We start from the raw sequence: 112,853 nt of genomic DNA on the forward strand, positions 1-112,853 counted from the left end.
CCAGCTTGGCCAGCACCGCCTCCCAGGTGGCGCGGGCCTCGGGGGTGAGCCAGCCGCTCAGCTTGGACATGCCGTCGCTGTCTTGGGTTCCCAAGGTCAGGCCGCGGCGCCGAGCGCGGTCGTGGTCGGTGAACTGTCCGTCGGGATTGAGGTAGCAGGTCAACCGTTCGGCGACCTTGCGCAGCCCTTCCGGGCGTTGCTCGCCGGCCCAGCGGGCGAGGTCGGCGTCGGCGGCCTCGCGGGTGGGGGCATCGACCCAGCATGGCAGTTCGTCGAAGAAGCGGTGGATGACGGCGATGTGGGAGGCGCCGATCTTTCCGGCGCGCTGGGCGGCCGCGGTGGCCGCATACTGCGGCGCCAGCGGCTCACCGGTCAGCGTGTGTCGCGTGCCCAACGCGCGGGCGTCGGTGATCCGGCGCGTGGCTTCCCCGCGGGTGATGCGCAGGCGGTCGGCCAGCACGTGCGGCAACGTGCCGCCGAGTTCGGCCGGAGTGGCTTGGCAATCGATCTGATTGAGCAGCTCGTGGCCGGCCACCGGCAGCCGCCTCATCTCGCGTTCGAGGGATTCGAGGTAGGTGAAGCGCTCCGGGGTGGTCAACGCGTCGTACGAGTGGGCGTTGATGCGCGAGACGACCTCGTGCAGCGCGGCGTAATCCGCCGCAATCTCGTCACGATCACTCGAACTCATGTTCGAATGATACTTCGCCCCACCGACAACACCAGCCGCCCCGAAACCACTGAAACCAAAGTGGCGTAAGTGATTTCGGGGCCCGGTGCGCCATTGCCTGAGGCCGCCCTTGCGCTGCTGCGAAACAATGGGTCCAAGTCGACGAATGCTCCCGGTAAGCCGGAGATGGAGGAGCGTCATGGCCTCGTTGCTCACGGCCTGCGGCGGATTCTTGTTCGCCGTCTTGTGGATGGATCTCATCTTCGATGTGCAGGTCCTCCGATTTCGTTCTGCGCCAACCGATCTGCCAGAGGCCGTACTTGCCTCCATCGCGGCTTACTACCACCGCGCGACCACCACCTCGCGCCCGATGAGCCGGCTGATCGCCGCCGTCATGGTGATCCTGCTGGGCGCGTTGACCTACCAGTCCGCGCGCGGGCATGACCCCTGGTGGCTTCTGGTGCTGTCGGCAGTCCTCGCGGGGAGTCCGACCATGCTGGCGTTGACGCAAACGGTTCCCGATGCGGTGCGGCTGGGGCGCCGAACAGACGGTCCGCCCGAGCAGACCCGGCTGGCGCGGTCCGTCTGCCGGGACCACCTTGTCTGCGCCGGCTGCATGTTCGCGTTCCTGGTGCTGTGGGTCGCGCGCAGCGTGGCACTTTGACCGGCCGACGGGTCGTAGTGACAAAACGCAGGTCAGGACCCGGTGGCCACGTCAGGGCCGTCCGTACTAAACTAGAACACGTTTCAATTCGGCCGCGTCCCAGGAGTAGGCATGCACACCCCTATTTGCGACGAACTCGGTATCGAGTTTCCGATCTTCGCGTTTACCCACTGTCGTGATGTCGTGGTCGCAGTCAGCAAGGCCGGCGGTTTCGGCGTGCTCGGCGCGGTCGGCTTCACCCCCGAGCAGCTCGAGATCGAGCTCAACTGGATCGACGAGAACATCGGCGACCACCCGTACGGCGTCGACATCGTCATCCCGAACAAGTACGAGGGTATGGACTCGCACCTGTCGGCCGAGGAACTGGCCGACACGCTGCGCAAGATGGTGCCCCAGGAACACCTCGACTTCGGCAAGAAGATCCTGGCCGACCACGGCGTGCCGATCGAGGACAGCGACGGCGACAGCCTGCAGTTGCTCGGGTGGACCGAGGCGACCGCCACGCCCCAGGTCGAGGTGGCGCTCAAGCACCCGAAGGTGAAGATGATCGCCAACGCCCTGGGCACTCCCCCGGCCGACATGATCAAGCACATCCACGAGGCGGGACTCAAGGTGGCCGCGCTGTGCGGGTCGCCGTCGCAGGCTCGCAAGCACGCGGACGCGGGCGTCGACATCATCATCGCCCAGGGCGGCGAGGCCGGTGGGCATTGCGGCGAGGTGGGCTCCATCGTGTTGTGGCCGCAGGTGGTAAAGGAGGTCGCCCCGGTGCCGGTGCTGGCGGCCGGTGGCATCGGCAGCGGCCAGCAGATCGCGGCGGCCCTGGCGCTGGGCGCCCAGGGGGCGTGGACGGGCTCGCAGTGGCTGATGGTCGAGGAATCCTCGAACACGCCGGTTCAGCAACAGGCGTACGTCAAGGCGGGCAGCCGGGACACCGTGCGCAGCCGGTCGTTCACCGGCAAGCCGGCCCGCATGTTGCGCAATGACTGGACCGAGGCGTGGGAGGCGCCGGACAACCCGAAGCCGCTGGGAATGCCGCTGCAGTACATGGTTTCCGGCATGGCGGTGCGGGCAACGAACCGGTACCCGAACGAGAGCGTGGACGTCGCGTTCAACCCGGTGGGTCAGGTTGTCGGCCAGTTCACCAAGGTGGAGAAGACGGCGACGGTCATCGAGCGCTGGGTGCAGGAGTACCTGGAAGCGACGAACAGGCTGGACGAGCTGAACGAGGCCGCCTCCGTCTGACGGCGGAGCTAGACCTCGTCGTCGAGCTCGTCGCGGCCGCTGAACATCTCCCTCGTCCGGTCCACCGCGTACGTGCCGATCTCGATCGAGTTCTGGACGATGCCGCTGACACCGCCGGAAATGTCGCCCCGGATGATGTCACTACCGTGTTCGACGATGTCGGAGGCCTTCTCGACCGCGTTGGTCGCGATGTCCCTGGCCGCGTCGACCGCATCTTTCGGGCTGAAGCCCATCTCGAGTCTCCTCTCGTGGCAGGACAGTTGGCTATGACTCTAGACCGGGCGTAGTGCTCAGTAGTTGACCAAGGTGCGCCAGTAGGATTCGGGGATTTCGGCCCCGGACCGCAATATTCGGGCCAGCCCCACGGCCATCGCGATGCCCAGCAGGCCAAGCCAGAGTCCGGCCAGCCCGATGATCGCCCACAGCGCGGCGGTGACGACGGGCCACGGCGAGAGCACCGCGAGGATCGGCGCGAAAAAGAAACCCGTCCCGATATACCACGCCGAGCCCGCGCGATCCGACGCGAGGACGAAACGCAGCCAACGCGGGACGAGGGTCTCGCCCGGCCCGCCGTCGTCCATGGCTCAGCCGCTCACTCGGCCGGAGGGAAGAATCCCGCTCCGGTGAACCATCCCTCTTGCCAACCCCGCTCGCCCAGGCACAACATGGGCAGCCCGCGGTCCGACTGCGCCGCGGCTTGCGGCCCAGGGCACTTCGCGCCCGCCTGCTGCACCCCGTACAGCGGATAGGAGATGACCCAGTAGCCGGTGGTGGCCGCCGGGAACTGGTTCGGCGGAGGGAAGTGGCACGCCTCGGCCTGACCGCTGGGGCCCCGGCCGAAGATGAAGTGCTCATAGTTGTCGCACGGCGCGCCCAACGACGCCTGATAGTTCATCCCCGGCACGTCGCCGTCGTATCCGGCTGCCGCGCACGGCGCCACGCCAATCGCAATGCCCGCTATAGAAGCGGCGCTGAGCACTTCCCGAATCATGTTCCACCCCGCCTGTCGTCGCTGGTGACCTGCACCAAAGCATATCCATCGGGCCGTAGCCCACAAGACCGTATTGGTGGTCTGGATGAGAAACGAGGAACACGTTCCAATTTGCACCCGGCGATCTTGCGTCAACGCTTCCCAACCGTGGTGCGGCAATGGTTTATTTGCACAAAGACGACTAGACCACTTCGTCATCGAGGAGCGGGCCATGCCAACCGTCGAGCCAACCGCCAAGCCGGTCCCCAATCTCCCCCCCGGATTCGACTTCACCGATCCGGACATCCACGCCGAGCGACTGCCGGTGGAGGAGCTGGCCGAACTGCGGCGGACCGCGCCGATCTGGTGGAACGAGCAGCCGCTGGGGGCGGGCGGATTCGACGACGGCGGCTTCTGGGTGGTGTCCAAGCACAAGGACGTCAAAGAGGTATCGCTGCGCAGCGATGTCTTCTCCAGCCTGCAGAAGACCGCGCTGCCACGCTACAAGGACGGCACGGTGGGCGAGCAGGTCGAACGCGGCAAGTTCGTGCTGCTGAACATGGATGCGCCGCAACACACCCGGCTGCGCAAGATCATCTCGCGGGCATTCACCCCCCGATCCATCGAGCGCCTGCGCGGTGACCTCGCCGAGCGGGCGCGGAACATCGTCGCGGAAGCGGCCGCCGAGGGGCGCGGTGACTTCGTCGAGCAGGTCTCCTGCGAGTTGCCGTTGCAGGCCATCGCCGGGTTGATGGGTGTGCCGCAGGAAGACCGCAAGAAGCTTTTCCACTGGTCCAATGAGATGGTCGGCGACCAGGATCCGGAGTTCGCCAGCAACGACGCCATCACCGCTTCCGTCGAGCTCATCATGTACGGCATGCAGATGGCCGCCGACCGGACGAAGAATCCGGGCGAAGACCTCGTCACCAAGTTGGTCCAGGCGGACATCGACGGCCACAAGCTCTCCGACGACGAGTTCGGCTTCTTCGTCATCCTGCTGGCCGTTGCCGGCAACGAAACAACCCGCAACTCCATCACGCAGGGCATGATGGCCTTCACCGACTTTCCCGATCAGTGGGAGCTGTTCAAGAGGGAGCGTCCCGCCACCGCGGCCGACGAGATCGTCCGCTGGGCAACCCCGGTGACGTCCTTCCAGCGCACCGCGCTGGAGGATTACGAATTGTCAGGTGTGCAAATCAAGAAGGGTCAGCGGGTGGTGATGGTCTACCGCTCGGCCAATTTCGACGAGGAAGTCTTTGACGACCCGTTCACGTTCAACATCCTGCGCGACCCCAACCCGCACGTCGGGTTTGGCGGCACCGGCGCGCATTACTGCATCGGGGCGAACCTGGCGCGGATGACGATCGACCTGATGTTCAATGCGATCGCCGACGGCATCCCGGACCTGGAATCGATCGGAAAGCCCGAACGGCTACGGTCGGGCTGGCTCAACGGGATCAAGCACTGGCAGGTCGACTACCACACCAACGGCGCGAAATCCCCTGCTGCGCAGTAGCATCAACCGCATGGCAACCCATCGAGCAGTTCACGTCAAGTCGGCCGGGGCACCATTAGAACTGGTCGATGTCGAAACCAAGCCACCGGGACGTGATGAGGCGCGGATAAACGTCACCGCGTGTGGGATCTGCGGCACGGACGCACACTTTGTCGCCGGCGGCTTCCCCGGCATGACGTGGCCGTTGACTCCCGGGCACGAAATCGCCGGAACGATCGCCGAACTCGGTGCGGGTGTCGAGGGTTTCGCCGTCGGCGATCGCGTCGCGGTCGGGTGGTTCGGCGGGTGCTGCTACCACTGCGATGAATGCCGAAAAGGCCACTTCATCCATTGCGAGAACGGGAAGGTCCCGAGTTACCAATATCCGGGCGGGTATGCGGAATCGGTGACTGTTCCGGGGAGCGCGCTCGCCCGCATACCGGAAGGGCTTTCCGACGCAGAAGCCGCGCCGATGGGTTGCGCCGGCGTTACCACGTACAATGCGTTGCGGCATACGAAGGCAGTGCCCGGCGACCGGGTCGCCATCCTCGGTGTCGGCGGGCTCGGACACCTCGGGGTGCAGTTCGCCCGGGCGATGGGTTTCGAGACCATCGCCATCGCTCGTGGCAGCGGCAAAGAGGGGGACGCCCGGAAGTTGGGCGCCCACCACTACATTGACTCCACCGCCGCCGATCCCGCAGAAGCGCTGAAGGCACTGGGCGGCGCGGCAGTCGTGCTGGCGACCGCGGGCAACTCGTCGGCGATGGCCGCAACCGTCGGCGGGATATCGCCGCAAGGCGAGCTCGTCACCATCGGCGTCACGCCCGAACCGTTGCCGATCAGCCCCATCCAACTGATCACACCCGGGGTCAGCATCGTCGGTCATCCTTCCGGCACGGCGAAAGACGTTGAAGAGACGATGCATTTCGCCGTGCTGTCCGGCGTGCGGGCCTGGATCGAGGAACTACCGCTGTCACAGGCGGCCGACGGATACGCGGCGCTGGAGCAAGGCCGTGCGCACTACCGCACAGTGCTGACGATGTGATTACAGTCGGCCTATGACCGACGAGTGGAGCTTGGACGCAGCCGACGGCGAGCTACTTCTTGCCACCGGCGTTCGCGGGCGAGCGGCGCGAATGGGTCACCGTCTCACCATCGCCATGACCCGCTGGCATGCCACCGTCGGCTGGGCCGGCTCGGAACCCGCCACCGTGGAGCTTGTGGTCGAAGCGGATTCCCTCGAGGTGCTGCGCGGCGAGGGCGGCGTGAAGGGGTTGTCAGGTCCCGAGAAGGTCTTGGTGCGTTCCAACGCCTTGAAGTCGTTGGACGGCGGACGGTTTCCCGAGATCCGCTTTTTCGCACGGGCCATTGACAAGACCGAAGACGGGTACCGGCTCACCGGCCAGCTCGAAGTTCGGGGAAAGTCCCGGGACCACGTAATCGACCTGCGCACAGAGGATCTCGGGGACGCGTGGCGGATGTCCACCGAATCATCGGTCCGCCAGACCGACTACGGCATCAAGCCGTACTCATTGCTGATGGGTTCGGTCCAGGTCGCCGATGAGGTTTCGGTGTCCTTCACCGCGATTCACGCGAAGAACGCCTGAGCGGCTGTCCCGGCGCCGACGTCAGGGCTGCGGCTGGGCGGGCGCCTGCGAGGCCGAGGCACCCGTCGCGTCACCGGTGTCGCCCGGAATGTGTTCGAGCATTCGCGTCAGGTAGGGCTGCCTGCTATTGGGTTCCGGCTGCTGCTCGTCGGGCGTGGCGGCCTCCGTGATCGGTTCGCCGACGGAGACTTTCGCCTGCGGGGTCAGCGGCGCCACGACCGGGGGCGGTGCCACGGCCTCGGCGAGCTGCGGAGTCGGTGCGGGCTCCGTGTGCCGCGGGACGGGCTTGCTGGTCGGCGCCAGCTGGATGCCCACCGCGAGCGATATCGAGGAGACAAAGGTGATAACGCCGGCGGCCAGAGTGGTCACGGCCCCGGCGTATGACAGCTTTCGCGGCGCCGGCGGTGCGGCGGCGGGTTCACCGGGGTGGACCACCAACTGGTCGTCGGTGAACTCGGTGCTTCGGGCGGCGGTCAGCGCAGCGCCCCGCGCAATGTTCACCTGAGCCATCGCTTGCACGAACACCGGCACCGGCAGGGTCTTTTCGAGCTGCCAGGAGAGGCCGTCGATGTCGCTGTGCGCGCCGATGACCACCACCCCGGCCGGCTGCCAGCCATTGCGGTCGAACATGCCGGTCAGCCAGCGAGTCAGGCCGTCGAAACCGCCGCGCACCTGCTTGGTCGCCGTCTGCGTTTCCCCGTCGCGGGTATCGACCATGACGACGGTCGTCGAGTCGCGTTCGAGGAGACAGACCGCGGTCTGCTCGTAGCCGATGACCGGCGCGATGGCCTGCGCCAGTGTCTCGACGGCATCGAGTTGCCGGACCGGCACGACGTTGTCGAAGCCACTGTCTGTCAGCGCTTCCAGCAGCAACGCGGCGTGGGCCGCCGCGTCGTCGTTCCACGTCACCCCGATGACCCGCAGCCGATGGTCGCTGGCGGCCGCCTGCGCTTCCACCCGCGCGATCTCGTCCGCTACTTGGTCCGCGGTACTCACGGCGCGTGCGCCGTGACCGGCGTCCAGCGCCAGCTCCTGATGATCCAGGATGGTGCCGTCCGCGCCGTGTCCTTCAGCGAGCACCCACCCAACGGTGGTCGGCGTCACTGACAGCCCAAGTACCGTATCCAAACTCATGCCCCAATCGGTCCCGGACGCCCGACGCCCTCAGCCACACCCACGCGCACCAGAAAAACCCTGGTCAGGTGGGTCGTGAGGGCCGGAACGGACCGAGATAACGTGGTCTCCATCGGCTTGCTCCGTGAGAGCCTACGCGGTCGACGCGGGTCCGGTTGCCCCGGTTCCGCCTCGCCGCAGAATCCGCCACTCGGGAACCAGTCGATGCGCCCACAGGTCGTGCTGGTGGGAGAAGGGCCGTCGGCGCGGGGAAACCATGCCTTCCGCCCGCCGCGATAAACGTCTTACGGATACCGAATCGACTTTTTCGGCGCTGGTTCGGCGGCGCGGCGCCGCTAGACGTCGTGGCGAGATCGAAAATGGCGGCTTTGCGCATTACGGCGCGGCCAGCCCTAGACCCCGCTGCCAGGCGTTATGCGTGGCCCGGTGGTCAAATCCGGGTGCGGGTCAACCGGTGCGAACGTTGCGGCGCTCTTATCCCCGCGAGCGCAATTGGCGGGGGAATTCCGATACCAAACTGAGACACCCCCGCGTCCCGATCGACATTCGGGCTATTCGCACGGTAAATTCCTGCCTGAGACGACGGTCACACACGACAAGGGGCAGGTATGACAGATGTGAGCGAGATGGTCCGGGCCTGGGGGCGCCGGCTTTTAGTCGGTGCGGCAGCCGCCGTTACCCTCCCGGGGCTGATCGGTCTTGCCGGCGGCGCACCGACCGCGGGAGCGTTCTCGCGCCCGGGCCTGCCGGTTGAATACCTGCAGGTGCCGTCGGCGGGGATGGGCCGCAACATCAAGGTCCAGTTCCAAAGCGGCGGTAACGGCTCCCCCGCGGTGTACTTGCTCGACGGCTTGCGCGCCCAGGACGACTACAACGGCTGGGACATCAACACGCCGGCGTTCGAGTGGTACTACCAGTCGGGCCTGTCGATCGTCATGCCCGTCGGTGGCCAGTCCAGCTTCTACAGCGACTGGTACAGCCCGGCCTGCGGCAAGGCCGGCTGCTCGACCTACAAGTGGGAAACCTTCCTGACCAGTGAGCTGCCGCAGTACCTGGCCTCCAACAAGAGCGTCAAGTCCACGGGCAGCGCCGCGGTCGGCATCTCCATGGCCGGTTCCTCGGCCCTGATCCTGGCCGCCTACCACCCGAACCAGTTCATCTATGCGGGCTCGCTGTCCGCGCTGATGGACCCCTCACAGGGCATGGGGCCATCCCTGATCGGCCTCGCGATGGGCGACGCCGGTGGCTACAAGGCGAGCGACATGTGGGGCCCGTCCAGCGACCCCGCGTGGCAGCGCAACGACCCCTCACTGCAGATCCCCAAGCTGGTGGGCAACAACACTCGGCTCTGGATCTACTGCGGTAACGGCACACCGTCGGAGTTGGGCGGGGCGAACATGCCCGCCGAGTTCCTGGAGAACTTCGTGCGCAGCAGCAACCTGAAGTTCCAGGACCAGTACAACGCGGCCGGTGGCCACAACGCCGTGTTCAACTTCAACGCCAACGGAACACACAGCTGGGAGTACTGGGGAGCCCAGCTCAACGCCATGAAGCCGGACCTGCAGGGCACCCTGGGTGCCACCGCAGGCGGCGGCGGATAGCCTCACCTGCCCCGAGGTCGCTGCTGCGCCCGACGACGACGCCGTCGGGCGCAGTAGTGCGTCATGGCCCTTTGGGTCTCCGCCGATCAACGCGTCGCGGCGAATTGGTCGGTGACATCCGTCCAAGCCGTCGCGTCCCTGTGGTGATCGTTCATGTTGCGGCACTGGCCGTAGACGCGTAGGACGCCGAGGTGCGGTTCGTCGTCGTGGCGGTAAACGATCACTGTGACGCCGTCCTTGGTGAGTGTCTTCGCGAACGCGTGATTGTTGGGTGGTAGGCCCTCGGCCCAGCCATCGCCGGCCAGCGTCGCGGCAAACCGGCCGAAATAGGTGTCGGCCGGTGCGGTGGCGGGCAGCGAGAACGTCAGGTAGATCGAGCCCTGATACGGCGGGTCGTCGCGGTTTTTGCAGGACATCAGCGAGTAGCCCGCCGAGGACGCTTGCAGACCCGTCGCGGTGACGATGTGCTGGGCCGATTGGACGACCTGGGCCTTCGATTGATCGTCGCTCACCGGACTGGCGGGATGTTCGAGGGCGTCGGCGGGCTTCGAGTGCAGCCGGTCCACCATGATGAGCGCCGCACCGAGCAACAGGGGAATCGCAAGCGCGACGGCGATCAGCGCACGAATCTGCCTCGAGCGCAACGATTTCCCGCGCTTCCCGCCAACGCGGCGCGGGCCGCGATTTTCCATGGTCGACGACATCAACACCTCAGGCTAACTCCCAAATGCGCTCGTATCCGGCGCTGCCGCAGAATCATGGTCATGCAGAGCCGGCGCATAACCCTGGTTACCCGCTGCGCCGGCATGGCCGTCGGACTGACGATCCTGGTCGCATCGCCCGCGAGAGCCGACGATGCGAGCCCTCTCACCGAGTTGGTCGACGCCGCCGCGCAGCGGTTACAAATCGCCGAGCCGGTGGCCGCCTTCAAGTGGGTCAGTCACGGGGCCGTCGAAGACCAAGGACGCGTCCGGCAAGAACTGGCGAAAATGGCCGCCCAGGCCTCGGCCAGGCGGATCGACCCCGACTACGTCACCCGGGTATTCGGCGACCAGATCCGCGCCACGGAGGGCATCGAATACAGCCGGTTCGCGGATTGGAAGCTCGATCCCGAAGCCGCCCCGGCCGAGTCGGCCGATCTGTCGGCGTCGCGGTCGGCGATCGACGACCTCAACCAAACGATGCTGAACCAGATCGTGGCCAACTGGGACTTGCTGCATTCGGCGGCCTGCCCCGCGCAACTCGGGCTCGCCGCGAGCGGCGCCATCCGCGCCCGCGGCCTCGACGCCCTCTATCAACGGGCGCTGGCGTTAGCCACTCAGGCATATTGCCAGCAATAATTTAGTTTTTCCTCAACGGTTTCTAACACTTTCTTTTTGCTCCGCGATATTGCCGTTTGCGCAGATAGAAGGCATATCTCGCGGCTTTTTCGAATGGGTAACGCTTTGGCCACAGCGTCCGAAATCCATGACATGAAAATTCTCTGCAAGCCTCTCGTCAAGTCCCTGGCGGTCGGCGGGTTCGTTGCAGCGTCGATAGCTTCGTCCACTGGTATAGCCACCTCCGCACCCACGCCCAACTGGGACGCGATCGCCCAGTGCGAGTCCGGTGGCAACTGGCACGCCAACACCGGAAACGGCGAATACGGTGGACTCCAATTCAAGCCGGGTACCTGGGAGCGGTACGGCGGCGTCGGCAACCCGGCGGCCGCGTCCCGAGAGCAGCAAATCGCCGTCGCCAACCGGGTTTTCGCCGACCAAGGGGTGGAGGCGTGGCCGAAGTGCGGCGCCAATTCGGGCCTGCCGATCGGTTGGTACTCGCACCCCGCGCAGGGCATCAAGGAGATCATCAACGGGCTGATCCAGGCGGCGGCGCCGCGCTGACGATCAATGTCCTCGCGGTCTATGACCGAACGGCAAGCTGTGTTTGGATCAGGCCATGGAAGGTTCGGCGACTGTTCATATGGCGGCGTCTGCGGAAGATCTGGGATCTCATCGCAAACGTTCGCAACATCGGCCGGTTCTCCCCCGAAGTGTTCGAGGCCGAGTGGCTGGGCGACGCTAATGGCCCGGCCCTCGGCGCGAAATTCCGTGGTCACGTTCGGCGCAACGAGATTGGGCCGGTGTATTGGACGACGTGCGAGGTGACCGCGTGCGAGCCTGGCCGCGAATTCGGGTTCGCGGTGCTGCTCGGCGATCGGGCGGTCAACAACTGGCACTACCGGTTGGCGCCCAGCGGTGGCGGCACGGATGTGACCGAGTCTTTCCGGCTCAACCCGGCCCCGTGGCTCGGCCTCTACTGGCTGTTCGGGGGTTTCCTGCGTAAGCGACGCAACGTGCGCGACATGACCAAAACCCTGAACCGCATCAAAGATGTGGTCGAGGCCGGCTGACGCGCCGTGAAATCGATCTTCATCACCGGCGCGGGCAGCGGCATGGGCCGGGAGGGGGCAAAGCTGTTCCACGCCAAGGGGTGGCGGGTCGGCGCCGTGGACCGCAACGGCGACGGCCTGGCGACGCTGCGGGAAGAACTCGGTGGCGACCGGTTTTGGACCCGCCAGGTCGATGTGACGGACAGGGCGGCCCTGGAGGGAGCCCTCGCCGACTTCTGCGCAGGCAACAGTGACGGCGGGCTCGACATGATGTGGAACAACGCCGGCATCGGCGAAAGCGGATGGTTCGAGGACGTGCCCTACGAGGCCGCCATGCGCGTCGTCGACATCAACTACAAAGCTGTGCTGACCGGCGCCTACGCGTCGTTACCGTATCTGAAGAAAACGCCTGGCAGCCTGATGTTTTCGACGTCGTCGTCGTCGGGCACCTACGGCATGCCGCGGCTCGCCGTCTATTCGTCGACCAAGCACGCGGTCAAAGGGTTGACCGAGGCGCTCAGCGTCGAGTGGCACCGGCACGGGGTCCGCGTCGCCGACGTGCTGCCCGGCCTGATCGACACGGCCATCCTGACCACGACGACGAATCACTCCAATGACGGCGGCGCGCCGAGGACGGCCGACGAGCTTCGGGCCACCGCGCCCAAGAAGGGGTTGTTCCGGCTGATGCCGGCGAGCAGTGTGGCGGAAGCCGCGTGGCAGGCTTACCACAACCCGAAGCGGTTGCATTGGTACGTGCCGAAGAGCATTCGCTTGATCGACTTCTTCAAGGGCCTGAGTCCGGAACTCGTGCGACGCAGCATCGTCAAATCCCTACCCGCGCTGATGCCGAAGCGGCAGTGAAGGAGTTGAACCAATGCGAAACCGGTTGATCGCAGTGGTTTTCGTGTTGATCGCCGGTGTCGGCGTCGCGGGGTGCGGACAGGCCCAGACCACGCCCCGCAAAGCGGCCCGCCTGACCATCGACGGCGCCACTCACACCACCCGCCCTCCGGCGTGCAGCCAAAACCAGCAGTACCGCACCATCGACATCAAGGACCGCGACGGCGGCGTCGAGGCAGTGGTGCTGACCAGTGGTTACCGGGTGATGCCCCAGTGGGTGAAGATCCGCAACGTCGACGGATTCACCGGGAGCTTCTGGAACGGCGGCGTGGGCGACGCGCGCGCCGACGTCACTAACGACGCCTACACGATCACCGGTAGCGCCTACGGCATCAACAGCAGCAACCCCGACAAAGTGGTGACGACGGAGTTCAAGATCATCGCGGAGTGCTGACGGTGTCCGGGGTCCGGGCATAGGCTCGGTGACATCAATCGATGGAGGGGCCGGTGAAGGCGCGATTGCACTGGTTGGCGATGCACGGGTTCATCCGGGGCGTCGCGACGCTCGGGGTCCGGCGCGGTGACCTGCACGCCAGGCTGATCGCCGACCCCGGGGTGGCGGCCGATCCGGTGCCGTTCTACGACGAACTCCGAGCGGCGGGGCCGCTGGTCGAGGGTCGCGTGAGTTATCTGACGGCCGAGCATGCGCTCGCCCACGAGCTGCTGCGCTCCGACGACTTCCGCGTGCTGGTGTTCGGGGCGAATCTGCCCGGGCCGCTGCGCTGGCTGGAGCGCCGCAGCCGCGACGATCTGCTGCATCCGCTTCGCGCGCCGTCGCTGCTCGCCGTCGAGCCGCCGGATCACACCCGCTACCGCAAGACGGTGTCCGCGGTCTTCACTCCCCGCGCGGTCGCCGCGTTGCGCGCTCGCGTGGAGCAGACCGCCGCCGACCTGTTGGATCAGCTGGCCGCCCAGTCCGGGGCCTCGCAGGTCGTTGACATTGTGGGCCGGTATTGCTCGCAACTCCCCGTCGCGATCATCAGCGACATCCTCGGCGTGCCGGAGCGTGACCGGCCGCGCGTCCTGGAGTTCGGTGAGCTCGCCGCACCGAGCCTGGACATCGGATTGACCTGGCGGCAATACCGCAGCGTGCAGCGAGGGCTCGCCGGCTTCAGCTCCTGGCTGGGCGAGCATCTCGGTCAGTTGCGGCGCGCCCCGAGCGACAACCTGATGAGCCAGCTGATCCAGGTAGCCGAAAGCGGCTCGGCCGAAACATATCTGGACGAGAACGAGCTGCAAGCGATCGCCGGGCTGGTTTTGGCGGCCGGGTTCGAGACCACGGTCAACTTGCTCGGCAATGGGATCCGTATGCTCCTGGACGCTCCCGACCGCCTGGATACCCTGCGCGAACGACCGGAGCTGTGGCCCAACGCCGTTGAGGAGATACTGCGGTTGGAGTCGCCGGTACAGCTGACCGCGCGGATGGCGCAGGGCGACGTTGAGCTTGCCGGGAAGCGGCTCCAGCGTGGCGACTTGGTGCTCGTCTATCTGGCAGCCGCCAACCGCGACCCGGCCGTCTTCGACGAGCCGCACCGCTTCGACATCGAACGGCCCAACGCGGGAAGGCATCTCGCGTTCTCCGGGGGCCGGCACTTCTGCCTTGGCGCCGCGCTGGCGCGCGCCGAGGGCGAAGTCGGGCTGCGTACGTTCTTCGACCGCTTCCCCGAGGTGCGTGCGGCGGGCGTGGGCAGCAGGCGCGACACGCGGGTGCTGCGGGGGTGGTCGTCGCTGCCGGTCGCGCTGGGGCCGGCACGGTCGATGGCTCGCGTCGACGGCTAGTGCGGCGTGCCGGGAGGGCGCCGGCTGTTGACACCCGTTCGGCAACCGAGTTTATTTGCGCTATGACAGACGTTTCTATGATCTCGGTCGAGGATGTCGTCCTCGGGCTTTGGCAGGCGCTCTCGCGGCGGGACTGGGAGGCGGTCAAGACGTTTTTGTCCGATGATTGCCTCTACGTCGATATGCCGGTTCCGGCGCTTTCGGCGCGCGGACCGGAAGACATCGTGAAGCGGCTCAAGATGGGTCTCGAGCCGCTGGCGGGCTATGAGAACCACGATGGCGTGCTGGTGTCCAGCGGTGCCGACGTGATGTACGAGCACTCCGAGACATGGACGTTCACCACGGGTGAGCGCGGCGTGCTGAGGTTCGTGACGGTCCACAAGGTCGAGGGCGGCAAGGTCACCGTTTGGAAAGACTATTGGGACATGAACAGCCTGGTCAGCTTCGCTCCCCCGAACCACTTCGAGGAGCTTGCAAAAGCCGACTCTAGCTGGGTGTTCGACGCGACAAGCTTGGTCTAGCAGACTCGGGGTTACCTCATTTCTCTGCTGGTGTGAGCGCACAGGCGCTCCCCCCGAACTGACCAAGCGGAATGTTCAGGGCTAGGTAGCCAGACTGAGAAACGCTTCAGCGCATCCAACCACGTTGTCGCCGTGGCAGATTGGGCAACCGCGTTCGAGTATGTCGGTCATGGCGGAGGAGGGCGAGATCTCCTGCGATCCGCTTGCTGGGTGATCGCCGGTCCGTCTGGCAATGAGGCCCTCCGACGCCGCGCGATGACGGTACTCGAGACGGTAACTGCGGCACCGAAAATCGGAGATTCGGGTGCGGTCGTCTGACGACTTTCAGGGCGGGCGCCTCAACCGACGCTGGTTGTACTCGATCACGCGATGCTTGCTAAATGGATAGGAAACCCTATCCCTAGCGGCAACCCAATCTGGCTTCCCGGTCATTCCGGAACAGTGCGTTGTCCATCACCATTTCCTTCATGAGTTCGTCATGAATTCGGCAACGACAATCACATGACCGAAACGAAGTCAACGAGGAGAATGCCATGACCGCCCGTAACATCCACCCGTCGACCGCCGTCGACCAGCAGAACCCTCTCCGGTCGGCGCTCTCCACGAGCTTCCGCGTCGCCTTCATCGTGGCTGTGGCTCTGGGCACCTTGGCTGGGACCGGGCTGGTCCTGTCGCTGTTGAAAGCGCTCGCCACGAGCAGGTACGGCGTCTACTTCGGGGTCTAGCCCGAAGTGAGCTCGGCATCTGAGGAGATCCCATGTTGAAGTCGGAACTCGCGGTTGTGCTCGCCCTGTGCGCCGCGCTGGCATCCGCGATCGGCGCGGTGAGCCGTCAACGGTCCGCGCATGAAGTCACCGACGAACCAGTCGGCCACTGGGAGTTGTTCCGCATGTCGTTGCACGACTCCCGGTGGTGGCTTGGCGGCGGGGGGGCCGTTGCCAACTACAGCCTGCAAGCCGCCGCGCTGGGGGTCGGGTCGGTGATGTTGGTGACGTCGCTGCAGGTGACGGCGCTGCTATTCGCCCTGCCGCTCAATGCGCGGCTGACCCATCAGCGGGTGACCCGCCGGCAGTGGATGTGGGCGACGGTGCTCGCCGTCGCTTTGGCGGTGGTCGTCACGATTGGCGACCCGAAGGCCGGGCAGTCGCAGGGGTCGCTGACAACCTGGACTGTGGTGGCCCTGGTGTTGGGTCCGCTACTGGTGTTCTGTGTCCTGGGTGCGCGCATTTGGCCCGGCCCGCGTGCGGCTGTACTGCTGGCGGTGGTGGCCGGTTCGTCGCTGGCCCTGTTCGCGGTGCTAACCAAAGCCGTCGTCGCGGCGGCCGGACATGGTTTCGGGGCGCTGCTGTGCGCGCCGGAGTTCTACGTCTGGATACTGGCGGCGTTGGCAGGGATGATCTTTCAGCAGTCATCGTTTCGCGCTGGTGCGCTGACCGCCTCAATGCCGTCGGTGACCGTGGCCAAACCAGCGGTGGCATCGGTTCTGGGCATCGTGGTGCTCGGCGAGACCCTCAACGCCGATGGCGTGGGGATGATCGTGCTGGCGTCGGCGGCGATTGTGGTGATTGTCGCGATAGTGGCTCTAGCCCGCGGCGAGGCCCAAACGGCGGCACTCAGTAGCGAGCAAAACGCGGAAACCTCTGATCAGGCTGCGGTGCCCGAGACACTAACCCGGCCGCGCGTGACGTTTGGGTCCGCGGTGCCATCGACACCTATTCTTGGCGAGCGCAGCTGTCGTGCCGCATGAGCGTTCCTACGCGCTCACGGTTCGGGAACAAGTCTGCGGCCCGAACCACAGTGGGCGACCCGAGCGGACTCAGGCGTCGGGAAACATTCTGGGCTGCAACGGATTCGGCGACATCGGCGCTTACGTCGCTTGGATGGTCACCCCTCGTATGTCGACCATCACAGCGCCTTGCGCAGCGCCGACGTCGCCAACCGCTATAAGTACTGTTGGGCGCCGCCGTGGCCGTGGCAGGCACCGCCGGCGATGACCGCGGCGACGGGAGTCGCTCGGAGCAACATGCTGCCAAACCCCTTTCGTGTTCGAAGTTTGGTGACGTTGCCCGATTCGTCGATCGGAGCGTAAGCCGCGCTGCGGTTGATCACACCGGAAATTGGAAAAATTGGCTACGACTCGGCCAACGTCCGGAGGCGTTTCAGGGTTCCGGCGAGCGTGCGTCCCACCTGGCGCACGGCGATTCGGTCCGCGATGTATCCGAGCAGCCCGCCCGGTGCCTGATACGACAGTCTGAACGTCACCTTCGTGCGGCCGTCGCGCGCGTCACGCAGTCGGATCCGCCCGCGCAGGGTGATGCCGGTGAGGCCCACGAAGGCCAGGTCGCGGTCGTCGTCGAACTCGACGACTTCGATGAGCCCCCCGACCGGGACGGAGCCGATCTTCCAGTGGACGGTGTAGCGCGCGCCTACGCCGGTCGGTTTGTCGTTGGAGGACTCCCAGCGCTCCAGGTTGGTCATGAACGACGGGTAGCAGTCCGGGTCGCTGACGATCTTCCAGACCGCGGAACGGTCGGCGTTGATGACGCAACAGCGTTCGACGCGCATCAGCCGATCACCGGGAATCGCCGCTCGGCGGCCAGCCGGTCGACGCCGCCCTGCAGGCTGGCCATCACCTTGTCGTGCACCGCCTGGTCGTCACCATCGACCTCGATCGGGTGTTGGACCTCGATCACGATCTTGGTGGGCAACGGGAGATGCCCCGCCAGGTCGCTGACGTTGAGACCCCAGGGCAGCGCCAGCGATATCGGGATGCTTTTGAGCCGGAGCAACTTGTCGGCCATCAGCAGCTTGGCCAACCACTGCCCGCGGTTGAGGAACAACGCGCTTTCCTGCCCACCGACGCTGGCGACGGGCACGATCGGCACTCCGGCCTCGCGGGCCAGCTTGACGTAACCCATGCGCCCGCCGAAGTCGACTTTGTGGCGCTCCCACGAGGGCCGAAACACCTCGTAGTCGCCCCCGGGGTAGACCAGCAGCGCGGCCCCGGAATCCAATGCGAGACGGGCGTTTTCGGGGTTGGCGGCAACGGTGCCGAATTTGCGCAGCCAGCCCAGCGGCGGTGCGGACACCACGAGGTTGTGGGCCAACTGGTAGAAGGGCCGCTCGACGCCGAAATAGGAGCAGAACGCCAGCGTGAAGACGAAGGTGTCGGGTGGCACGTTGCCACCGCTGTGATTGCCGACCAGCAGTACCGGCCCCTCGGCGGGAATGCGATCCATGCCCCGCACGTCCGCCCGGAAATAGAGCGACGCGAGCAGCCAGGTGCCCGGGAGCTGGTCGCGAATGTAGTCGGGGTCGCGCTGGTCGAGATCCGCCTTGGGCACCCACGACACGACCTTGTCGCGGGCCCACTCCAAGACGCCCTTCGCGGTCGACATAACGGGCCGTATACCCCGGCTTCACCGGGGGTCAAACGCGGTAGAGAACTGCGGCGTTGTCGTGAGCGATCAGGTCGACCACCCGGATGGCGTCGCTCTCGCTCCAGTCGTCATTGACCACGAATTCCCGCAATGCGCGATGAATGCCGCTGCGCCACAAAGCCGCGCCGAGGAAGTGGAGTTCCGCGGGGCCGAACCCGTCCGAGGAGTAGAGGATCTTGCGGAAGGGGGCCAGCTCCAGCAGCCGGGCGATGAACGCACCGGACCGCGCGCCCAGCTGATTCACACTCAACCCACCGTCGAGGTAGACGTTGTTGAAGGCCTGTGCCAGGTATCCCGCCTCGCGCTCGTAGGGGTAGCAGTGCAACAAGACGATTGGGGTGTCCCCGGACTGCCGCAGGAAGTCGAGCAACAGCATCGGGTTGGTCTTGTGCAGATCGCAGTCGCGGTCGCCGAGGCCGACATGGAATTGTAGGGGTTTGCCCAGCCTCAGCGCCTGATGCAACCCGAAACGCAGCAGCACCCGATCCTGTAATCGGGTGCCGCCGCGGTCGCGCCATCGGGCGGCCGCGTCGGCGACCTGCGACGGCGACGGCTCGCTCAGGTCGCCGCCGAACCCGCCCCGGTAGGCCAGGATCGACTTGGTGCCGACCGCCGTCGCCGCGCGCCGCCGCAAAATGTCCTCGAAGGCCGCCGCGTAGTCGCCCGGCGCCTGCGCGGCCTGCTCGGCGATCTGCTCGAGGCGAATCACCTCGTAAGCGCGGCCGCCGGACAGTTCGGCCATGCCGGCCGGACCGGCGGTGCCGGCGTCGATCCCGGTGTCCACCAGCCAGTCGCTCACTCCCGCGGCCGGCAGGAACATGCGGGCCAGCTCGGGCTCGCTGAACTGGCTGCGGCGCTCCCAATAAGATTGCGGGTCAACGTGTCTGGCCAGCCCGAGGATGGGACCGCAGTGCGCGCGCACGGCGAAGCCGAGTTGCGAGTCGAACCCCGGCCCCACGATGGGTTCGGTGTTGGCCTCGTTGAGCCCGTTCTCGAACCGTTGCCGATCCCCCGCCGTCAGCCAGCAACCGTGGACGTGTTGATCGATCAGCCGCACTTCACCGATGTGCAGCTCCAGGGCGTCGGACGTCATCGCGTGCCCCGTCACAGGCTCCAGGCCATCCGGAATTTGTCCGCTAGTTGCTCGGTGTCGAGGTCGCCGTATCGCTCGTGTTCCAGGCGGCGCACGGCGACCACCATGTCGACCGCCGGATCGCCGAGAATGCCGCGCAGCAGCTCCGAATTATCCAGCGCCGCAATCACTTCGGGCTGTCCTCTGGCGAGGCTGACGACATCGTCGCGCTCGCGGTCGGAATCGGACAGGGTCGCCGGGTCGATCGTGATCTCCGGCGGCAAGCTCGCCTGACGCTTGATTCCATCGAGCGCCAGCCCAAGGATCGCCGCGGAGGCCAGGTACGGGTTGGCGGAGGGATCGACGATCTTGACTTCGACGTTCCCGCCACGCGGATTCCCGGGCCCGCCCGTGATGAACCGCACCGCCGCCTCGCGGTTCTCGGTTCCCCAGCACGCGTACGCGCCGGCCCAGTTGCCCGGGCGCATCCGCAAGCCGGACACGATCGACCCGCACAACACGCCCTGCGCAGCCGGCAGTCCGCCGACCAGCCCTGCCACCGCGCTCTCCCCCGCCGCCGTCATGCCGTGGGCGCTGGCGCCGTCGGAGAACAGCGGGCCATCCGTTGTAGTCAGCGAGAAATGTTGGTGGGCACCGGATCCCACGCCGCCCGCGAAGGGCGCAGGCGACAGGCTGATGCGAACCCCGTGGCGGCGGGCCACCCGCCCGATGACGAGCCGCAACAGCACCAGGTGGTCGGCGGCGGCCACCGGGGATTGTGGCGCCAGGGAGAGTTCGAACTGGTTGGCGCCGTACTCGGGATGAAACTGCTCGATCGCGATGCCCGCCGCCGCCGCCGACCGGGTGACGTCCCGGACGAACGCTTCGTGCTCGAGGATGCCGGCGAGGCCATACTGCGCCCACAACGTCGACGGGAGGCGGCCGCCGTCCGGGGCGACCAAGAGGAATTCCACCTCGTGTCCGATCATCGCCTCGATCCCGGCTTCGGTGAGCGCGGCTTCGACCCGGCCGAGCGTGCCGCGGGCGCAGGCTGGAACGGGTGTGCCGTCTTGGGAGAAAAACGCGGCGGGCGCCCACGCGAGCCCGTCGCCGGCGATGCGCAGGGCCGACACGTCGATGCGCAGGCGCTGGTCCCCGATGACGCCGACGTCGGGGGTGAAGGCGATGCCGCTCTGGTCGATCGCGAAGGCGTGCCACGAGGGGCTCGCGCCGAGACCGGGATCCGCGAACGCGTTGGTCCGCCGGATCGGAACGGTCTTGGCAAGGGTGAGCCCGGCGGAATTCACGACGGTGCCGATGACGGTGTCGACGCCCTCGGCCTCCAGCTGGGCGATCCCCGCGGCCGCAAGCGGTGTGCCGGTCATGGCAGTCATTGTGCAGGCTCGAGCCGCCCTGGCTGACGAATTCAGTTCTGGCGGGCGATCAGCTCGGCGACGAACCGATCGAGGAAGCCCTCGATGGGAGCGCCGCCCGCCGGCCGGATGACGAATTTCGTCAGGCCCGCATCGATGTAGGCGTCGAGTTGGCGGTGCAGGTGATCCCATCCGGTGGCGATCAGCTCGGCGGGGTCAACGTCGGGGCGACGCTTGCGGGCTGCAGCCGCCAGCTCCGGGGGCAAGTCGCCTTCTGTCACGGCCAATGAGATCCCGAAATGGTCGGGGTCTATCTGCCGGCCCGCTTGCGCCGCGGCTCGTTCGATCGCCTCACGGCCGGCCCGCGCCTCCTCGGGGGTCAGGAAACTGCCCAGCCAGCCGTCGCCGAGCGCGCCGATCCGCCGAAAGGCCCCGGGCGCCGAACCGGCCAACCAGATGTCCAGCGGCGGGTTGGGCCGCGGCATCACGGAAGCCCCGTTGACCGTGAAATATCGGCCCGTGTAGCTGGCCGAATCGTCGGCCAGCGCCGAGCGCAGCACCCGCAGCGACTCATCGAACACCGCGGCCCGCTCTCCGTCGGGGACCACGAACACCTCGCGTTCGGCCGGAATCGCGGACCGCAGCCCGAAGACGGGAAGGACCCGCTTCGGCGCGACCGCCGCCAACGAAGCCAGTTGTTTGGCGACCAGTACCGGATGCCGCCCGGGAAGCACGGCCACCGAGGTGCCGACCTTCAACCGCGTCGTCCTGGCGAGGGCGTAGGCCATGCCGACCACCGGATCGACCGCCGGGGAGTAGACCAGCTCAGAGAACCACAGCGAATCCACTCCAGTGGCCTCCAGCCGATCCACGATGGTGGCCAACCGATCCGGAGCGGTGTCCGCGCCCAACCCGACGCCGAAGCGAATCTTCATCCATGGCGCAACACCGTGGTGCCGCCTTTTGTGCCCGCGAAACATAAACCGCTGAGACGTTTTCCGGCGTGTCGTCGCTGACGTTCATGTGTCGCGCGGAAATGCCCGCGGCGAGAAGGGCTATGCGCGGCTGGGAATGGTCAGCTTGCAGGCTTGGCCGATGTCGAGGGTCCGCAACACTCGACCCATGCCGACCCATAGCGCGCACGACAGGGCCAAGTCGGCCAGCAGCTCGTCGGAGAAGTGCTCGGAGCAACGGCTCCAGAAGTCCTCGTCGTCGCGCAGGGCGGTGTGATCGCTGGCGAATCGGTCCGCGAACTCGGCGGCCAGCCGCTCCTGCTCGCTGTAGCCGGGCCAGGTGCGCCACTCCTGGGCGTGGTCGTACAGCTCTTCGTCGACTCCGGCGGCGGGCCCGTCCTCGTCGCGGGTGTTGACGCAGACGACGCACTCGTTGCGGTGTGCGATCACGGCGCGGGCCAGTTCGCGCGTGCGCAGCGGCAACCGGTTCTTGGTGTAAACCGCGTTGCTGAAACCGCCAAGCGCGCCGCCGATGTCAGGTGACTTCACAAACCAGCCGGCCAGGTCGTCGTCGGCAAATGTTCCGATTCGGCTCATGGCGTGATGGTACGCCCGGAGCGCCCGTCTCAGGGTGCGGGCACCGGGATCTTCGTGGTGGGACGGTCGTCGTTCCAGTCCCGTTGCGCGAGAACGCGGCCCGCGACTCGATTCAGCGCCGCTTCGACGACGCGACGATCCGGTCGTCCGTCGAATCCCGGTGACCGGGCGAGCTTGTCGACCAGCCAGCCCACCAGCAGCGAGTGCACGTATTCCACCTGTTGGGCCCCCGCGGGGGTCAGCCACATCTGGTCGCCGTCGCCCCGGGCGTATCCGGTCGCGATCAGGCGCGAGAAGGTGGGCTCCAAGACCTCGAACGGTATCCGTAGGTAGTCGGCGATGTCGGTGAGCCTGGCCGTGCCATACATCTCCCCGTACCGGTTGATGCGCAGGACCCCCCACAATCCGGCCACGTCGAGTCGGCAGTCGGGTCGCATCGCGATGCTGCGCAATCGCATGCCAGGCACACCGCGCAGCATGCGTTCGACCGCGCCCTCCAGCATCTGGTCCGGTGTCTCGGTGTTTGGCATGCCGAACGCGTCGCCGAGATCGATTGTGCTGTCGTGCATTTCCCGCAGCGGGACCTCCCGCAGGAACAACGCCAGGACGAACCCCGCCAGCGCGACCGGAACCGCCCAGAGGAATACGTGGGTGAGCGACTCGGCGTAGGCGGCGACGATCGGAGCGGCCGCCTGGCGGGGCAACCGGTGCAACGCCTCCGGCGACGCGGCGGCCGCGGCCGGCGCGCGGCTGGCCACCAGCGCCGGGCCGATCCGGCTGTGCAGGAAATTGGTGAACAGTGACCCGAAGATGGCGGCGCCGAACGAGCTTCCGATCGTGCGGAAGAAGGTGACGCCGGAGGTCGCGACGCCGAGGTCGTCGAAGTCCACCGTGTTTTGCACGATCAGGACAAGGGTCTGCATGCACATCCCGATCCCGGCGCCGAGGATGACCAGGAACAGCGATTGAACCAAGACCGACGTCGACGGGTCCATCCGCGACATCAGAAAGAACGCCAGCGCCATGACGGCGGTGCCGGCGACCGGAAAGACTTTGTATCTGCCCGTGCGGCCGACGATGACACCACTGCCCATCGAGGTGGTCAGCATCCCGATCACCATCGGCAACGTGCGCAGGCCCGACGTGGTGGCCGAGACGCCGTCGACGAACTGCATGTACGTCGGCAGGAACGTCAGGGCGCCCAGCATCGCGAAACCGACCACGAAGGACAAGACGCAGCACACCGTGAACACCGGACTGCCGAACAGCCGGGTCGGCAGGATCGGCGCGGCGGCGCGGCTTTCCACCCAGGCGAAGGCGCACAACGCGATCGCCGAGCCGACAAACAGCCCGATGATCATGGGCGATCCCCACGGGTAGGTGGTCCCGCCCCAGCTGGTGGCCAGTGTCAGCCCCGAGGCGCCCAGGCCGACGAACAGGATGCCGGTGTAGTCGATGACCGGTTTGGTGCGGTTGGACAGCGCCGGGATGGCGGCGGCCGCCACGAAGAAGACCACGACCGAGATCGGCACGTTGATCCAGAACGCCCAGCGCCAGGTGAAGTGGTCGGTGAAGTAGCCCCCGAGCAAGGGACCGATCACGGTGGTGACGCCGAATACTGCGCCCATCGCACCCTGGTAGCGGCCGCGGTCCCGCAGCGGGATCACCTCGCCGATCAGCGCCATGGCGGTCACCATGAGCCCGCCGCCGCCGATGCCTTGCAGCGCGCGCGACGCGACCAGCATGCCCATCGAACTCGAGAGCCCACACAGCACCGATCCGGCGACGAAGAACACGACGGCCGCCTGGAACACCCGCTTGCGGCCGAACAGGTCACCGAACTTGCCGACGAGGGCGGTGATGATGGTCGAGGCGAGCAGGTAGCTGGTGACAACCCACGATTGATGGCCCGCGCCACCAAGATTGGCGACGATGGTTGGCAATGCGGTCGCCACGATCGTCTGGTCCAGCGCGGCCATCAGCATGCCGAGCAGGATCGCCACGAAGATGAAATTGCGTCGCTGCGGGTCGACCGACGCGCTGCCCGGCGCGGCGTCCGTCGATGAACCGCCTCGAATTGCTGCTGGGCTCGTCATGCCTGCCTTCCGTCGGCGACCGTTGCTCAGGGATGCCCACGGTTAACCAAAGGCAATCTAACCGCGCAGCAACGGGGCCCGCGGAGGCGAATCCCCTAGCCGCCGGCTAGCGACAATCAACCCGCGCGTCGGTCTCTTGCTGGAGGCTGAAGACCTGCACGGGGGCTGACTTACCTTTCAGGGCGTGGGACCCCCGGTCGATCAGCGCCGGCGGCCGAGAACTCAGGGCGTCGACGCACTGCCGAGTGAGAAGGATTGCGTCGCCGGTGGTCTTGGTTAGTTGCTCGACGCGGGCAGCGACGTTGACGGTGTCACCGATCAGGGTGAACTCCAACTTGCCGCCGCCGCCGATGGTGCCGGCGATCACCGTGCCGGTATTGATGCCGATGCCGATCCGAAGCGTGCCGCCGAATCGCGCGGCGACACGGCGGTGGATCAGCACCGCGGCGCCCACCGCGGCGTCGGCATGCTCCGCAAGGTCGTTGGGCGCGCCGAACACCGCTAGTGCACCGTCGCCGAGGAACTTATTGACGTGCCCACCGGCGTCGACGACGGCAGGCACCACGATCTCGAACAGGGCATTGAGGCGGGCCACCGTGTCTTCGGCGGTATGTGTCTCGGCGAACGGCGTGAAGTCGCGGATGTCGACGAACATCACCGACACCTCGCGGCGTTCTCCGGTGAACATATCGTCGCCCTGCTCCAGCAGGCGTGCAGCCAGGGCCGGATCGACGTATGTCCCGAACGCGGCGTGAAGTCGTTGCCGCTCGGCCAATCCCGCTTGCATGCGGTTGAAGGACGCCGCCAGTGCGCCGAGATCGTCGTCTTGAACCACCGGCAGGCGTTGGCTGTAGTTGCCGGCCGCAACACGTTCGGTTCCTGCGGCAAGGTCGCGAAGGGGTTGCAGGGACGGGGCGAACGAGGCGCCGACGGTGAGCGGCACTGCGAAGAAAAGCACCAAGCCACAACCGATGACGACGATGAGGACCGGGGCCTCCCGGACCCGATCGATCGCGACTGCGAACAGCGCGCCGACGACGGCGAAAATGAACGCGGCCGCGAGCACGGACACGTTCGACCACGCGGCGAAAGTCGGGCGAGAGCGAGGCAGGGCGTCACCCATTCCGGTGTCTCCGGCGAGAGCGACCCTGGCGGGCCGCAGGGCCCCTTCGGGGTAGCTGTGCACAGCGATGAGCACCACCGAAGTTCCTGTGGCGGCGCCCAGGATCGCGAACTGGGCTAATCGTGGCCCGGTCGCCCCGGCGATCGCACCCACGACGAGGAATAACACGGCGATGAAAACACCATTGGCCCCCACCCCGCGGGGTCCGGCCGTCCGGCTCCACGCGTACGTGGCTTCCAGCGCCCTCGCCCGATCGACCTCGCGCCCGGCCGCCCACCGCTCAACAAGACGGCTCCCGCCCAGTCCGGGGAGATTGGTCACGTACACCATCACCAGCACGGTGCCAACGGTCACCGCGACCGCCTCGACGTAGCGATCGGACCGTTCGAACGCGACGATCAGCAACGAGAGCGTGAGGTAGACCGACAGCAACTCGGAGACGCTGACCGCATAGATCACCCACGAGTACCGCGTCCGGAACCGATTCCACGCCCACTGCCAGATGCGATCCATGCCGGGAGACTAATCGGCTGGCCACCTTGCCATCCGAGTTTGAACGTGGCGGCTTCGTCAGCCGGTCACGCCCGAGACCGCAGACGATTGCGACGCGGGCGGGCCTGACCGAGGCTTAGCTCGGCGGCCTCGAGACGCACTGCGCCGAGTAGAGCTCCACCCCGAGCTTGTCCATCAGCTCGAGTTGCGTCTCGAGGTAGTCGATGTGCTTTTCCTCGTCCGCCACGATCTCTTCCAGCAGATTGGCGCTGGTGGAGTCCTGCTTCTCGCGGCACATGATGATGCCGGGCTTGAGCCGGTCCATCACCTCGTACTCGATGGCCAGGTCGGCCTCGAACTGCTCGCGCAGCGTCTGGCCGATGCGCAGCGAGAACAGACGCTGGTAGTTGGGCAGCCCGTCGAGCAGCAGAATGCGATCGGTGATCGCTTCGGCGTGCCGCATCTCGTCGAAGGACTCGGCCCGGGTGTGCTCGGCGAGCTCGGTGAATCCCCAGTTGTCCTGCATCTTGGAGTGCAGGAAATATTGGTTGATCGCGGTGAGCTCGCCGGTCAACTGCTCGTTGAGCAGGCGCAAAACATCCGGATCCCCTTGCATGATCACTCCCCTACGGTGACGTGAAACGGCGGTCATTTCGTGGCTCCGGGCCGGGTGCGCTGGGCTGAACGCACCGTGCCGGGCCGTACCCGCACTTTGCCACGACGAGTGGCGATCTTCCAGCAAGGTATGGCTGTGCTCAGTGTGTGTTGCTTGCGGAGCGAGTGGGGCACGTTGCTAGCGACTAAGGTTAGACTGCGCTAACGAACTTAGGTTAGACTCAACTAATAACGCTGTCGGTTCGGAGGACGAAAGTGCGGTCGCTTGGCCACGCCGTCGACGAAGGGAATGTCGCCAGCATGCAGGGGATGCGCTGATGTACGTGTGCCTGTGTGTCGGCGTCACGAACCACACGGTGTCCGAGGTGGTCGCGCGCGGTGCCTCCACCTCCAAAGAGGTCGCGGCGGCGTGCGGGGCCGGCGGTGACTGCGGGCGTTGCAAGAGGACCCTGCGGGCGATCATCGCCGCGTCGGCAAATCTCGAGACCGCTCCGTCGCTTTAGCCCCGCGCTTTGTTGAAGTCCGCCAGGGCCGCCGCATTGGCCTGTGCGCCCATCAGTTCGGCGAAGTGAGCGTTTTCCCGCGCGGTGGCCGCCGCGATCTCCGGACGCACCGGTTCCATCATCGTGTGCTTGACCGCCATCAAGCTCGAAATGGGCCGACTGGCAAGGATTTCCGCGTGCCGACGGGCTTCGGGCAACAGGTCCTCGGGCTCGCAGACCCGCCAGACCAGGCCCATTCGCAACGCCTCGTCCGCATCGACCCACTCCGAGGACATCAACAGCCAGGCGGCATTCTGCCGGCCCACTAGCTGCGGCAGCAGATACGACGAGGCCGCTTCCGGCGCCACCCCCAGGCTGGTGAACGGACACTTGAGGCGGGCCGTCGACGACATGAAGGCCAGATCGGCGTAGCCCAGGATCGTGGCGCCGATGCCCACGCCCACACCGTTGACCGCACAGATGAGCGGCTTGGGGAACGCGCTCAGGGCGTCGATCAGTCCGACGAAACCGTGCTTGCCTGGCGTAAAATCCGGATCGGTGATGCGGGCCTGCATCTCGGCGAGGTCGGTACCGGCGCTGAAGCCGCGGCCCGCGCCGGTCAGCAGCACCACGGCGACCTCGGGGTCGTCAGCAGCGGCCAACAGCGCTTCGGCGGTCAGGTCGTACAGGACTTCGTCGAATGCGTTCAGTGCCTCGGGCCGGTTCAGCGTGAGGGTGCGCACCCGCTTTTCGTCATTGATCTGCAGCGTCACGGCTGCAGCCTAACGACGTCAGCCGTTGCTGTAGACGCGGGTGGGCACGATCAGCACGGCGGCGCGCCGCTCCCGTGCCATGACGCGGTCGTATTCGTCCCAGTCGTCGTGGGTGCCGCCGGCGGCGGTGAAAACCTCGCGCAGCAACAGCCGCAGCTGGTCGTCCGTAGCCAGCCAAGGCCGCGCGTCGTCGGGGCCGGCGAGCTCGGCGCGGCCCTCGACGGTCGCCCACTGCCATCCCGTGCGGAAGGTGACCGCCAGCTGCGGCCGAGCCCGGAGGTTGGCCAATTTGACCTTGCCGTAGGTGGTGAAGCCCAGCACCTCCTGGCCGCTTTCCGGATGCGGCAACAAACCAACGTTGACCAACGAAGCCTGCACCGTTCCGTCGGCCCGAACGGTGGACACCACCGCCAGGCCATTTTCCGCGGCGGCCAACGCCACGGCGTCACGCAGTGTTGTCATAAGAGTTCCTCGATGAACGGTGTCTTGAAGACGTAGCGGCTGGTGGGGACGGTGTCGATATTCTCGTTGGCGCCGAACGCCGTGGTGCTGGCGACCATTCGGCCCAGTCGGTCCTGCAGGTCGTTGTCGTCGGCGGCACCGAAGAACGCCTTGAGATCGGTGATCGCCTCCTTTGGGAACAACTCTTCGACGATGCCCGCGATTCCCGGTGCGTCCGGGGTGAGGGTGCGCACCACCCAGTTCTGGGTGTAGCCGAAGGTCGCCTGCGTCTCGATGGCCACTGAGGTGTGGTCGCGCTGCCACCGGGTCAGCCAGCTCTCCTGGTCCAGGCCGGCGGGCCGACGCAGCAGCGCAATGTTAGCCAATCCCGCGCTGCGAGAACCGGATTCGGTTACCGGTGCCCTGAGCGGGACCGACTCGGTCACCAGATAGGCGGCGAGTTGTTCGCATTCGGCCTCGAGCAGGGTCAGCGCTGCGGACATCTGCTCGCCGTAACACTGCTGGGTCCACATGCTCACCACCGACGCGACCGGCGGATCCAGTGTCGTGAGCGTCATCAGTGAATGGCGCACGGCGTCGTCGCGGACGTTGATCGACAACCCCGGCAGACCCAAATCCAACAGGGCGCGGGCGACCGGGCCCCGCTGGCGGGCGCACCACCCCTCGTCCGAATCGGCACGCATGAGGACGGCGATGACCTTTTCCATAGGCAGAACCTACCCGCGCCGGCCGCGCTATTTGACCAGCCGGACGGGATGTTCGCCGCTGATCAACTTGCCGATCATGTCCGCCAATCGCCGGTAGGACTCGTCACGGCCGCTCGACGAGCGGTACACCAACCCGATGCGCCGTCCTGGGCGGGGCGCGGCGAACTGCGCCAGCCCCAGGCGGCTTCTCGTCGCCTCGACCGGCACCGCACTCTGCGGGATCAGCGTCACCCCCAGGCCGCCGGTCACGCACTGCACCGCCGTCGCCAGCGACGCCGCCCGGGTATTGGCCAGCTCCGCTCGCACGCCCGCCTTGTGGCACACGTCGAGCGCCTGGTCGCGCAGGCAGTGCCCCTCGTCCAATAGCAGCAGGGGCAGGTCGGCCAGCGCCGTCGCCGGAACCCGCCGCTTTCCCGACAGCCGATGCCCAGGCGGTAGCGCGAGGACGAAATCCTCGTCGTAGATCGGGATCGCGGTGACGCCGCCGGCGTCGGCGGGCAGGGCGATGAGCGCCGCATCGAGCGCACCCTCGCGCAATACCGTCATCAGCCGTTCGGTCTGGTCTTCGGTCACCCGCAACGTCATTCCGGGGAACTGCTCGGCCAGGCCGGCCAGGACGGTCGGCAAGACGTAGGGCGCGACCGTCGGTATCAGTCCCAGCCGCATCCCGCCTCGCAGCGGATCGGATGAGCCCGAGGCGGCGGCGGTGAATGCGTCCACCGCCTCAATGACGGCCTGGGCGCGCGGAAGTAGCTCCGTGCCCTCCGCCGTCAAGAGGACACGCCGCGTCGAGCGCTCGATGAGCTGGGTGCCGAGCCCTGTCTCGAGCGCCGCAAGTGCCTGCGAAAGCGTGGACTGGCTGACTCCGAGAGTGGTTGCAGCGCCGCTGAATTGACGCTTTTCAGCGATCGCGGCGAACGCGCGGAGGCCGGCGATCGTCGGCTGATAAATCTTATCGGGCATACCGATAAGTATAGTGGGAAATATCACCTTTACTTCAGACCGGCCGAGCGGGCACCATGGGCAATGAAATTGCTAATCTTGAGTGAATCCAAATTAGGAGAGCCATGCCTTTGCTGACCGTCGGCGACCAGTTTCCCGACTACGAGCTCACCGCGCTGATCGCGGGCGATTTGTCCAAGGTCGACGCCAAGCAGCCCGAGGACTATTTCACCACCGTCACCAGTGAGGACCACGAAGGCAAGTGGCGCGTTGTGTTCTTCTGGCCCAAGGACTTCACCTTCGTGTGCCCGACCGAGATTGCCGCGTTCGGCAAGCTCAACGACGAGTTCGCCGACCGCGACGCGCAGGTCCTGGGCGTCTCGATCGACAGCGAATTCGTGCACTTCAACTGGCGCGCGCAGCACGAAGATCTGAAGAAGCTGCCCTTCCCCATGCTCTCGGACATCAAGCGTGAGCTGAGCCTGGCCACCGGCGTCCTCAACGCCGACGGTGTGGCGGACCGGGCAACCTTCCTGGTCGACCCCAACAACGAGATCCAATTCGTTTCGGTCACTGCCGGATCCGTCGGACGCAACGTCGAGGAAGTGCTGCGGGTCCTCGACGCCCTGCAGTCCGACGAGCTGTGCGCCTGCAACTGGCGCAAGGGCGACCCGACGCTGAATGCCGCCGAGCTGCTCAAGGCCTCGGCTTAGTCGCGTAGGGTCTGAACAGGGAGACGAGATGAGCGTAGAAAACCTCAAGGAAGCGCTGCCCGAGTACGCCAAGGACCTCAAGCTCAACCTCGGCTCGATCACGCGCACGACCGAGCTCAACGAGGAGCAGCTGTGGGGCACCCTGCTGGCGAGCGCCGCGGCGACGCGAAACACTCAGGTAATCACCGAGATCGGTGCCGAGGCGGCCGACATCCTGTCCGCCGAGGCGTACAACGCGGCGCTGGGCGCCGCATCGATCATGGGCATGAACAACGTGTTCTACCGTGGCCGGGGCTTTCTCGGCGGCAAGTACGACGACCTGCGTGCGGGATTGCGGATGAACATCATCGCCAATCCCGGCGTGGAGAAGGCGAACTTCGAGCTGTGGTCCTTCGCGGTGTCATCGATCAACGGATGCCCGGACTGCGTGGCCTCCCACGAACACACGCTGCGCGAGGCGGGAGTCTCCCGGGAAACCATCCAGGAGGCGCTGAAGGCCGCGGCCATCATTTCCGGCGTGGCACAAGCGATTGTCGCCGCCCAGACGCTGGCCACCGTCGGCTGACGCAGTGACGGCACCGGCCTGGGTAGAACACGCGATCTGGTGGCAGGTCTATCCGCTGGGGTTCGTCGGCGCCTTTCCTTCGTCGGAGCCGCCGCAGCCGGGAGAACACCGGCTGCGGCGGCTCGTCGACTGGTTCGACCACGCCATCGCACTGGGCGCATCCGGCGTTGCGCTGGGCCCGATCTTCGCCTCGCGCACCCACGGTTACGACACCACCGACCATTACCGCATCGACCCCCGGCTCGGTGATGACGCCGATTTCGACCACCTCGTCGCCGAGGCCCGTCGGCGCGGCCTGCGCATCCTGCTCGACGGCGTGTTCAATCACGTCGGCGTGGATTTCCCCCGTTACCAGGAGGCGCCGAACGACGGGGCCGCGGCGCGCTGGTTTCGCGGGCGCCCGGGACGCTTTCACACCTTCGAGGGCCACTCCGAGCTGATCACGCTCAACCACGACAACCCCGAAGTGATCGACTACACCGCGGACGTGATGGCGCACTGGCTGGAACGCGGCGCCGACGGCTGGCGACTCGACGCGGCTTACACGGTGCCGGAACGGTTTTGGGCCTCAACGCTGCCGCGGGTGCGAAAGCGCTTCCCCGAAGCCTGGTTCGTCGGCGAGCTCATCCATGGCGACTACGCCGCCGTCGTGCGGGCCGCGACGTTCGACTCGGCGACGCAATACGAGTTGTGGAAGGCGATCTGGAGCAGCCTCAACGACGGCAACTTCTTCGAGCTGGACTGGGCGTTGCAGCGGCATGGCGAGTTCCTGGCCGGCTTCGTCCCGCTCACCTTCATCGGCAACCACGACGTCACCCGGATAGCCAGCCAGCTGGATAACCCCCGGCACGTGGCGCACGCCCTGGTGCTGCTGCTCACCGTCGGCGGCGTGCCCAGCGTGTACGCGGGCGACGAGCTGGGATTCCGCGGTGTCAAGGAGGAGCGCTATGGCGGGGACGACGCCGTGCGCCCCGAGTTCGCCTCTCCCCCATTGGAATTAGATGCGTTCGGGGCGGAAATCTGGGCGTTGCACCAGTTCCTGGTCGGGTTGCGCCGCCGTCACCCGTGGCTGCACCGTGCCTCGACCACCGCGCTGCGGCTGGAAAACCGGCATTACCTCTACGAGACCCGCAGCGGCGACGACGCGCTGCTGGTCGCGCTCAACATCGACGACGAGCCGATGCGCGTGGCGCTGTCGGAACTGGGCACGTCTCGCCGGCGGGTCATCGGCGGCTCGTCGGCCCCGCCGCAAGAGGTGGTGAACTTGCTGGTCGTGGAACCGCATGGGTGGCGAATCTTAAGCCCGGCCTAGGCGTTCCAGAGTCAGCTGGTCCTGCCGGCCGTCGTAGTACTTGTCGAGGACCGCGCGGAATTCCTCGTTATCGTCCGTGGCGCGGGCGAACAGCGTCATCGACGAGCGCAGCTTGAGGTCGTCGGGCGAGCCGAAGATGTCCGCGACCGATCGGCCCTGCACCTGGTTAACCAACCGGGCGCACTCACGCAACCGCGGGCCGAGCAGCTCATGGCGCAGATAGGCGCGCGCCTCCTCGAGCGAGGAGATGCCGTAATGCACCGCGGTCGGGCTGCCACCCAGGCCGCGTAACTGCGGGAAGACAAACCACATCCAGTGACTGCGTTTGCGTCCGGAGCGCAGCTCTTCGACCACGTTTCGGTACACCGGGGCCTGCGCGTCGACGAAGCGGTTGAGGTCGAAGGGGTCGCTCGCCGATTCCATGTGACTACGGTTGCACATATGGCGGTCAAACGACGAGTGCCCAAGTTGCGCGACCTCGCGCCGCTGATCCAGTTCAAGCGCCCGCAGTTCGACGCGACCAAGCGCCGCCTCGATGCCGCGCACACCATCGAAGATCTGCGACGCATTGCCAAACGTCGCACGCCCAAGGCGGCGTTCGACTACACCGACGGCGCCGCCGAGGACGAGCTTTCCATCCAGCGCGCCCGGCAAGCGTTCCGCGACATCGAGTTTCACCCGACGATCCTGCGTGATGTCAGCAATGTCACCGCCGGCTGGAATGTGCTGGGCCAGCCGGTGGTCCTGCCATTCGGCATCGCGCCCACCGGCTTCACCCGACTGATGCACACCGAGGGCGAGATCGCCGGCGCGGCGGCGGCGGCCAAGGCCGGCATTCCGTTCTCGCTGTCCACGCTCGGCACCTGCGCGATCGAGGACCTGGTGACCGCTGTTCCGCAGGGCAGGAAGTGGTTTCAGCTCTACATGTGGCGCGACCGGGAACGCTCGATGGCACTGGTCCAGCGCGCTGCCGATGCGGGATTCGACAGCCTGCTGGTCACTGTCGACGTTCCGGTCTCCGGCGCCCGGCTGCGCGACAACCGCAACGGGATGACGATCCCGCCGACGCTGACGCTGCGCACCGTCCTGGATGCGGTGCCGCACCCGAAATGGTGGTTCGACCTGTTGACCACCGAGCCGCTGGCGTTCGCGTCGCTGGACCGCTGGTCGGGAACCGTCGCCGAGTATCTGAGCACCATGTTCGACCCCAGCCTCACCTTCGATGACCTGGAGTGGATCAAGGCCCAGTGGCCCGGCAAGTTGGTCGTCAAGGGCATCCAGACGCTCGACGACGCCCGTGCCGTCGTCGATCGCGGCGTCGACGGCATCGTGTTGTCGAATCACGGTGGGCGCCAACTTGATCGGGCCCCGGTGCCGTTCCACCTGTTGCCCTCGGTCTCGCGTGAGGTCGGCAAGCACACCGAGATCCTGCTGGACACCGGCATCATGTCGGGTGCCGACATCGTGGCGGCGATCGCGCTGGGCGCGCGGTGCACGCTCGTCGGGCGGGCCTACCTGTACGGGCTGATGGCCGGGGGCGAACCCGGCGTCGCCCGCGCGATCGACATCATGGCCGAAGGCGTGATGCGCACCATGCGTCTGTTGGGTGTCACCTGCCTCGAGGAGCTCTCCCCCAACCACGTCGCACAACTGCGACGCCTGGGGCCTGTCGAACCGCCCGCCTGACGGCGCTACTGCAGGCGGGCGACGCGCTCCGTGCGGTTGCGTACCAGGTCGTTGAAGGCCTCGCCGGGCCCGACGTGCTCGAAGAGTTGGGGCGGGTAGTGCGTGACGTACATCGTGCGCCGGCCGCCGGCGCCGGTCGGCCGGGGTGAGGCGTGCATCAGGTCCTGGACGTGGACGGTCACGTCGCCGGGGGCGGTGTCGATGCTCACCACCGGTACCCGTTGGAGCCGATGTTCCCAGCGGTAATGAATCGCCTGACCGTGGCTGCCCGGCACCACCTGAAGGTTGCCGGTCGACGCCTCCGAGCCGGTCAGTTGAATTCCGATGCTGACCGCGGGGCACATGAGAGCGTGCCCACCCATGCCGCAGTCCTGATGCCAGGGGATGTTCGACAGCCCGCTGGGGTTGCCTGGCACTTTGAGCAACACCGCGCTGCCTTCCATCCGGTCGGGTGCGGGCCGCAGCGCGGGATTGATGAGGGTGCCCAGCCTGCGCACCCGGGGATCGTTTTCCAAGGCGGCGAGGACAGGCGAGCGCAGCGTTGCGTAGACCAACCGGCACAGCACGCTGCCGCCGTCCTCGTCGGTGACCCACCACGACCGGTCATCCCCCGGCCGGGCCCGGGCCGCAAGGCGGTCGACCTCACGGTTGGCGGCCCGCATCTCATCGGCGTCGAACACGCCGCTGACGTGCAGGTAGCCCATGGTCTGCAGCTGTGCGCACAACTCGGCGTCGTCCGCGTCGAGCGTGAATGTGGCGAGCGGGTCGCGCAGCTTCAGGTCGGCGCGGGCCGGATCGTAGGGCGGGACGCCGGCGTGCAGGTACCGCAGGACCGGGTCCCAGTCGGCCAGCTGGTCGAAGCCACCCCGCTCGAAGGACAACTCGTCGCTGAGCAGGAGGTTGATGACCGTGCGGATCTGGCCAACCATGTCGTCCCACGCCCGTCGGGACAGCCGCACGACGGCGTCTCCAGTGCGCTGCCCCTCGTTGATGCGGATCGTCGAGCCATCGACGGCATAGGTGACGGCATCGTCGTCGACGAGGAAGGTGATGGCGCCGACGGAAGCGATGTCTCTGGCCGCGGATTCCAGGACATCCGGGTCGAGGGCGGTCGAGGCGGGGTGCGTCAGCGGCACGGACCGATTATCCAAGACCGCCAACGTGATAGCCACCACTTACCCGCCGCGGAGCCTCGGAGGGGAACAAACCGGCGCCCACCTGGGTTGAGCGCATCAGACTCAGTTTTTGGAGGATTGATGGCTGAAGCCAAATCGGTGCCGGTGCTGTTTATCGCCGACACCATCGTGTTGCCCGGAATGGTCGTTCCGATCGCGCTCGACGAGGCCGCGCGGGCGGCAATCGACGCTGCTCAGGCGAGTGAATCCGGGCAGCTGCTGATCGCGCCCCGGTTGGACGACCGATACCCGTCGCACGGTGTGATCGCCAAGATTTTGCAGGTCGGACGCATCGCAGGCGGCGGCACCGCGGCCGTCGTGCGCGGTGAGCGCAGGGCCCAGATCGGGGCCGGTGCGTCCGGGCCGGGGGCGGCGCTGTGGGTCGAGGTCACCGAGGTCCCCGACATCGAGCCGACCGACGAAGTCAAGGCGCTGACGGCCGAGTACAAGAAGCTGCTGCTGGCCATGCTGCAACGGCGCGAGGCCTGGGAGATCGTCGACTACGTCAACCGGCTCACCGACCCGTCGGCGTTGGCCGACACCTCCGGCTACGCGTCCTACCTGTCCAGCGAGCAGAAGCGGCAACTGGTCGAGACCGAGGATGTCGCCGAGCGGCTCCGGGTGCTGATCGACTGGACCAGCGACCACCTCGCCGAGGTCGAGGTCAACGACAAGATCGCCGAGGACGTGCGCGAGGGCATGGAGAAGACGCAGAAGGAGTTCCTGCTGCGCCAACAGCTGGCCGCCATCCGCAAGGAATTGGGTGAGGGCGAGCCCGACGGGTCCGATGACTACCGGGCACGCGTGGAAGCGGCCGACCTGCCTGAGAAGGTGCGCGAGGCCGCGCTGCGCGAGGTCGGCAAGCTGGAACGGTCCAGCGACCAAAGCCCGGAAAGCGGCTGGATCCGCACCTGGCTGGACACCGTGCTCGACCTGCCCTGGAACGTCAGGACCGACGACTCCACCGACCTGAAGGCCGCGCGCGAGGTGTTGGACGCCGACCACCACGGGCTGGACGACGTCAAGGACCGCATCGTCGAATACCTGGCCGTGCGGGCCCGCCGCGCTCAGCGGGGGCTACAGGTCGTCGGCGGCCGCGGTTCCGGCGCGGTAATGGTGCTCGCCGGTCCGCCCGGCGTCGGCAAGACGTCGCTGGGCGAGAGCGTCGCCCGCGCGCTGGGCCGCAAGTTCGTGCGCGTCGCCCTGGGCGGTGTGCGCGACGAGGCCGAGATCCGCGGGCACCGGCGCACCTATGTGGGCGCGTTGCCGGGCCGGATCGTGCGGGCCATCGGCGAGGCGGGCTCGATGAACCCCGTTGTGCTGCTGGACGAGATCGACAAGGTCGGGTCCGACTATCGGGGCGACCCGAGTGCGGCGCTGCTCGAGGTGCTCGACCCGGCGCAAAACCACACGTTCCGCGACCACTACCTGGACCTGGACCTGGACCTGTCCGACGTGGTGTTCCTGGCCACCGCCAACGTCATCGAGAACATCCCGTCGGCCCTGCTGGACCGCATGGAGTTGGTGCAGATCGACGGCTACACCGAGGACGACAAGGTCGCCATCGCCCGGGACTACCTGCTGCCCCGCCAGCGGGACCGGGCGGCGCTGACCGAGGACGAGGTCACGCTGACCGACGCCGCTCTGCGCAAGATCGCCGCCGACTACACCCGGGAGCCCGGCGTGCGCCAGTTCGAGCGGCTGCTGGCCAAGGCGCTGCGCAAGGTGACGACCAAGCTCGCGGAGACGCCCGAGCCGATCACCATCGACGAGCCGGATCTGGTCGAATACCTCGGCCGCCCGCGTTTCACCCCGGAGTCGGCCGAACGCACGGCCGTGCCCGGCGTCGCCACCGGCCTGGCCGTCACCGGCCTGGGCGGCGACGTGCTCTATATCGAAGCGGGCGCGACGGACGGCGAGGCGGGTTTACAGCTCACCGGTCAGCTGGGTGACGTGATGAAGGAGTCGGCGCAGATCGCGCTGTCCTACGTGCGCTCCCACGCCGCCGAGTTGGGCGTCGATCCCAAGGCCCTCGACCGGCGCATCCACGTGCACGTTCCCGCGGGAGCGGTGCCCAAGGACGGACCCTCGGCCGGTGTCACCATGGTGACCGCGCTGGTCTCGATGGCCACCGGACGTCAGGTGCGCTCCGACGTCGGCATGACCGGCGAGGTCACGCTGAACGGGCGGGTGTTGCCGATCGGCGGCGTGAAGCAGAAGCTGCTGGCGGCCCAACGGGCCGGCCTGGCAACGGTCTTCATTCCGGCGCGCAACGAGCCCGACCTGGATGACGTGCCCGCGGAGGTGCTCGACGCGCTGACGGTCAAACCGATGACCGACGTCGCCGACATCGTCAGGCAGGCGCTCGAGCCGGCGGCCGAGACCGTTACGGTCGCTGCTTGACATGAGCTTGGCCGGGATGCGTAGCAAACTCGCTCGCATCCCGGTCAAGCGCGTTGAGATCCGTTGATGGCCGTGATCTCGCGCAGATTTGCTCCGCATTGGCAACCTTCCCGCCGACATTGGGGCCGACAGTCGAGCCGGAGGGGATCATCCATCCCCCGCCGTTCGCTGACCTTCGGCGTTCCGCGAGAGTCGGTTTACGCGCCGTCGGCGTTGCGGTCCCCCGCCCGGCGCGAGCGGCTGACCTGGCCTGACGCCGGCGGCAGGGCAACGGAGGTTTTCCGCGTCCATGTGTCGGGTATCAGGGGGTTGGAGGTTCGGCTGCCCGTGAGGGCGGTGGGGTGAGCGAATCACCAAGTCAATTGGTTCAGCTGCTATTCAGGCGGCCAAATCGCTCGACAAGGGGGTTCACTTATGAATCTGAGCAAAATCACAGCCGGCGCTCTCATGGCCGGAAGTATCACGTCCGCGGCGCTGGGAATCGGCGCCGGAATCGCACAAGCCGGTCCGGACGGTCCGAATGTGCCGAATCCGAACATTCCGGGCCCGAATGTGCCAGGAGGCGACCGGGACGTACCGGGTCCGGGCCAACACGTGCCGGGACAGCCGATTTGTAACCCGGGCGCCCCGGGCGTCAACTGCAACGAGCCGGGCAGCCCACTTCCCCCGGGACAGAACGGGTTCCCCCCGCCGGGGCACTACAACGACCCGGTCCGCTACGGGCTCCCAGCCACCTGGGTGCCGCCAGTGGGTGACCCCGACGGGACCCAGCTTCCCGTCGTATTCAACCCGCAGCTGGGTCAGTGGGGCGTCAACACGACTACCGGTTTCCAGGTGTTCACTCCCGCAGGCGGGACCTCAGGCTCCGGCCAGGTCAGCGGCGGGGTCAACCCCGGGACCTAAAACGGCATGACGAGGCAGCCGCCCCTTCGGGGGCGGTTGTTTTCGTTGCACGGTGACATGGCGCCAAGCTCGGCGTTGAATGAAACCGTGACTCTCAAACGCCAAGTCGTCCACCGCGTGCAGCGGCTGCTCGTCAACCCGGTCGGCCGGCAGATGCCGGGGATCATCCTGGAAACCACCGGCCGCAAGAGCGGCAAGCCGCGGCGCACCGCCGTGGGCGGACGCCTGGTCGACAACCAATTCTGGATGGTCTCCGAACACGGCGAGCACTCCGACTACGTCCACAACATCAAGGCCAGCCCCGCCGTGCGGGTGCGCATCGGCGGCCGATGGCGCAGCGGCACCGCTCACCTCCTGCCCGACGACGATCCGCTGCGGCGGCTCGGCGACCTCCCGCGGCTCAACAGCGCGGTGGTGCGGCTGATGGGCAGTGACCTGCTGACCATTCGGGTGGATCTGGACTGACGCGCCGCGCATGGCGTACGACGAGTACCTGGCCGACGAGATCCGCGAACTTCTCGCCTCCGAGCGCGGGGTCGAGGAGAAGCGCATGTTCGGCGGTCTCGCGTTCCTGGTGAACGGCAACATGTCCGTGGCCGTCAGCGGTCAGGGCGGCCTGCTGGTCAGGGTGCCGGCGGACGAGCTCGGCAAAATGCTGCGGCGCGCTCACGTCAGCCCAATGGTGATGGCGGGCCGCGACGTTCGCGGCTGGGTACGGGTGGAGCCAGCCGGAATGCGGACCAAACGACAGCTCGAGGGCTGGGTGGCCCGCGGCGTCGGCTACGCGCGCACCCTGCCGGCCAAGTGACCGGCGCGGTTTGCCAGCACTCGGCGCGGGTACGTGGACAGGTATGTCCGAACGCCAGCAACTGGTGCGACGGCTGCTCGACGTTGCCGGGACCACGTACGCCGCCGAGGCGCGAATTAAGCTCGCCGACAAGCCGATGCCGCTGTTTCAGCTGCTGGTCATCTGCATGCTGGCTAGCAAACCGATCGATGCCGCCATCGCCATGGGCGCCGGGCGCGAACTGTTCAAGGCGGGCCTGCGCACGCCCAAGGCGGTGCTGACCTCGGATCGGCAGACGATGATCGAGGCCTTCGGCCGTGCCCACTACGTCCGCTACGACGAAAGCTCGGCCACCCGCCTCACCGAGATGGCCGAACGCGTGCGCGACGAGCACTCCGGCGATCTGCGCGAACTCGCGGACCGCAGTGGGCGTGACGTCACCGCGGCGAAGCGGTTCCTCAAGGGGTTCAAGGGAATCGGGGATACCGGGGCCGACATATACCTGCGCGAGGTGCAGGACGTGTGGACCTGGGTGCGGCCGTATTTCGACGGCCGCGCCACCGCCGCGGCGAAGCAGTTGGGTCTGCCTACCCAACCGGCGAAGCTCGGAGCCCTTGCGCCGCAAAGCAACGCGCGGCTGGCCGCCGCGCTCATCAGGACATCGCTGGACGACGACCTGCGCCGGCGGGTGAGCGGTTGACCGTGTGGATCGGTACCTCCGGATGGTCCTACAACCATTGGGCCGACGTGCTGTACCCGCGTGGCCTGCCCACCGCGCGCCGGCTGGCACGCTACATCGAGGTGTTCGACACCGTCGAGTTGAACGCGAGTTTCTACCGCTGGCCGAAGGATTCGACCTTCGCGGGATGGCGTCAACAGTTGCCGGACGGCTTCAGGATGTCGGTCAAGGCGCATCGAGGACTGACCCACTACCGCCGCCTGGCATCCGCCGGGCCGTGGGTCGAGCGCTTCGAGCGCTGTTGGGAACTGCTGGGCGATCGCGCCGGGGTGTTGCTGGTTCAACTGCATCCCGAGCTGCAGCGCGACGACTCGCGCCTGGATGCCTTCCTGGGTAGCGTGCCGGCGTCGATCCGCTTGGCCGTCGAGCTGCGCCACCCGTCCTGGAACGACGAGGCCGTCTACGACTTGCTGGCCCGCCGCCGCGCCGCCTACGTGGTCATGAGCGGCGCCGGGCTGGCGTGCGTGCCGCGGGCGACCACCGATCTGGTGTACATCCGGATGCACGGGCCGGATCAGGACGCGATCTATGCGGGCTGCTACACGGACGACGAGCTGCGGCGGTGGGCGGAGCGGATCGCCGGGTGGCAGGACGACGGCAAGGACGTGTGGATGTATTTCAACAACGACCTCGGCGGCCACGCGGTGCGCAATGCGCTGACGTTGCAAGAACTTTTGCGGTGAGCAGGCGCGAGTAGGCTGGGAATGTCGATTGCAGGACGGAGTGACAATCATGGCCAGCTCGATCACCTTCGTTATCATCGGCGGCGGACTTGCTGGAGCAAAAGCGGTAGAAGCGTTGCGCGACAGCGGGTTCGATGGGCATCTCACCTTATTTGCTGAAGAGAAACGTCTGCCCTACGAGCGACCTCCGCTTTCCAAGGAGTATCTGGCCGGGAAGAAGTCGCTAAACGATTTCACCGTGCACAACTCCGACTGGTACCACGACCACGATGTCGACTTGAGGCTCGGTTCCCGGGTGTCCGCCGTGAACCCCGCCGAACATCTCGTCTCGCTTCCCGACGGCTCCACGATGCGGTACGAGAAGCTGTTGCTGGCGATGGGGTCGGCCTCTCGGCGGCCGCCGATACCCGGGTCCGATGCCCACGCGGTCCACTATCTGCGCACCTACGACGATGCTTTGTCGCTGGATTCGATTCTCGCCGAAGGATCTTCGCTGGCGGTGGTGGGAGCCGGCTGGATCGGCCTGGAGGTGGCCGCCGCCGCCCGCCAGCGTGGAGTCGACGTGACCGTCGTCGAGACGGCCAAGCAACCGCTGATGGCCGCGCTCGGCGAGACGGTGGGTGAAGTGTTCGCCCGGCTTCATCGCGATCATGGGGTGGACTTACGGCTCGAGGCGCAGGTGGAGGAGATCACGACAACCGGCGGCAAAGCCACCGGGCTGAAAATGCGGGATGGCTCGACGGTGCCGGCTGATGCGGTGTTGGTGGCCGTCGGCGCTAAGCCGAACGTCGAACTCGCCGAACAAGCCGGGCTCGCCATGGGCTCGGGCTCTCAAGGCGGCGTGCTGGTCGACGCGTCACTGCGCACCAGCGATCCGGACATCTACGCGGTCGGCGACATCGCCGCCGCAGAGCACCCCCTGTTCGGCGACCGGATCCGCACGGAGCACTGGGCCAATGCGCTCAAGCAACCCGCGGTGGCGGCGGCCGGGATGCTCGGCAACCCAGGCGAATACGCCGAGCTGCCCTATTTCTTCACCGACCAGTACGACCTCGGGATGGAGTATGTCGGGCACGCCCCCGGCGTCGAGCGCGTGGTGTTCCGGGGCCACGTTGCCGGACGGGAATTCGTCGCGTTTTGGCTACACGGCGGCGACCGGGTGCTGGCCGGGATGAACGTCAACGTCTGGGATGTGCTCGACGACGTCAAAGCGCTGATCAGGTCCCGGAGCTCGGTCGACCCCGACAAGCTGGCCGACACGGAGGTCCCGCTGGCCGAGCTATTGGGCTGACGGTTCCACGGGCACCCACGTCCCGTCAATCACGTCGGGCGGGCGCTGCACCTGCAACCTTTCCCGTTCGGCGCGGCGGCGTTTGATCCGCAGCCGGGCGTCGCCCGGCATGGTGACCAGCTCGTCACACGTCAGGTAGTACACGTCCTCGACGACGTCGATCAGGTCCGCCGCGACTCGACGAGATCCCAATTCCCGCAACGTCATCCGGAGTTCATGGGTGAATCGCAGGGTGGTGTCGTGGGCCAGCTCGCGGGAGTCGCGGGCGCTGGTGATCAGGCGTTGGGCCAGCGTCGGTGGCGGCGCGTCGGGCGAGGCGGCGTCGGCCACCGCGACTTCCCCGGCCGCGCGCAGCAGCATCGCCGGATCGTCGGCATAAGTCTGGCTGGCCAGCTCGGCCTCCCCGGGACCACGGTGCGCGACGCGGGCGACGGCCGCATCGACCGCCGCGGCGGTGGTGGATGACAACGCGCGGATGCTGGCGAGATTGCCTTCCTGGGCGAGCGCACACAACGGCGGGTCGGCCCGCAGCACCGCGGCCAGTTCGGCGGTCTCGGTCGCGACGACGGTGCTGTCCATGATCATGTCCACCCCGGGCACGCTGCGCGCCGCCTTGCTGCGCTCCAGTGCCGCCGCGGTGACGCCGGAATCGATCAGCCACAACGCCGTGAGGATCCAGCCTTGGTGAATGCGGTCCCGCAGCAAGCGAATCCGGACCTCCAGGCCGGCGTCGGGCAGCGAGCCCAGCTGCGCGGCGTCGAGGTGTTCGGTTTCGGCTGCCGCGCTGTACGCCCGTGTGTCGGACTTGAGATGGCGCAACAGGGCCAGCGATCGCCCCGCGACGACGGCTTTGGCGACGTAGCCGAGGGCACCGCCCGCCAGCGCGGGCTCACCGAACGGCAGGGGGTCTCCGACGTGCGGCCGGCCGACGAGGGCGTTGCGTGCGACGGCATCCTGGTCCCAGCCGGGCAGCTGCGCGGCCGCGACCATGTTGACCGACACCCCAACGTAGGGCCGATGCCCGAACACGGCGACGGCCCGGTTGCCCCACTCCTGGCCCACCACGCCGCCCAGCGCCAGGACGTGACTGAGCACCCGGTTCGCGGCGCGCAATCCGCTCAGCTGAACATCCAGCGTGATCGGGGTGAGCGGCCCGGGCAGCGCCTCGCCGAGATTGCCCGCACTGAAAATCGGGAAGCGCGGATCTACCCGGTCGTCGAATTCGCCCTCGACGCCCTCGGGCGCGGCGCTGCGCTCCTCGCCGGAGGGATCGGGGCGTGGGGCGACCTCGACCGGGAGCGCCAGTTGGCGCCCGTGGCCGGTGGCACCCACGGCGGTGATCTGACGGCCGACCAGGCCCCGGGCGGTGTCGGCCACTGCCTCGACCGCCTGCCAGCCGAACTCGAACGCCCAATCCTCTTGCACCGCAGCGATATCCATGTTCGGAATGAGCCGGGGCCAGCTGCGCACCCGATTCAGCCGGGACCGCGGGTCGGCGGATCGCAGCATCCGCCACGCCGTGATCACGTTGACGGTGTCCGGGGAGGCGAGGTCCACCACACCGGAGCGGTCGGTGTTCAGCGCCGAAACCAGGAAGCGCACCAAATCGTCGACGTGCAGCACCCGTATCGGCTCCGCCGAAACCTTGGTGCGCAGCAGCGTGGCCACCGTGCGGCACACCATCCAGTCGAGCTGCCGGCCCACCGGCGGGGCGCTCCGGACGACCAGGCTGGGCCCCCAACTGGTGGAGACCAGTTCCTCGGCCGGCTTGTACAGTTCCGGCCGTCCCGCGGCCTGGGACACGAACAGCAGCCGGGCGCCGGCGCGGGCGGCCACATCGGTTACGTGCGCCAGACCCTCGATGTCGGCGCTGCCGGGTGCGGTGGTGTCGACGGGGGCCAGGTGGATCACCGCGTCGGCTTCCTCGGTGAGCTCCCGCAGGACCGGGGAGCGCAGCGATGCGCAAACCAGGTCGACGTTGCGGTCTAGGCAGGGATGCGGCCTCTCAGCAATGCCGCTGACCGTGTGCCCGGCAGCGATCAACTGCCGTGCGACCAGCCGCCCGAGTGCGCCGGTGGCGTCGGTAACCAGGATCTGCACCTGGGTCTCACCTCCCCGACCTCAAACTAAACAATAGGCAAGACGGCATGACCTAGCGACCGTTACTGGGCAAACGGCACCCTGAGCTTGCGGGAAAGCCTCGCCGGGTTATTGGAGCGTGGCGCTGCCGTCCGCGGCGACGGCCACCTTGACGCCGCCGATGTCTTCACGCACGGTTACCTGCGCCGCCGCGCCGTCCGTGATCAGGGCGAGGGTCCGCGCCCCGTCGGGCGTGCGCACGGCCAAGAAGGCCTTTTCCGGTCGCCCCTCGCGATCGAACGGTGTCGTCCACGCTTCCACCGTCCCGACCCCTTCCCATTCCACCAAGCCGTCCCGGGTGGGCTCTCGGTCGACGACCGGTTGCACGTCCTCCCAACGGAACTCGGCGGGCGGCTCGGTGCCGTACACGCCGAAGCTGTGCTTGGTAAGGAAGCCGCCGTTGGCGGTGATCAGGCCGCGCCGCCCCGGATTGGCCGCCAGCAACTCCGCCATGGTGGCGATCGAGTGCATCACGTAGTTGCTCCACGGGCCGCCTGCGAACGTCAAACCCCCGGTGACGGTGAGCGGGCGCGCGGGATCGTCGACGGGCAGGCCCAGTTCGGCCGCCGCCACCTGAACGGCCGAGGGAAAGCAGGAATACAGGTCGACGTAGTCGACTTCGTCGATGCCCAGTCCCGCCAGCTCCAGCGCGCGGCCACCGGCGATCCGGATGGCCGGAGAGCGGTGCAGCTCGCCACGCTCGGCGATGGCGGAGGTGTCATGCGCGTCGGTGCCCGCATGCGGGTAGATCCAGCGATCGGCGGGGATCTGCAGGCGGCTGGCCTCCTCCACCGAGGTCAAGACGAGCGCGGCGCCCTGATCGACCATGTTGTTGGAGTTCATCAGCTTGGTGTACGGCCAGCTGATCATCCGGTTCTGCGGGCCGGGCTCGCAGATCTCCTCGGCGGTCACCGGTTTGCGGATCCATGCGTGCGGATTGTCGACCGCAACGGCGTTGAAGCGGGCCCACAGTTCGCCGATGCGCTTGCGGTGGTGCTCAACCGATTCGCCGTTCGCGATCCGCAGGGCCTGCTCGAACAGCGGGTAGACGAAGGCCGGCCGGTCCAGCCGGATCCTGATTTCCGCGTCGCCGGCCATCGGGACGTCGTCGCCGCTGACCGCGGCCATCGGGACGGAGTCGTCCTGAACGGTCCACTCGAGTTTGCCGCCCTTGGCCCGCAGGCCCCGGCGGGTGCGCCACGTCTCGGCGCCGGCCAGCAGCACCACCTGGGCGCTGCCCCGCTGGATGTCCAGGCAGGCCTGATTGACCAGCGACTGCGGCACGTTCCCGCCGACGGGGCTGTACAACGTGGTGAAGTCCGTCGCACCGATCCGCTCGCCGAGCAGTAGCCCTGGGTCGCGGTAATGCGCCGACAGGATGTTCACCACGCGGATGGAATCGACCGCCTCGATCACCCGCGAATCGGCGGCTCGTCGGGCGGCCGCCGCCATCAGGTCCACCGGCTCGACGGACCGCTTGTCCGGGTCGATCTCGTCGCGGTGGTTGACCTGGCCGTAGCCGATCAGCACGGGTGTCCTGGGGTCCACGGTCATAGGACGAATTTAGCGTGGCTATCGATCCGTCTGGTCGCGCGGGCCGGATTCCGCGCGCGTTATGGGGGACCGAACAGCACGCCGTCGCTGATGAGGCGGTCGATCTCCTGCGGGCGCATACCGAGCAGCCTGCGGCAGACGTCGACGGTGTCCTGGCCGGGCAGCGGCGCGGGCCGCTGAGGCGCCCGCGGGATGTGCTGGAACGGCGCGGGGCCCGTCTCGGCCGGCAGCGGACGCTCGATGAGGGGGTGCAGCATCTCGGCATAGAGTTTCCGCTCGACCAGCTGGGGGTCTTCCAAGATGTCCGGCGGCCGGTTCATCGGCCCGGCGGCAACCCCGGAGGATTGCAGCAGCTGGGCGGCCCGGACCGGGGTGCGCATGCGGGTCCAGGCCGACACCAATTCGACCAACTCCTGCCGGTTCGCCAGCCGCGCCTCGCCGGTCGCGAAGCGCGGATCGTCGCCCCATTCCGGGTGATGGAAAACGCCTGCGGCACAACGCCATTCGTCGTCGGATTCGATCGAGATGACGCACCACTCGTCGTCGCCCGCGCACGGATAGACCGCGTGCAGGCTGGTGGCCTCGGAGATTCTCGGCACGCCCGCGGCCAGGGCGGCCTGGGTGACGTACAAGGTGTCGAGTTGGTTGATGACGGCTTCGGCTTGCGAGATGTGCACGTGCGACCCGCCGCCCGTCCGGTGGCGGTGGATCAGCGCGGCCAGCGCCGCGATCGCGGTGATCCGCCCGACGACGTGGTCGGGAAAGACGGTCGTCGCGTCGTAAAAGGCATGCCGCCCAGCGTGATTCCGGTTCTCCGGTTCGTCGGCAGTCCACAACCGGGTGACACCGGTCGCGGCGCGGACCAGCGGCCCGTAGCCCATGCGGGTGCTCCACGGGCCTTGGTCGCCGTAGGCGCTACTCTCGGCGAGTACGATCCGCGGGTTGACGGCATGCAGATCGTGGTAGGAAAAGCCAAGCGCGGTAAGCGTTCCCGGCTTGAAGTTGGCGAAGACGGCGTGGGACTCGGCGACGAGCCGGGTGAAGATCTGCTTGCCCGCGGGGCTGCGCAGATCCAGGCCCATCGCCAGGTTGTTGCGATGCGTCCAGGCGAACGACTCGCTCATGGCCTCACCGACGCGGGCCTGCCGCAACCCGTCCGGGTATTCGGCGCTTTCGATTTTGATGACCTCGGCGCCGAGGTCGCCGAAGAGCCGGCTCAGCTCGCCGCCGGCGACGATGATGCCCAGATCCAGGATGCGAAGGCCCGCAAACGGATAGTCGCCGACGCGGCCGGAGGGCGATTGCACGACCGCCGGGTTCCCCCGCCAGCCCGGTCCGTCCTGCCCGGCGGCCGGGGCCGGGCTTCGGAAACCCGCGTGCCGCCCATCGACGACGAAATAGCCGGTCGGCACGCTCGTCCGCACCCCCGGGACGAGCTCGGCGTCGGTGATCGCGCCCACCGACTGAAAATGCTCGGAATTCATCGCCCACGACGGCGTCAGCACGGCGGCGATCGGCACACCGTGAGCCTGCCCCGCGGCCACCAGATCCTTCATGGACTGTCCGGCGAACAACGCCTGGACCAACTCGCTGATCTGCGGCCACGCGGCGAAGCGTGCGGCGATCACGTCGTATTTCGGGTCCTGGAAATCGTCCGGCTCGCCCAGCCAGCGCCGCAGGCCCCGCCATTGGCGCGGCGCCATCACGCACAGCCGGACGTAACCGTCTTTGCAGGGGTAGATCGGGTACGCGTCCTGGTTCTTCGGGCGCCCCCGCCACTGCCCGGTGCGGCGGATGCCGGCGGCGGCCTGTCCATGAGCACCGAATGCCGGGTCGAGCGACATGACCACGGCGTCGAAGCGCGAGAAGTCAATGTATTCGCCTGTGCCTGAACGCAATCGGTTGTAATACGCCACAAGGGTTGCCCACGCCGCCTGGGCCGCGGCGGTGGCCGACGCGATACCGTCCGGGGGCAACACGGGGGTGCCGGTGGTGGGGCCTGAGCGTGACAGAGAGCCGCACATCGCGTACAACACCGGATCGGTGGCCCGCCACAGCGACCGCGGCCCCGTCGCGCCGAAGTCGGTGATCGAGAGCACCACCAGATGCGGGTGCTGGGCGGCCAGTTCCTCCACCGAGGTGCCGAAGGTGGGCGCCTCCCCATAGAAGCCGTCGTCGACGACGATGTCGGCCTCGGCGGCCAGGTCGAGGAACACGCCGCAGTCGTCCTCGTCGAAAGGGTCCAGTACGACGCTGCGCTTGTTCACGTTGTGCACGGCAAACGGGATGCTCGCACCGGCCAGCGTCGGCCGCGCATCGCGTGCCGGGCTTCCGGTAGGGGGTTCGACCTTGAGCACGTCGGCGCCCAAGTCGGCTAACAGGCGCGTCACCGCGTCGCCGTTGCCGCTCGACAAGTCGAGGACGCGCACGGCGTCGAGCAACCCGTCGGACATCAGCACACCGTACCCGCCGGTGTGGACGGTCGCCTCACCAGCCAAAAAGCCAACCAGGCAAGCTGATTGGGTGGGCGAACTCTCGGTCGGCTATCGTCACAGGCCGATCGGCGAGGCCACGGGCGAAACGATCCGACGGAGGCATCTGATAAATGAGCGCGCACTTGACCTACATCGAGGCGGTGGTGGTCGGCGCGTTCCAGGGCGTCACCGAGCTGTTCCCGGTTTCCAGCCTCGGGCATGCGGTGTTGGTGCCCGCGGTGGTCGGCGGCCGGTGGGCCGAGGACCTGAGCGTCTCGGCCCCCGAATCGCCCTACCTGGCGTTCATCGTCGGCCTGCATGTGGCCACCGCCGCCGCGTTGCTGGTGTTCTTCTGGCGGGACTGGCTGCGCATCGTGGCCGGATTTGTGTCGTCCTTGCGGCATCGCCGGATCAACACCCCCGATGAGCGGCTCGCCTGGCTCATCGTGGGGGCCACAATTCCGGTCGGGCTGGCGGGGCTGGTCCTGGAAAAGACGTTCCGCACCACACTCGGCAAGCCCATCCCGGCGGCGATTTTCCTGCTGCTCAACGGCATCGCGCTTTACGCGGGCGAAGTGCTTCGCCGGCGCGTCGCGCCCGCGCCCGACCACGAGCAGCCGGTCGGCGAACAACCTGCCCATACCGGCGAGGCCGTCGACAACCGCCTGGCTCAACTGCCCCTGCGCCGCGGCATCCTGATCGGCGCCGCACAGATCCTGGCGCTGCTCCCCGGCATCAGCCGTTCGGGCATCACCATGGTGGCGGGCCTGTGGCGCGGCTTGTCCCACGAGGATGCCGCCCGGTTCTCCTTCTTGTTGGCGACGCCGATCATCCTGGCCGCCGGCGTGTACAAGATCCCGGAGTTGTTCGGACCCCAAGCGACCGGAATAGGCGGCCAGGTACTGGCCGGGAGCATCGCCTCCTTCGTATGCGCCTACCTCGCCGTGCGGTTTCTGACGCAGTACTTCCAAACCCGCACCCTCACACCGTTTGCCATCTACTGCGCCCTGGCCGGCGGCGCCAGCCTGGTGTGGCTCGCCATCCGCTGAGGCGATGAACGACTACTGGCCCTAGGCTGCCCGTAGCCTGGCCGGAGGCACGAAGTAACCGACGAGTCGAGGCAACGCACATGAGCCGCTCCCCATCTGAAGGCCTCGGACCGCGCCAGGAGTCGGTGTGGGACTATCCGCGCCCACCCCGCGTCGAGCCGTTCACCGGTCGCATCACCGTCGAGTTGGGCGGAGTAGTCATCGCATCAACCCGTCGCGCCTGGCGGGTGCTGGAGACCAGTCATCCGCCGACCTATTACCTCCCACGCGACGCGTTTGCCGACGGGGCCCTGCGGAAGACGTCCGGCGGCTCTTGGTGTGAATGGAAAGGCCGGGCAACCTATTACGACCTGATCGGCGGCGGGGTCGTCGCCCGGAAATCCGCTTGGAGCTATCTGAGTCCGACGCCCGGATTCGAAGCCATCGCCGGGGCGGTCGCGGTGATGGCCGCCAACGTCGACCGTTGCACGGTCAACGGAGAGGTGGTCGTGCCCCAACCCGGCGGCTTCTACGGTGGCTGGATCACCAGTTGGGTGACCGGCCCGTTCAAAGGCGTTCCCGGCTCGACGGGTTGGTGATGGCGCCGCTACACCGGTTCAATCCGGTAACGAACCAAGCGCCGCGTGTCATTGCCGAAAACCGCTGGGCGGCAAGCCCCGTCGGGCCGCCACCCGCCGCACTCGTAGAATCGTCGAGCCTCGGTGTTGCCCTCCAGGGCCCAGAGCACGGCGCCGTCCACACCGACACGCCGCAGCCGCTCACGGGCGGCCGTCATGAGCGAGCTCCCCACCCCAGCACCCAGATAGGCCGGGTCGACATACAGCGCCATCAGCTCACCGAAGTTCGGTAGGTCGCTTTCGCGGCACAGGCCCGTGGTGGCGAAGCCGCGGATCGCCGACCCCTCGACCGCGACCAAGGTGGACGGCATCCGCAATCCCACGCGGCCGAAGGTGTAGCGGTCGGCCAACGCCTCCGGGGTGAGACTGTCCAGGTAGTCCTGAGCGATGAGCCCCAGGTAGGCCGACCGCCAAGAGCGCACATGCAAACAGGCCACTTCGTAGGCGTCCGCCGGGACCGCCGCCCGCACCTGGGTCATCGTTGCAGTATTCGACGATCTGGGGTCAGATTGCCTAGTTGACACCCGTCAAGACTTCCGGAGGGTACGAAAATGGCAGACACGGCGTCCGTTGGGCTGAAGGTCCGCGGCAAGGTAATCGTGATCACCGGTGGCGCCCGGGGCATCGGGTTGGCCACCGCGACCGCGTTACACAATCTGGGCGCCAAAGTGGCCATCGGTGACATCGACGAAGTGCGGGTGAAGGAATCCGGCGCCGCGCTGGGCCTGGACGTGTACGGCAAGCTCGACGTCACCGACCCGCACTCGTTCGCGGACTTCCTGGACGAGGTCGAGCGCCAACTCGGCCCGATCGACGTGCTGGTCAACAACGCCGGCATCATGCCGCTCGGCCGGATGGTCGACGAGCCGGACGCCGTCACCCGGCGCGTGCTCGACATCAACGTCTACGGCGTCATCCTGGGCAGCAAGCTGGCCGCCCAGCGCATGATCCCCCGCCGGTCCGGACACGTCATCAACGTCGCGTCGCTCGCCGGGGAAACCTACATCGCCGGGGCGGCCACCTACTGCGCCAGCAAGCACGCGGTGATCGGCTTCACCGATACCGCCCGGCTCGAATGCCGAACGGCGGGGGTGAAGTTCTCGGTCGTCATGCCGACGTTCGTGAACACCGAGTTGATCGCCGGCACCTCGGGGGCCAAGGGGATCAAGAACGCCGAACCGGCCGACATCGCGGAGGCGATCGTCAAATTGGTGGCGCATCCCCGCCCGCGGGTGCGGGTGACGAAGGCGGCCGGCGCCATCATCGCGTCGCAGAAGTTCATGCCGCGCGCGCTGTCGGAGGGGCTGAACCGCGCGCTCGGCGGCGAGCACGTCTTCACCGACCACGTCGACGCGGAGAAGCGCAAGGCCTACGAGTCGCGCGCTCGCGGCGAAGAGTAGTCGGCGATCGCGAGCGCGGCGGAGCCGGGCGAAGCGGGTCGCCGCCATCAGGACGAGTCGGCGATCGCGAGCGCGGCGGAGCCGGGCGAAGCGGGTCGCCGCCAGCAGGACGGAGCACCGCATCGGGCGCCGTTCACCGCGGGCGCGGACAATCGGCGGGGTGAGCCTAGAAACCCAGACAACCGCTCCCCTTGCCGACGACGAACTCGACCTGATCAACGCATACTGGCGCGCCGCCAACTATCTGTCGGTCGGACAGATCTATCTGCTGGACAACCCGCTGCTGAGCGAACCGCTGTCGCCCGAGCACGTCAAACCGCGGCTGCTGGGCCACTGGGGCACCACCCCGGCGCTGAACCTGATCTATGCGCACCTGAACCGAATCATCCGCGACCGCGACTCCAGCGTCATCTACGTCACCGGGCCCGGGCACGGCGGACCCGCGCTGGTCGCCAACGCGTATCTCGAAGGCACCTACAGCGAGGTGTACACCGCCATCGAGGAGGACGCCGAAGGACTGCGAAAGCTGTTCCGGCAGTTCTCTTTTCCCGGCGGCATCCCCAGCCACGTCGCCGCCCAGACGCCCGGCTCCATCCACGAGGGCGGTGAACTCGGCTATGCGCTGGTGCACGCCTACGGCGCGGCCTTCGACAACCCCGATCTGGTTGTGGCCTGTGTGATCGGCGACGGCGAGGCCGAGACCGGGCCGCTGGCCGCCAGCTGGCACTCCAACAAATTCCTCAACCCGGTCACCGACGGCGCGGTCCTGCCCATCCTGCAGCTCAACGGCTACAAGATCGCCAACCCGACCGTGCTCGCGCGCATCCCCCACGCCGAACTCGAGGCACTGCTGCGCGGCTACGGTTACCGGCCCATCACGGTCGCCGGTGACGACCCGGCCAACGTGCACCAGCAGCTGGCGGCCGCGTTCGACGACGCCTTCGACGACATCGCGGCCATCCAAAGCGCCGCCCGCAACGGCAACGCGATGCAGCGGCCCGTCTGGCCGATGATCGTGCTGCGCACGCCCAAGGGCTGGACCGGTCCGAAGGTGGTGGACGGCAAGAAGGTCGAGGGCACCTGGCGAGCCCATCAGGTCCCGCTGGCCGAGACGCACGACAATCCCCAGCACCGCGCGGAGCTCGAGGAGTGGCTGCGCAGCTACCGGCCTGAGGAGCTTTTCGACGCCGACGGCAAGCTGCGCGCCGAGCTGCGAGCGCTGGCGCCCCTCGGCGACCGCCGGATGAGCGCCAACCCACACGCCAACGGCGGCCTGCTGCTGCACGACCTGGACCTGCCGGACTTCCGCGACTACGCGGTCACGGTGTCGCGGCCGGCGGCGGTGACGCACGAGGCGACCCGGGTGCTGGGCACGTTCCTGCGGGACGTGATCGCGCGCAACTCCGACCGGTTCCGCCTGATGGGCCCGGACGAGACGGCCTCCAACCGGCTGGACGCCGTCTACGGGGCGACGGCCAAGGTCTGGCTCTCCGAGCTCGGGCCCGACGACGAGAACCTCGCCGCCGACGGGCGGGTGATGGAGGTGCTCTCCGAGCACCTGTGCCAGGGCTGGCTGGAGGGGTACCTGCTGACCGGCCGGCACGGCCTGTTCAACTGCTACGAGGCGTTCGTCCACATCGTCGACTCGATGCTCAACCAGCACGCCAAGTGGCTCGCCACCAGCCTCGAGCTGCCGTGGCGGCGGCCGATCGCGTCGCTGAACTACCTGCTGTCCTCGCACGTGTGGCGCCAGGACCACAACGGCGCGTCACACCAAGACCCCGGCTTCATCGACCTGGTGGCCAACAAGCGGGCCGAACTGACCCGGGTGTACCTGCCACCGGACGGCAACACGCTGCTGTCGGTGGCCGACCATTGCCTGCGCAGCCGCGACTACATCAACGTCATCGTCGCCGGCAAGCAGCCGGCGCTGGCCTACCTGGACATGGATCAGGCCATCGCGCACTGCGCGCGCGGCGTGGGCATCTGGCCGTGGGCGAGCACCGCCAGCGGCGAACCCGACGTGGTGCTGGCCTGCGCCGGGGACATCCCGACGCTGGAGACGCTCGCCGCCGCCGACATCCTGCGCCGCGAACTGCCGGAGTTGGCGGTCCGGGTGGTCAACGTGGTCGACTTGATGCGGCTGCAGCCGGATTCCGAGCACCCGCACGGCCTGCCGGACAAGGAGTTCGACGCGCTGTTCACCCGCGACAAGCCGGTCATCTTCGCCTACCACGGCTACCCCTGGCTGATTCACCGGCTCACCTACCGCCGCACCAACCACCCGCACATCCACGTGCGCGGGTTCAAGGAGCGGGGCACCACCACGACGCCGTTCGACATGGTGATGTTGAACGATCTGGACCGCTTCCATTTGGTGATGGACGTCATCGACCGGGTCGACGGGCTGGCCAGCCGGGCGGCCGAGCTGCGCCAGCGGATGGTCGACGCCCGGCTCGCCGCGCGCATCTACACCCGTGAGCACGGCGAGGATGACCCGCGGATCGCCGGCTGGACCTGGGAGCGAGACGACCGATCAGGCGGGCAGTCCTGACGCCGAGATTGCCGCCGCGGCTGCGCTTGGGGCGCCACCGCGACCGTGACGGCAATCTCGTTGGGCCGTCGCGGCGGGGGCCATCGGTAAGCTGGATGAATGCTTGACGCCGCCGAGACGCCCGACATTCACCATCCGGTGATCTCGCAGCTCTCGGCGCTGCACCGGGTTCGCATCCACCTCGACATCGCCGTCGTCGTCGCCGTCTTGGTGCTGACCAACCTGGTCGCGCACTTCACCACCCCGTGGGCCGGCATCGCCGTCGTCCCCGCCGCCGCCGTCGGCCTGGTGTTCCTGATGCGCGCCAACGGTCTGGACTGGTCCGATCTGGGCTTGGGACGCGAACACTGGAAGTCGGGGCTGGGCTATGCGGTGGCCGCGGTGCTGGTTGTGGCCGCGGTGATCGCCGTGGGGGTGCTGCTCCCCATGACCCGGCCGATGTTCCTGAACCACCGCTACGCGACGGTCTCCGGCGCCCTGATCGCCTCGATGGTCATCATCCCGCTGCAGACCGTGATCCCGGAGGAGCTGGCGTTCCGCGGCGTGCTGCACGGCACGCTGCATCGGGCGTGGGGGTTCCGCGGCGTCGCGCTGGCGGGATCGTTGCTTTTCGGGCTGTGGCACGTCGCGACGTCGCTCGGGCTTACCAGCAGCAACGTCGGCTTCACCCGAATTCTCGGCGGCGGCGTCGTCGGGATGATGGCCGGGGTGACCGGCGCCGTGCTGGCCACGGGAGCGGCGGGATTCATCTTCAGCTGGCTACGTCGTCGCAGCGGCAGCCTGATCGCGCCGATCGCGCTGCACTGGTCGCTGAACGGACTCGGGGCACTGGCCGCCGCCCTGGTCTGGCACCTGACTGCCTGAGGCCGGTCACACCAGCAGCACCGCCGCGCCCGCGATCCTGCCCGCGCTGAGATCGCCCAGCGCGCGATCCGCCTGGCTCAGCGGGTACTCCGGCGTGGTCACCTCGATATGGTGTTCGCCCGCGAAGTCGAGGAACGCCCGCGCGTCGGCCCGCGTGTTGGACGTGACCGAGCGAACCTGGCGTTCCTGGAACAGATGACGCTGGTAGTTGAGCGGCGGGATATCGGACAGGTGGATGCCGGCGATCGCCAACGTGCCGCCGCGGTCCAACGCTTCCAGCGCGGGCAGCACCAGGTCACCGACCGGTGCGAACAGGATGGCCGCATCCAGCGGCACCGGTGGCGGGTCGGCCGCGCCCTGCGCCGACGCCGCGCCGAGCTGGATCGCCAGTTCGCGCGCCTCGGCTCCCCGCGTCATCACGTGCACCTCGGCGCCCTGCGCCAACGCGACCTGCGCGGTGATGTGGGCGCTGCCGCCGAACCCATACAGACCCAGCCGTCCGCCCGGTGGCAGATCGGCGCGCAGCAGGGAGCGATAGCCGATGATGCCGGCGCACAGCAACGGCGCCAACTCGCTGTCGCTGTAACCGCCCGGCAGTCGGTGCGCGAAAGCGGCTGGAACAGTGGCGAATTCGGCGTAGCCGCCGTCGGCGTCCCAGCCGGTGTAGCGAGATTGAGGGCAGAGGTTCTCGTCGCCGCGGCGGCAGTACTTGCACACGCCGCAGGTGTGGCGCAGCCAGGCGATCCCCACCCGGTCTCCCACCCGAAATTCGTCGCCCGCCTCCGGGCCAACCTCGACGACTTCGCCCACCACCTCGTGGCCGGGCGTGACGTGGTCGCGGTGTACGGGCAGATCGCCCTCGGTGACGTGCAGGTCGGTGCGGCACACCCCGCAGGCCCGCACGGCGACCAGCAACTCCGCCGGCCCGGGGCTCGGCACGGCGGCGGTGATTTGCTCCAGCGGGCCGGTATCCATCGGACCGGGCCGGCGCACCCGCCACGCGCGCATGGTCGTGGGGGTTAGCGGTGGAACCATTCGTCCATCATGCCGCTAACCACCACGGCCGCAACGTGCTAACTGATCAGGTCCGCCGCACCATGCCGACGATCCAGAGCAGGATCAGCGACCCGAGCAGCGCGGTGAGGAAGGTGAAGATCAGGCCACCACCCGCGGTGTTGACGAAGAAGCTCAGGATGAAGCCGCCGATCAAGGCGCCGATGATGCCGATCACGATGTCCATCAGGATGCCGGCGCCACTGCCCCTGATGATCCTGCTGGCGAGCGCACCCGCCAGACCACCGATGATGATGTATCCAATGATGCCGACGCTGGTGAACGTTGTTGAGCGGGCCAGATATTCGGTAGCTGCCATGACGTCCATGCGGGTCTCCTTGCAATCGCTGGCAAAGCCCAGCGAGTTGCTGGGCCATCATCTCGGTATACCCGCTTTGCGTAACGGAATAGGTTCCGTTTCGGAGACGGTTGGCGCATCATCCTGACGCGCCGATCGCACGTCAGGTCGATTGCGTCCGCTGTGGCGCCGGCGCTGGGGCGGGGCTGACCTCTCCCGCCGCGGCCGGCGCCGGAGCCGGTGAGGGCGCCGGTGCTCCTGGAGCCGGAGCGGGTGCCGGGGCCGCCGGCGCCGCGGGCGCGGGTTGGGCGCCCGGGGCCGGCTGGGCACCAGCGGCCGGCGCGGGCGGGCCCGCCCAGGGCTGGATGGACTCGGCCAGCGCCTTGGCCGCGCCCTTGTCGACCGGGTCGTTTGCCGTGCCGAGCCACACCACGAACCAGCGTTGCGGCGGTCCGCCGTTTGGCGTGTTCGCTGCGGGCAGCCCGACGACGCCGGTCCAAATCTGGCCATTGGGCTTGGAGGCGTCGCTGAACTTGACCTCGTAGTACGACGCGCTGCCGGTGACGCCATTGGCCCCGGTGAGCGGGGTGCTTTCCTGGTTGATTCGGGTGCCCGGATACGGCAGGAAGAACTCACCCATGTCCGAGCCCAGCCGCACCGCGGCCTTGGAGTTGTTGGCTTCGGCACTGGCGTAAAGCTTTTGGTCCAGGCGGCCCATCACGATGCGGGTGTCGTTGGCCACCGGCGGCGGCTGGTCGGGCAGCGGCGGCTGCCCCGTCGTCTTGCTCAGCAGCGCCGAGCCATAGTCGAGGTGAGACGCGTCCGACTCCACCCAGCCGGGGGGAAGGACGTAGCTGAAGCCACCCACGGCGTTGGCGATCCGCCCGGCGTTGGGGTCAGCCGGCGGAGGTGGCGGCGCGTTCGGATCGACGGGCGGCGGTGGCGGCGGCACGGGCGCGTTGGGATCGACCGGCGCCGGAGGAGCGCCGGGCGCCGCAGCGGCCGGCGGCGGAGTGGTTGCGGGAGCGGCCGGGGCGGCCGCCGGAGGTGGGGCGGTCGTCGTCGCCGGCGGGACCGGAGTCGGGACTTCCGGATCGGCGTACGAGGTCGCCGGCAAAGCGAGCGTGACGGCGCTGGCACTGGTCACCGTGGCTATCGCCAGCGTCGCCCACAGACCTTTGCGACGCGTCGAGTTGGGTTCCACCTGGTCCATGGCGACGAACCTACCGTGTTACCGCTGTGACGCAAGGAGCCTTGCGGACAATTGCGATGCCGTTTTGCCGATGTTGCCGATGTGCAACCCGCAGCGCGGCCAGGCGCTCAATTGCCCGCTTCACCGCGCGCCGGATACAACGCCACCTCATGGGCTTTGACGGAGAACCACACCTGCTCCCCGGGTGCCAGCCGCAGCTCGGAGGCGGCGTCGACGGTGATCTCCGCGGCCAGCCCGGGGGCACCATCGGGTTGCTGCCCGCCGCGCACCAGCACCGCCGACCCGCGAATGTCCATCTCCGCCACCGTCACCTCGACCGTGTTGCGCGGGCTACCGTGTGGCCGCTCCCGATAAACCGCCACCGCCGCGGGCGGGAAGACCGCGATCGCGTTCCGTCCCTCAGCAAGCTCGTCGCCGCCCTCGAGGCTGGGGACCGCGTGCCAGCGGGTGCCCGAGCGCGCGTGCAGCGAGCCGTCCGGGCCGACCGTCCCGTTGACCAGGTTGATGCCGGCGATGCGCGCCCCGAAGTGGCTGCGCGGCGCCGTCAGCACGTCGGAGACCGGGCCGATCTCGGAGATTTTGCCGGCTTCCAGCACCAGCACCCGGTCGGCCAGGGTGAACACGTCGAGCAGGTCGTGCGTGATCAGCACGACCGCGCAGCCGGTGCGGCCGACCACGCCGCGCAACACCGCGCGGATCCCCGCGGCCGCGGCGACGTCGAGACCCGTCAGCGGCTCGTCGAGCAGTAACACGTCGGGCTCGGCGGCCAGCGCGCGCGCGATCGCCACCCGCTGGGCCTGACCGCCGGACAGCTGGCGCGCCTTCCGGTCGGCCAGCGGCTCGGCGTCCACCTCGCGCAGCCAGCGCAGCGCCGTCGCCTTCTCCGCTGCCCGGGCTGGGCGCAGCCGGCCACGACGGCTGCGCGGCCCGAACGCCACGTTGGCGGCGACGCTCATGTGCGGGAACAACAGCGGGTCCTGCAACAGCAGGCCGACGCGGCGGTCGTGGGTTGTCACGTCCACCCCGGCCTCGGTGTCGGTCAGCACCCGGTCCCCCAACCGGACCCACCCGCGATCCGGGCGAATCAGCCCCGCGATGACGTGCAGCGCGGTCGACTTGCCCGCGCCGTTCGGTCCGAGGACCGCCAGCACTTCGCCCGCCGAGACGGAGAACTCGACGTCCAGCTGGCGATCCGCCACGACGGCGCGCAGCTGCAGGTCACTCACGGTTGCCTCGCTTCGGCGCCGGTCAGACGGCGCGCGCCCAACCCCAACACCACCACCGCCGCCACGGCCACCAACAGGATCGACAACGCCACCGCCGCGTCGGCGTCGGTCACCCGCTGCAGGTAGATCTCCAGCGGCAGCGTGCGGGTGACTCCTTGGCGCGACCCGGCGAACGTCAGAGTCGCGCCGAACTCCCCCAGCGAGCGGGCGAACGCCAGCACCGTCCCCGACATCAGGCCCGGCAGCAGCAGCGGGAGGGTGACTCGCCACCAGACGGTGCTGGGCCGCGCCCCAAGGGTCGCCGCCACGACCTCGAAGTCGGCGCCGGCGGTGCGCGCCGCACCCTCCAGGGAAATCACCAGGAACGGCAGCGAGACGAACGTCTGCGCCAACACCACCGCGGTGGTGCTGAACGCGATGCTGATGCCGGCGGCTTCGAGGTACCGGCCGAGCAATCCGAGCCGCCCGAACGCGTAGAGCAGCGCGATCCCACCCACCACCGGCGGCAGCACCAACGGCAGCAGGATCAACGGCCGCATCAGCCGGACCGGCCGCGCCGTGCTGCGGGCCAGCACCAACGCCATCGGCACGCCGACCAGCACGCACAGCAGGGTGCTGGCCGCGGCGGTCTTGAGGCTGAGCAGCAGGGCCGTCCGTGACGACGGGCTGGTGATCAACGACCAGAAGTTCGGCCAGTCGACCTTGATCGCGATGGCCAGCAACGGCAGCACCACGAACCCGGCCCCCACCGCGGCGGGAAGGTAAACCCACCGCGGCAGGTGCGTGCGAGACTCTCTAATACGTGCCTCCTTAAACCTGGCCGGGAGATCTACCCCGGCTCAACCTAGCGCTGGGCGTGTTGGGAAACGGCCAGCGTGCGGCAGTTCCGCCGGGTGCACGCGTCAGGGCTTGACAAAGCCGTACTGGGCCAGGATGTTCTGACCGGTGCCGCTCGTCACCATGGCCAGGAACCGTTGCGCCAGCGCCGGTTGCGGGGCGTTCTTCAGCACGGCGATCGGATAGACGTTCACGGCGCCGGCGGCCTCCGGAAAGCTGACGGGGGTCACCTTGTCCCCGGCGCTGTGCGCATCGGTCACGTAAACCAGCCCGGCATCCGCCTGGCCGGTGGTGACCTTGTTGAGGACGTCCGTCACGCTCGGTTCCTCGCTCACCGGGTTGAGGTGGACGCCGGTGCGGTCTTCGACCCGCTGGGTCGCCGATCCGCACGGGACCGGCTTCTGGCAGATCACCACGCCCAGCCCCGGCCGCGCGAGGTCGGCGAATGAGCCGACCTGCTTGGGGTTGCCCGGCGCGGTGACGATCACCAGCGTGTTCGAGGCGAAGTTCGTCGGGTTACCCGACACCAGTCCGGCCTTGGCGACAGTGTCCATCTGTGCGGTGTCCGCCGACGCGAAGACGTCGGCGGTCGCGCCCTGCGTCAACTGGGTGGCCAGTTCGGAGGATCCCGCGAAGTCGAATTCGACGTTGCTGCCCGCGTTTTGGGTCTTGAACTGCGCGCTGATCTGAGTGAACGCGGGCTTGAGCGAGGCGGCGGCGAACACCACCAGCCTTCCCGACCCCTGCGGGGACGGTTTCGAACCGCACCCGGCCAGGCCCGTCGCCAGGACCATCGACACCACGCCGGCCACGATCCCGATCCGCCGCATGCGTGCACCCTAACCCGCCGAGGATGCGGCCCGCTTGCGGGGCTAACGTCGCAAAAAAGTGTCCGCCGAGTAGTTATGCAAATGATCCGCGCGTCGCAGCGTCAACAATTTCGCCGACTAGCTACTGTCCAGTAACATCTAGGCAGATCGATGCCATAACGCGCTGAGATCCCAGGCAAATCCCCCGGCGTCCTGTGGATGGCCACACGGAACTGCCCGGGTCTGGGTTCAACGTTGAACACGAGGAGGTCATGGCAGTGGAGGTGCTGGTCACCGGTGGAGACACCGAACTGGGGCGCACAGTGGCCGAAGGCTTCCGCGATGCCGGTCACAAGGTGACCCTCGTGGGTGCGCGGCGCAGCGACCTGGAGGTCGCCGCCAAGGAATTGGACGTGGACGCGATCGTCTGCGACACCACCGACCCGCCAAGCCTGACCGAGGCCCGCGCCTCGTTCCCCCATCATCTGGACACCATCGTCAACGTACCGGCGCCCTCCTGGGAAGCCGGCGACCCGCGCACCTACTCGATCGCCGACACGGCCACTGCATGGCGGAATGCGTTGGACGCAACTGTGCTCTCGGCGGTATTGACGGTGCAGACCGTCGGTGATCATCTGCGCTCGGGTGGCTCCATCATCAGCGTGGTGCCCGAGAACCCGCCGGCCGGAAGCGTTGACGCCGCCATCAAAGCGACCCTGTCGAATTGGGTCGCGGGCCAGGCGGGCATCTTCGGCACCCGAGGGATCACGGTCAACGCCGTGGCCAGCGGGCGCAGCGCCCAGCCCGGCTACGACGGTCTCTCCCGCACGCCGCCGTCGGTCGCCGGCGAGGTGGCCCGATTGGCGCTGTTCCTGACCACCCCGGCGGCCCGCCACATCACCGGCCAGACGCTGCACGTCAGCCACGGCGCGCTCACCCAATTCGGCTGAGGGCGTAATCCCCCGCCGAGCGGTATCGTCGCGCCCGGCGCCGCACTACGGTAGATCGCGTGGCTATTCGACTCGGTCTGCAGATACCCAACTTCTCCTACGGCACCGGGGTGGAGCAACTCTTCCCCACTGTTCTGGCTCAGGCCCGCGAGGCCGAATCGGCTGGTTTCGACTCGGTTTTCGTAATGGACCACTTCTACCAACTCCCCATGCTGGGCGATCCCGACCAGCCGATGCTGGAGGCCTACACCGCCCTGGGGGCGCTGGCCACCGCCACCGAACGAGTTCAGTTGGGCACCTTGGTAACCGGCAACACCTACCGCAGCCCCTCGCTACTGGCGAAGATCATCACCACCCTCGACGTGGTGAGCCAGGGCCGCGCGATCCTGGGCATCGGTACCGGGTGGTTCGAACTCGAACACGACCAGCTGGGCTTCGAATTCGGCACCTTCACCGACAGGTTCAACCGGCTCGAGGAAGCGCTGCAGATCATCCTGCCGATGATCAAGGGCGAGCGGCCAACCTTCTCGGGCAACTGGTACCAGGTCCGCGAGGCCATGGCGAATCCGCGCTTCCGCGAACACATTCCGCTGATGATCGGCGGTAGCGGCGAGAAGAAGACGATCCCGCTGGCCGCGCGCCACTTCGATCACCTCAACGTGATCGCCGGATTCGACGAGCTGCCAGGCAAATTGGAGGTTGTGCGGCGGCGGTGCGAGGAGATCGGCCGGGACCCGGCGACGCTGGAAACCAGCACCCTGACCACCGTGCTGATCGACGAGAACGCGAAGGCCGACCAGGTTCCCGCCGAGATGACGCAGCGCATGGTGGTCGGCGGCCCGGACTCGGTCGCCGACCAGATCAAGACCAAAGTGGTGGACGCCGGCATCGACGGCGTGATCATCAACCTGCCCTTCTACACCCCCGGCGTGATCAGCGCGGTGGGAGAAGCGCTGCGCCCGGTCGTCGGCCTGTAGCCGCCGACGCCGCTCGTGTGGGGTCGCGGATTGGTGCCGCCGCGGTAATACTCCATGTAGCAGCGTTTACCTGTGCCACAACGGCGCAGCGCAGAAGTAAGGGGCCGGGACGGCCATGAAGAAACGAGCCCTGGCGGCGGTCGCGGCCGGCGTAGCGTTCGCCGCGCCGCCGATCGCCCATGCGGACAACAACTGGATCGCCATGGCGATCTCGGACTCCACCGGCCACATCAACATCGCCGACGGAGCGGCCAGCCAGGGCGCGGCCGAGAAGGCGGTGATGGAGTCGTGCCGCAAGAGCATCAGCGACTGCCGGCTGCTGGCCAGCGGGCAGGGCGGGTGCGTGGCACTCGTCTTGAATGCGGCCAAATCCCGATACTTCGGCGGCTGGGGTCCGACCCGCGAAGAAGCCGAAGCCCAGGCGCTCGAGCGTGCCCCCGGCGGAACGATCCAGGCAGGCCACGACCACTGTGCGGGCGAGGGCTCCAGCCAGTGATGCCGGCTTCGTGCAATAGCTGATAACTGCGCCACAGTGCCCGATGCCCACCAGGCACTTCGGCCCGCACACCGTTAGTGTTGCAAACAACACATGGGTATCAACTAGGTTTCCGGGTATCCGCCTGACTAGCGTTGTGGCTAACTGCAGTCGCGTGTCCAAAAGCCCCCGTCAGGAGCAGCGGAAACATGATCCCCCCACCGGAAACCACAGCTGGAACCGAACGTCGCCACCAGGTCGTCATCATCGGTTCGGGATTCGGTGGGCTGAACGCGGCAAAGAAACTCAAGCACGCCGATGTCGACATCAAACTGATCGCGCGCACCACGCACCACCTGTTCCAGCCATTGCTGTACCAGGTGGCGACGGGCATCGTCTCCGAAGGCGACATCGCCCCGCCCACCCGCGTCGTCCTGCGCCGGCAGCGCAACGTTCAGGTGCTGCTCGGTGACGTCACGCATGTCGATCTTGCCGGCAAGTACGTCGTATCCGATTTGCTCGGCCACACCTACGAAACCCCTTACGACAGCCTGATTATCGCCGCGGGCGCCGGACAGTCGTACTTCGGCAACGACCACTTCGCCGAATTCGCGCCCGGCATGAAGTCGATCGACGACGCACTGGAGGTGCGCGGCCGGATCCTCAGCGCGTTCGAACAAGCCGAACGCTCGCGTGATCCGGAACGACGCGCCAAGCTGCTGACGTTCACCGTCATCGGCGCCGGACCCACCGGCGTCGAAATGGCCGGGCAGATCGCGGAATTGGCGGCCCACACGCTGAAGGGCTCGTTCCGCGGCATCGACTCCACCAAGGCGCGAGTGATCCTGCTCGACGCGGCCCCCGCCGTATTGCCGCCCTTCGGCGACAAACTGGGCGCGCGGGCGCGCGCCCGGCTGGAGAAGATGGGTGTCGAGATCCAGTTGGGCGCGATGGTCACCGATGTCGACCGCAACGGCATCACGGTCAAAGACTCCGACGGCACCATCCGGCGCATCGAGTCCGCATGCAAGGTGTGGTCCGCGGGCGTGCAGGCCAGCGGGCTGGGCCGAGACCTTGCCGAGCAGTCGTCGGTGGAACTCGACCGCGCCGGGCGGGTCAAGGTGCTGCCCGACCTGTCGGTCCCGGGCCACCCGAACGTGTTCGTGATCGGTGACATGGCCGCCGTCGAAGGCGTTCCGGGCGTGGCTCAGGGCGCGATTCAGGGCGCCAAGTACGTCGCCGGCATGATCAAAGCCGAACTGGGCGGCGCCAATCCGGCAGAGCGCGAACCGTTCCAGTACTTCGACAAGGGCTCCATGGCCACCGTTTCGCGGTTTTCCGCGGTGGCCAAGGTCGGCCCGCTGGAGTTCAGCGGCTTCATCGCCTGGCTGATGTGGCTGGTGCTGCACCTGGTTTACCTGGTCGGGTTCAAGACCAAGGTCAGCACGCTGCTGTCGTGGACGGTGACGTTCCTGAGCACGCGGCGCGGCCAGCTGACCATCACCGAGCAACAGGCCTTCGCCCGCACCCGCATCGAACAGCTGGCGGTGCTCGCCGCGGAGGCGAAGCGCCCTGCGGCCGCCAGGCGGGCTAGCTAACCGGTCGGCCCGCCACGTACTGGCGCCGAATCGCGGTATTCGCGAAAGCCATTGCGGGATAGCGCAATTGGTGAATACCGGTTCGCTACGCCTCGAGGTTCTGCAGCCGCACCTGGCCGCGGGCGACCACCCGGTCGTCGGCGTCGGTGATGGTGACCAGCCACAACTGTTGGCGCCGGCCGCGGTGGATCGGCTCGGCGGCGCCGTACACCATCCCCGATCCGATGGAACGCAGAAAGTCCGTGTTGTTGTTGACTCCCACGACATTCCCGCCGCCGCGGGTGGCGAGCCAGGTGTAGGCCGCGACGCTGGCCATGCTTTCGATGATCGAGCAGTAGACACCGCCGTGCACGAGGCCCATCGGCTGCAGCAGTTTGGGGGTGACCTCGAGCTGGGCGCGGGCGCCGTCGGGGCTGAGTTCGGTGAATTGCAGCCCGATCTCCTGATCGAAGGGCGCGGTGAAATCCGGCGGCAAGGTCGTTTCCGGAGGCTGAGGCACGTTCTGTGTCTACACCATCGGTCGATGTCGGCGCTCGCGGCGGGACGGGCGCCCAAGAAACGGCTGAGCCCCGTGCCGCTGGGACACGGGGCTCGCCGATCGAGGCGACCGGGGGTCACTGCAGCCCTCAGGACTCGCCGCGGTCGTCGTTCGCTCGACTCGGTTAGCATAGGCAAGGCTGTCCTAATTTCGCAAGCACCAATTCGGCCGGCCGTGGGAAGCTTTGGGTACGACCGTCGGTAGTAACCCGGAGTAGGATGTTGCTCGACGCTCAGGAGAGAACGCACTATGGCGAAACTGACCCGGCTCGGGGATCTGGAACGCGCCGTGATGGACCACCTGTGGTCCGCGCCGGAACCGCAAACGGTCCGGCAGGTCCACGACGCGTTATCCGCGCGACGCGACCTTGCCTACACGACGATCATGACCGTCCTGCAACGGCTGGCCAAGAAGAATCTGGTCTCCCAGATCCGGGACGACCGCGCGCACCGATACGCACCCGTGCACGGCCGCGACGAGCTCGTCGCCGGCCTCATGGTCGACGCGCTGGCCCAGGCCGAGGATTCCGGCGGCCGGCAGGCCGCCCTGGTCCACTTCGTCGAGCGGGTGGGCGCCGATGAAGCGGACGCCCTGCGGCGAGCGCTCGCCGAACTGGAAGCCAATCAACGCAACAACTCGCCATCCGCTGGCGCGTTGACGGAGGACTGAGGGAGACTGACAGCGTGTCCGCGCTGGCCTTCACCATCCTCGCGGTGCTGCTGGTCGGTCCGGTGCCGGCCTTGTTGGCACGCGCGAGCTGGCCGCTGCGCGCTCCCCGCGCCGCGATGGTGTTGTGGCAGGCCATCGCGCTGGCCGCGGTCCTCTCCGCATTCAGCGCCGGCATCGCGATCGCCACTCGGCTGCTCATGCCCGGTCCCGACGGCCGGCCCACCACCAGCATCGTCGGCGATGCCGGCCGGCTCGGCTGGCCGCTGTGGGCGGCATACGTCGGCGTTTTTGCGCTGACCGTGCTGGTCGGCGCCCGATTGGTGGTCGCGGTGATGCGGGTGGCCATCGCCAACCGGCGACGGCGCGCCCACCACCGCATGGTGGTCGATCTGGTCGGCGTCGGCCACGACGCCGCGCTCCCCCAGCCCTGCGCCCACACGCGCGACCTTCGCGTCCTGGATGTTGCGCAGCCGCTGGCCTACTGCCTGCCCGGCGTGCGCAGCCGGGTGGTGGTCAGCGAGGGGGCGCTGAGCACGCTCGCCGATGCGGAAGTCGCGGCGATCCTCACCCACGAGCGGGCTCATCTGCGAGCCCGGCACGACCTGGTTCTCGAGGCATTCACCGCGGTGCACGCCGCGTTCCCGCGGCTGGTGCGCAGCGCGAACGCTCTCGGCGCGGTTCAACTGCTCGTCGAGCTGCTCGCCGACGACGCCGCCGTGCGCGCGGCGGGGCGCGCTCCCCTGGCGCGGGCCCTGGTTGCCTGCGCGTCCGGGCGGGCGCCGTCGGGCGCGTTGGCCGCGGGCGGCCCCAGCACGGTAGTCCGCGTGCGCCGGCTGTGCGGCGATGGCAACAGCCTGGCGCTGTCGGCGGCCGCATACCTCGCGGCGGCGGCCGTGTTCGTGGTGCCCACCGTCGCATTGGCGGTCCCGTGGCTCACGGAATTGCGGCGCCTGTTCAACCTCTGAGGCGACGCCGGAGCCATCACCCCGGGCGGGCGCATGTCCGCTGTGCCACAGTGTGACGGAAAGCTTTTGGGCAAGGTTCTCCGACTGAGAGACGAGGCGAAGACATGGGTTCGTCGGATGCACAGACCGCGACCGCGCAAATCGGCGTCACAGGCCTGGCGGTAATGGGTTCGAACATCGCTCGCAATTTCGCGCGGCACGGTTACACGGTGGCGCTGCACAACCGGTCGGTCGCCAAGACCGACGCGCTGCTCAAAGAGCATGGTGACGAGGGCAAGTTCGTGCGGTCGGAGACCATTGCGGAGTTTCTGGACGCCTTGGAGAAGCCGCGGCGGGTGCTCATCATGGTCAAGGCCGGTGACCCCACCGACGCCGTCATCAACGAGCTCGCCGACGCCATGGAAGAAGGCGACATCATCATCGACGGCGGCAACGCCCTCTACACCGACACCATTCGCCGCGAGAAGGCGATGCGCGAACGGGGCCTGCACTTCGTCGGCGCCGGAATCTCGGGCGGGGAGGAAGGCGCGCTCAACGGCCCGTCGATCATGCCGGGCGGCCCCGCCGAGTCGTACAAGTCGCTGGGCCCGCTGCTCGAGGAGATCTCCGCGCACGTCGACGGCGTCCCGTGCTGCACCCACATCGGCCCGGACGGCGCCGGTCACTTCGTCAAGATGGTGCACAACGGCATCGAGTACTCCGACATGCAGCTGATCGGCGAGGCCTACCAGCTGCTGCGCGACGGGCTCGGCAAGACCGCCGACGAGATCGCGGATGTGTTCGACGAGTGGAACAAAGGCGACCTGGATAGCTTCCTGGTCGAAATCACCGCGCAGGTGCTGCGGCAGAAGGACGCCAAGACCGGCAAGCCGCTCGTCGACGTCATCCTCGACGAGGCCGAGCAGAAGGGCACCGGCCGCTGGACGGTGAAGTCGGCTTTGGACCTCGGCGTGCCGGTGACCGGCATCGCCGAGGCCGTATTCGCCCGCGCGCTGTCGGGTTCGGTGACGCAGCGCAAGGCCACCACCGGGCTGGCCTCGGGCGAGCTGGGAGCCAAGCCGGGAGATGCGCAGCAGTTCGTCGAGGACGTCCGTCAGGCCCTGTACGCGTCCAAGATCATCGCTTATGCGCAGGGCTTCAACCAGATTCAGGCCGGCAGCGCCGAATACGACTGGGGCGTCACCCCGGGCGATCTGGCCACCATCTGGCGCGGCGGCTGCATCATCCGGGCGAAGTTCCTCAACCGCATCAAAGACGCGTTCGACGAAGACCCCGACCTGCCCACGCTGATCGTCGCGCCCTACTTCCGCAGCGCGATCGAGGCCGCGATCGACGGCTGGCGCCGCGTCGTGGTGACCGCCACGCAGCTGGGCATCCCGATCCCGGGCTTCTCCTCGGCGCTGTCCTACTACGACGCCCTGCGCACCGAGCGGCTGCCCGCGGCGCTGACCCAGGGCTTGCGGGACTTCTTCGGCGCGCACACCTACGGCCGGATCGACGACGACCCGGACAAGCGGTTCCACACGCTCTGGAGCGGGGACCGCAGCGAAGTGCCCGCCTAGCGGGGTACTACTGGAGGACACGAGGGGGCACGGCGACGACGATGAGATTCCTGGACGGGCATGGGCCCGGCTACGACCTGACGTACAACGACGTCTTCGTCATGCCGGGCCGGTCAGAGGTCGAGTCGCGCTTCGACGTCGACCTGTCCACCAACGACGGCTCGGGCACCACCATCCCCGTGGTGGTGGCCAACATGACCGCGGTGGCCGGGCGCAGGATGGCCGAGACGGTCGCGCGCCGCGGCGGCCTGGTCATCCTGCCGCAGGATCTCCCGATCACCGCCGTGCAGCAGACGTTGGATTTCGTCAAGAGCCGTGACCTCGTTCTCGACACCCCGGTGGTCCTGGCGGCCGACGATTCGGTGTCGGATGCGACCGCGCTGATCCACAAGCGTGCGCACGGGGTCGCCGTCGTCGTCTTCGAGGGCCGCCCGATGGGCCTGGTCAGCGAATCGTGCTGCCTCGGCGTTGACCGGTTCACCAGGGTGCGTGACGTAGCGATCACCGACTTCGTCACCGCCCCGGTCGGCACCGAGCCGCGCAAGATCTTCGACCTGCTCGAGCACGCCCCGATCGGGGTTGCCGTGGTGACCAACGCGGACGGCACGCTGGCCGGCGTGCTGACCCGCACCGGGGCCGTCCGGACCGGCCTGTACGCCCCGGCGGTCGACGCGCGCGGGCGGCTGCGGATCGGCGCGGCCGTCGGCATCAACGGCGATGCGGGGGCCAGGGCGCGCTCCCTGGCCGAGGCGGGCGTCGACGTGCTCGTCATCGATACCGCGCACGGGCATCAGGTGAAGACACTCGATGCGATCCGCACGGTGTCCTCGCTCGAACTGGGCGTCCCGCTGGTGGCGGGCAACGTCGTCTCGGCGGAAGGCACCCGCGACCTGCTCGGCGCCGGGGCCGACATCGTCAAGGTCGGCGTCGGGCCGGGGGCGATGTGCACCACCCGGATGATGACCGCCGTGGGCCGCCCGCAATTCTCGGCTGTGGTCGAATGCGCTTCGACGGCAAGGCAATTGGGAGGGCATGTGTGGGCCGACGGCGGCGTCCGCCATCCGCGGGACGTGGCGCTGGCGCTGGTGGCCGGGGCGTCCAACGTGATGATCGGATCGTGGTTCGCCGGCACCTACGAATCGCCCGGGGACCTGATGCGCGATCGCGAGGACCAGCCCTACAAGGAGAGCTACGGCATGGCGTCCAAGCGGGCGGTGGTCGCCCGCAGCGCCGCCGACACCGCGTTCGAGCGCGCGCGCAAAGCGCTTTTCGAAGAAGGCATTTCGACGTCGCGGATGGGATTGGACCCCGACCGCGGCGGCGTCGAGGACTTGATCGACCACATCACCTCGGGCGTGCGCAGCACGTGCACGTACGTCGGCGCCGCCAACCTCACGGAGCTGCATGAGCGCGCCGTCGTCGGGGTGCAGTCGACCGCGGGCTTCGCCGAAGGCCATCCGCTGCCACTGGGTTGGTGACCCGTTCGGCCCGGAATGGCGAGGGCTATGCGTCGGTGTTCGGACGTTCCAGCGCGTAAAGCGACATCCGCCGGTTGCTGGCGTCGTGCTCCCCGAGGAACGTGCATCCGGCGTTCTCGCACAACCGACGCGCCGCGGTGTTGCGGTGATCGGGGTCGAACATGATGCGCCGGCAACGGGGCTCCATGGAAAACGCGCTGGCCACGATGCGCGGCAACAGCATCGGGCCCAGCCCCCGGTTCACCAGGGCCGAGTCGGCGATGGCGGCGTGCAACCCCAGGTCATAAGCCTCGGCCTCATAGTAATGTGAAATCAAATCCTTTGCGCCCCAATATAACTCGAGATACGCGCAATCCTTTCCGCGGATGCTTCCGAGCAGTGGTCGCGAATACGTCCCGTCAAGCTGTGCGCCCAGATGCCGCTCCCACCGCGACGTCGGCCAGTCGTATTCCCAGGCCGCCGCCAAGTGCGGGCGGTTCATCCACTCCGACACCATGCCGGCATCCCCGCGTCGAGCGACCCGCAGCGCGAACGGCGGCTCCAGGGCGGGTACCGGCGGCGGGCCTATGCGCGCGATCTCGTCGGCGATGTCGAAGCGCTCGCGCGGAAGTGCTTGCGCGGATGGGGTTTGGGGAGGGGCTTCGGGCGCCATAGTGCGCACAGCCTACCGAGTAAGGTTAGGCAACCCATAGTCGGGTGGCGGGTGGCGGGGTGGCGCCGACGAAACCGGTGGTCGGCCGCGCGCGGGACGGACCGGGCTACCATAAGTCAGCAAAGACGGAGGCGACCGCGTCCGCACCGGATTCAGGCAGCGAAGGGATCGACGTGCCGCAGGCACCCGTGCAGGCCATGGGATTTCGGGTGCGGCAGCCGTCGGACGAGCCGCCCGATGCGGAGCCTCCCCCGTCGGATCTCAGCAGGCAATCGGCCAACGGGCGGCTTGACCCATGAACGTCACCGTCACCGTGCTCAGCGTCGTGGCCATCGCGGTGCTCATCTTCGGCAACGCGATCTTCGTCGCCGCCGAGTTCTCGCTCACCACGCTGGACCGCAGCGCCGTGGAGGCGAACGCCCGCGGCGGCGGACGCCGTGACCGGGCGATCCGACGCGCCCACCACAAGTTGTCGTTCCAGCTATCCGGCGCTCAATTGGGCATCTCCGCCACCACATTGGCGGCCGGCTATCTGACCGATCCCATGCTGGCCGACCTGCCGCATCCGTGGTTTGACGCGATCGGGATATCCGACCGGGTGGCCGACGCGATCATGGCGTTCCTGGCGTTGGTCATCGTCACCTCGGTATCGATGGTGTTCGGCGAGCTGGTCCCGAAGTACCTGGCCGTCGCCCGACCGCTGTCCACCGCGCGGGCCGTCGTGGGCGTCCAGCTGCTGTTCTCCTTGTTTTTCACCCCGGCGATCCGGCTGACGAACGGCGCGGCGAACTGGATCGTGCGCCAGCTGGGTATCGAGCCGGCCGAGGAGCTGCGCTCGGCGCGGTCGCCGCAGGAGCTGCTGTCGCTGGTGCGTTCTTCGGCGCGCAGCGGCTCACTGGATGCGGCCACCGCATCGCTGGTGCGGCGCTCCCTGCAATTCGGCGCCCGGACCGCCGAAGAATTGATGACGCCCAGGTCGAAGATCGTGGCGCTGCAGACCGACGACACGGTCGCCGACCTGGTGGCCGCGGCAGCGGAGTCGGGGTACTCGCGCTTCCCGATCGTCGATGGCGACCTCGACGAAACCGTCGGCATCGTGCACGTCAAACAGGTGCTGGCCATCCCGGCGGCCGAGCGGGCGGGCACGCCCCTGATCACGGTGGCGCAGCCCGTTCCCGTGGTGCCGTCGACGCTGGACGGCGACGCCGTCATGGGCGAGATCCGCGCCAACAGCCTGCAGACCGCGATGGTCGTCGACGAATACGGCGGCACGGCGGGCATGGTGACGGTCGAGGACCTGATCGAAGAGATCGTCGGCGATGTCCGCGACGAACACGACGACGCCACCCCGGATGTGGTGGCGGCCGGAACCGGTTGGCGCGTCTCGGGGTTGCTGCGCATCGACGAGGTCGCCGCCGCGACCGGCTTCCGCGCGCCCGAGGGACCCTACGAGACCATCGGCGGACTGGCGTTGCGTGAATTCGGCCACATCCCGGTGGCCGGTGAAACGGTCAAGTTGCCGGCCCTGGACGCCGACGGGTTGCTGGACACGTCGCTGAGCTGGCAAGCGACCGTCATCCGGATGGAGGGGCGCCGCATCGACCTGCTCGAGTTGATCGAGCTGCGCGGCGACAGCCCGGCGGCCGGGGGCTCCCGATGAACAACACCATGGGCGTGTTCCTGGCGATGCTGCTGATCGGCGTCAACGCCTTCTTCGTCGGGGCGGAATTCTCGTTGATCTCGGCCCGGCGCGACCGCCTCGAAGCGCTCGCCGAACAGGGCAAGGCCCGCGCGGTCACGGTGATGCGCGCCGGAGAGCAGCTGCCGGCCATGCTGGCGGGGGCGCAGCTCGGAGTCACCGCCGCCTCGCTGCTGCTCGGGCGGATCGGCGAGTCGGCGGTCGCCGACCTGCTGCGCACGGCACTGGGCCTGACCACCATTCACCCGACGCTGCTGCACACGCTGTCGTTCGCGATCGCGTTGGCGATCGTGGTGACGCTGCATGTGCTGCTGGGCGAGATGGTGCCCAAGAACATCGCGCTGGCCGGTCCCGAGCGCACGGCGATGCTGCTGGTGCCGCCCTACCTGGCCTATGTGCGAGCCGCGCGGCCGTTCATCGTGTTCTACAACAAATGCGCCAGCGTGGTGGTGCGAGCACTGGGCGTGGAACCCAAGGAAGAGCTCGAAATCAGCGTCTCCCCCGTCGAATTGAGCGAGATGATCGCCGAATCGCGATCCGAAGGGCTGCTGGACCGCGAGGAGCACACCAGGCTGACCCGGGCGCTGCAAATCGGCACCCGCGTCGTTGGCGACGTGGCGGTCCCGCTCGCCGATGTCCACGCGGTGCGGGTGGCCGCGGCGGGCACCGGCCCGACGGTCGGCGCCGTCGAAGAGGCCCTGGCCCAGACCGGCTACTCACGGTTCCCGGTGGCCAACGTCAACGGCGACTTCATCGGCTACCTGCACATCAAGGACATGCTCACGCTCGGTGACGACCCACGGACGGTGATCGACCTGGCGATGGTGCGGCCGCTGCCGCGGCTGCCCAAGTCACTGCCGCTGGCCGACGCTTTGTCGCGGATGCGCCGCAGCAACAGCCATCTCGCGCTGGTGACCGGCGCGAGCGGCGACGTGGTCGCGATGGTGGCCATGGAAGACCTGGTTGAAGACCTCGTCGGCACGATGCGCGACGCATAGGGGTACAGGTCGCGAAGCGGGACCGCAGCGAGCCCGTATGATTTTCAACGGCTACCAGTCAAGAAAGTGCTGGACGGCGCAGGATCCCAGGCGCACAGGTGCGTTGCTGGAATTCGATCCCCGGGCTCGCCGCAGCGGCATGGTTAGAGCTGTCAGCGCGGCTTGACCTGGTGTGGCAGGTTTGGGCGGATACGCTCACCAGGCTGCTGCTCGGTACGCTGAAGACATTGCCACTCCGAGCCAATGGCAGCTTGGTGAGGCTTCATTATGGAGGAGAAACATGACTGATCGCGTGTCGGCGGGGAACCTGCGCGTCGCCCGAGTGCTCTACGACTTCGTGAACAACGAGGCCCTGCCCGGCACCGACATCGACCCGGACAGCTTCTGGGCCGGAGTCGACAAAGTCGTCACCGACCTCACGCCGAAGAACCGGGATCTGTTGAACCGCCGCGATGAGCTGCAGGCCCAGATCGACAAGTGGCACCGCCAACGCGTGATCGAGCCGTTCGACGTCGAGGCGTACCGCCAGTTCATTACCGAAATCGGTTACCTGCTGCCCGAACCCGAGGATTTCACGATCACGACGTCCGGCGTCGATGACGAGATCACCACGACCGCGGGACCGCAGCTGGTGGTGCCGGTGCTCAACGCCCGGTTCGCGCTGAACGCCGCGAACGCGCGCTGGGGCTCGCTCTACGACGCCCTGTACGGCACCGACGTCATCCCCGAGAGCGACGGTGCCGAAAAGGGCACCAGCTACAACAAGATTCGCGGCGACAAGGTCATCGCCTATGCGCGCAACTTCCTCGACCAGGCGGTGCCGCTGGAATCCGGGTCCTGGGCCGACGCGACGGGACTGGCCGTCGAGGACGGCCAGCTGAAGGTCGCGACCGCCGACGGATCCGTTGGCCTGGCCAGCCCGGAGAAGTTCGCCGGCTACACCGGCGAGCTCGGCTCCCCCGACTGGTCGGTGCTCCTGGTGAACCACGGTCTGCACATCGAGATCCTTGTCGACCCCGAGTCGTCGATCGGCAAGACCGACCGCGCCGGCATCAAGGACGTGATCCTGGAATCGGCCGTCACCACGATCATGGACTTCGAGGACTCGGTCGCCGCCGTCGATGCCGACGACAAGGTGCTGGGTTACCGCAACTGGCTGGGGCTGAACAAGGGCGACCTGTCCGAGGAGGTCGCCAAGGGCGGCGAGACCTTCACCCGGGTGCTGAACCAGGACCGCACCTACACCACGCCCGACGGCGAGGGCGAGCTGACGCTGCCGGGCCGCAGCCTGTTGTTCGTCCGCAACGTCGGCCACCTGATGACCAACGACGCCATCGTCGACGCCGACGGTAACGAGGTGTTCGAGGGCATCATGGACGCGCTGTTCACCGGCCTGACGGCGATCCACGGGCTCAAGACCGGGGATGCGAACGGCCCGCTGGCCAACAGCCGCACCGGTTCCATCTACATCGTCAAGCCGAAGATGCACGGGCCCGACGAGGTCGCATTCACCTGCGAGCTGTTCAGCCGCGTCGAGGACGTCCTGGGCCTGCCGCAGGCCACCCTCAAGGTCGGCATCATGGACGAGGAGCGGCGGACCACCGTCAACCTCAAGGCGTGCATCAAGGCCGCGGCCGACCGGGTGGTGTTCATCAACACCGGCTTCCTGGACCGCACCGGCGACGAGATCCACACGTCGATGGAGGCCGGTCCGATGATCCGCAAGGGTGCGATGAAGAACACCACCTGGATCAAGGCCTACGAGGACGCCAACGTCGACATCGGCCTGGCCGCCGGCTTCAAGGGCAAGGCGCAGATCGGCAAGGGCATGTGGGCGATGACCGAGCTGATGGCCGACATGGTCGAGCAGAAGATCGGCCAACCCAAGGCGGGCGCCACCACCGCGTGGGTGCCCTCGCCGACGGCCGCCACCCTGCACGCGATGCACTACCACTACGTCGATGTGGGCGCCGTGCAGGAGGAGCTGGCGGGCCAGAAGCGCACCAACATCGACGAGTTGTTGACCGTCCCGCTGGCCAAGGAACTGGCTTGGGCCCCCGAGGAGATCCGCGAGGAGGTCGACAACAACTGCCAGTCCATCCTCGGCTACGTGGTGCGCTGGGTCGCCCAGGGGGTCGGCTGCTCGAAGGTGCCCGACATTCACGACGTGGCGCTCATGGAAGACCGTGCCACGCTGCGGATTTCGAGTCAGCTGCTGGCCAACTGGCTACGCCACGGGGTGATCACCGAGGAGGACGTGCGGGCCAGCCTGGAGCGGATGGCGCCGCTGGTGGACGCGCAGAACGCCAAGGACGCGGCCTACCTGCCGATGGCGCCCAACTTCGATGACAGCATTGCGTTCCTGGCCGCCCAGGACTTGATCCTGACCGGGACGCAGCAGCCCAACGGCTACACCGAGCCGATCCTGCATCGCCGCCGGCGCGAAGTTAAGGCCCGCGCGACGCAATCAAATTGAGCTCGTGCCTTAATCGGGCTCGCGGAGCATCGGTGCCGCTGACGACTAAGATCAGCGGCGGGTTCACAACAAGTCGGATGGATCGACGGAAAGGCGACGGACACCGCTATGGGTAGGCACAGTTTGCCCGACCCTGGGGACTCCGTCGACGAGCCATACGAAAGTGGCGACACCGACGACCGTCGCCGGGACGCCGTCGGCGAGGACTACGCCGACGAGGGTGACTATCCGGTCGAGGACGACTTCGACGCCGAGGATGACCCCTACGCCGCCGAGGACGCGTTCGAGGCCGGCACCGCCGACGATTACCCGGAGTTCCCGGCGCCGCAGCCCGGGCCGCCGAGCGCGGAGCCGCCCGCCTCGTCGCCGTCACTGTTCGGCCGCGGCCACCGCGGCCTCGGCGATTGGCGGGGCGGCCATCGCAGCGAGGGCGGCCGCCGCGGAGTCAGCATCGGCGTGATCGTGGCCCTGGTCGCCGTCGTCGTGGTGGTGGGCAGTGTGATCCTGTGGAGCTTCTTCGGTGATGCGTTATCCAACCGCTCGCACCAGGCCGCCGGGCGTTGCGTGGGCGGTAAGGAGACGGTCGCCGTCGTCGCCGACCCGTCGATCGCCGACTCGGTGCAGCAGTTCGCGGAGACCTACAACTCCTCGGCCGGCCCCATCGGCGACCACTGCGTGGAGGTCAGCGTCAAACCGGCCGGCTCCGACGCGGTACTGAACGGCTTCATCGGCAAGTGGCCCGCCGAGCTGGGCGGGCAGCCGGCGTTGTGGATTCCGGGCAGCTCGGTCTCCGCCGCGCGGCTGGCCGGGGCCACGGCGCAGAAGACGATCACCGACAGCCGCTCGCTGGTGACGTCGCCCGTGGTGCTCGCCGTCCGCCCGGAACTCCAGCGGGCGCTCGGCAACCAGAACTGGGGGGCGCTCCCGGGGCTGCAGACCAACCCGAACGGCTTGGCCGGCGTGAACCTGCCGGCCTGGGGGGCGCTGCGGCTGGCCCTGCCGATGACTGGCAATGGTGACGCGGCGTTCCTGGCCGGGGAAGCGGTGGCGGCCGCATCGGCACCTCCCGGCGCCCCGGCAACCCAGGGCACCGGCGCGGTGCGCGCCTTGCTGAGCGCGCAACCGAAGGTGGCGAACAACTCGCTGACCGAGGCGATGGACGCGCTGTTCGGACCCCCTGACGCGGCGACCGCCCCGGTGCATGCGGTGATCACGACCGAGCAGCAGCTGTTCCAACGCGGCCAATCGTTGCCCGACGCGAAGGGCACGTTGGCGTCCTGGCTACCGTCCGGGCCGGCGCCGGTCGCCGACTACCCCACGGTGCTGCTCAGCGGCTCGTGGCTGACGCGGGACCAGACGTCGGCGGCCAGCGAGTTCGCCCGCTTCATGCACAAGCCCGACCAACTCGCCAAGCTGGCAAAGGCCGGCTTCCGGGTCAACGGCGTCAAGCCGCCGAGCAGCCCGGTCACCACATTCCCGGCGCTACCGGCGACGGTGTCGGTGGGTGACGACGCGATGCGCGCGACGCTGGCCGAGGCGATGGCCAGCCCGTCGAGCGGGCTGGCCGCGACCATCATGCTCGACCAGTCGATGCCCGGCCAGGAGGGCGGGAAGTCGCGCCTGGCGAACGTCATCGCCGCACTGCAGGACAAGATCAGGGCGCTGCCACCCACCTCGGTGGTGGGGCTGTGGACGTTCGACGGCCACGAGGGACGTTCGGAGGTGGCCGGCGGGCCCCTGGGCGACCCCGTGAACGGCCAGCCGCGTTCGGCGGCGCTGACCGCAGCGTTGGACAAGCAGTACTCGTCGCCGGGCGGCGCCGTGTCGTTCACCACGCTGCGCATGATCTACCAAGAGCTGCAGGCCAATTACCACCCGGGCCAGACCAACTCGATATTGGTCATCACGGCGGGTCCCCACACCGACCAGAGCCTGGACGGCCCCGGGTTGCAGGATTTCATCCGCAAGAGTGCGGACCCGGCCAAGCCCATCGCGGTGAACGTCATCGACTTCGGCGGCGACCCGGACCGCGCGACGTGGGAAGCGGTCGCCCAGCTCAGCGGTGGTGGCTACCAGAACCTCGCCACATCGGCGTCCCCGGACCTCGCCGCGGCCATGAACGCCTTCTTGAGCTGAGCGGGCCTGCGAGCGGGTGCCTGTCACACTCCGGGCCTAGCATCATGAGCGCTACCGAAGGAGCGCCATGAGCATCGACTTCACCCCGGATCCCCAGCTCTACCCGTTCGAGTCGCGCTGGTTCGACAGCTCGCAGGGGCGCATGCATTACATCGACGAAGGCCCCGCCGGTTTCGAAGGGCCGCCGATCCTGCTGTGCCACGGCAACCCGACCTGGAGCTTCCTCTATCGCAACATCGTCATCGCGCTGCGCGACAGATTCCGCTGCATCGCACCGGATTACCTCGGGTTCGGGCTGTCGGACCGGCCCGCGGCGTTCGGATACACCATCGAGGAGCACGCCCGGGTGGTCGGCGAGTTGGTCGACCACCTCGGCCTCGAGAGCTTCCTGACGATGGGCCAGGACTGGGGTGGGCCCATCAGCATGGCGGTCGCGGTGGAGCGCGCCGAGCGGGTGCGCGGCGTCATCCTGGGCAACACCTGGTTCTGGCCGACCGACGAATTCACGACGAAGATGTTCAGCCGGGTGATGTCGAGTCCGCCGCTGCAATACGCGATCCTGCACCGCAATTTCTTCGTCGAGCGTCTGATCCCCGCCGGAACCGAGCACCGGCCGAGTGATGCGGTGATGCAGCACTACCGGGCGGTGCAACCCGGCCCCGAGGCCCGCAAAGGCGTCGCCGAGATGCCCAAGCAGATCCTGGCCGCCGGACCCCTGCTGGCGCGGCTCGCCCGGGAAGTGCCGGCCAAGCTGGGCGCCAAACCCGCCCTGTTCGTTTGGGGCATGAAGGATTTCGCGTTCCGGCCCGGCCCCACCCTGCCGCGCATGCGCGCGACCTTTCCCGACCACGTCGTCGTCGAACTGCCCAATGCCAAGCACTTCATCCAGGAGGATGCACCGGATCAGATCGCCGCGGCGATCATCGACCGCTTCGGCTGACCAACCCTGCGCGACTTAGGCGAACGCCTCCACCGGCGGGCACGAGCAAACGAGGTGGCGGTCGCCGTAGGCGCCGTCGATGCGCCGTACCGGCGGCCACACCTTCGGCCGGAAGTTCTTCCCGAGCGGATAGGCGGCCTCTTCCCGCGTGTACGGGTGCTGCCAGTCGGCGATCAACAGGCATTCGGCGGTGTGCGGCGCGCCGCGCAGCGGATTGTCGTCAACGGGCCACTCCCCCGCACCCACCCGGTCGATCTCCCCGCGGATGGCGATCATGGCTTCGCAGAAGGCGTCGACCTCGGTCAGGCTCTCGCTCTCGGTGGGCTCCACCATGAGCGTGCCGGCCACCGGGAAGCTCATCGTCGGCGCGTGAAAGCCGTAGTCGGCCAAGCGCTTTGCGACATCGTCGACGGTGACCCCGGTCGACTTGGTGATCGGGCGCAGATCCAGGATGCACTCGTGGGCGACCATGCCGTTCTCGCCGGTGTAGAGCACCGGGAAGTACTCGTCGAGCCGGCGGGCGATGTAGTTGGCCGACGCGATCGCGGTCAGCGACGCCGCCCGCAGGCCGTCGGCGCCCATCATCCTGATGTAGGCCCAGCTGATCGGCAGGATCGAGGCGGACCCGTAAGGCGCCGACGACACCGGATGACCTTCGGGCAACTCGGGCGCATGCGGGTGCCCGGGCAGGAACGGGGCCAGGTGCGCGCGCACCGCCACGGGACCGACCCCCGGTCCCCCGCCCCCGTGCGGGATGCAGAACGTCTTGTGCAGGTTCAAGTGGCTGACGTCGCCGCCGAACTTCCCCGGCCGAGCCAGGCCGACGAGCGCGTTGAGGTTGGCGCCATCGACATACACCTGGCCGCCGGCGTCGTGGACGGCCGCGCAGATCTCGGCGATGTCGTGTTCGTAGACACCGTGGGTGGACGGATAGGTGATCATCAGCGTCGACAACGCGTCGCCGTGCTCGGCGACCTTGGCGCGCAGGTCGTCGAGATCGACGTCCCCGTTGTCGTGGCAGGCCACCACCACCACCCGCATGCCGGCCAACGCCGCCGACGCCGCGTTGGTGCCGTGCGCGCTGGACGGGATCAGGCAGATGTTGCGGTGGGGTTCGCCCCGGCTGGCGTGGTAGTCGTGGATGGCCAGCAGCCCGGCGTACTCGCCCTGCGAACCGGCGTTGGGCTGCAGCGAGACGGCGTCGTAACCGGTGATCTGCACCAGCCAGCTCTCCAGGTCGCTGATCAGCCGGCGCAGGCCGGGGGTGTCCGACGGCGGGGCGAACGGATGCTGACGCGCGAATTCCGGCCAGGTGATCGGTTCCATCTCCGCGGCGGCGTTGAGCTTCATCGTGCACGAGCCGAGCGGAATCATGCTGCGGTCCAAGGCGATATCTTTATCCGCCAGCGTGCGCAGGTAGCGCATCATCGCGGTTTCGGTGCGGTACTGCGTGAACGCCGGATGGGTGAGGAACTCCGAGGTGCGGGTCGCGATGTCGACGGCGACGGGCTCGGCCGCCGACCCGGCGAAGGCTTGCAGAACCGCCGCCACGTGCGCGTCCGTGGTGGCCTCGTCGCAGGCGACCGACACGTGGTCGTCGTCGACGCGCCACACGTTGACGCCGTTCGCCTTGGCCGCGGCCACCACCTCGTCGGCGCGCCCCGGCACCCGCGCCAGCACGGTGTCGAAGAACGCGTCGTGCACCAAGGCTGTGTTGGCCGCCGAGCCCAGGGCGGCGGCAATGGCCTCGGCGTGGGCGTGCACGCGGCGGGCGATCTGCACCAGACCGTCGGCCCCGTGGTAGCTGGCGTACATCGCGGCCATCACCGCTAGCAGCACCTGCGCCGTGCAGATGTTGCTGGTCGCCTTGTCCCGGCGGATGTGCTGCTCGCGCGTCTGCAGCGCCAGCCGGTAGGCCGGCGACCCGTCGGCGTCCAGCGACACACCGACCAGCCGGCCCGGCAGCTGGCGGGCGTGCTTGGAATGCACCGACAGGTATCCGGCGTGCGGGCCGCCGAATCCCATTGGCACACCGAATCGTTGGGTCGTTCCGAACGCAACGTCGGCACCGATGTCGCCGGGTGGGGTGATCAGCGTGCACGCCAGCAGGTCGGCCCCGACGGCAACCAGCGCGCCACGTTCGTGGGCCTGCTCCACCAGGGCCGCCCAGTCGGTGACGCGGCCGCTGGCGCCGGGCAGCTGGGTGATGACGCCGAAGAAGTCGCCCTCGGGCAGACCCTCGCGTAGATCGGCGGTGACGATCTCGATGCCCAACGGCTGGGCGCGCGTCACCAACACGGCCGCGGTCTGAGCGAACAGGTCGGCGTCGACGACCAGCCGGTTCGACGTGCCGCGGGTCGCGCGGTGCATCAGCGTCATGGCCTCGCCAGCCGCGGTGCCCTCATCGAGCATCGAGGCGTTGGCGACTTCCAGTCCGGTCAGGTCGGCAACCATCGTCTGGAAATTCAGCAGCGCCTCCAGCCTGCCCTGGCTGATCTCGGGCTGATACGGCGTGTAGGCGGTGTACCAGGCCGGGTTCTCCAGCACGTTGCGCAGCAGCACCGGCGGGGTGAGCGTGTCGTAATAGCCCTGCCCGATCATGGACACGGCCACGGTGTTGGCCTCGGCGAGCGCCCGCAGCTCGGCCAGGGCCTCGGCCTCGGTGACGGCCGGCGGCAATTCATCCAGCCCCGGTGCCGCACCGCTGCCGGTGAGCTTGTCGAGGATGCCCGCCGGGACGGCCTTGGCGGCCAGCTCGTCGAGCGAGTCGACTCCGATGACGGCCAGCATGGCCGCGACGGCCTGGGCGTCCGGACCGATGTGGCGGGCGGCGAAGGTTGTTTGCTCGGGCACTGGCGAAACTCCTGGTGGCAGAGACGAAGCGTGCAAGGGAGAGGACTAGCGGTCCTCTCCCTCTGTCTTCACCCGTGCGCCGGGCGCCTGAGAGATTCGGCGCCCGCTGATGTCTGAGCGCCTTTCCCCATCGGCGGGTGTCGACCGCTAGGGTCGGCACCGCTTTCCAGAGGCATCGTTAACTCGGGCGGTCCGGGTGCCTGAGAGGTTAGCGGAGAGGTGTTGCTCCTTCGGCGTCCGTGGCTGGCCGTCACGGAACTCTCCCGCACGAGTGCGATGCGGAGCCCAGTTTACCCGGTCGAGCGAGTGCGCTTAACCGATCTTGCGGTCACGGGTCTTGCGCCGGGACGCCAGCTCGTCTTCCGGGGTGGCGATCGATTCGCCGCCGTCGGCGCGCTCGCCGGGGAAGTCGGCGATCACGCCGGTCAACTCGCGCATTGCGCCCGACACGGCGATACCGAACACGCCCTGCCCGCCCTGCAGTAGGTCGACAACCTCTTCGGCGGAGGTGCATTCGTAAACCGTGGTGCCGTCGGAGAACAAGGTGATGTTGGCCAGATCCTGCACGCCGCGCTGGCGCAGGTGATCGACGGCGACCCGGATGTTGTGCAGCGAGATCCCGGTGTCGAGCAGCCGCTTGACGATCTTGAGAACCAGGATGTCCTTGAACGAGTAGAGCCGTTGGCTGCCCGAGCCCGCCGCGCTTCGGATCGACGGCACCACCAACGACGTGCGCGCCCAGTAGTCCAGCTGGCGGTAGGTGATTCCGGCGATCTGGCAGGCGCTGGGACCGCGATACCCGACCAGCTCGTCCGGTACGGAGTCGTCGGGAAACAGTCCGGGCTGCACGGGCACTTCCGGTGCGGCGGTCGGATGGTCAGCTAGGTCCAGCTGTTCTTGGCGTGGCTGCTCGCTCACGGTGCTTCCTCTCGCCGATCGCGCTTTCGTTTCCAGCTGCGTCACTGGCTGCGTCGCAGCCACGTTTGCTCAGGCCCGAGTGCTAGAGAGCTTACGCTGTTCGATAGCTACCGCGCCCTTAAGTCGTCATCAAAGTATGGCTGCCGTCGGGCCAAGTGAGGGCGCTATCCGCCAGGCGTGTCGACATCCCGAGATCCACCCGTGATGTCGGTGTCCAGGGTAGTACCCGACTGCCGCGCCGCGCCAAGCCGCTCGGACGCTCCCGAAACCCGGCTAAGTGGCCTTGAAGTCGTCCGGAGACACGCTGTCGAGAAACTCCTTGAACTTCTCCACCTCGTCCTCGCGGACGGCGGTGCCCCCCTCTTCGTCGGTCTCGTCGGGGATGAGCAGGCCGGCCTGGGCCAGCACGGCCTCCTCGACGTAGATCGGAACACCGACGCGCAGCGCTATTGCCACCGAATCCGACGGCCGGGCCGACACGGTGATGTTGCGGTCGAAGACCAGATCGGCGTAGAAGGTGCCCTCTTGCAGATCGACGATCCGCACCTCTTTCAGCGAATGACCAAGCGCGGCAATGACATCCCTGATCAGATCGTGTGTCAGGGGGCGGGGCGGCTCGACACCTTGCTGCTCGAGCGCGATGGCGGCAGCCTCCGATTGACCGATCCAGATCGGCAGGTATCGGTCGCCGTCGGTCTCGCGCAGTAACAGGACCGGCTGGTTCTGCGGCTGCTCAACGCGAATGCCGACAACACGAACTTCACCCATTTGTGTCTGCCCTCCGCATATGCTGCCGTGTCGGTTCTTGGCGCAACGACGACGCCGGATCGTCGCTATGCCGCTGAAAACCAAGCTATCGACGAAGTCTAGTCCTCAGCGATGCAGTACGTCGCGAACGGCGGATTTGATCAGCGACGTGTGCAAGGTGATGGCGAGGGCCGCCACCTCACGCGCCAGGTCGTCGGCGCGATCGCGGGCGCCGGCCTTGTCGGCTTTGACTAGCGGCCCGGCGATTTGGGCGATCAGGTCGGATTGCCGGTCCGCTGCCGAGCGGAAAGCACGCAGATGCCGCGGCTCCACACCGTATTCCGACAACGCTCGCGCGCATTGCAGAATGACCACGGCGTGTTCATCGAAGAAGCCGCCCGGGCCGGTGGTGATCACGCCCGCCTTGAGCAGTGCCGTCAACAGGTCGTCGCCCACCCCGGAGCGCTCCAGCAGATCTTCACGACTCAGCCGGATGCTCGACGGCGCCACCGCCGCCGCGTCGGAACCGGCCCCGGAGCCCGGCTCGGCACCGGCCTCCCCGACTCCGGCCACCGACACCAGACGTGGCCCGGCGTAGGGCGAGCCGAAGGGCGGCAGTTCGCCGTCGGGCTGCGCGTCCAGTTGCGACCGGATGACCTTGAGCGGTAGGTAGTGGTCGCGCTGCGCGGTCAGGATGAACCTCAACCGGGCGCAGTCGTATGCGGTAAATCTCCGATAACCCGACGCGGCGCGCTGGGGCGTCACCAGTCCTTCGGCCTCCAGGAAGCGAATCTTGGAGATCGTGACATCGGGAAAGTCCGGCCTCAACAGTTCCAGGACCGCCCCAATCGACATCCCGGCCAGTGCCGGGCTATCGGGTGCGCTCACTAGCCTCCGGATCCTCCGTCCTCACCCTGCTTGGGCCCGGTCAAAAACACCAAGCGGAACTTGCCGATCTGTACCTCGTCGCCGTTGGCGAGCACCGCCGAGTCGACGGGCTCCCGGTTGACGTACGTGCCATTCAGGCTACCGACATCGACCACGCTGAATTCGTTGTTTTCCAACCTGAATTCGGCGTGGCGGCGACTGACGGTGACGTCGTCCAGAAAGATGTCGCTGTCGGGATGCCGGCCGGCGGAGGTGATGGGCTGGTCGAGCAGGAAGCGCGACCCCGCGTTAGGCCCCCGTTTGACGACCAGCAGCGCGGAGCCTGCCGGGAGGCCTTCCACCCCGGAGACCGCGCTCTCGGTGCCCGCCTGCGCGGGAGCGTCCAGTTCATTGAGGAAGTCGGCACGAAAGACGGAAGTCGTCTCCACCGTGACTTCGTCAGAGGTCTGGTCTTGGGGACTTCCGGAGTCCATATCCGTCACGCGCTGCTCCTCACTGGCCGCTGTGGCGTTGTCTGACCGGGCCGCTCGGCCGGCTGCTCACTGGGTTTTCTCGCCCGGTACTGCCGATTACAAGACTCGTGCGTTCAAGTGTCGATGTGTCGACGGTACCGCGCATAGGCCTGCAATGTGCCCCCCACCCGACGATCGGAAGACCGATTGCCCGCCTTCCCCCCGCCGGCCCGCCGCACCGCTCGCGTCGCCGCGCGGGGCTGGCAGGCACATTAGCAATCGTCATTCGGTCAGTGTTCCGCGGTAGGCCTCGGCGTCAAGCAGCGACGAAATGGCCGACTCCAGCGCGGCGACGTCCGGCACCTGCACGTCCAGCAGCCACCCGCCCCCGTAGGGCTCGGAGTTGACCAGCTGCGGGCTGCCTTCCAGATCGGCGTTGACCGCGGACACCGTGCCCGACACCGGGGCGTACAGATCCGAGACCGATTTCGTCGACTCGACCTCGCCGAACGATTCACCCGCGGTCAGTTCGGTGCCCACCTCGGGCAGCTGAACAAAGACGACATCGCCCAGGGCCGACTGCGCAAAGTCGGTGATACCGACGCGCACGGTGTCCTCACCGCTGCGGCGAACCCACTCGTGTTCGGCGGTGTAGTGCAGATCGGGCGGGATATCGCTCACAAGTCGTCCTGTTCGGTTGGGAGAATTGCTCACTTGACGGGCTGAGCGTATTGGTGCGGTTTTGGTTGTCGCAAGGTGGTCACGTCCACCCGGTCGGCCTGCCGGACGGACATCCGCGCACCGACGCGCTTGATGCTGTCCTCGGCGCCGCCCGGAATGTTCATCGCCGCGGCCAGGGTGGGCGGATCGCCAATCGCCAGAATCGAATACGGGGGCGACAGCGTCTTGGCGTCGACCGTCAGCGAGCCAGGCATACCCACTACCCAGGTATCGACACCGACTCGGACGGATTGGTGCGCGTCGTTGATTTCGATCGCCTCGGCACCGGCGGCACGCAGTTCGTTGATCACGTCGAGTATCACCTCCGGCGAAACCCCCGGCCCGGGGTCGTCGATCGTGACGGTGACGCCCGGCCCGGTGGCGCCGACCGCGCCGGCCAAGATGGACAGCGCGGCCAGCTTGGCCTGCGCGGCCTGGATGGCGGCCTGGTCGTTATTACCGGACGCCTGCAGCGAATTCAGCGTGTTCTGCAGTTCATTCACTTCGGCGTTGAGGGTGGCCTCGCGCTGACGTAGCGAGTCCAACAAGACCAACAAGTCCGCGGGGCGCGCCGTTTCCAGCGAATCGCCCGATTCGTTCTGGCGGACCTGCGTGACGATGGCGACGCCCAACAGCAGACACAACAGGGCCGCCAACATCCCGAAAGCCAGCCGGGAACGACCGCCGCGGACCAGCGCGGACAGTCCCGTGCGGCGCACCGGCCCGATCTCCGGGCGGGGGCGTTTCGCGGGAAGTTCGTGGCGGCCGTGCTGCGTAGGGCTTGCTGCGTCACCACTTTCGGCGGCGCCGTCCGCCGGGTCCTGGCTCACGCTGGCCTCCTCCCGGTCATAGCGCGGTTCCTGCACATCGCTCGTTCACGCCCCGAACAGCCGGCGCCGCAGGGCGGCGGCGTTGCCGAAGATGCGGATTCCCAACACCACGATGATCGCCGTGGACAACTGGGTGCCGACGCCCAGCTGGTCGCCGACGTACACGATCAGTGCGGCCACGAAAACGTTGAACACGAAGGAGATCACGAAGACTTTCGGATCGAAGATGCGTTCCAGATAGGCGCGCAACCCGCCGAACACCGCGTCCAGCGCCGCGACCACCGCGATGGGCAGGTACGGCTGGACGACCTCGGGCACGGCGGGGTGGAAGACCAGGCCGAGCACGATGCCGATCGCCAGCGCCGCGATGCCGATCATGCTTGAGTTCCCGTCCGCGACTCGCAAAGCCGTAGATGCCTGTCGAGGGCTGTTCTCACTGTGGCCCAATCTGTTTGGCGAACTTGATATCCCGGATCGATCCCGCGGGCAGCGTCAGCCCGTCGGCGGCGTCGACGGTGACGACGACACCGTAGGAGACCTCAAGCAGCTTAAGACGCTGTCGGCCGGAGCTCTGGTCGAAGACGTCTCGCATCGCGCGGGGCGGCCCCACCGCCAGGATCGTGTACGGGCTGCTGGTGGGATTGTTGTCAACCAGGATCGCGCCGCCGGCTTGCCGGATGGTCACGTTGGGCCCGATGCGGACCCCGCCGACCGAAATCGCCTCGGCGCCGCTGGCCCACAACGAGTTGACGACCAGCTGCAGATCCCGGTCCAAAATGATCTGCCTGCTGCCGCCGAGCCGCTGCTTGGAAACGTCGGAAAGGTTCGGGCTGGCGCCCGGGTCGGTCACGGTGACCTTCAGCCCGGGGCCGATGACCGCCGTGCTGGCCGCCGCCAGGCCGAGCGCATCGAGGCGGGCCAGCAGCCGCTGCCCTTCGGCGTCGTCGGCCAGTGCGCGGCGCTGCACGCCATCCACCCGGGCGGACAGTTCGGTGCGCCGCTGGGCGAGTTTGGCCGCGGTGTTCTCGGTGGAACGCACATTGCCCAGCAGCAGTTGCTGCGCCGAGCGCACACCGGGCGCCACCGAGCGGGCCTGCGCGACGGCGGCGGCGAAGACCGTGGCGATCAGCAGCGCCGCCAACGCCTGCCACAGCCAGCCGAAGGCGCGGTCGCGCCCGTGCCCGTGCCCCGCGGCGTCGCTGCGTTTGGCCGCCGCCGCGGCGTAGCCGGGGTCCAGGTGCTCGGAGAGCAGGGCACGCAGCAGGGACGGCACCGGGATCAGCTGCGGGCGCGCCGCCACGTGGGCGCTGCGCCCGGCGTTGGGGTCGTAGCCGCCGAGCAGGCGGTCCGGGTCAGCCATGTTCGACCGCCTTCGGCGCCGCGGGCGGGCGTCCGCCGTGTTTGACCCGGGGCATCCGGCGCAGCACCAACGTCATCTGCACCACGTACTGCGTGAACGCCCAGAGGTAGCCGTACATGCCCCAGATCAGGAACGCCCAGCCGCAGGCCCCGACGACCCTGCTCCACAGGGCGTCCCACGTCCCGAGCAGCACCAGCGGAAAACCGGACATCAGTGCGAACGTGGCGGCCTTTCCGATGTAGGTGACGGGCAGCGCGGACAGCCCGCGGCTCCACAGCAGCGGCAGCGTCGCGGCCAGCAGCCCGTCGCGCACCAGCAGGATGGCGACAAACCACCACGGCACCATCCCGCTCAGCGCCATCACGACGGGAACGCAGACCATGTAGAGGCGGTCGACCGCCGGGTCGAGCAGAACGCCGAGCCGCGACGACTGATCGAGCAGCCGGGCGATCTTGCCGTCGGCCCAGTCGGACGCACCGCTGAACATCAAAATCCCGACCGCCCAGCCGTTGGCGTGCGCGAACAGCAGGGCGTAGACGAACACTCCGATGAGCACCAGGCGGATCGCGCTCAGCGCGTTGGGGACCGTCAGCACCCGATTGGGCGGAAGCGCCGGCTCCATAAGCCGTGACCTTAGTCGAACGCCGAGTGCTCGGCTGGACGCACACTCGGTCCCCGGTGTGCGGCTGGACGCACATTCGGCGCCCGCCGTCGACCTAGCGGAAAACGCCGGGCAGGCTCAGCGTGGACAGCGTGTCGTCGGACAGCGGGTTGTCGTTGACCATGTAGGTCCACGTCGAGGTGGGCCGGGCCAGCTTGGACAGATCCAGGCCCTGTTCCTCCTCGAGGACGTTCGCCGTCTCGAACGTCTGCTGCGCGGCCTCGATCGCATCCGCGGCCAGCGACGCGAACGCGTCGACGGCCAGCCGGTGGAACTCGTCCAGCGGATTCTGCCGGCCCAGCGCCCGCAGGTGGATGCTTTCGCGGATGTCGGCGAGGTACGCCAGATGATCGGCCCAGCCGCGGTCGAGGTGATAGAGCATGATCTGCCGGCAGATCTTCTCGAGGTGATCCTCGGGAATGTCCTTCGACAACTCCTTGTACCGCTTGGGCGCCAGCTCGGCGAGCTCCTCGCGCGCGCTTGCGGTGCGCAGCAACGTGTTTCGCCGATCGACGATGATGGCGCGCTGCTGGGCGATCAGCTGGTTGTAGCGCCAGGTATTGGCGTGCACGTCGAGCATCCGGCCCTCGGCGACGCGCTGGGCGTGGTCGAGCAGCCCGGCCGCCTTAGGGCTGACGATCCGGCCGTCTTCGTCGGTTTCCATCGGAAGCTTGTTGTGGTCGAGGTTGGCCGCCACCACGTCGTCTTCCCAACTCGAGAAAAACACGGACGAGCCGGGGTCGCCCTGGCGTCCGGCGCGGCCGCGCAGCTGGTTGTCCAGCCGCTCGGTGTGATGCCGTCCGGTGCCGACCACGTGCAGCCCGCCGAGTTCGGCGACCCTGTCGTGGTCGGCTTCGTCGGAGCCGCCGAGCCGAATGTCGGTGCCGCGCCCCGCCATTTGCGTCGACACGGTGACCGCCCCGTACTTCCCGGCCTCGGCGATGACCTCGGCTTCCTCGGCGTCGTTCTTCGCGTTGAGGACCACCGCGGGTACGCCCCGGCGCAGCAGCCGCTCGTGCAGTTCCTCGGATTCGGCCACGTCCCGCGTGCCGACCAGCACCGGTTGCCCGGTCTCATGCACCTCGGCGATGTGCGCGACGACCCCGTCGTTCTTGGCCGCGGCCGTGATGTAGACGCGGTCGGACTCGTCCTCCCGAATGTTGGGCTCATTCGGCGGAATTGGGGACACGCCCAGCTTGTAGAACTGGCGCAGCTGCTCACCGGCGGCCAGCGCCGTGCCGGTCATGCCGCACACGGTTTCGTAGCGATTGATCAGTGCCTGCACCGTGATCGTGTCGAGCACTTCCCCGGTTTCGGTGGTCTCGATCCCCTCCTTCGCCTCCACCGCGGCCTGGAGGCCGTCCGGCCAGCGCTGCAGTTGGGCGATGCGGCCGCGGGCGGCGTTGATCAGGTGCACCGCGTCGTCCCGGACGATGTAGTGCACGTCGCGCTGCAACAGCACGTGCGCGTGCAGCGCGACGTTGACCTCGGTCAGGGTCGTGCCGACGTGCTCCTCGGAGTAGAGGTCGATGCCACCGAGCGCCTTCTCGACCTTGCGTGCCCCGACGTCGGTCAAATGGACGTTGCGGCTGTCGGCGTCGGTCTCGAAGTCGGTGTCCGGTTTCAGCTGGCCGACCAGCTTGATGATCTCCAGCCGCGGCGTCTCCCGGTGCGTGGTACCCGCGAGCACCAGCGGCACCAACGCCTCGTCGACGAGCACCGAGTCGGCCTCGTCGATCAGGGCCACGTCGGGGTTGGGTGACACCAGGTCGTCGACGTCGACCACGAGTTGATCGCGCAGCACGTCGAAACCGATCTCGTTGACCGAGGCATAGGTGACGTCGCAGCCATAGGCGGCGCGGCGCTCCTCGCTGGTCGACTCGGCGGTGATCCAGCCGACCGTCAACCCCATCGCCTCGATGAGCGGGCCCATCCACTCCGCGTCACGGCGGGCCAGGTAATCGTTGATGGTCACCACGTGCACATGCCGCCCGGCCAGCGCGTAGCCCGCAGCCGCGATCGCTCCGGAGAGCGTTTTCCCTTCACCCGTGGCCATTTCGATGACGTCGCCGGCGAGCATGCGCAGCGCACCCAGCAGCTGCACGTCGAACGGGCGCAGCGTGGTCGCCCGTTCGGCCGCCTCCCTGGCGACCGCGAGGAATTGCGGGATGTCCTCGGACTCCGCGAGATCGTCCAGCTTGAGCAGACCGGCGGCCTTGCGGAGCTGCTCGTCGGTAAGGCCGGCGGCTTCCTCGTCATACTCCGACGAGTCGGTGACCCGGGAAAGGGATCGGTTGCGGTTCTTTTCGGTGCTGGCGCCGAGCAGTCGCCAAAATCGGCTGCTCAGGCCGCCGGGCTGCGCGCGGGAGGTCTTTGGCACAGGTCAACGGTACGCGGTGGGCCGCCGCGTGAGCTCAGGCCAGTCGGCGACGATGCACGCCGCGTCGCGGCGTGAGGTGGGGGTACCTCCCAGCTGCGCAGCGGCGAGGGGGCAAGGCGACTCATCAGGCCAGGTTCGAGCGGCGTGGGTAGGCGACGTTGGGGTCGGTGAGGACGTTGACGACGGCGGGCAGGCCGCTGGCGAAGGCGCGTTCCAGCGCGGGCCGCAGCTCGGCCGGCGCGGAGACCAGCTCGCCGTGGCCACCCAGGGCACGCACCACCTCGTCATAGCGGGTGCCCGGACGGAGTTCCGCCACCACCGAATAGCCGTACAACGCCTCCATGGGGTGCTTTTCCAGCCCCCAGATTCCGTTGTTGCCGATCACCGAGACGACGGGCACGTTGTGCCGAACCAGGGTGTCCCATTCCATGCCGCTGAAGCCGAAGGCGCCGTCGCCCTGCAGGAGGACGACCTGACGGTCCGGCCGGGCGAGCTTGGCGGCCAGGGCGTAACCGGGGCCCGAGCCGAGGCAGCCGAAGGGGCCGCTGTCCAGCCAGCAGCCCGCTTGGTAGCTGTCGATCACCCGTCCGGCGTAGGACCCGAAGTCACCGGCGTCGATGACGACGATCGCGTCGCGGTCCAGCATCGGCGCCAGCTCCGCATACACCCGCATGGGGTGCAACGGGACGCGGTCGTCGGCGAGCTCGGCCTTCTCCTTGCCGCGCGCCTCGGTTTCGGCCGCCCGCAGGTCGTCGATCCACGCTCGATGATCGGTCCCGCCGCCGGCCGCCAGCGCCGCGAGTGTCGACAGCAGGTCCCCGTAGAGCTCGGCCTCAACCGGTCGGGGATGGTTGCGCTCGGGTTCGGCCCGATCCACCACGATGAGCTTGGTTTGTGGCCCGAACACCGTACCGAAGCCGAGCCGGAAGTCCATGGGGACGCCGACGATCAGCGCAACGTCGGCCTCCCCCAACGCTTTTCCACGCACCCGGGAGAAGGCCAACGGGTGATCGGCGGGCACCGCGCCGCGCGCCATCCCGTTCATCAGCACAGGGATTTGCAGTTCCTCGGCGAGGCGCAGCAGCGCCGCCTCCCCGTGTCCCCACCAGACGTTGGTGCCCGCCATGATCACCGGCCGCTGCGCCGCCGAGAGCAGGCCGGCGGCGCGACCCAGCGCACCGCCATCGGGAGTGGGCCCCGGCGGCAGGTTGGTGAGGGCGCCGGGGCGGCCGTGATCCTCGGACATGGAAAACACGTGGTCCATGGGGAAGTCGACGAACCCGACGCCCGACGGGGCGCCGACCGCCGCCAGCAACGCCTCGTCGACGAGCCGGCCGGCGTCCCCGGCAGATTGCGCCGTGGCGGCGAAGCGGGCCAGCGGTGCCACGAACGGCACGTGATCGATTTCCTGCAGCGAGCCCATGCCCCACCGCTGCGCGGGCGCCCGGCCGCCCAAAACGACCAGGGGCGACTGGTTCTGCTGAGCCGCCGCCATCGCGCTCATGCCGTTGGTGACGCCCGGCCCCGCGGTGAGCGCGGCGACGCCGGGCACCCTCGTCACTTTCGACCACCCTTCGGCGGCGAAGGTCGCGGTCTGCTCGTGACGGGTATCGATCAGCCGAATCCCTTCCTCGCGGCAGCCGTCATAAACGGAAAACAGGTGGCCACCCGACAACGTGAAGACGGTGTCGACACCGCTGGCGCGCAGGCGCCGCGCGATCAGCCGGCCGGCGTGCAATGTTTGTGTGGAGATGGCGTCGGTGCTCATAACCGCAGCCTATCTAGATCCTTCGGGTACCTTCGCCGGAGGATTTGAAGTTCCGGCAGAGTCCACCAGCTCGACCCCGAGGAGATAGCGACCATGGGCCCGAAGCCGTTCAAGCCGTCGATCGACTGGTCCACGGCCGCCGTGGATTCCCTGCGGTGGGTAGCGATCGCGTGGGTGATCAGCGCGGTGGTGCTGTTCATTGCGCTAATCGCCTTCAGGTACCTCACGCCCTGGGGCCAACAGTTCTGGCGGATCACGCGCGGTTATTTTGTCGGAGCGCACAGCGTGCGGGTGTGGGTGATGCTGGGCGTGCTGTTGCTGTCCGTACTCCTGTCCGTGCGGCTGATGGTGTTGCTCAGCTACCAGGGCAACGACCTGTACACCGCGGTACAAAAAGCGGTGCAGGGCCTCGCCGCCGACGACGAAAACGTCAAACAGTCCGGGATACACGGCTTTTGGATGTCGATCGCGATCTTCAGCGTGCTGGCGGTCTTGTACGTCATCCGGTTCATGGTGGACATCTATCTGACGCAGCGGTTCATCATCGCCTGGCGGATGTGGCTGACGGCCAATCTCACCGACGACTGGCTCGCCGGCCGGGCTTACTACCGGGACCTGTTCATCGACCACACCATCGACAACCCCGACCAGCGCATCCAGCAGGACATCGACATCTTCACCGCGAATGCGGGTGGCACCCCGAACATCCCCTCGAACGGGACCGGCAGCACCCTGCTGTTCGGGGCCGTGAACGCGGTGGCCTCGGTGATCTCCTTCGCCGCGATCCTGTGGAACCTGTCCGGCAGCCTGACCGTGTTCGGCGTCGAGTTCCCGCGCGCGATGTTCTGGACCGTCCTGATCTACGTGCTGGTGGCCACGCTGGTGGCGATCTGGCTCGGCCATCCGCTGATCTGGCTCAGCTTCAACAACGAGAAGTTGAACGCCGCATTCCGTTATGCCCTGGTCCGATTGCGGGATGCCGCGGAGGCCGTGGGCTTCTACCGGGGCGAGCGAGTGGAGCGGGCGCAATTGTGGCGGCGCTTCACCCCGATCATCGACAACTACCGCAAGTTCGTCCGCCGGACCATCATCTTCAACGGCTGGAACTGGTCGGTGTCGCAGGCAATCGTTCCGCTGCCGTGGGTGATTCAGGCGCCGCGCCTGTTCGCCGGCCGGATCGACTTCGGCGACGTCGGGCAGAGCGCGACCGCCTTCGGCAACATCCAGGATTCGCTGTCGTTCTTCCGCAACAACTACGACGCGTTCGCGGCCTTCCGCGCGTCGATCATCCGGTTGCACGGGCTGGTCGACGCCAACGACAAGGGCCGCGCGCTGCCGACCATCCTGGTCAAGCCGAGCGAAGAGGCGCCCGTCGAGCTTCGCGACATCGAGGTGCGCACGCCGGCCGGTGATCGGCTGATCGACCCGCTCGATGTTCAACTCGCCGAGGGCGATTCGCTGGTGATCACCGGGCGCTCCGGTGCCGGCAAGACCACGCTGCTGCGCAGTCTGGCCGAGTTGTGGCCGTACGCGTCCGGAACCCTCTGCCGTCCGCAGGGTGACAACGCGACGATGTTCCTGTCGCAGTTGCCGTACGTGCCGCTGGGCAGCCTGCGCACCGTGGTGTGCTACCCGAACTCGCCGGACGACGTCTCCGATGCCGAACTGGGCGAGGTGCTCACCAAAGTCGCGCTGGCGCCACTGGTGGACCGGCTCGACGAAGAGCGGGACTGGGCCAAGGTGCTGTCCCCGGGCGAGCAGCAGCGTGTCGCCTTCGCGCGGATCCTGCTCACCAAACCCAAAGCGGTCTTCCTGGACGAGGCCACCTCCGCGCTGGACGAGGGCCTGGAATTCGCGTTGTACCAGCTGATGCGGACCGAGCTGCCGGACTGCGTGGTGGTCAGCGTCAGCCATCGGCCGACCGTTGAGCAGCACCACGAACAAGAGCTGCAATTGCTCGGCGGCGGGCCGTGGCGGCTGGGACCCGTGGAGGAAAAGAAGGAACCCGCGCGCGTCTAGCGTTCTCGGGCCGCGTGCGTTCCGGCGCGGGGCCTTAGCGCGCCTTCGCTCCCCCGGCCCCTCGGGCCGCGTGCGCTCCGGCGCGGCGGCCGAAGAACGAGCCCTCCCCCAGCTGCGTGCCGCTGGCGTAGCCCTTACCGTCCTGGGCGATGTTGGACGCGCACGCCCCGGCGGCGTACAGGCCCGGCACGACGGTGCCGTCCTCGCGTAGCACCTCGCCGTCCACGGACGTGGCGAGCCCGCCGATGGTGAAACCGGCGTACATCGCCTTACCCAATGACATGTCGAACGCCCCCCATGGCCCGTGATCTTGTGCCGCAAGGAATTCGGGCTGCTTGTGAAATTCGGGGTCCTCGCCGCGGGCGGCGTTGGCGTTGTAACGGTCCAGCGTCGCGACCAGGTTGCCCTCCGGAATGCCAAGTGCGGCTTCCATTTCCGGGACCGTCTCCCAGCCGTCGATCAGCGGGACCAGCGGCATCTTGGGGTGCTCCAGGTGCGCCTCGTCGACGATGAGGAACGCCGCGCTGTCCGGCTGATCCATGATGAACCCGGAAGTCCTGGAGTGGTAGGAATCCTCGGCGACGAAGCGCTGTCCCAGCTTGTTCACGATGATGCCCGTCAACAGGATCGACGGCGGGTAGGGCGGAGCCGTGATGAAAATCTGGTCCATGTGCTCGGTTGCGCCGCCGGCCGAGACGCCCAACCGGATGCCCAGGCCGTCGTCGTAGGTGTTGCCCAGCACGAACGGTTTCTCGGCCAGCTTGGGGGTGTACTTGGCAACCATCTCCGGATTCATCACGAATCCCCCGGCAGCGACGATCACCGACTTTGCTTTGATCGCACCGGTTTCGGAGAACTGCTTCCACATGACGCCGCTCACCGCGCCCGAACCGTCCACGATGAGTTCGGTCGCGCCTGTCTCGTACCGGATCTGCACGCCCAGGTTCGCGGCGCGCTTCAGCAGCAGATCGATCACCATGCTGGCGCCCCCGGTGTCGCCGGGCACGGGCACCTTGTGGCCGCGCGGCGCCGGCACCGCCTGCTCCAAGAAGGGCCACACCTTCTCGTTGCCGGTGAACATCAGACCCTCGGTGTTGGGCTGGATGACCGCCTTGCCCGGAAAGTAGCTGCGCTCGAATTGAAAACCCAAGTCTTCCAGCCAATTGAAGTGCTCGACGCTGCCCTCGCAGTAGGCCCGGATCTTCTCGTGATCCGGCTGCCGGGACACGGCGACCAGGTACTTGTACATCTCCTCGGGCGAGTCGGCATGGCCCGTCGCCTCCTGAACCGCCGTTCCTCCACCCAAATAGAAGTGCCCGCCGGCCAGCGACGTCGTGCCGCCCGCCGCCGCGGCGCGCTCCAGCACCAGCACCTTCGCCCCGGCGGCCGCCGCGCTGACAGCGGCGCAGCCGCCGGCGATGCCGAAGCCGACCACCACCACGTCGACGTCATCTGACCACGACGTCACGTCTTCCGCGCTGACCGTCGCCGGTATCTCGGTGCTCATTGGCGCTGCTCCTGTTTGATGTAGTCGTAAAACGCCCTCATCTCGGGCGCGATGTACGCGATCTCGACAAACGGCACCGCCGCCTGCGGCGCTGACACATAGGCGAACTGAATCCCGCCGGGCATCACGCCCTGCTGCACGACCGCGGCGCCGAATTCCACCGCCTCGGCCAACACCGCGTCGAACTGCCCGGGGCTCTCCGCCTCCACGCAAATGTGGTGCAGGCCGGGCCCCGATTCGCGCAGAAAGTCACTATAGATGTTCTCCCCACGGACGGGTTGGATCAGTTCCAGCTGCATGTCGCCGAGATAGCTCAGCGAGATGCTGGCGACGAAATCGGCCGGCTTGCCAAGGTAGCTGCAGGAATCCGGAGCAAAGTGCACGTCGGGTATCCGGACCCATTTGCGCACACCTAACAAGCCGGTGAGGGCGGTTTCCGTGGCGTCCAGGTCGGTGGTAACCCACGCGATCTGCGTCGGCGATTGAATGGGAAGGGTCATCGTCTCGCAGAATAGTCCAGTGGCTCGGCAGCCAGAAAGGGCCGCGAAAACTTTGCCATGGCGAGCGGCTGCATTGCCACGCATGCTGGGTGAACGTGTTCTAATTCCGCGGGTGGCCGGCCCCGGCCGTCAATGTTGGCTCAACACGTCCACCAGCAGCCGAAGCTGCGCGTCGAACACCGCCTCGGGGTCGGTCAGGGTATCGGCGCCGTATTGCCCGAACACCTCGAGACTGATCGCCCCCAGCACCCCCGCCCACAGCAGGAAGCACTTGGCGACCACCTGATCGTCGCCGGGAAACCCGAACTCCTGGCGAATCCGCTCAAAGTCCGACGACATCGGTTGGGGCGCAACGGTATCGGTCAGCCTGATGTCGCCGGTGGCGATGCCGGACGCCACGGCGTCGAAGAAGGCCGCCACCACCCGGGTTCCCACGGCCACGGTGCGCTCCGGCGGTGCGTGATAGCCGGGCACCGGGCTGCCGTACAGCAGGGCCCAGCGGGCCGGGTGCGCGACGGCCCACGCCCGTGTTGCCCGGGAAATGGCGATGACATCGTCGCTCCAAAGGTCCCCGACCGCCTCGCGGGCGCGATCGACGGCGTCGGCCAGGTCGGAGTAGGCGTCGACCAGCAGCAAAGTCAGCAGCTCGTCGCGGCTGGACACGTAGCGGTACACGGCCGACGACACCATGCCCAGGTCCCGGGCGATCGCACGCACGGACAACCCGGCCGCACCGCGGTCGACCAGCTGCTGGCGACCGAGCTGGATGATGCGCGCCTCGATCTGCTGCCGGGTCTCCTGGCGTTTGCCCACGCGGTCAGTCTGGCATAACCGAGATCACCGCTCTTGCTTTCTGGTCAGGAGTGTGGCAATGTCCCCGCCTTAGAGAGCAGTGCTCTCGGTAGGTTGGCGAGAGAGGATGCGACATGTCCACCCGATACGAAGAACCGAGCGGGGTCGTGCGAGCCGCCAACGCGGTGATCCGCTGGCTTGCCGAGATGGGTGTCAGCATCGCCGGCACCCATGCGCTGCGGGTGCGCGGGCGCAAAAGTGGGAAGACGCGGGCGGTCGTCATCAATCTGCTGACCGTTGACGGGGTCGACTACCTGGTCTCACCGCGCGGCAACACCCAGTGGGCCCGCAACGTTCGGGCAGCGGGCGTCGTCGAGACCGGCCCGCGCTGGCGCCGGCATCGCGCCAGGGTCAGCGAGGTGGCCGACGCGGCCAAAACGGAACTGCTGCGGCGATATCTGGAGCGCTGGTACTGGCAGGTCAAGGACTACGTCGCCGGACTGACCCCGGACAGCACCGACGAGGAGTTCCGCGCCGTCGCACCCACGATCCCGGTGTTCGCCCTCGCGGAGGCGGACGAGGCCCGCTGAATCGCCTAGCGGGCGCCCCCGCGCGTCACACCGAGGTCCTCACGGACTTCCTCTGAGGTGGCCCGCCACGACACCGCCGCCGGGAAATCCCCCCACACGCTGTTGAAGATCCCCACGAGCAGCCCCGGACCGGCGCTGGAAGGCAGGTACACCGGGCCGCCCGAATCGCCGTTGTGGCTCTGCACCCCGTGCGACATGGTGAACCAGCCGTTGTTCACGCTCTCCACCGTCCCGCAGGTTTCGCCGGTGCTGACACCGAAGTGGCAGATCGCCTGTCCGGGGGCGAGCGCCGCCGCTGGATTCGAGATCAGTGGACGCCCGCCCGGCAGGACGTTATTCGCCATCACGCCGTTGTCCAGCACGATCGCCTCGTAGTCGGTGATCAGCTGGTCGGTGGCCACCGTCGTGCCGCTGGGGGTGTTGTCCCGGAAGGCGGCCAGGCGGCCGATCACGGCCCCGCCCCGGTCTGTGACGACGCCCGCGCCGCCGCGGCAGTGCCCCGCGGTGAACGCGATCTTGAGGTTGGGGTCGACGTAGCCCAGCGTGCAGACGCGATTGTCCTGGCGGATCTCCATGCCCGGATAGACCATGACGGGGTCGGCCTTGGCCGGGGCGGGCGGCATCCATTGCGCGAACGCGGCCACGGTGATCGACGCGGTGAACGCTCGCATTGCCAGGCGACGCACCATCAACTCCGATCCGTCCGGGCCAAATCTCGACCGATTTGAGATTACGGCGTGACTTTCCGTTACGCAGAAGTCTTCGCGCCGTCCGCCGCCGGTGTTACGGAGATGTCGCCAGGGAAATGGCGGCCTCGGTGCGGTCCGCGGTGCGTGGGGCCCAGCCCGGCGGGCCGAAGACATAGCCCAGCCGGTCGCGCAGCCGGGTCGCGGTGCGCCAGTCGTGGGCGATCGCGACGTATTCCCGGGTCTGCAGCTTCCAGATGTTGAACGTGTCGACCCGCTTGGTCAGGCCGTAATGGGGGCGGAACAACTCGGCCTGGAAGCTGCCGAACAGCCGGTCCCAGAGGATGAGGATTCCGCCGTAGTTCTTGTCGAGGTAGATCTGATCCATCCCGTGGTGCACCCGGTGATGTGACGGGGTGTTGAAGACGAATTCGAAGACCCGCGGCAGCTTGTCGATCCGCTCGGTGTGCACCCAGAACTGGTAGATCAGGCTGATCGAGAAACTGAAGAACACCATCCAGGGCGGAATCCCCAGCAGCGGCAGGGGCACCCACATCAGGATTTCGCCGCTGTTGTTCCACTTCTGGCGCAGCGCGGTCGCGAAGTTGAAGTATTCGCTGGAGTGGTGGGCCTGGTGCGTCGCCCAGATCAGCCGCACCCGGTGCGCGATCCGGTGATAGGCGTAATACAGCAGGTCAACCCCGAGGATGGCGATGACCCAGGTGTACCAATGGGCGGCCGAGAGGTGCCACGGCGCCACATAGGCATAGATCGCGGCGTAACCGAACAGGGCCAGAGTCTTCCAGGCGGCGGTGGTGCCCACCGAGACCAGCCCCATCGAGATGCTGGCCAGCGAGTCGCGCGTGAGGTATGCGCCGGAGACCGGCCGCGCGTTTTCGACGATGCTCTCCAGCTTTCGGGCCGCCGCCCATTCCAGCGTCAACAGCAACAAGAAGAAGGGAATGGCGAGCAGCACAGGATCCCGCATCTGCGGGGGCAGCGCGGACACGAAATCTGAGAGCGCACTCACAGGGATAAGACTACGACGAACCGCGGGACAGTCGGGTCGCCTTGGTCCGGCATGCGGTCCACACTGTGCTGACGGATCGGAGGCTTGGACAGTTGACCGCTGTGGTGGTGATCGGCTCGGGCTTTGCCGGATTATGGGCGGCGCTCGGTGCAGCCCGCCGGCTCGACGAGCTGGCCATCCCGACGGGCGTTGTCGACATCACCGTGTTGGCCACCCAGCCCTTTCACGACATCCGGGTGCGCAATTACGAGGCTGACCTGCGCCCATGCCGCGTTCCGCTCGCCGGCCTGCTCGACCCCGTGGGTGTGGCACACGTCGCCACCGAGGTGACCGCGATCGACACCGACGCCCGCACCGTCGCCACATCGGGTGGCGTGACGTATGACTACGACCGGTTGGTGCTGGCCTCGGGCAGCCACGTCCAAAAACCCGCCGTGCCGGGTCTGCGGGAGTTCGGCTTCGACGTCGACACCTATGACGGTGCCCTTGCGCTGCAGAACCACCTGCTTCGGCTCGCCGACGGTTCCCCAACGGCGGCGGCGGGCACGGTTGTCGTGGTCGGGGCGGGACTGACCGGCATCGAAGTGGCGTGCGAGCTACCGGACAGGTTGCGCCGGCTGTTCGCTGGGAGCGACGTCACTCCCCGGGTGGTGCTGCTGGATCGCAGCCGCATCGGCTCCGACATGGGCAGCTCGGCGCGTCCGGTCATCGGAGCCGCGCTGGAGGCCAACGGCGTCGAGACCCGGGCGGGCGTGGGCGTCGCCGCGATCAGCGAACGCGGGGTGTCGCTGACCTCGGGCGAACACCTGGCGGCGGCCACGGTGGTGTGGTGTGCCGGCATGCGGGCCAGCTCGCTGACCGAGCACTTGCCGGTGGCGCGCGACCGCCTGGGGCGGGTGCCCGTCGATGACTTTCTGCGGGTAGTCGGCGTCCCCGCAATTTTTGCCGCGGGCGACGTCGCCGCCGCCCGGATGGACGGGGACCACCTGTCGGTGATGTCGTGTCAACACGGCCGCCCGATGGGACGCTACGCCGGCTACAACGTAATCAGCGACCTGTTCGGCGAGCCGCTGCTGGCTCTCCGAATCCCTTGGTATGTAACGGTTCTCGACCTCGGACCGGCCGGCGCGGTTTACACCGAAGGGTGGGATCGGCTGCTGGTGTCAAGTGGCGAACGGGCCAAGGCGACCAAGCGGACGATCAACACTCGGCGCATCTACCCGCCGCTGACCGGGAACCCTGCCGACCTCCTGGCCGCGGCCGCGCCGGAGCTGCAGTCCCGCCCCTAGCGGTCCGATTGCGCTTCGTCGCCGGCGTACCACTGAACGGCGCGAACTCCCGGCTGCAGCGACAGCTCCGCCACCAACCGCTCCAGCCGGGACGGGGCGTCGCCGTCCATGAGCAGGTGCGCGGTCAACGTGACCTCGTCGTCGCCGGACCGCCCGGTATGGATGCCGCGCAGCGTGATGTCGTTGCCGCTCGCGTGCTGCACGATCTGAGCGCGCGTGTACTGCTCGTGTTTCGGACGGGAGACCACCTGCACCAGGTAGGGCCGCAGACTCTCGTCTTCGTCTCCGGTGTTGTCGCGGTCGATCAGCCGGCCAAGCGGGCGCCCGAACACGTGAATGCCGATGACGGTCCCGGTGCCGATCAGCGCGAACACCAGGTGCCCTGACGCCGCCAGGACGCCGATCGCCGCAGAACACCACAGCGTGGCCGCGGTGTTGAGGCCCCGGACGTTGACGCCCTCGCGCAGGATCACGCCACCGCCGAGGAATCCGATGCCGGACACCACGTACGACGCGACCCTGGTTGGGCTGGTGTCCGCGGTGGCGGCGGCATAGAGCACGAACAACGTCGCGCCGCCGGCGACCAGCGCGTTGGTCCGCAGGCCGGCCCGGCGCGCCCGCCATTGCCGCTCCAGGCCGATGAGCGCGCCACATCCCACGCCGACGGCGAGCCGGAGCGCGAAATCGGCGACGCTCAGCGTGGTCTCCATCAGCAGTCCTTCCCCCGGGTCAGCACCGGCGGAGCTAATCATTCTCAGGTGAACGGCAGGTGGCCCCGAGTCGAACCGGATGCGTTGCGGCCATGCGTGCGAAACCCGTGCGCCGCCAAACGGTTCCCCGTTATGGCCGACGCCAGGCTAGCTCTTGTTGAGTTGCTGGGGACAGTAGAATTTCGCGGCGATCGCCAGGAACGACGTGGCGTGTTCCGTAGTGAGCCCGGGATTTTGGCCCTTCAAATCGTTGACCATCTGGGGGCCGTACTCGCCATTGCCCATCGCAGTGCACACCGCTTGGGCGAATTGGACGGCTGCCTCCGGCGTCTTGTAGGTGATACCCGCGCTTCGCAGCGACGCGAGAAAGCCCGCCTCGTCGACGCCGCCCGCATCCGGCTCGCTCTGCGCGGGCGCGGCCAGCAGGATCGCGGCCGGAACGGCGATCAGCGCCAGCAGCAGCCTCATAACCGGTGATTGTCTCATGGCGCGACACCGACTGCAGCACTGGCTCAGCTTAGCGAAATAGCTTGTGGGTCAGTGTAATACGACCTTGGCAAGCCCCGATCAGGCCTTGCTGAGCTGGTGCGGGCAGTAGTATTTCGCGGAGATCATGGCGAAGTTGGAAGCCATCTCCATGTCCATGCCCGGATTGTGCATCTTGACGTCATGGACCAGTTCCAAGCCCGATTCCCCGTTGTTCAGGCACGAACACACCGCCCGGCCCGCCCCGACGGCCGCATCCGGACTTGCGAAGCCGAAGCCGGCCTGATGCAGGGCGGCGAGGAACGCCCCGTCGTCGCCGTCCGGCACGGGTGGAGGGTCGGCGTATGCCGGTGCGGCCAGGCCGATCATCACCGGGACGCCCAGTAGAACCAGTAACCGTTTCATTGCTCGCCTTCCTTGCGCATAGCTGCAGGAGCTTGAATCATGTTGCCCGTTAACCTAATTGGGCATCGGCGGGCAGGACTTTGGACTTGTCGCCCTTTTTCAGGTGCACGGCGTGAATGCCGGGTTTCTTCGCCAGCTGCTCGAGCAGGGCGTCGAGGCCCTCCTGGTCGACGTTGTGGTGCTGCACGGTTTCGGGTTTCTCCGAAATCTGCGCGACCAGACGCTTCAGCTGTTCCGGCGATTGCTTGTCTTTGAGATCTTTGATGGGCTTCATCCGGTTGCGGACGCCGGCACCGACCACGGTGGGCCCCCCGGAACCGAGGGCGCTGCCCAGCATCCCCGCCATCCCCATCGAACTGAACAGGCTGCCCTCGCCCAGCGCCGCCGCGGGCACCGCCTCGGGCCCCGCCGCCGACAGGGCGGCGGCAACGGTTCGGATGGCCGGGGTGGCCGAGGCCCAGCTGGGCGGAACGCTCAACTGGCCGACCAATGTGCCGCGCGCGAAGCCCGCCGTCGGGCTGATCGCGTCGTAGAGCGTGCCCCGGCCGAAGCCCAATGCCCCCAGCCCGGCGCCGAGCGCGTCCTTCGGTAACGCGCCGTAGGCGGCGGGCGGGGCAAACTTGAGCCACTGCGACACGGGGAAGTTGATCAGCAATCCGACGTCGTTGAACTGTGTGGTCAGCCCCAACGGCACCTTGACCGCGTTGTACATGGCCGTGATCAGCGGGGTGCCGCCAGGAGTGGTGCCGAAGCCTTTCAAGAAGGTGGTGATGGTGGTGTTGTATTGGGTCGCGAGCTGCGAGAGCCATGCCAGTATCGGGTTACCCGCCGTCGCGGTCGTGGTCAGCGAGCTGGCTGCCGCGCTGACCGTTGACCCCGCATTGCCGGCGGAGGTGCCGGCACTTTGGCTTAGTGCGGCCGCCTGCATGGTTGTGCCGGCAGTGTTCGTGGTCGCGGGCGGCTCCGCGAACGGCGTAAACCTCGAGGCCGCCTCCGACGAGGTGGCGTAGCTGTCCATCGCCACTGCGTCCTGGGCCCACATCTCGCTGTACTGGGTCTCGGTGGCCGCGATTGCGGCTGTGTTCTGCCCGAACAGGTTGGTCGCCATCAGCTGCGCCAACAGGGCACGGTTCTCCGCGATCACCGGGGGCGGCACATGCGCAGCGAACGCCGCCTCGTACGCGGCTACCGCCGCGCTGGCCTGAGTGGCGGCTTCCTGGGCCTGAATCGCGGTCTCCTGCATCCAGGTCACATAGGGCGCGGCTGCCGAGGCCATGGCAACTGATGAGGGGCCCACCCATGGCCCGGTGGCCAGACTCGAAACCACCGACGAATAGGCCGACGCCGCAGACTGCAACTCCGCGGCCAGGTTCTCCCATGCGGTCGCGGCCGCCACCAACGACTCCGGTCCCGGACCGGCATACATCCGGCCCGAATTGAACTCCGGCGGAAAGGCTCCGTAAAACATCTGTGATCCCTTACCTGGTGGCTGGCGGTTGAGTGGACGGTGCTGGGTTGGCGTGCGGTGCGTTCATGGCGGTCACTCCTCGATGCACGGGATCACGATGATGGTGGCGGCGGCCGGGTCGGCCTCGGCAACGGCACCGCCCAGCGAGCTGGCCGCCGCGGCGGCACTTCCGCTCATGGGGTGGGTCGCGCTGGCGGCGACGGCCCGCCCCAGCAGGCTGGACAGACCCATTTGGCTGAAGACGCCCTCTTCGCCGGCCAGCGCAGCGGCCGGGGCGGCGGCCAGGTTGGTGGGCATCACCTGGGCGACAGTGCGGATCGTCGGCGCCGCCTCCGTCCAGCCCTGCGGTACCGACATGCTGCCGACCAGGGACGCTTTGCCCATGGACCCCGAAACCGGTCCGACGGCGGAGCTCAGCATGGGCCGCACAGCGCTGGGTCCGCTGGTCAGCGGCGCCAGTGCCCCGGAGATCGCCTTCGGGCCGGACAAATACGCCGCGGCGCTCTGACCGTTCTGGCCCCAGGCGTACGCCTGACCGAAGGACAGGAACGGGCCACCCGGGACGCTGCTCCATGACTGGGGGGAGTACGGGCCCGTCAGCACCGACCAGATGTTGTTCCAGTAGTCGAGGTTTTGCCCGATTCCGGTGGTGAGCCCAGTCCCCGTCGTAGGGTTCGTTGCCGCCACGTTGCCGGCGTTCAGCAGGGGTTGCAACGAGCTCAGCTGAGAGGCGGTGTTGGAGCTCGACTGCGCACCCGACTGCGTGACCGCGGCCGCCTGCATCGGGCCGGCCGACTCGTTGGTGGTCCGCGGCGGCTCGGCGAACGGCGTCAGTTGGGATGCGGTCGCCGATGACGCCGCGTAACCGTACATTGCGGCGGCGTCCTGGGCCCACATCTCCATGTATTGGGCTTCGGTGGCGGCGATCGCCGGGGTGTTCTGGCCGAGGATGTTGGTGGCGATGAGCGTTGCCAGCAGCGCGCGATTGGCCGCGATCACCGGTGGCGGCACCGTGGCCGCGAACGCCGCCTCGTAGGCGCCGGCGGCCAGCTTGGCCTGGGCGCCGGCCTCCTCCGCCTGGGCACCGGTGGCATTCATCCACGCCACGTAGGGCGCGGCGGCTGCGGCCATTGCTATCGACGACGGACCCGTCCACGGCCCCGTCGCCAGCGTCTCGATGGTCGAGCCGTACGAGGCGCTTGTGGCCTGCAGCTCCGCGGCCAATTCGTCCCACGCCGCCGCAGCGGACAGCAGCGGACCCGACCCAGCACCGACATACATCCGCCCCGAGTTGATCTCCGGCGGAAGCGCCCCGAAGTCCAACATCGACTACCTCCCGTCCCTCAAGTGGCCGCCAGGGTAGGCGCGGCTTTGCTGCCTCTGCCGCAACCGCGGCAAGGTTCTAATGAAATCCATCAGATCCGTTTTTGACGCCACGAGCTCATTCCACATACTTCAAACAACAGGCCATTCCCTCCCCGAACTGAAGTCCTCACGAAGAATGCGCGACTTGACCCGCCATCCGCGCATGAATATAAGGGGATTGTGACGGTAACGCATTTCAGCCCGCGTTCCCTCCACGTAACAAACTGTAAAAAGCAAATGTCACACCGCCATCGGCTCTTGTGAGAACTTCAGGCGCACGGCTATCCGCGTGTGATTTTGCATACATCGAGGTAATCGACGGTATCGGCACAGCTAGACCGCGGTTTAGCGCGACGCGCAAACCGTCATTTCTGGCAATAAAATCCCTACGGATCGACGTTATTATCGATCGCGCTAAATTGTTTTCCGGTCAAATGCAGGACGGATTGGAAGCGCTGAATCCCTCCTATCGCCATATGGCACGACGCCAGAAGAACGCATACGGAGCATATGCGCAATGTAAGCCGTGGATTAAACCCGCGAGTTCAGAGCAAGCGTGTCAGCCCGGTCGGGACGCAATTACACCCAACCGGACCCGACGGCGTTGTCGGTGCTGGCCATGTTGCTGCGGGCGGTCTAGAACGATTGCCCGCGGAGCGTCGGCCGTTGCTGGATCACCCGGAAGCTGCGACCCACCTCCCGGCGGGCCAGCGAGTCCGCGCCGTCGCGGCAGTCGCGCGCCGCCGGTACGTGGCGAACGAGGCCGACGCTCGGTCACCACCGACGCCGCCCGGACGCGCACGATGGCTCCCCGCCTGTCTACGTCGCCGAACTGATAACCAATTGCCATAGCGTTCCCCTGCTGTTCACCCACACGCAGGGTAGATGAACTAGTCTGCCGCGCCGCTGATTAGCTGCTGACAGTTTCCTGGGAGCCCCTGCTTGGCTGGTCACCGCGGGTTTCGGCCAGTCTTGAAGACTCCGCTGCGACGCCTGTGACGTTGCTGAACGTGCCCTCATCCTCAAAAACTAGTTTGTAGAAGCCCTTAGGGCCATCGTCATGCCGGCCGGGTCGGCGGATGGACTTCGTATCGCGGACCGCTGCCGCATCGGTTGCTCACCGCGGAATACCTGACACCGCCGCAGACCCTGCGGAGGGCTGATTCGACGCCAAGCCGCGGCGCCCGGCAGGAACCAGATGAGGCGAACTCGCCGCGCGACCTACGTCGTCTTGTTCTCGGCGACCGCCGCGCTGAGGCCCTCGGCCAGGTCGTCTTGGGTCAGCTCCTTGAACCGCAGAAGCTGCCGCTCGCTGAACTCGGTAACGTCGCTGGCCAGCACCGCATCCAGGTCCTCGTCGTCCAGACGGAAACTGCGGTGATCGCGGGCCTTCTCGACCACGTTGCGCACGAAACCGGCATTTCCGAGCGTATCGATGCCGCGGATCAGGTCCCCGTCTTCGGAGTAACTCTCGTCGAGATAAAACCTTGTGTACGAAGGCAATAGGGAATGCGCCGCTTCCTCGGTGATGACGTCCTCGTTCTCCTGGCCCATCAATCGGGTCAACGCGACCAGCTCGTCCGGCGTATAGCTGAAGAACTCGATCACGGTCGAAAACCGCCGCCGCAGACCCTGATTCACGTCCAGCATCTTCTCCATCGCCTTCGCGTAACCGGCACCGAAGACGACGAGCTCATCGCGATGGTTCTCCATGTACAACAGCAACGTATTGATGATCGCGTTGCCGTACGGGTCACCCTGCTGGTAGCCCTTCTCGTGCAACGTGTGCATCTCGTCGAAGAAGACCGCTCCGCCGAGAGCCTCCTCGAGCATCTCCTCGGTGTTCTTCTCCGCGTCGGCCATGTACCGGCCCAGCAGCTTGGTGCGGCTGGTTTCGACCACCACCGGCTTGCGCAGCACCGTCAAGCCGCACAACTGTTTGCTGAAGGCCCGCGCCACCGAGGTTTTGCCGGTCCCGGGCGGACCCAGCAGCAGTGTGTGGCGTGAGGTCACCGGCACGGGAAGGCCCATCTTGGCGCGGGCCAGGTTCACCTTCGTCGTCGCCTTGATGAGCTTGATTTCCCGCTTGGCGCGTTCCATGCCCAGCATCGCGTTGAGCTCGGCGTCACCCTCGGCCAGGTACCGTGCGGCCTCCTCGGCGTGGCGAGCGGCCTCCGTCTCCTCCCGGGTTGGCGCGCTGTCCGCGTCCCACGGATCCGTGCGCGCCTCAATGGTTTCCGGGTCGGTCAGGACCAGTCGATAGTTCGGGTTATCCAGCGCTTCGCGCGCCGGGCTGAACTTCGGATCCCGCGAATACACCCGGCGCAACAGCTCGACGGCCTCTTCCTCGCGGCCCAGGTGCCGCAGGCACATCCCTTGGGTGTAGAGGGCGATGTTGGCCGCTCCCGGAACGCGGTCTCCTTCAATCGCGTCCTGGCCCCGCCGGATCGCCTCCTCGAAGACGCCGAGTGATGCCAGCGCCGTCGTCGCCATCGCCGCACCGGCGGCCTTCAGTTCGGGCTGACGCCAGACCTTGCCCTCCGGGAATTGGTTGAGCACATCCGGCCACCGCCCGGTGCGGAAATACAGGATGCCCCGCGCGTAGTCGACCAGCTCCTGCTCAAATGGTTGGCGGGGCTCGACCCCGTCGAGCAGTTCCGCCGCCTCCTCGTAGCGTTTGGCCTCGGCGAGCACGGCCGCGTAAGCGCACGCCAGTGACTCGACGCTGGTGACAGCCAGCTGCAGGAACATGCCGTCGGAGACCTGGGGACGGAAGTGCAAGTCGGTGACCCCGAGCCGGCGGGTCTCCCATCCGAACGTGCGAATCGACGCCCACGCACCGGCGAGCACCTCGATGCTTCGCTCCCCCGCGAGCAACCGCGCCAGCCACGCGTCGCACATCCCAGGGTCCAGGTTGCTGGCCGTGGTGAACATCTGCGACGCCACCTGCGGGTTGTGACTGGGTTGGAGCCCGTTGACCGATATCCCCGATGCCAGCAAGCCGGCGACCATCGCATTGCGGGCGCCCTCAGCGGTCGATTGGGGCCGCGTCATTGCGCCACAGGCACGCCCGCCGGGCTCTCTCGCAGCTGACCGACCGACAGCGTGAGCTCGTCGTCGCCACGCACGGCACGGCACGGCACGACCAGCGAGGCATGTGTCGCGGGGGCTGGGAGGCTGGCGCGGACCGCGGCCAGCTGACGCCCGGTGAGGCGATTGAGGCCGGACGAAACGTTCCGGGGCAGCCGCTTCTCGGTGTGGTAGCGCACCCAGGCCGACACCTGCGGCCGGCCCGCGCGAGCGGTGAGCCGGACCGTCAGCACGGTGGCGACGGTGTCCGCCTGCCACAGCTCGTCGAGCGTGTCGGTGGTGATGTCGGCGGGCGTCACCCAGAAGCTGGTGGTGAAGCCGTTGAAGTGCTTGAGGTGGCGCCAGCCGGGCCGGCTCCAGGTGGGCTCCAGGTCGGCCAGCACCGCGCGGTCGACCTCGGTGATCTCCTCGGCGGTCAACGGCCTTGCGGCACAGGTCATTCCATCGAGATCTTGAGCCAGCCGCTCGGTGGCCGCGACCAAAGTCGAAGCCAGCGAATCGCGGACCGCCACAGCGGCGATGTTGCGTTGCGGGTTCATCCGCAACACCAGCCAGGTGCGGCGAACGTAGGAGGAGGGCTCGCCGTTCGCCACCTCCCACTCCTCGGGGCCCCAGTCGTCGAGCTTCGACAACTCGGCGGCGTTGCCACCGCGGCGCACCTTCACCGACACGATGTCGATGTTATCGAGGTGAATGTCGAACTGCCGCAACCCATCTGCCACTGCTTGCACCAGCAGGGTGGGCGGCGACGTCCGGTGCCGGTGACGCGACGAAGCGTCGTCGTCGCCCCCGTTCACCGCGATGACCGAGACCAGCTGGCCCTCGTATTCGCGCACGCCGACCTTGTCGCGTCCGAACCGACGCTGGTAATCGAGCACCGGCGTGCAGCCGGCGCCCAGCGCGGTGCCGGGATCGGCCGACCAATCCCACAGCCAGGTGGCCAATGCCGATGTCACCGTCACGCCGTGGTAGGTGATCAGCGAGAACAGGGCGATCAACGCCGCCAGCCCGACCCCCACCCAGAACGCGATGCGGTAGGTGCCCTGCCAGGACTCCGGGCAGTGGCTGGCCACCACCAAGATCGCGACGTCTACCAGGAGCACCGCGGTGACCCGCGGCCACGACAATGACAAACCGAACCTGCGCTGAGCTTTCATGACTGTTGCTGCTCCGCCCTTATTGCTGCTTCCGCGATCGCTTCATCAGCATCGCCGTTCCAAAAACGCCCCCACCGATCAGTAACGCCCCGAGCAAGCCCCCGGCGGCCACCCACACTGGCACCATATCCCGGGGTGGGGCGGGCTTCGGTATGTTCAGCGGCGCCGAAAGTTGCTGCGGCGGCTTCAACGGTCCTTCGGGTACGTCCCACGTCAGTGCCGCCACCGGGTCGACGATGCCGTGCCCAATCTGGTTATCCACGCCGCGCGCCGGCGCGCGGGCGGTTCGGGTCAGCCGGTTGATGACCTGATACGCCGACAGCTGAGGGAACTTCGCGCGAACCAGCGCGGCGACGCCGGACACGATCGCGGCCGAGAAGCTGGTGCCGGACGGAACCAGCAACGAGTTGTCCGGCCCGTCAATCGCGTTGATGACGCCGTCGTCCCGGGGGGATAGCCCGATGACGTCGGTGCCGGGCGCGGCGATGCCCACCCAGGGACCGGCCACGCTCGTCGATGCCTGACCCTGGTTGCCCTGGGTCATCGGCCGGCCATCCTCGTCGACAGCGCCCACCGTCAGGACATAGTCGCTGAACCAGGACGGCGTCACGACGGTGGTGACGGAGCTCCAGTTGCGAGGATCGTTGGGCTGCAACGGATCATGCGCCGGGTTCTGCTTGCAGTCCTTCTTGCTCGTGTCGCCGGCCGCGGCCACGATCACGGCGTTCTTGTCGACCGCCGCATAACGCACCGCGGCGCCCAGCGCGCGCTGGTCGACGATGTTGCGCGCGCTCATGCACGTCACATCGGAGATGTTGATGATCTGCGCGCCCATGTTGGCGGCGTGCACGATTGCCCGGGCCATCGTCTGGACGCCGTCGATCTTCGCGCGAGTCTGCGGATCTTCGTCGCCGGTGTAGGCGTCCTTGAGGCCGAAGGCCTGGCTCGACTGGCGGATCCCGATGATGTCCACATCCGGGGCGACACCGCTGAACGCGTCAGGACCAGCCGAGGGCGGTGCCGGAGGCGGAGGTGGCGGGCTGGGCGGCGGATCCAGCGGGCGCGGGCCGCGTGAGTTGTCGACTCCGACAACGCGGCTCCCACCGGAATAGCTCGGTATAGTCACCGTGCCGCCGCCGTGGTTGCCGGCCGGGGCCTGCCCGCCCTGCGGCGGTCCCGGCGGTGGACCTGCAGGCGCGGGCGCGGGCGCGGGCGGTGGCAGCCCGAACGGTCCCGGAGCCGGCTGTTGCTCCGTCGGCGAAGGCGGAACCATCGTCACGGTCTGCGGCAAGGGCGACAACGTCACCGTCTGCGGCGGCGGCGCTTTCGGTGGCGGTTCGGTGGTGGGGATGGTGACCGGCCGTCGCGGCGCGGCCGGTGGCACTCCAGCGCCGTTGGCCGGCGCGGCGCCGATCATCGAGGCCACGATCGTGCCGTGGGCGTCGCAGTCCGACAGCCCGTCGCCGCCCATGACGTAGTCACCGCCGGGGATCAGGCGCGGAAACCGAGGGTGGGGGCTCACACCGGTGTCGATGACGGCCACCTTGATGCCGGCGCCGCGGCCGAACTGCCATGCCTCCTGCAGGTTCAGCATGTCCATGTACTTGGGTTGCAACCGGAAATCTGTGCCGGGCAGCACGCCTACCTCGGTGCAGTATGAATTCTGCTTCATCGGCGCCGACGGGCCGGGCGGACCGTCGGGCGGCACCGCGCCGGGATCGATCGTCGGCGGCGAAATCGCATAAGCGGGCGGTAACCCGGCCAATGCTCCTGAGGCGAGCAAGATTGCGGCGAGGGCCGCCGCGGAAGCGCGCCCTCGCCACACCTTGCTACTACCGGTAGCGGATTGCTGCATAGACATTCATCAACCACAATGCCAGCGGGAAAATCGGCATCAGGCAGAGGTATTCGATCCATTCCACGAACTTGCGGAACAGCGGGCTGTAGATGGTGTTGGGCACCACGGCCGCGGACGTGAGGCCGGCCGCCGGCAGCAGGACCAGGATCGCCGCGCTGATCGACACGGCCAAGGGCGACTGCAACACGAGCGCGTACCGCGCCACCACGGCGCCCACGATGAGGACGGCCGTCACCGCCAGGGTGATCGCCTGCCATCGGTCGACGTAGGAGCGTCCGCGCAGCATCAGGAACCCGGCGCTGAAGCCGGCGAGCAACAGCGGTAGCCAGCGTTGGCCGGTGTGCGGGTCCGACAAGGCCGCCAGCGAGACGATCATCAGGACGCCCAGCCCGACCAACAGGCCGGTCAGGAAGGAGCGGGCGCGTTCGGCCTGCACCAAGACGTCGCGGACGGATGCGGGTCCCTCGAGGACCGGGGGGCCACCGTCGGAGCGGACCACGGTGGTCGGCAGGTCCGGCCGGGCCTCGAACACCCACCGGCTGGTCGCCGACGGGAAGACCGGCAGACGAATGCCGGCCAGTCGGCGCGAAAGCGCGGGCGCGGTGTGATAGATCAGCACGCACACCAGGACGACGCTGGTCAGCAGCGTCACCGCGCTGGTCATCGCAACCATTCGCGCTAGGGCCGCGATCGCCGTGACCAGGCTGATGGTGATGAGCGCGGTGTACAGGCCCAACCGGCGGCCGGTGAAACGCAGGGCGAGCATCGCGGCGATGGTGAGCACGCCGAAGGCCAACACCGCGTGCGGGGATCCCACTCCACCGGGCGGCGCCGCCGCGGCGGCGACGGTGAGTGGCGCCAGGCCGCTCAGCAGCATGATGTCGGCGATGCGGCGGTCCTGCTGGGTGCGGGCCCGCATCAGCAGCATCAGGGAGACGCCCAGCACCACCGCGGCGATCACCGCGGAGTACGCCGTCGGCAGCCAGGAGTTGTGGTGCCAGCGGTACCAGAGCAGCAAGCCGGACGCAGCCGTAACCCCGGCCGCCACCATCGACGCACCGACCTGCACCGCAACCACCGGATCGATCGCGGCGAACCGCTTGCTCAGGTTTGCCGCGACCGCGGTGGAGATGTGCTCGATGACCTGCGAGCGATGCTCGGTGTCCTGGATGAACCGGATCCACAGCCGGTCGCCGTCGTAAACGTCCTGTTCGGTCAGGGACTGGGTGGCCCGCAACGGGCTGCCGTCCACCAGGCAGAGCGCCCACCTGCCGCGGCCCGTGGCCTCCAGCGGGGTTTCTCCGAGCTCCCTGAGTCGGCTGTTCACCACCTTCAGCAGCGGCTCGGTCATCACCGAGACGGGGGCGTTGGCGTCCAGCAGGACGCCGATCTGTACGCCCGCCCCGGCCATAACGCCGACCACGACCGCCCGAGGTTGCGAAATTCCCTCAACGTCAGGCTGAAGCGCTTCAACTACCGCAGTCATCGCCCTGAACCCCTTACCGTCGTGAATGTGTAACCCCGTGCCGCCAGCCGGGCGGGAGTCTGCGCCGGCCGGCTTTCCGGGGCGCCGAGGCCCCCGGGAAAGCGCAGCTCGACTAATCCGAATTCCATCTACCCCGCCTCGCGATTAAAACCTTGGTGACAGTGGTTTGAGATTTGCTGAATCTCTTAGAGAAGTATGCCGTGTTGGCTTCTCAACCGCATGTTGAGTGCAAAGACATTGGTGAACTTTATGTTTCGTCGAATGTCAGACCCTGCTGTGGGTTTTCCACTCGCCGTAGGGAAG

General features: G+C 67.6%; 107 protein-coding genes, 1 pseudogene and 1 riboswitch (1 of these 109 running past the window's edge). Of the genes and pseudogenes, 48 read left to right on the forward strand and 60 right to left on the reverse strand.

Translation table 11 applies throughout. From position 1 onward, the window contains the following. The coding region (locus A5750_RS12465) for a DUF222 domain-containing protein (protein ID WP_156664323.1) at positions 1 to 688 on the reverse strand (688 nt) is incomplete at its 3' end. 178 nt (positions 689 to 866) lie between these two features. On the opposite strand from A5750_RS12465, the gene A5750_RS12470 reads away from it, so the two are divergent. Next, the gene (locus A5750_RS12470; protein ID WP_067263166.1) at positions 867 to 1,331 is read left to right on the forward strand and encodes a hypothetical protein; all 465 of its coding nucleotides are present in this window, start codon (positions 867 to 869) and stop codon (positions 1,329 to 1,331) included. A gap of 111 nt (positions 1,332 to 1,442) precedes the next feature. Continuing rightward, positions 1,443 to 2,573 (forward strand): nitronate monooxygenase, encoded by a 1,131-nt coding sequence (locus A5750_RS12475; RefSeq protein ID WP_066954345.1) that lies wholly within the window; start codon positions 1,443 to 1,445, stop codon positions 2,571 to 2,573. A gap of 8 nt (positions 2,574 to 2,581) precedes the next feature. On the opposite strand, the gene A5750_RS12480 is transcribed toward A5750_RS12475, so the two are convergent. Genes A5750_RS12480 through A5750_RS12490 form a run of 3 tightly spaced genes read right to left on the reverse strand, consistent with a single transcriptional unit; the run spans position 2,582 to position 3,564 of the window. Further along, positions 2,582 to 2,806 carry a hypothetical protein gene (locus tag A5750_RS12480; RefSeq protein WP_066954342.1) on the reverse strand — a complete coding sequence of 75 codons (225 nt, stop codon included), beginning with the start codon at positions 2,804 to 2,806 and terminating at the stop codon, positions 2,582 to 2,584. A gap of 57 nt (positions 2,807 to 2,863) precedes the next feature. Next, positions 2,864 to 3,154: a hypothetical protein gene (locus A5750_RS12485; protein WP_066954339.1), complete on the reverse strand. Its 291-nt coding sequence runs from the start codon at positions 3,152 to 3,154 to the stop codon at positions 2,864 to 2,866. 11 nt (positions 3,155 to 3,165) lie between these two features. Then, positions 3,166 to 3,564: a hypothetical protein gene (locus A5750_RS12490; protein ID WP_066954336.1), complete on the reverse strand. Its 399-nt coding sequence runs from the start codon at positions 3,562 to 3,564 to the stop codon at positions 3,166 to 3,168. 211 nt (positions 3,565 to 3,775) lie between these two features. Here A5750_RS12490 and A5750_RS12495 point away from each other — a divergent pair, with 211 nt between their 5' ends. The 3 genes from A5750_RS12495 to A5750_RS12505 are packed head-to-tail and all read left to right on the forward strand — an operon-like array spanning position 3,776 to position 6,645. Continuing rightward, on the forward strand, positions 3,776 to 5,059 hold the full coding sequence (locus A5750_RS12495) for a cytochrome P450 (RefSeq protein WP_066954333.1): 1,284 nt from the start codon (positions 3,776 to 3,778) through the stop codon (positions 5,057 to 5,059). 10 nt (positions 5,060 to 5,069) lie between these two features. After that, positions 5,070 to 6,083: an alcohol dehydrogenase catalytic domain-containing protein gene (locus A5750_RS12500; RefSeq protein ID WP_067263169.1), complete on the forward strand. Its 1,014-nt coding sequence runs from the start codon at positions 5,070 to 5,072 to the stop codon at positions 6,081 to 6,083. A gap of 13 nt (positions 6,084 to 6,096) precedes the next feature. After that, entirely contained in the window at positions 6,097 to 6,645 is a 549-nt protein-coding gene (locus tag A5750_RS12505) for a YceI family protein (RefSeq protein ID WP_067263172.1), read from the forward strand. Positions 6,646 to 6,666: 21 nt separating this feature from the next. On the opposite strand, the gene A5750_RS12510 is transcribed toward A5750_RS12505, so the two are convergent. After that, a complete protein-coding gene (locus A5750_RS12510) occupies positions 6,667 to 7,773 on the reverse strand; it encodes a hypothetical protein (RefSeq protein ID WP_067263325.1) in 1,107 nt (368 codons plus the stop codon). Positions 7,774 to 8,387: 614 nt separating this feature from the next. Here A5750_RS12510 and ag85B point away from each other — a divergent pair. Beyond that, the gene (gene ag85B, locus A5750_RS12515) at positions 8,388 to 9,380 is read left to right on the forward strand and encodes a diacylglycerol acyltransferase/mycolyltransferase Ag85B (RefSeq protein WP_067263173.1); all 993 of its coding nucleotides are present in this window, start codon (positions 8,388 to 8,390) and stop codon (positions 9,378 to 9,380) included. Positions 9,381 to 9,466: 86 nt separating this feature from the next. On the opposite strand, the gene A5750_RS12520 is transcribed toward ag85B, so the two are convergent. Further along, complete coding sequence (locus A5750_RS12520) at positions 9,467 to 10,084, reverse strand: hypothetical protein (protein WP_197505420.1); 618 nt, start codon at positions 10,082 to 10,084, stop codon at positions 9,467 to 9,469. Positions 10,085 to 10,138: 54 nt separating this feature from the next. Between A5750_RS12520 and A5750_RS12525 the strand changes: the two genes are divergently transcribed. From A5750_RS12525 to A5750_RS12565, 9 genes and pseudogenes are all read left to right on the forward strand, one after another. Beyond that, positions 10,139 to 10,720: a chorismate mutase gene (locus A5750_RS12525; RefSeq protein ID WP_082959098.1), complete on the forward strand. Its 582-nt coding sequence runs from the start codon at positions 10,139 to 10,141 to the stop codon at positions 10,718 to 10,720. Positions 10,721 to 10,813: 93 nt separating this feature from the next. Beyond that, complete coding sequence (rpfC, locus tag A5750_RS12530) at positions 10,814 to 11,263, forward strand: resuscitation-promoting factor RpfC (RefSeq protein WP_231989186.1); 450 nt, start codon at positions 10,814 to 10,816, stop codon at positions 11,261 to 11,263. Between the two features lie 37 nt (positions 11,264 to 11,300). Further along, positions 11,301 to 11,772, forward strand: a pseudogene (locus tag A5750_RS12535) (SRPBCC family protein). A gap of 6 nt (positions 11,773 to 11,778) precedes the next feature. Then, on the forward strand, positions 11,779 to 12,612 hold the full coding sequence (locus tag A5750_RS12540; RefSeq protein ID WP_067263178.1) for an SDR family oxidoreductase: 834 nt from the start codon (positions 11,779 to 11,781) through the stop codon (positions 12,610 to 12,612). 13 nt (positions 12,613 to 12,625) lie between these two features. Next, positions 12,626 to 13,045: a lipoprotein LpqH gene (locus A5750_RS12545; RefSeq protein WP_066954315.1), complete on the forward strand. Its 420-nt coding sequence runs from the start codon at positions 12,626 to 12,628 to the stop codon at positions 13,043 to 13,045. Between the two features lie 53 nt (positions 13,046 to 13,098). Next, positions 13,099 to 14,430 carry a cytochrome P450 gene (locus tag A5750_RS12550; RefSeq protein ID WP_067263339.1) on the forward strand — a complete coding sequence of 444 codons (1,332 nt, stop codon included), beginning with the start codon at positions 13,099 to 13,101 and terminating at the stop codon, positions 14,428 to 14,430. A gap of 77 nt (positions 14,431 to 14,507) precedes the next feature. After that, entirely contained in the window at positions 14,508 to 14,951 is a 444-nt protein-coding gene (locus A5750_RS12555) for a limonene-1,2-epoxide hydrolase family protein (RefSeq protein WP_067263181.1), read from the forward strand. A 533-nt stretch (positions 14,952 to 15,484) separates the two neighbouring features. Then, complete coding sequence (locus A5750_RS12560; protein ID WP_066954309.1) at positions 15,485 to 15,676, forward strand: hypothetical protein; 192 nt, start codon at positions 15,485 to 15,487, stop codon at positions 15,674 to 15,676. Positions 15,677 to 15,708: 32 nt separating this feature from the next. Next, the gene (locus A5750_RS12565; protein WP_067263184.1) at positions 15,709 to 16,698 is read left to right on the forward strand and encodes a DMT family transporter; all 990 of its coding nucleotides are present in this window, start codon (positions 15,709 to 15,711) and stop codon (positions 16,696 to 16,698) included. Between the two features lie 383 nt (positions 16,699 to 17,081). On the opposite strand, the gene A5750_RS12570 is transcribed toward A5750_RS12565, so the two are convergent. The 9 genes from A5750_RS12570 to bfr form a co-directional block, all read right to left on the reverse strand. Further along, positions 17,082 to 17,516 carry an SRPBCC family protein gene (locus A5750_RS12570; RefSeq protein WP_066954303.1) on the reverse strand — a complete coding sequence of 145 codons (435 nt, stop codon included), beginning with the start codon at positions 17,514 to 17,516 and terminating at the stop codon, positions 17,082 to 17,084. Beyond that, entirely contained in the window at positions 17,516 to 18,349 is an 834-nt protein-coding gene (locus A5750_RS12575) for a lysophospholipid acyltransferase family protein (RefSeq protein WP_067263188.1), read from the reverse strand. Before A5750_RS12575 ends, A5750_RS12570 begins: the two co-directional genes overlap by 1 nt. Positions 18,350 to 18,380: 31 nt before the next feature. Further along, on the reverse strand, positions 18,381 to 19,484 hold the full coding sequence (locus A5750_RS12580) for an amidohydrolase family protein (RefSeq protein WP_067263191.1): 1,104 nt from the start codon (positions 19,482 to 19,484) through the stop codon (positions 18,381 to 18,383). A gap of 11 nt (positions 19,485 to 19,495) precedes the next feature. Then, positions 19,496 to 20,848: a glutamine synthetase family protein gene (locus A5750_RS12585; protein ID WP_066954294.1), complete on the reverse strand. Its 1,353-nt coding sequence runs from the start codon at positions 20,846 to 20,848 to the stop codon at positions 19,496 to 19,498. 41 nt (positions 20,849 to 20,889) lie between these two features. Then, the gene (locus A5750_RS12590; protein ID WP_067263194.1) at positions 20,890 to 21,771 is read right to left on the reverse strand and encodes a TIGR03854 family LLM class F420-dependent oxidoreductase; all 882 of its coding nucleotides are present in this window, start codon (positions 21,769 to 21,771) and stop codon (positions 20,890 to 20,892) included. Positions 21,772 to 21,891: 120 nt separating this feature from the next. Then, on the reverse strand, positions 21,892 to 22,386 hold the full coding sequence (locus A5750_RS12595; RefSeq protein ID WP_066954288.1) for a carboxymuconolactone decarboxylase family protein: 495 nt from the start codon (positions 22,384 to 22,386) through the stop codon (positions 21,892 to 21,894). A gap of 29 nt (positions 22,387 to 22,415) precedes the next feature. After that, a complete protein-coding gene (locus A5750_RS12600) occupies positions 22,416 to 24,482 on the reverse strand; it encodes an MDR family MFS transporter (protein WP_066954285.1) in 2,067 nt (688 codons plus the stop codon). A gap of 106 nt (positions 24,483 to 24,588) precedes the next feature. Then, a complete protein-coding gene (locus A5750_RS12605; RefSeq protein WP_067263198.1) occupies positions 24,589 to 26,118 on the reverse strand; it encodes an adenylate/guanylate cyclase domain-containing protein in 1,530 nt (509 codons plus the stop codon). A gap of 115 nt (positions 26,119 to 26,233) precedes the next feature. Further along, positions 26,234 to 26,713, reverse strand: coding sequence for a bacterioferritin (bfr, locus tag A5750_RS12610; protein WP_066954691.1), 480 nt, complete (start codon positions 26,711 to 26,713; stop codon positions 26,234 to 26,236). A 316-nt stretch (positions 26,714 to 27,029) separates the two neighbouring features. Here bfr and A5750_RS12615 point away from each other — a divergent pair, with 316 nt between their 5' ends. Further along, positions 27,030 to 27,215 (forward strand): bacterioferritin-associated ferredoxin, encoded by a 186-nt coding sequence (locus A5750_RS12615; RefSeq protein WP_066954279.1) that lies wholly within the window; start codon positions 27,030 to 27,032, stop codon positions 27,213 to 27,215. Here the strand turns inward: A5750_RS12615 and A5750_RS12620 are convergent. Genes A5750_RS12620 through A5750_RS12635 form a run of 4 tightly spaced genes read right to left on the reverse strand, consistent with a single transcriptional unit; the run spans position 27,212 to position 30,099 of the window. Continuing rightward, complete coding sequence (locus tag A5750_RS12620; protein ID WP_067263201.1) at positions 27,212 to 27,967, reverse strand: enoyl-CoA hydratase/isomerase family protein; 756 nt, start codon at positions 27,965 to 27,967, stop codon at positions 27,212 to 27,214. The genes A5750_RS12615 and A5750_RS12620 overlap by 4 nt on opposite strands. An 18-nt stretch (positions 27,968 to 27,985) precedes the next feature. Next, the gene (locus tag A5750_RS12625; protein WP_066954273.1) at positions 27,986 to 28,429 is read right to left on the reverse strand and encodes a TIGR03618 family F420-dependent PPOX class oxidoreductase; all 444 of its coding nucleotides are present in this window, start codon (positions 28,427 to 28,429) and stop codon (positions 27,986 to 27,988) included. Further along, on the reverse strand, positions 28,426 to 29,136 hold the full coding sequence (locus tag A5750_RS12630; RefSeq protein WP_066954270.1) for an EthD domain-containing protein: 711 nt from the start codon (positions 29,134 to 29,136) through the stop codon (positions 28,426 to 28,428). Before A5750_RS12630 ends, A5750_RS12625 begins: the two co-directional genes overlap by 4 nt. A gap of 27 nt (positions 29,137 to 29,163) precedes the next feature. Beyond that, complete coding sequence (locus A5750_RS12635) at positions 29,164 to 30,099, reverse strand: hydrogen peroxide-inducible genes activator (protein WP_066954266.1); 936 nt, start codon at positions 30,097 to 30,099, stop codon at positions 29,164 to 29,166. Positions 30,100 to 30,203: 104 nt separating this feature from the next. Between A5750_RS12635 and A5750_RS12640 the strand changes: the two genes are divergently transcribed. Genes A5750_RS12640 through A5750_RS12650 form a run of 3 tightly spaced genes read left to right on the forward strand, consistent with a single transcriptional unit; the run spans position 30,204 to position 32,668 of the window. Continuing rightward, entirely contained in the window at positions 30,204 to 30,791 is a 588-nt protein-coding gene (locus A5750_RS12640) for a peroxiredoxin (protein ID WP_067263206.1), read from the forward strand. 28 nt (positions 30,792 to 30,819) lie between these two features. Further along, the gene (locus A5750_RS12645; RefSeq protein ID WP_066954260.1) at positions 30,820 to 31,356 is read left to right on the forward strand and encodes an alkyl hydroperoxide reductase; all 537 of its coding nucleotides are present in this window, start codon (positions 30,820 to 30,822) and stop codon (positions 31,354 to 31,356) included. A 4-nt stretch (positions 31,357 to 31,360) separates the two neighbouring features. Beyond that, the gene (locus tag A5750_RS12650) at positions 31,361 to 32,668 is read left to right on the forward strand and encodes an alpha-amylase family protein (RefSeq protein WP_067263210.1); all 1,308 of its coding nucleotides are present in this window, start codon (positions 31,361 to 31,363) and stop codon (positions 32,666 to 32,668) included. Here the strand turns inward: A5750_RS12650 and A5750_RS12655 are convergent. Then, positions 32,654 to 33,091: a DUF1810 domain-containing protein gene (locus A5750_RS12655; RefSeq protein ID WP_066954252.1), complete on the reverse strand. Its 438-nt coding sequence runs from the start codon at positions 33,089 to 33,091 to the stop codon at positions 32,654 to 32,656. The two genes, A5750_RS12650 and A5750_RS12655, sit on opposite strands and share 15 nt — an antisense overlap. Before the next feature lie 18 nt (positions 33,092 to 33,109). Here A5750_RS12655 and A5750_RS12660 point away from each other — a divergent pair, with 18 nt between their 5' ends. Further along, on the forward strand, positions 33,110 to 34,354 hold the full coding sequence (locus tag A5750_RS12660; protein ID WP_067263214.1) for an alpha-hydroxy acid oxidase: 1,245 nt from the start codon (positions 33,110 to 33,112) through the stop codon (positions 34,352 to 34,354). A gap of 5 nt (positions 34,355 to 34,359) precedes the next feature. Here the strand turns inward: A5750_RS12660 and A5750_RS12665 are convergent, their stop codons facing one another. Further along, positions 34,360 to 35,490: a phytanoyl-CoA dioxygenase family protein gene (locus A5750_RS12665; protein WP_156664326.1), complete on the reverse strand. Its 1,131-nt coding sequence runs from the start codon at positions 35,488 to 35,490 to the stop codon at positions 34,360 to 34,362. Between the two features lie 120 nt (positions 35,491 to 35,610). On the opposite strand from A5750_RS12665, the gene lon reads away from it, so the two are divergent. The 7 genes from lon (at position 35,611) to A5750_RS12700 (ending at position 42,335) form a co-directional block, all read left to right on the forward strand. Beyond that, positions 35,611 to 37,932 carry an endopeptidase La gene (gene lon / locus A5750_RS12670; RefSeq protein ID WP_066954243.1) on the forward strand — a complete coding sequence of 774 codons (2,322 nt, stop codon included), beginning with the start codon at positions 35,611 to 35,613 and terminating at the stop codon, positions 37,930 to 37,932. Positions 37,933 to 38,379: 447 nt separating this feature from the next. After that, positions 38,380 to 38,835 carry a hypothetical protein gene (locus A5750_RS26345; RefSeq protein WP_231989187.1) on the forward strand — a complete coding sequence of 152 codons (456 nt, stop codon included), beginning with the start codon at positions 38,380 to 38,382 and terminating at the stop codon, positions 38,833 to 38,835. A gap of 57 nt (positions 38,836 to 38,892) precedes the next feature. Then, complete coding sequence (locus tag A5750_RS12680) at positions 38,893 to 39,300, forward strand: nitroreductase family deazaflavin-dependent oxidoreductase (RefSeq protein WP_369817371.1); 408 nt, start codon at positions 38,893 to 38,895, stop codon at positions 39,298 to 39,300. Between the two features lie 10 nt (positions 39,301 to 39,310). Beyond that, positions 39,311 to 39,643, forward strand: coding sequence for a TfoX/Sxy family protein (locus A5750_RS12685; RefSeq protein ID WP_067263222.1), 333 nt, complete (start codon positions 39,311 to 39,313; stop codon positions 39,641 to 39,643). A 43-nt stretch (positions 39,644 to 39,686) separates the two neighbouring features. Continuing rightward, positions 39,687 to 40,322 (forward strand): endonuclease, encoded by a 636-nt coding sequence (locus A5750_RS12690; RefSeq protein WP_066954237.1) that lies wholly within the window; start codon positions 39,687 to 39,689, stop codon positions 40,320 to 40,322. After that, entirely contained in the window at positions 40,319 to 41,044 is a 726-nt protein-coding gene (locus tag A5750_RS12695; RefSeq protein ID WP_067263226.1) for a DUF72 domain-containing protein, read from the forward strand. Before A5750_RS12690 ends, A5750_RS12695 begins: the two co-directional genes overlap by 4 nt. 49 nt (positions 41,045 to 41,093) lie before the next feature. After that, positions 41,094 to 42,335 (forward strand): NAD(P)/FAD-dependent oxidoreductase, encoded by a 1,242-nt coding sequence (locus tag A5750_RS12700; RefSeq protein WP_067263342.1) that lies wholly within the window; start codon positions 41,094 to 41,096, stop codon positions 42,333 to 42,335. Here the strand turns inward: A5750_RS12700 and A5750_RS12705 are convergent. From A5750_RS12705 to A5750_RS12715, 3 genes are all read right to left on the reverse strand, one after another. Next, complete coding sequence (locus A5750_RS12705; RefSeq protein ID WP_067263229.1) at positions 42,324 to 44,435, reverse strand: NAD-dependent epimerase/dehydratase family protein; 2,112 nt, start codon at positions 44,433 to 44,435, stop codon at positions 42,324 to 42,326. The two genes, A5750_RS12700 and A5750_RS12705, sit on opposite strands and share 12 nt — an antisense overlap. Before the next feature lie 108 nt (positions 44,436 to 44,543). Then, complete coding sequence (locus A5750_RS12710) at positions 44,544 to 46,028, reverse strand: acetyl-CoA acetyltransferase (protein ID WP_067263233.1); 1,485 nt, start codon at positions 46,026 to 46,028, stop codon at positions 44,544 to 44,546. A 59-nt stretch (positions 46,029 to 46,087) separates the two neighbouring features. After that, the gene (locus A5750_RS12715) at positions 46,088 to 48,481 is read right to left on the reverse strand and encodes a CaiB/BaiF CoA transferase family protein (RefSeq protein WP_369829486.1); all 2,394 of its coding nucleotides are present in this window, start codon (positions 48,479 to 48,481) and stop codon (positions 46,088 to 46,090) included. Positions 48,482 to 48,633: 152 nt separating this feature from the next. Between A5750_RS12715 and A5750_RS12720 the strand changes: the two genes are divergently transcribed. Both A5750_RS12720 and A5750_RS12725 read left to right on the forward strand, forming a co-directional pair. Continuing rightward, positions 48,634 to 49,551, forward strand: coding sequence for an undecaprenyl-diphosphate phosphatase (locus A5750_RS12720; RefSeq protein ID WP_066954220.1), 918 nt, complete (start codon positions 48,634 to 48,636; stop codon positions 49,549 to 49,551). An 80-nt stretch (positions 49,552 to 49,631) separates the two neighbouring features. Then, positions 49,632 to 50,129 (forward strand): DUF427 domain-containing protein, encoded by a 498-nt coding sequence (locus A5750_RS12725; protein ID WP_066954217.1) that lies wholly within the window; start codon positions 49,632 to 49,634, stop codon positions 50,127 to 50,129. A gap of 8 nt (positions 50,130 to 50,137) precedes the next feature. Here the strand turns inward: A5750_RS12725 and A5750_RS12730 are convergent, their stop codons facing one another. After that, positions 50,138 to 50,647: a GNAT family N-acetyltransferase gene (locus A5750_RS12730; RefSeq protein WP_067263238.1), complete on the reverse strand. Its 510-nt coding sequence runs from the start codon at positions 50,645 to 50,647 to the stop codon at positions 50,138 to 50,140. A 72-nt stretch (positions 50,648 to 50,719) separates the two neighbouring features. Between A5750_RS12730 and A5750_RS12735 the strand changes: the two genes are divergently transcribed. From A5750_RS12735 to A5750_RS12745, 3 genes are all read left to right on the forward strand, one after another. Next, positions 50,720 to 51,568 (forward strand): SDR family oxidoreductase, encoded by an 849-nt coding sequence (locus tag A5750_RS12735; protein WP_066954211.1) that lies wholly within the window; start codon positions 50,720 to 50,722, stop codon positions 51,566 to 51,568. Between the two features lie 160 nt (positions 51,569 to 51,728). Beyond that, complete coding sequence (locus A5750_RS12740) at positions 51,729 to 54,122, forward strand: phosphoketolase (protein WP_067263241.1); 2,394 nt, start codon at positions 51,729 to 51,731, stop codon at positions 54,120 to 54,122. Positions 54,123 to 54,221: 99 nt separating this feature from the next. Beyond that, positions 54,222 to 54,986: a CPBP family intramembrane glutamic endopeptidase gene (locus tag A5750_RS12745; RefSeq protein ID WP_067263244.1), complete on the forward strand. Its 765-nt coding sequence runs from the start codon at positions 54,222 to 54,224 to the stop codon at positions 54,984 to 54,986. Between the two features lie 6 nt (positions 54,987 to 54,992). On the opposite strand, the gene A5750_RS12750 is transcribed toward A5750_RS12745, so the two are convergent. The 6 genes from A5750_RS12750 to modA form a co-directional block, all read right to left on the reverse strand. Further along, a complete protein-coding gene (locus A5750_RS12750) occupies positions 54,993 to 56,021 on the reverse strand; it encodes a zinc-binding alcohol dehydrogenase family protein (protein WP_067263248.1) in 1,029 nt (342 codons plus the stop codon). A 46-nt stretch (positions 56,022 to 56,067) separates the two neighbouring features. Beyond that, complete coding sequence (locus A5750_RS12755; protein WP_066954198.1) at positions 56,068 to 56,367, reverse strand: GlsB/YeaQ/YmgE family stress response membrane protein; 300 nt, start codon at positions 56,365 to 56,367, stop codon at positions 56,068 to 56,070. Between the two features lie 133 nt (positions 56,368 to 56,500). Further along, entirely contained in the window at positions 56,501 to 57,550 is a 1,050-nt protein-coding gene (locus A5750_RS12760; RefSeq protein WP_066954195.1) for an alanine and proline-rich secreted protein Apa, read from the reverse strand. Between the two features lie 107 nt (positions 57,551 to 57,657). After that, positions 57,658 to 58,776, reverse strand: coding sequence for a sulfate/molybdate ABC transporter ATP-binding protein (locus A5750_RS12765; protein ID WP_067263252.1), 1,119 nt, complete (start codon positions 58,774 to 58,776; stop codon positions 57,658 to 57,660). Then, entirely contained in the window at positions 58,773 to 59,576 is an 804-nt protein-coding gene (locus A5750_RS12770) for an ABC transporter permease (protein ID WP_156664327.1), read from the reverse strand. Before A5750_RS12770 ends, A5750_RS12765 begins: the two co-directional genes overlap by 4 nt. Before the next feature lie 102 nt (positions 59,577 to 59,678). After that, positions 59,679 to 60,443: a molybdate ABC transporter substrate-binding protein gene (gene modA, locus A5750_RS12775; protein WP_067263260.1), complete on the reverse strand. Its 765-nt coding sequence runs from the start codon at positions 60,441 to 60,443 to the stop codon at positions 59,679 to 59,681. Positions 60,444 to 60,694: 251 nt separating this feature from the next. Between modA and A5750_RS12780 the strand changes: the two genes are divergently transcribed. The 4 genes from A5750_RS12780 to A5750_RS12795 all read left to right on the forward strand — a co-directional run bounded on the left by A5750_RS12780 (position 60,695) and on the right by A5750_RS12795 (position 64,422). After that, positions 60,695 to 61,372, forward strand: a complete 678-nt coding sequence (locus tag A5750_RS12780; protein WP_067263263.1) for an SDR family oxidoreductase — start codon at positions 60,695 to 60,697, stop codon at positions 61,370 to 61,372. A 59-nt stretch (positions 61,373 to 61,431) separates the two neighbouring features. Next, positions 61,432 to 62,349: an LLM class F420-dependent oxidoreductase gene (locus A5750_RS12785; RefSeq protein WP_067263266.1), complete on the forward strand. Its 918-nt coding sequence runs from the start codon at positions 61,432 to 61,434 to the stop codon at positions 62,347 to 62,349. 115 nt (positions 62,350 to 62,464) lie between these two features. After that, entirely contained in the window at positions 62,465 to 62,845 is a 381-nt protein-coding gene (locus A5750_RS12790) for a DUF4189 domain-containing protein (protein ID WP_066954179.1), read from the forward strand. A gap of 188 nt (positions 62,846 to 63,033) precedes the next feature. After that, positions 63,034 to 64,422, forward strand: a complete 1,389-nt coding sequence (locus A5750_RS12795) for an NAD(P)/FAD-dependent oxidoreductase (RefSeq protein ID WP_066954176.1) — start codon at positions 63,034 to 63,036, stop codon at positions 64,420 to 64,422. Positions 64,423 to 64,507: 85 nt separating this feature from the next. On the opposite strand, the gene A5750_RS12800 is transcribed toward A5750_RS12795, so the two are convergent. Continuing rightward, positions 64,508 to 64,921 carry a PaaI family thioesterase gene (locus A5750_RS12800; protein ID WP_066954173.1) on the reverse strand — a complete coding sequence of 138 codons (414 nt, stop codon included), beginning with the start codon at positions 64,919 to 64,921 and terminating at the stop codon, positions 64,508 to 64,510. A gap of 288 nt (positions 64,922 to 65,209) precedes the next feature. Here A5750_RS12800 and A5750_RS12805 point away from each other — a divergent pair, with 288 nt between their 5' ends. From A5750_RS12805 to A5750_RS12820, 4 genes are all read left to right on the forward strand, one after another. After that, positions 65,210 to 65,629, forward strand: a complete 420-nt coding sequence (locus A5750_RS12805; RefSeq protein ID WP_066954170.1) for a BlaI/MecI/CopY family transcriptional regulator — start codon at positions 65,210 to 65,212, stop codon at positions 65,627 to 65,629. A gap of 14 nt (positions 65,630 to 65,643) precedes the next feature. Further along, complete coding sequence (locus tag A5750_RS12810) at positions 65,644 to 66,594, forward strand: M56 family metallopeptidase (RefSeq protein WP_066954168.1); 951 nt, start codon at positions 65,644 to 65,646, stop codon at positions 66,592 to 66,594. 104 nt (positions 66,595 to 66,698) lie between these two features. Beyond that, entirely contained in the window at positions 66,699 to 68,156 is a 1,458-nt protein-coding gene (gene gndA, locus A5750_RS12815) for an NADP-dependent phosphogluconate dehydrogenase (protein ID WP_067263269.1), read from the forward strand. 41 nt (positions 68,157 to 68,197) lie between these two features. Continuing rightward, entirely contained in the window at positions 68,198 to 69,634 is a 1,437-nt protein-coding gene (locus A5750_RS12820) for a GuaB1 family IMP dehydrogenase-related protein (protein ID WP_066954162.1), read from the forward strand. Between the two features lie 25 nt (positions 69,635 to 69,659). Here A5750_RS12820 and A5750_RS12825 read toward each other — a convergent pair whose 3' ends face one another. Next, positions 69,660 to 70,286 (reverse strand): GNAT family N-acetyltransferase, encoded by a 627-nt coding sequence (locus tag A5750_RS12825; protein WP_067263272.1) that lies wholly within the window; start codon positions 70,284 to 70,286, stop codon positions 69,660 to 69,662. A 295-nt stretch (positions 70,287 to 70,581) separates the two neighbouring features. On the opposite strand from A5750_RS12825, the gene A5750_RS12830 reads away from it, so the two are divergent. The 5 genes from A5750_RS12830 (at position 70,582) to A5750_RS12850 (ending at position 78,535) form a co-directional block, all read left to right on the forward strand. Continuing rightward, positions 70,582 to 71,946 carry a hemolysin family protein gene (locus A5750_RS12830; protein ID WP_066954156.1) on the forward strand — a complete coding sequence of 455 codons (1,365 nt, stop codon included), beginning with the start codon at positions 70,582 to 70,584 and terminating at the stop codon, positions 71,944 to 71,946. Then, positions 71,943 to 72,983 carry a hemolysin family protein gene (locus A5750_RS12835; protein WP_066954153.1) on the forward strand — a complete coding sequence of 347 codons (1,041 nt, stop codon included), beginning with the start codon at positions 71,943 to 71,945 and terminating at the stop codon, positions 72,981 to 72,983. The genes A5750_RS12830 and A5750_RS12835 overlap by 4 nt, the downstream gene beginning before the upstream one ends. A 280-nt stretch (positions 72,984 to 73,263) precedes the next feature. Beyond that, positions 73,264 to 75,459 carry a malate synthase G gene (locus A5750_RS12840; protein WP_066954150.1) on the forward strand — a complete coding sequence of 732 codons (2,196 nt, stop codon included), beginning with the start codon at positions 73,264 to 73,266 and terminating at the stop codon, positions 75,457 to 75,459. A 108-nt stretch (positions 75,460 to 75,567) separates the two neighbouring features. Then, complete coding sequence (locus tag A5750_RS12845) at positions 75,568 to 77,595, forward strand: substrate-binding domain-containing protein (RefSeq protein ID WP_067263276.1); 2,028 nt, start codon at positions 75,568 to 75,570, stop codon at positions 77,593 to 77,595. Between the two features lie 67 nt (positions 77,596 to 77,662). Continuing rightward, positions 77,663 to 78,535: a haloalkane dehalogenase gene (locus A5750_RS12850; protein ID WP_067263279.1), complete on the forward strand. Its 873-nt coding sequence runs from the start codon at positions 77,663 to 77,665 to the stop codon at positions 78,533 to 78,535. Between the two features lie 15 nt (positions 78,536 to 78,550). Here the strand turns inward: A5750_RS12850 and gcvP are convergent, their stop codons facing one another. The 12 genes from gcvP to A5750_RS12910 form a co-directional block, all read right to left on the reverse strand. Further along, the gene (gene gcvP / locus A5750_RS12855) at positions 78,551 to 81,388 is read right to left on the reverse strand and encodes an aminomethyl-transferring glycine dehydrogenase (protein WP_066954141.1); all 2,838 of its coding nucleotides are present in this window, start codon (positions 81,386 to 81,388) and stop codon (positions 78,551 to 78,553) included. Between the two features lie 178 nt (positions 81,389 to 81,566). Then, a riboswitch (glycine riboswitch) is annotated at positions 81,567 to 81,664 on the reverse strand. A 36-nt stretch (positions 81,665 to 81,700) separates the two neighbouring features. Further along, complete coding sequence (locus A5750_RS12860) at positions 81,701 to 82,306, reverse strand: MerR family transcriptional regulator (protein WP_067263282.1); 606 nt, start codon at positions 82,304 to 82,306, stop codon at positions 81,701 to 81,703. A 273-nt stretch (positions 82,307 to 82,579) separates the two neighbouring features. Then, the gene (locus A5750_RS12865) at positions 82,580 to 83,074 is read right to left on the reverse strand and encodes a bifunctional nuclease family protein (RefSeq protein WP_046184273.1); all 495 of its coding nucleotides are present in this window, start codon (positions 83,072 to 83,074) and stop codon (positions 82,580 to 82,582) included. Between the two features lie 105 nt (positions 83,075 to 83,179). Further along, a complete protein-coding gene (locus tag A5750_RS12870; RefSeq protein ID WP_067263285.1) occupies positions 83,180 to 83,941 on the reverse strand; it encodes a MerR family transcriptional regulator in 762 nt (253 codons plus the stop codon). Continuing rightward, the gene (garA, locus tag A5750_RS12875) at positions 83,941 to 84,414 is read right to left on the reverse strand and encodes a glycogen accumulation regulator GarA (protein WP_369817373.1); all 474 of its coding nucleotides are present in this window, start codon (positions 84,412 to 84,414) and stop codon (positions 83,941 to 83,943) included. The genes A5750_RS12870 and garA overlap by 1 nt, the downstream gene beginning before the upstream one ends. 261 nt (positions 84,415 to 84,675) lie before the next feature. Next, positions 84,676 to 85,074: a glycine cleavage system protein GcvH gene (gcvH, locus tag A5750_RS12880; protein WP_067263289.1), complete on the reverse strand. Its 399-nt coding sequence runs from the start codon at positions 85,072 to 85,074 to the stop codon at positions 84,676 to 84,678. A 29-nt stretch (positions 85,075 to 85,103) separates the two neighbouring features. Then, entirely contained in the window at positions 85,104 to 85,943 is an 840-nt protein-coding gene (locus A5750_RS12885) for a DUF881 domain-containing protein (RefSeq protein WP_066954685.1), read from the reverse strand. A 45-nt stretch (positions 85,944 to 85,988) separates the two neighbouring features. After that, a complete protein-coding gene (locus tag A5750_RS12890) occupies positions 85,989 to 86,321 on the reverse strand; it encodes a small basic family protein (protein WP_007170008.1) in 333 nt (110 codons plus the stop codon). Between the two features lie 55 nt (positions 86,322 to 86,376). Beyond that, on the reverse strand, positions 86,377 to 87,303 hold the full coding sequence (locus A5750_RS12895) for a DUF881 domain-containing protein (protein ID WP_067263292.1): 927 nt from the start codon (positions 87,301 to 87,303) through the stop codon (positions 86,377 to 86,379). After that, positions 87,296 to 87,925, reverse strand: a complete 630-nt coding sequence (locus tag A5750_RS12900) for a CDP-alcohol phosphatidyltransferase family protein (RefSeq protein WP_067263296.1) — start codon at positions 87,923 to 87,925, stop codon at positions 87,296 to 87,298. Before A5750_RS12900 ends, A5750_RS12895 begins: the two co-directional genes overlap by 8 nt. 94 nt (positions 87,926 to 88,019) lie before the next feature. Beyond that, positions 88,020 to 90,344 carry an accessory Sec system translocase SecA2 gene (gene secA2 / locus A5750_RS12905; RefSeq protein WP_067263299.1) on the reverse strand — a complete coding sequence of 775 codons (2,325 nt, stop codon included), beginning with the start codon at positions 90,342 to 90,344 and terminating at the stop codon, positions 88,020 to 88,022. Positions 90,345 to 90,468: 124 nt separating this feature from the next. Continuing rightward, positions 90,469 to 92,112, reverse strand: coding sequence for an acetolactate synthase (locus A5750_RS12910; RefSeq protein WP_067263302.1), 1,644 nt, complete (start codon positions 92,110 to 92,112; stop codon positions 90,469 to 90,471). A 93-nt stretch (positions 92,113 to 92,205) separates the two neighbouring features. On the opposite strand from A5750_RS12910, the gene A5750_RS12915 reads away from it, so the two are divergent. Next, on the forward strand, positions 92,206 to 94,131 hold the full coding sequence (locus tag A5750_RS12915) for an ABC transporter ATP-binding protein/permease (RefSeq protein ID WP_066954114.1): 1,926 nt from the start codon (positions 92,206 to 92,208) through the stop codon (positions 94,129 to 94,131). Between the two features lie 34 nt (positions 94,132 to 94,165). Here the strand turns inward: A5750_RS12915 and A5750_RS12920 are convergent, their stop codons facing one another. The 3 genes from A5750_RS12920 to A5750_RS12930 all read right to left on the reverse strand — a co-directional run bounded on the left by A5750_RS12920 (position 94,166) and on the right by A5750_RS12930 (position 96,951). Continuing rightward, entirely contained in the window at positions 94,166 to 95,638 is a 1,473-nt protein-coding gene (locus A5750_RS12920) for an FAD-binding protein (RefSeq protein WP_067263305.1), read from the reverse strand. Next, positions 95,635 to 96,138: a VOC family protein gene (locus A5750_RS12925; protein ID WP_067263308.1), complete on the reverse strand. Its 504-nt coding sequence runs from the start codon at positions 96,136 to 96,138 to the stop codon at positions 95,635 to 95,637. The genes A5750_RS12920 and A5750_RS12925 overlap by 4 nt, the downstream gene beginning before the upstream one ends. Before the next feature lie 129 nt (positions 96,139 to 96,267). Further along, positions 96,268 to 96,951 carry a TetR/AcrR family transcriptional regulator gene (locus A5750_RS12930; protein WP_066954104.1) on the reverse strand — a complete coding sequence of 228 codons (684 nt, stop codon included), beginning with the start codon at positions 96,949 to 96,951 and terminating at the stop codon, positions 96,268 to 96,270. 113 nt (positions 96,952 to 97,064) lie between these two features. Between A5750_RS12930 and A5750_RS12935 the strand changes: the two genes are divergently transcribed. Further along, positions 97,065 to 97,520, forward strand: a complete 456-nt coding sequence (locus A5750_RS12935) for a nitroreductase/quinone reductase family protein (RefSeq protein WP_067263312.1) — start codon at positions 97,065 to 97,067, stop codon at positions 97,518 to 97,520. A 5-nt stretch (positions 97,521 to 97,525) separates the two neighbouring features. Here the strand turns inward: A5750_RS12935 and A5750_RS12940 are convergent, their stop codons facing one another. Continuing rightward, positions 97,526 to 98,209, reverse strand: a complete 684-nt coding sequence (locus tag A5750_RS12940) for a hypothetical protein (RefSeq protein ID WP_066954094.1) — start codon at positions 98,207 to 98,209, stop codon at positions 97,526 to 97,528. Positions 98,210 to 98,303: 94 nt separating this feature from the next. Next, positions 98,304 to 99,236: a sterol desaturase family protein gene (locus A5750_RS12945; RefSeq protein ID WP_067263315.1), complete on the reverse strand. Its 933-nt coding sequence runs from the start codon at positions 99,234 to 99,236 to the stop codon at positions 98,304 to 98,306. Between the two features lie 92 nt (positions 99,237 to 99,328). Here A5750_RS12945 and A5750_RS12950 point away from each other — a divergent pair, with 92 nt between their 5' ends. After that, positions 99,329 to 100,525 carry an NAD(P)/FAD-dependent oxidoreductase gene (locus A5750_RS12950; protein WP_067263319.1) on the forward strand — a complete coding sequence of 399 codons (1,197 nt, stop codon included), beginning with the start codon at positions 99,329 to 99,331 and terminating at the stop codon, positions 100,523 to 100,525. Here the strand turns inward: A5750_RS12950 and A5750_RS12955 are convergent. The 10 genes from A5750_RS12955 to A5750_RS13000 form a co-directional block, all read right to left on the reverse strand. Next, the gene (locus tag A5750_RS12955) at positions 100,522 to 101,235 is read right to left on the reverse strand and encodes an MgtC/SapB family protein (protein ID WP_066954682.1); all 714 of its coding nucleotides are present in this window, start codon (positions 101,233 to 101,235) and stop codon (positions 100,522 to 100,524) included. The two genes, A5750_RS12950 and A5750_RS12955, sit on opposite strands and share 4 nt — an antisense overlap. A gap of 147 nt (positions 101,236 to 101,382) precedes the next feature. Further along, positions 101,383 to 101,703, reverse strand: a complete 321-nt coding sequence (locus A5750_RS12960) for a DUF732 domain-containing protein (protein ID WP_066954084.1) — start codon at positions 101,701 to 101,703, stop codon at positions 101,383 to 101,385. A 99-nt stretch (positions 101,704 to 101,802) separates the two neighbouring features. Beyond that, complete coding sequence (locus A5750_RS12965) at positions 101,803 to 102,126, reverse strand: DUF732 domain-containing protein (protein ID WP_066954081.1); 324 nt, start codon at positions 102,124 to 102,126, stop codon at positions 101,803 to 101,805. A gap of 49 nt (positions 102,127 to 102,175) precedes the next feature. Then, positions 102,176 to 103,594 carry a PPE family protein gene (locus A5750_RS12970; protein ID WP_066954078.1) on the reverse strand — a complete coding sequence of 473 codons (1,419 nt, stop codon included), beginning with the start codon at positions 103,592 to 103,594 and terminating at the stop codon, positions 102,176 to 102,178. A gap of 72 nt (positions 103,595 to 103,666) precedes the next feature. Next, positions 103,667 to 104,920 (reverse strand): PPE family protein, encoded by a 1,254-nt coding sequence (locus A5750_RS12975; protein WP_067263322.1) that lies wholly within the window; start codon positions 104,918 to 104,920, stop codon positions 103,667 to 103,669. Between the two features lie 1,260 nt (positions 104,921 to 106,180). Then, positions 106,181 to 108,013 (reverse strand): type VII secretion AAA-ATPase EccA, encoded by a 1,833-nt coding sequence (eccA, locus tag A5750_RS12980; RefSeq protein ID WP_066954072.1) that lies wholly within the window; start codon positions 108,011 to 108,013, stop codon positions 106,181 to 106,183. Beyond that, positions 108,010 to 109,206: a type VII secretion protein EccE gene (gene eccE, locus A5750_RS12985; RefSeq protein ID WP_066954069.1), complete on the reverse strand. Its 1,197-nt coding sequence runs from the start codon at positions 109,204 to 109,206 to the stop codon at positions 108,010 to 108,012. Before eccE ends, eccA begins: the two co-directional genes overlap by 4 nt. 19 nt (positions 109,207 to 109,225) lie before the next feature. Beyond that, complete coding sequence (locus A5750_RS12990) at positions 109,226 to 111,061, reverse strand: type VII secretion-associated serine protease mycosin (RefSeq protein WP_066954066.1); 1,836 nt, start codon at positions 111,059 to 111,061, stop codon at positions 109,226 to 109,228. Further along, positions 111,039 to 112,550 (reverse strand): type VII secretion integral membrane protein EccD, encoded by a 1,512-nt coding sequence (gene eccD, locus A5750_RS12995; protein ID WP_066954063.1) that lies wholly within the window; start codon positions 112,548 to 112,550, stop codon positions 111,039 to 111,041. Before eccD ends, A5750_RS12990 begins: the two co-directional genes overlap by 23 nt. 264 nt (positions 112,551 to 112,814) lie before the next feature. Then, positions 112,815 to 112,853, reverse strand: partial view of an ESX secretion-associated protein EspG gene (locus A5750_RS13000; protein ID WP_055405688.1) — the final stretch only. It continues 864 nt past the right edge of the window; 39 of the gene's 903 nt are visible here — the last part of the coding sequence; its start codon lies off the right edge, out of view; the stop codon is at positions 112,815 to 112,817.

The organism is Mycobacterium sp. 852002-51613_SCH5001154 (genome assembly GCF_001667425.1).
GTDB lineage: Bacteria > Actinomycetota > Actinomycetes > Mycobacteriales > Mycobacteriaceae > Mycobacterium.

What these genes read in the sequence shown, in the direction of transcription:
- A5750_RS12570 (WP_066954303.1), bottom strand. Translation starts at nt 17,516, where the DNA reads ATGCGCGTCGAACGCTGTTGCGTCATCAACGCCGACCGTTCCGCGGTC.
- A5750_RS12755 (WP_066954198.1), bottom strand. Translation starts at nt 56,367, where the DNA reads ATGGACGTCATGGCAGCTACCGAATATCTGGCCCGCTCAACAACGTTC.
- eccD (WP_066954063.1), bottom strand. Translation starts at nt 112,550, where the DNA reads ATGACTGCGGTAGTTGAAGCGCTTCAGCCTGACGTTGAGGGAATTTCG.
- rpfC (WP_231989186.1), top strand. Translation starts at nt 10,814, where the DNA reads ATGGGTAACGCTTTGGCCACAGCGTCCGAAATCCATGACATGAAAATT.
- A5750_RS12615 (WP_066954279.1), top strand. Translation starts at nt 27,030, where the DNA reads ATGTACGTGTGCCTGTGTGTCGGCGTCACGAACCACACGGTGTCCGAG.
- A5750_RS12790 (WP_066954179.1), top strand. Translation starts at nt 62,465, where the DNA reads ATGAAGAAACGAGCCCTGGCGGCGGTCGCGGCCGGCGTAGCGTTCGCC.
- A5750_RS12475 (WP_066954345.1), top strand. Translation starts at nt 1,443, where the DNA reads ATGCACACCCCTATTTGCGACGAACTCGGTATCGAGTTTCCGATCTTC.
- A5750_RS12560 (WP_066954309.1), top strand. Translation starts at nt 15,485, where the DNA reads ATGACCGCCCGTAACATCCACCCGTCGACCGCCGTCGACCAGCAGAAC.
- A5750_RS12835 (WP_066954153.1), top strand. Translation starts at nt 71,943, where the DNA reads ATGAACAACACCATGGGCGTGTTCCTGGCGATGCTGCTGATCGGCGTC.
- A5750_RS12595 (WP_066954288.1), bottom strand. Translation starts at nt 22,386, where the DNA reads ATGAGCCGAATCGGAACATTTGCCGACGACGACCTGGCCGGCTGGTTT.
- bfr (WP_066954691.1), bottom strand. Translation starts at nt 26,713, where the DNA reads ATGCAAGGGGATCCGGATGTTTTGCGCCTGCTCAACGAGCAGTTGACC.
- A5750_RS12680 (WP_369817371.1), top strand. Translation starts at nt 38,893, where the DNA reads ATGGCGCCAAGCTCGGCGTTGAATGAAACCGTGACTCTCAAACGCCAA.
- A5750_RS12975 (WP_067263322.1), bottom strand. Translation starts at nt 104,920, where the DNA reads ATGTTGGACTTCGGGGCGCTTCCGCCGGAGATCAACTCGGGGCGGATG.
- A5750_RS12605 (WP_067263198.1), bottom strand. Translation starts at nt 26,118, where the DNA reads ATGGATCGCATCTGGCAGTGGGCGTGGAATCGGTTCCGGACGCGGTAC.
- A5750_RS12725 (WP_066954217.1), top strand. Translation starts at nt 49,632, where the DNA reads ATGAGCCGCTCCCCATCTGAAGGCCTCGGACCGCGCCAGGAGTCGGTG.
- A5750_RS12890 (WP_007170008.1), bottom strand. Translation starts at nt 86,321, where the DNA reads ATGATCGGCATCGCGGCGCTGGCGATCGGCATCGTGCTCGGCCTGGTC.
- A5750_RS12910 (WP_067263302.1), bottom strand. Translation starts at nt 92,112, where the DNA reads ATGAGCACCGACGCCATCTCCACACAAACATTGCACGCCGGCCGGCTG.
- A5750_RS12795 (WP_066954176.1), top strand. Translation starts at nt 63,034, where the DNA reads ATGATCCCCCCACCGGAAACCACAGCTGGAACCGAACGTCGCCACCAG.
- A5750_RS12690 (WP_066954237.1), top strand. Translation starts at nt 39,687, where the DNA reads ATGTCCGAACGCCAGCAACTGGTGCGACGGCTGCTCGACGTTGCCGGG.
- A5750_RS12715 (WP_369829486.1), bottom strand. Translation starts at nt 48,481, where the DNA reads ATGTCCGACGGGTTGCTCGACGCCGTGCGCGTCCTCGACTTGTCGAGC.
- A5750_RS12845 (WP_067263276.1), top strand. Translation starts at nt 75,568, where the DNA reads ATGGGTAGGCACAGTTTGCCCGACCCTGGGGACTCCGTCGACGAGCCA.
- A5750_RS12940 (WP_066954094.1), bottom strand. Translation starts at nt 98,209, where the DNA reads ATGGTGCGTCGCCTGGCAATGCGAGCGTTCACCGCGTCGATCACCGTG.
- A5750_RS12700 (WP_067263342.1), top strand. Translation starts at nt 41,094, where the DNA reads ATGGCCAGCTCGATCACCTTCGTTATCATCGGCGGCGGACTTGCTGGA.
- A5750_RS12480 (WP_066954342.1), bottom strand. Translation starts at nt 2,806, where the DNA reads ATGGGCTTCAGCCCGAAAGATGCGGTCGACGCGGCCAGGGACATCGCG.
- A5750_RS12565 (WP_067263184.1), top strand. Translation starts at nt 15,709, where the DNA reads ATGTTGAAGTCGGAACTCGCGGTTGTGCTCGCCCTGTGCGCCGCGCTG.
- A5750_RS12625 (WP_066954273.1), bottom strand. Translation starts at nt 28,429, where the DNA reads ATGACAACACTGCGTGACGCCGTGGCGTTGGCCGCCGCGGAAAATGGC.
- A5750_RS12830 (WP_066954156.1), top strand. Translation starts at nt 70,582, where the DNA reads ATGAACGTCACCGTCACCGTGCTCAGCGTCGTGGCCATCGCGGTGCTC.
- A5750_RS12490 (WP_066954336.1), bottom strand. Translation starts at nt 3,564, where the DNA reads ATGATTCGGGAAGTGCTCAGCGCCGCTTCTATAGCGGGCATTGCGATT.
- A5750_RS12470 (WP_067263166.1), top strand. Translation starts at nt 867, where the DNA reads ATGGCCTCGTTGCTCACGGCCTGCGGCGGATTCTTGTTCGCCGTCTTG.
- A5750_RS12760 (WP_066954195.1), bottom strand. Translation starts at nt 57,550, where the DNA reads ATGGACCAGGTGGAACCCAACTCGACGCGTCGCAAAGGTCTGTGGGCG.
- A5750_RS12850 (WP_067263279.1), top strand. Translation starts at nt 77,663, where the DNA reads ATGAGCATCGACTTCACCCCGGATCCCCAGCTCTACCCGTTCGAGTCG.
- eccE (WP_066954069.1), bottom strand. Translation starts at nt 109,206, where the DNA reads ATGAAAGCTCAGCGCAGGTTCGGTTTGTCATTGTCGTGGCCGCGGGTC.
- modA (WP_067263260.1), bottom strand. Translation starts at nt 60,443, where the DNA reads ATGCGGCGGATCGGGATCGTGGCCGGCGTGGTGTCGATGGTCCTGGCG.
- lon (WP_066954243.1), top strand. Translation starts at nt 35,611, where the DNA reads ATGGCTGAAGCCAAATCGGTGCCGGTGCTGTTTATCGCCGACACCATC.
- A5750_RS12545 (WP_066954315.1), top strand. Translation starts at nt 12,626, where the DNA reads ATGCGAAACCGGTTGATCGCAGTGGTTTTCGTGTTGATCGCCGGTGTC.
- A5750_RS12585 (WP_066954294.1), bottom strand. Translation starts at nt 20,848, where the DNA reads ATGACCGGCACACCGCTTGCGGCCGCGGGGATCGCCCAGCTGGAGGCC.
- A5750_RS12915 (WP_066954114.1), top strand. Translation starts at nt 92,206, where the DNA reads ATGGGCCCGAAGCCGTTCAAGCCGTCGATCGACTGGTCCACGGCCGCC.
- A5750_RS12865 (WP_046184273.1), bottom strand. Translation starts at nt 83,074, where the DNA reads ATGGGTGAAGTTCGTGTTGTCGGCATTCGCGTTGAGCAGCCGCAGAAC.
- A5750_RS12960 (WP_066954084.1), bottom strand. Translation starts at nt 101,703, where the DNA reads ATGAGGCTGCTGCTGGCGCTGATCGCCGTTCCGGCCGCGATCCTGCTG.
- A5750_RS12955 (WP_066954682.1), bottom strand. Translation starts at nt 101,235, where the DNA reads ATGGAGACCACGCTGAGCGTCGCCGATTTCGCGCTCCGGCTCGCCGTC.
- A5750_RS12780 (WP_067263263.1), top strand. Translation starts at nt 60,695, where the DNA reads ATGGCAGTGGAGGTGCTGGTCACCGGTGGAGACACCGAACTGGGGCGC.
- A5750_RS12710 (WP_067263233.1), bottom strand. Translation starts at nt 46,028, where the DNA reads ATGACCGTGGACCCCAGGACACCCGTGCTGATCGGCTACGGCCAGGTC.
- gndA (WP_067263269.1), top strand. Translation starts at nt 66,699, where the DNA reads ATGGGTTCGTCGGATGCACAGACCGCGACCGCGCAAATCGGCGTCACA.
- A5750_RS12745 (WP_067263244.1), top strand. Translation starts at nt 54,222, where the DNA reads ATGCTTGACGCCGCCGAGACGCCCGACATTCACCATCCGGTGATCTCG.
- A5750_RS12920 (WP_067263305.1), bottom strand. Translation starts at nt 95,638, where the DNA reads ATGAGCACCGAGATACCGGCGACGGTCAGCGCGGAAGACGTGACGTCG.
- A5750_RS12645 (WP_066954260.1), top strand. Translation starts at nt 30,820, where the DNA reads ATGAGCGTAGAAAACCTCAAGGAAGCGCTGCCCGAGTACGCCAAGGAC.
- A5750_RS12825 (WP_067263272.1), bottom strand. Translation starts at nt 70,286, where the DNA reads ATGGCGCCCGAAGCCCCTCCCCAAACCCCATCCGCGCAAGCACTTCCG.
- A5750_RS12970 (WP_066954078.1), bottom strand. Translation starts at nt 103,594, where the DNA reads ATGTTTTACGGAGCCTTTCCGCCGGAGTTCAATTCGGGCCGGATGTAT.
- eccA (WP_066954072.1), bottom strand. Translation starts at nt 108,013, where the DNA reads ATGACGCGGCCCCAATCGACCGCTGAGGGCGCCCGCAATGCGATGGTC.
- A5750_RS12965 (WP_066954081.1), bottom strand. Translation starts at nt 102,126, where the DNA reads ATGAAACGGTTACTGGTTCTACTGGGCGTCCCGGTGATGATCGGCCTG.
- A5750_RS12520 (WP_197505420.1), bottom strand. Translation starts at nt 10,084, where the DNA reads ATGTCGTCGACCATGGAAAATCGCGGCCCGCGCCGCGTTGGCGGGAAG.
- A5750_RS12635 (WP_066954266.1), bottom strand. Translation starts at nt 30,099, where the DNA reads ATGCCCGATAAGATTTATCAGCCGACGATCGCCGGCCTCCGCGCGTTC.
- A5750_RS12685 (WP_067263222.1), top strand. Translation starts at nt 39,311, where the DNA reads ATGGCGTACGACGAGTACCTGGCCGACGAGATCCGCGAACTTCTCGCC.
- A5750_RS12580 (WP_067263191.1), bottom strand. Translation starts at nt 19,484, where the DNA reads ATGACGTCCGACGCCCTGGAGCTGCACATCGGTGAAGTGCGGCTGATC.
- A5750_RS12505 (WP_067263172.1), top strand. Translation starts at nt 6,097, where the DNA reads ATGACCGACGAGTGGAGCTTGGACGCAGCCGACGGCGAGCTACTTCTT.
- garA (WP_369817373.1), bottom strand. Translation starts at nt 84,414, where the DNA reads ATGGACTCCGGAAGTCCCCAAGACCAGACCTCTGACGAAGTCACGGTG.
- A5750_RS12720 (WP_066954220.1), top strand. Translation starts at nt 48,634, where the DNA reads ATGAGCGCGCACTTGACCTACATCGAGGCGGTGGTGGTCGGCGCGTTC.
- A5750_RS12500 (WP_067263169.1), top strand. Translation starts at nt 5,070, where the DNA reads ATGGCAACCCATCGAGCAGTTCACGTCAAGTCGGCCGGGGCACCATTA.
- A5750_RS12590 (WP_067263194.1), bottom strand. Translation starts at nt 21,771, where the DNA reads ATGAAGATTCGCTTCGGCGTCGGGTTGGGCGCGGACACCGCTCCGGAT.
- A5750_RS12935 (WP_067263312.1), top strand. Translation starts at nt 97,065, where the DNA reads ATGTCCACCCGATACGAAGAACCGAGCGGGGTCGTGCGAGCCGCCAAC.
- A5750_RS12730 (WP_067263238.1), bottom strand. Translation starts at nt 50,647, where the DNA reads ATGACCCAGGTGCGGGCGGCGGTCCCGGCGGACGCCTACGAAGTGGCC.
- A5750_RS12925 (WP_067263308.1), bottom strand. Translation starts at nt 96,138, where the DNA reads ATGACCCTTCCCATTCAATCGCCGACGCAGATCGCGTGGGTTACCACC.
- A5750_RS12750 (WP_067263248.1), bottom strand. Translation starts at nt 56,021, where the DNA reads ATGGTTCCACCGCTAACCCCCACGACCATGCGCGCGTGGCGGGTGCGC.
- A5750_RS12895 (WP_067263292.1), bottom strand. Translation starts at nt 87,303, where the DNA reads ATGGCTGACCCGGACCGCCTGCTCGGCGGCTACGACCCCAACGCCGGG.
- A5750_RS12525 (WP_082959098.1), top strand. Translation starts at nt 10,139, where the DNA reads ATGGTCATGCAGAGCCGGCGCATAACCCTGGTTACCCGCTGCGCCGGC.
- A5750_RS12840 (WP_066954150.1), top strand. Translation starts at nt 73,264, where the DNA reads ATGACTGATCGCGTGTCGGCGGGGAACCTGCGCGTCGCCCGAGTGCTC.
- A5750_RS12990 (WP_066954066.1), bottom strand. Translation starts at nt 111,061, where the DNA reads ATGCAGCAATCCGCTACCGGTAGTAGCAAGGTGTGGCGAGGGCGCGCT.
- ag85B (WP_067263173.1), top strand. Translation starts at nt 8,388, where the DNA reads ATGACAGATGTGAGCGAGATGGTCCGGGCCTGGGGGCGCCGGCTTTTA.
- A5750_RS12555 (WP_067263181.1), top strand. Translation starts at nt 14,508, where the DNA reads ATGATCTCGGTCGAGGATGTCGTCCTCGGGCTTTGGCAGGCGCTCTCG.
- A5750_RS12485 (WP_066954339.1), bottom strand. Translation starts at nt 3,154, where the DNA reads ATGGACGACGGCGGGCCGGGCGAGACCCTCGTCCCGCGTTGGCTGCGT.
- A5750_RS12735 (WP_066954211.1), top strand. Translation starts at nt 50,720, where the DNA reads ATGGCAGACACGGCGTCCGTTGGGCTGAAGGTCCGCGGCAAGGTAATC.
- A5750_RS26345 (WP_231989187.1), top strand. Translation starts at nt 38,380, where the DNA reads ATGGCCGGAAGTATCACGTCCGCGGCGCTGGGAATCGGCGCCGGAATC.
- A5750_RS12805 (WP_066954170.1), top strand. Translation starts at nt 65,210, where the DNA reads ATGGCGAAACTGACCCGGCTCGGGGATCTGGAACGCGCCGTGATGGAC.
- A5750_RS12640 (WP_067263206.1), top strand. Translation starts at nt 30,204, where the DNA reads ATGCCTTTGCTGACCGTCGGCGACCAGTTTCCCGACTACGAGCTCACC.
- A5750_RS12495 (WP_066954333.1), top strand. Translation starts at nt 3,776, where the DNA reads ATGCCAACCGTCGAGCCAACCGCCAAGCCGGTCCCCAATCTCCCCCCC.
- A5750_RS12660 (WP_067263214.1), top strand. Translation starts at nt 33,110, where the DNA reads ATGGCGGTCAAACGACGAGTGCCCAAGTTGCGCGACCTCGCGCCGCTG.
- A5750_RS12600 (WP_066954285.1), bottom strand. Translation starts at nt 24,482, where the DNA reads ATGACGAGCCCAGCAGCAATTCGAGGCGGTTCATCGACGGACGCCGCG.
- A5750_RS12820 (WP_066954162.1), top strand. Translation starts at nt 68,198, where the DNA reads ATGAGATTCCTGGACGGGCATGGGCCCGGCTACGACCTGACGTACAAC.
- A5750_RS12575 (WP_067263188.1), bottom strand. Translation starts at nt 18,349, where the DNA reads ATGTCGACCGCGAAGGGCGTCTTGGAGTGGGCCCGCGACAAGGTCGTG.
- A5750_RS12655 (WP_066954252.1), bottom strand. Translation starts at nt 33,091, where the DNA reads ATGGAATCGGCGAGCGACCCCTTCGACCTCAACCGCTTCGTCGACGCG.
- A5750_RS12630 (WP_066954270.1), bottom strand. Translation starts at nt 29,136, where the DNA reads ATGGAAAAGGTCATCGCCGTCCTCATGCGTGCCGATTCGGACGAGGGG.
- A5750_RS12900 (WP_067263296.1), bottom strand. Translation starts at nt 87,925, where the DNA reads ATGGAGCCGGCGCTTCCGCCCAATCGGGTGCTGACGGTCCCCAACGCG.